We start from the raw sequence: 109704 nt of genomic DNA, 5'->3' as shown, positions 1-109704 counted from the left end.
AAGGTGCCGTGCCACGCGCCAGTGGATAGGTCTGGGCGAAATCGCCGGCCTGGTAGGCGCCGATCAGGAAGGTCCGGTAGCCCATGTGGAAGATCACCGAGGCGACGATGTAGGGCCACACCTGCGCCTTCGGCACTTCGACGAAAGGCAGCACAACAAGGGCGGCGGCTCCCATGCCGAGCGTCATCAGCGTGATCGACAGGAAGCGGTCGAGATGCACCTTGACCAGCGCATTCCAGATCGCGTGCATGGCGGCGGCGGCAAGCACCGCAAAGAAGACGAAGGGCGTCACTGCCGGCTCATCCGCCGCGCTGCATGGCGAGCGGCGTTTCGAGGTCGATGTCGACCCGCAGCGGGAAATGGTCCGATGCGACCTCGCCGACATCGGCGCCGACCGAGCGGACGCGCCCGGCAAACATGCCGCCGACAAAGCAATGGTCAAGCCGGCGTTTGGCCAGTTTGCCGTCGATGGTCTTCACATGGGTGTGGAAATCCGCGGTCGGCTGGCTGGCAACGGCGGCGGCATCGACGAAGCCATCGAGGTAGGCGGCGCCGCGATGATAGGGCGTGTTGCCGACGATACGGCCATACTCGGCGCTGCCCGGCTCCATGTTGAAATCGCCCATCCAGATCGCTTCCAACGGATTTTCCGGCTCCGGCCCGCCATTGCTCCAGTTGCGCGCCGGCTCGTCATCGACGCCGCTCCACGGTCCGCCCTCGCGGGTCGCACGGCGATGTTCGCCCAAGAGGTAATCGATCTGCTCCAGTCGCTCCTCCACCGCGATATGGGCGAGATGCAACGAAAACACCCGAACCGGGCCGGCCGGCGCTCGGATCATGCATTCAAGCGCCGCGTTGCGCGTGTTGAGCGGCCGCAGCGTGCGGCGCATCGGCAGCGCATGCAGCCGCGACCAGACAATCGGCAGCTTCGACAGCACCATCGTACCGAACTGCCGGCGTCGGTTGATCAGACGGCCGTCGCGCTGCTCGCTGGCGTCCATGTCGAAGGCCGGACCATAGACCCAGTGATAGTCGGGCAGCAGGCGGGAAATAAGCTCCGGCTGGTCGTCGTAGTTGCTGCGCGGCCAGTGCCGTTCGACTTCCTGCAGCGCGATGATGTCGGCGCCGGCGACGATGCGGGCGGCACGCGAAAGATCGTAGCGGCCGTCGCTGCCGAACCCGTACTGGATGTTGTAGCTGACCAGCTTCATTGCTTATCCGGCTCAATTTCGATGATGGCGTAGCGGTTTGGCAGATTGGTTGCAATGTGCAGGGAAATGGCAGCGGCTTGGGCCAGATATCTCACGTCGTCAGTGGCTGGAAACTTCCAGCTGGCGATGCCGCCAGTTCCGACCAGTCGATTTCCTCTTCAAGCCGGTGATAGGCCTCGTCACCGATTGTGCCGTTGCGGCGCAGCTCCTCGAGCGTGTCGCGCTGGCGGTTGATGGCATAGAGGCGCAGCCGGTCATATTCGGTTGCCGCCTGTGCGTCCTCCGGGTTTTGAGCGATCAGGCGCTGAGCCTCATACTGCTCGCGCACAACAGCAGCAGCCGCCGATGTTTTGCGGCTCAACACGTCAAGGGCTGCCTGCATGATGGCGACTCGCGCCTGCGCCACCTCGTTGTCGATCGTTCTGTCCGGGTCGAAGTTGAGTATCCGCAGCAGCGGCTTCAGGGTCATGCCTTGCAGCACCAGCGTGCCGAGAACGACCGCGAAGGCGGCAAGCACGATCGGATCACGGCCGGGAAAACCCGCCGGCAGCGCAATGGCCACCACCAACGTCACCAGCCCCCGCATGCCGCACCAACCGACGAGCACCGCGCCGCCAAACGTCGGCACATCTCGCCTTTGGCCTTCGCTGCCGAAGCGGGCCAACCATCGGATGATCGCAACGTAACTCCCCACCCAGACGAGGCGCGCCACGACGACTACGGCCAGCACCGTTGCAGCGAAGAGAAAGGCTTCGCCTTGCCCTTCGCCGGAGAGGCGGCCGACGATCGATCGTGCCTGCAGGCCCATCAGCACGAAGGCCAGCACGTTGAGCACGAAGACCGCCGACTCCCACACCGAATAGGTGCTGACGCGCCGCCTGGCCGACATGCGGCGCGGCGCCATCCGCGCAATGGTCATGGCGTAGACGACGATGGTGATGATGGCGGACAGGCCCAGCCTGTCGGCCAGGATCCAGACCCCGAATGTCCCGGCGAATTGCACCACGGTGCTGCTTGCCGCATCCTCGATCCGGCTGAGCGTCAGCAGCGAAAAGCGGCCAAGCAGATAACCCGCCACGAGGCTGCCGATCGTCGACAGCAGGATCGTCGGGATGGCGTTGCTCAGCATGATCGAGCCGAGCGCTGCCGAAACCGCCAGGCGGTAGATCAGGAGTGCGGTGGCATCGTTGAGCAGGCTCTCGCCCTGCAGGATGGCGGTGATGCGGTGCGGCACCTTGAACTGCCCGAGTACGGCGGACGCCGCGACGGCATCGGGCGGCGCGACAATGGCGCCGAGCGCGATTGCCGCCGCGATCGGCAGCCCGGCCATCTTCCAGCCAACGAAAGCAACGACCACCGTGGTGAAAACGACGGCGCCGAGCGCCAGCAGCGCAAGCGGCAGCCGGTAGCGGTTGAGATCCCGCAACGATGTGTCGTAGGCGGCATCCAGAAGGACCGGCGCAATGAACAGGGCAAGAGCCAGTTCCGGATCGATTTCGATCATTGGCGCACCAGGCACGAAGGCAATCCCGACCCCGGCCAAGGCCAGCAGGGACGGATAGGGAATCTCCAGCCGTCGCGACAGCGCCGTCAGCGCAACGGCAGTCAAAAGCAGGACAAGCGTCAGTTCGAAAAGAGCCATGGCCTGTTACCCCCCGTGATGCTGCATTGTCGGCAGTGGCAAGCCAGCAAGATGCTGTTGATTAGCCATTGCGCACAAGCCCCGTGGCAGTATGTCCAGCAGTCACTTGCAGCGTAAGAGTCCGACGATGATCCTGATTGGCCAATTTGACTCCCCCTTCGTTCGCCGCGTCGGCATTGCGATGACCTTATACGGCATCGCCTACGAGCACCGTCCATGGTCGGCCTTCGGCGATGCCGACAAGATCCGGCCCTACAACCCGCTGGCCCGGGTGCCGACCCTGGTGCTGGACAATGGCGAGGTGCTGATCGAAAGCCATTTGATGCTCGACTATCTCGACAGCCTCGTTCCGGCCGAGCGGAGGATGTTTCCGGCGGCCGAACCGGCGCGTCACCAGGCGCTGCGGATAACAGCCCTGGCAACCGGCCTCGGCGACAAGGCGGTCAGCCTGTTCTATGAGACGCGGCTGCATGAGAAAGTTTCCGACCTTTGGGCCGGGCGCTGCCGCACACAGATCGAGGCTGTCCTTGCAGTCCTGGAAACCGATCGTCAGGGAAGGTCGACATCTTACTGGTTCGGCGACCGCATCGGCCATGCCGACATCGCGGTTGCCGCCGTGCTCCGCTTCATCGGCGAGGCGCATCCCGGGCTTGTGTCGCTGGCCGACTTCCCGGCGCTGGACGCACATGCCGCAAAAATGGAAGCGCTGCCGGTCTTTCAGACAGTCATGCAGCCATTCACAGCGCCGGCCTGAGGAGGCTTGGTTCTTCCTCTGCCCCTTCTGCTCTACCGCCTAGTGCAGCACCAGCATATCGCTCGACGAGAACGAAATCTGGGCCTTTTCGCCGACAGCGGGCGGCGGTGTGGCCGGGCTGTTGAATGTGTCGAGCGACACGGTGTTGCCGCCGATGCCGACGCGAACCCGGATCACAGAGCCGAGAAAATGCACCTCGGAGATCTCGCCGGAAAGGCTGGAGTCGCGACCGGGCTGAAGTCCTAGCGAAATGGCTTCCGGACGCAGAGCAAGCGACAGCGTGTCGCCGGACTTCGAGCCATTGAGCTTGCCCTTGAGCGAGACTTCCTGCGTGTCGACCTGCACCTTGCCGGATGCAGCATCGGTGACCTTGCCTTCGAGCACGTTCAGCGTACCGACGAAATTGGCGACAAACTTGGTCGCCGGCCGGTTGTAGATCTCGAACGGCGTGGCGACCTGCTCGGCCTTGCCGCCATACATGACTGCGATGCGGTCCGATATCGAGAGCGCCTCTTCCTGGTCATGGGTGACGAAGATGGTGGTGATGCCGAGCTTCTTCTGGATCGAGCGGATTTCCTCGCGCAGCGACACGCGCACCTTGGCGTCGAGGGCCGACAGCGGCTCGTCGAGCAGCAGCAGCTTCGGCTTCGGCGCAATCGCACGCGCCAGCGCAATGCGCTGCTGCTGGCCGCCGGAAAGCTGGTAGGGATAGCGGTCGGCCATCTGTGGCAGCTTGATCATGTCGAGCATCTCGGCGACACGCTTGTCGGCGTCGGCCTTCGACATGCCGGCAACCTTCAGCCCGAACGCGATGTTCTGCGCCACGGTAAGGTTCGGGAACAGCGCATAGGCCTGGAACACCATGCCGACGTTGCGCTGGTTGGGCTTCAGCCTTGTGATGTCCTTGCCGGCGACGACGATCTTGCCGGCCGACGGCTCCTCAAAGCCGGCGACCATGCGCAGAACCGTGGTCTTGCCGCAACCGGAGGGTCCGAGGAACGAGACGAATTCGCCCGGCTCGACGTCGAGGCTGAAATCCTGCACCACGGTGTTGGAACCGTAGGACTTCCGCACATGCTGGATGGATAGGAATGGCTCGGCCATGGCTTTTCTCTCAGGTCAGTTCGGGCGGTTCGCCGATTTCGGCGCGAAGCGGGACAGTATCTGGATGAGCGACATGCAGCCCCAGGTAATGGCGAAGGCGATGATGGCAAGGGCTGCCGGTTCATAGGCGCGGTTGGCGCCGATGTTCTGCAGGTATGGGCCAAAGGCCGGCCGATTGAGCAGGCTGGCCATGGTGAACTCGCCGATGACGATGGCAAAGGTGAGGAAGGCGCCCGACAGCACGGCGATCAGCACATTAGGCAGGATCACGCGGCCAATGATCGTGCCCCAGCCGGCGCCCAGAATCTGCGCTGCTTCGGTCAACGTGCGCACGTCGATGGTGCGCAGACCGGTATCGACGGCACGATACATGTAAGGCAGGGCCAGCGTCGCATAGCCGATCACCAGCAAGGCATTCGCGCCCATGTTGCTTCCCAGGAACGGCAGCGGCGAGTTCGAGCCGTACATCCTGATGTAACCGAAAACGATGACGATGGCCGGGATGACCAGCGGCAGCAGGGTGATGAATTCGACGATCGGCCGCAGTTGCGGAAGGCGCAGCCGGATCCAGTACGCTGCCGGCACCACGATCAGCACACCGAGAATGATGGTGAAGACGGCCGCGACCACTGAATACAGGAAGGTCGACTGGAAGCGCGGATCGCCCAGCACAATCTGGTAGGCGTCAAAGGAATGCACGCCACGCCGCATGCGCAGGGAGAACTCGACCGTCGCCATCAGCGGAATGAAGAAATAGGCGGCGCCGACGATGAAGACGACCCAGGCCCAGAATTTTCCCGACTTCATTTGAGCCACCTTTCGGAGCGAGTCCGGAACCAGATGTAGAAGACGTTGGCAAGCCCGGTGATGACGATCATGCCGAAAGCGATGGCATAGCCGAGTTGCGGGTTGTGCAGTACGTCGCCATTGATCTGCGAGTAGAGCTTGATGGGGACGATGTTGAGCGCTGGACCGGCAAACGCATAAGCGGTCGCGATGGCGCCAAAAGCGTTTGCGAACAACAGGATAACCGTGCCGAGGAAGCTCGGCCACAGAACCGGTATGACCACCATGCGCCAATATTGCGACTGCGTCGCCCCGAGCGTGGCAGCCGCCTCGCCCCATTCCTTCTTTATCCCGTCAATGGCCGGCACGATGATGACCACCATCAGCGGTATCTGGAAGAATAGATAAACCGCGATCAGGCCCGACGTGGTGAGGAAATTGAAGCCCATCGCATAGATGTTGATGTTGAGAACGTCACGCAGAAGCGTCGTGACGATGCCGACACGGCCGAGCGTTGCCAGGAACGCGAAGGCGAGCGGCAGGCCTGCGAAATTCGAGGCGACGCCCGAAAAAGTCAGGGTCGCGGAGCGCGTCCAGCTTGGAAGTCCGCCGCGCACGATTGCGATGGCTATTGCGAGCCCGGCAAAGGCCCCGATGATGGCCGACCAGAAACTGATCTTGATCGAAACCCAGTAGGAACTGCTGATCGATGGGTCGCTGACCAATTGCAGGATGTTGTCGAGCGTAAGCTGGCCTTCACTGTTCTGGAAAGCCCCGATCACGAGATAGATCGTGGGAAAGATCAGAAACATCAGGGCAAAGATGAAGAACGGCGCCACGCCGATCCATTGCGTCGGCAAGCGGAACGCAGTCGCCTGGTTCGGCGACGCTGGCTTGGTGGCTAGTGCCTGATTTGAAAGCGAGAGATCGGTCATGCGCCGGCTACCGTCTTCGAGGGAAGGCCGGGCGGCCTGGCGGCCGCCCGGTGGATTTCAAGTCTTACTTGACGTTGGCGCCGACAACGGCGTCCCAGTTCTTGCTGATGGCTTCCTTGGCCTTGCCCTGCTCGTCGAGCGTCGGGAACACGGCCGAAGCGTAAGACTCCGCCGGCGGCAGCTTGGCCAGCACGTCCGCCGGAACCTTGCCGTTCTTCGCGAGATCGTTGAAGCGGATCGGGTGGCAATAGCCCTTCAGCCAGCCGATCTGGCCTTCGTCGGAATAGAGGTATTCCATCCAGAGCTTGGCTGCGTTCGGATGCGGTGCAAAAGCGCTGATTGCCTGCACGTAGACGCCGGCGACGACGCCGGTCTTCGGCACGACGACATCGACGGGCGGGTTGCCCTTCAGCGTGTCGCGGCCAGCAAGCGCGTTGTAGTCCCAGTTGATCAGGATCGGGGTCTGGCCCTGGGCCAGCGTTGCGGGCTTGCCGACGACCGGAACGAAATTGCCGGCAGCGTTGAGCTTCTTGAAGAAGTCGAGACCAGCGGTGCCGGCAGCTTCACCAGCGGCAGCACCCGTCGACAGACCGGAGGCATACACTGCCTGGATGGCCTGGTTCGAAGCGCGGGGGTCACCGGCGACGGCGACGGCGTTGGCGAATTCCGGCTTCAGCAGGTCGGCCCAGTCAGCAGGCGATTCCTTGATCAGATCCTTGTTCACCATGAACGACAGAACGCCGTAATAGTCGCCGTACCAGGCGCCATCGGCATCCTTGGCGCTGTCCGGGATCGAGTCCCAAGTCGACACCTTGTAAGGCATCAGCAGGCCATCGGCCTTGGCGGTCGGGCCGAAGGACAGGCCGACGTCAATGACGTCAGGCGCCTGCGGGCCCTTGTTGTCCTTGTTCGCCTTGATCGCCTCGACCTCGTCGCCGGAGCCGGCATCGGGGTTGAGCTCGTTGATGGTGATTTCCGGATACTTCGCCTTGAAGCCGGCGATGACGTCGCCGTAACCGCACCAATCATGCGGCAAAGCAATGGTGGTGAGCTGGCCTTCAGCCTTAGCGGCCTTGACGAGATCGTCCAGCGAAGCCGCGGACGAAATCACCGACGACGCCATAAGGGTCGCGGCCGTAAGGGAAAGCACTTTCCCCGTGAATTTGAACATGTGTTCTCTCCGTTGAACTGACGCCGTTGGACGCCTGCGATCCGGTATCGTTTTCATGTGACAGCCAGATGAAAGCTTTGTGAAACCGGCTGATCGCAGCGCGAAAAGTTAACTCTTTTTAACCGGCTGTAGCAATTAGCCATCACTTATTTTTCCGGCTAATTACTTTCTGCCATGTGTTTCATCCCTTCCCCCTTGGTTTGCCCTGATTTTTCCAGATCAATCTTCAACAAGAAAACCGTCTTACACCGTGCCGGCGATAGCGTTTTCAAGCAAGGTCAGGGCCGCCTTCTTGGTCAGCTTGACCGGGTTGCCGCCTGCGGTCGGATCGACCACCGCCATGTCGGCGATGAGCCCCTTGCGCTTCTTGTCCATGTCGAGCCCCTTGATCAGGCCCGGCAGCGCATGTGGCACCTTGAGTTCCCTGCGCAATTTGATGATCGCCTTGGCGAAGCCGTCGAAGCCGCCCTTGATGCCGCAATAGGCGGCAAGCCGGCCGATGCGCTCCTCGATGGAGTCCCGATTGAAGGCTAGCACATAGGGCATGAACACCGCATTGGTCATGCCGTGATGTGTGTCGTACAGCGCGCCGATCGGATGCGACAGCGAGTGGATGGCGCCAAGCCCCTTCTGGAAGGCGGTGGCGCCCATCGCGGCGGCGCTCATCATATGGGCGCGGGCGACGAGATCCTTGCCGTTGGCATAGGCCTTCGGCAGGTTCTCGAAGACCAGCCGGACACCTTCGACGGCGATGCCGTCGGCCATCGGATGGTAACCCGGCGCGCAATAGGCCTCGAGGCAGTGGGCAAGCGCGTCCATGCCGGTGCCGGCGGTGATGAAGCCGGGCATGCCGACCGACAGTTCCGGATCGGCAATGACGATGGCCGGCAGCAATTTGGGATGGAAAATGACCTTCTTGGTGTGCGTCGCTTCATTGGTGATGACGCCGGCGCGGCCGACTTCCGATCCGGTGCCGGCCGTGGTCGGCACCGCGATGATCGGCGCGATCGCGTCGGAATTGGCGCGCGTCCACCAGTCGTCGACATCCTCGAAGTCCCACACCGGCCGCGTCTGGCCGGCCTGGAAGGCGATCAGCTTGCCGAGATCGAGCGCCGAGCCGCCGCCGAAAGCGATGACGCCGTCATGCTTGCCTTTCTTGAACACCGCGATGCCGGCGGTCAGATTGGACTCGACCGGGTTCGGCCTCACTTCGGAAAAGACGCCGTAGGGGACCTTGGCATCGTCGAGGATCTTCAGGGTCGAGGCAACGACCGGCAGTTTCCCGAGGCCGGGATCGGTGACGAACAGCGGCCGCTTGATGCCGGTGGCCGCCAACACCTCAGGCAGTTCCTTGATGCGCCCGGCGCCGAAGCGAACGGTGGTGGGGTAGTTCCATTTGGAGATCAGCTTGGACATTTTTTGTCTTTCGAAAAATCAGATGGCTTCGCGCAGGTGGAACGACTTCGGCCTGGTAAGATTGTCATAGCCGATGGCCGACAGGGCAGCACCCTTGCCGGTGTCCTTGACGCCGGTCCAGACCAGGGCCGGATCGAGGTAGTCGCAGCGGTTCATGAACACCGTGCCGGTCTCGACGCGGTTGCCGATCGCGACGGCATGCTCTGTATCGCGGGTCCAGATCGAAGCGGTCAGCCCATAAGGGCTGTCGTTCATCAGCGCGATCGCCTCTTCATCGTTGCGCACCTTCATGATGCCGACGATCGGCCCAAAACTCTCCTCGCGCATGACGCTCATCTGATGGTCGACTTGCGTCAGCACTTCCGGCGCGAGATAGGGCGAACCGGCCTTGTCATTGGCCACCTTCATGTTGATGTGCGCCACCGCGCCCTTGCGCAGAGCTTCGGCCTTCTGCTCGCGGATCAGGTCGGCGAAACGCGCCTGCGCCATCGGCCCCATCGTCGTTGCCTGGTCGAGCGGATTGCCGACGACATAGTTCTTGGTCTCGGCGATGAAGCCCTCGACGAACTCGTCATAGACCTTTTCGTGCACGTAGACGCGCTCGATGCCGCAGCAGCACTGGCCGGAATTGTAGAAGGCGCCGTCGACCAGATTGGCGACCGCATGATCCATCTTGGCATCAGGCAGCACATAGGCCGGATCCTTGCCGCCAAGCTCGAGGCCGAGTGTCATGAAGGTACCTGCCGCCGCCTTTTCGATGGCGCGGCCGCCGCCGACCGACCCTGTGAAATTGACGTGGTCGATCTTGCCCGAACCGAGCAGCTTCTCGGTCTGCGCATGGTTGAGCACGACGTTCTGGAACACGCCCTTGGGCAGGCCAACCTTGTCGAAAGCCTGTTGGAAGCGCTCGCCAACCAGCAGCGTCTGCGCCGCATGCTTGAGGATGACGGCGTTGCCGGCCATCAGCGCCGGAACGATGGTGTTGACCGCGGTAAGGTAAGGATAGTTCCACGGCGCGATCACCATGACCACGCCGAGCGGGTCCTTCTTTACATAACGCCGGAAGCCGTCCTTCGGGTTGGAAGCCGGCACGGCCTTGAGCGCCGCCTCGGCGATCTCGACCATATAGTTGGTGCGCTCCTTGACGCCGCCGAACTCGCCACCATAGCGCACCGGGCGCCCCATCTGCCAGGCGATCTCCGGCACGATGTCGTCGGTCATCGCGACCAGCGCTTCCAGCATCGCCAGCATGTACTTGCCGCGCTCGACGATCGGCGTCTCGGCCCATTTCTCTTGCGCCGCCTTGGCGCGCTCGACCGCGGCATTGGTCGCCTGGTCCGTTGCCACGGGCCGCTCGGCGTAAATCGAGCCATCGATGGGGGATTTGAGTTTGACCGTCTCGGTCATTTTGTAAGTCCTCGCATTCTACAACAAAATCTTGTGGCGTGGCGCTGCCCTCATCCGCCTGCCCGGCAGTCTCCCGCGTATGGTGACCGGGAGAAGGGAAGTGCTCTCCGGTCGCCCTGCCCGCGATTCACGGGAGGGTAGGGCGAGAGGCGCGCCAACGTCCGCCGGCTAGTTTAATACCGCTCGAACCCTCTGTGCAGTTCCCAATCGGTTATGCGGCGGTCGTATTCGAACTGCTCCCACTTTGCGGTGTGGACATAGTGTTCGAGCACGTCCTCGCCGAGCGCCTGCTTGAGCATCTTTGATTTCGCCAGCGTCTCGGTGGCGTCGCGCAGCGTCTTCGGGATCTCCGGCAAACGCGACGCCTGATAGGCATCGCCGACGAATGGCTTCTGCAGTTCCAGCTTCTCGTCGATGCCGGCAAGGCCGGCGGCGATCAGCGCTGCAAAGGCGAGATAGGGGTTGAGGTCGGCGCCGCCGATGCGGCATTCCATGCGGATGCCCTTGGTGCCCTCACCGCACAGCCGGAAGCCGGCGGTGCGGTTGTCTTCGCTCCACATGATCTTGGTCGGCGCGAAGGTGCCTGCCTGGAAGCGCTTGTAGGAGTTGATGTAGGGCGCCAGGAACCAGGTGAATTCCTTGGCGTATTTCAACTGTCCTGCCGCCCATTGCTGGCCAAGCGCCGACAGCGTCCAGTCGGCCTTCTTGTCGAAGAACAGCGGCGTCTTGCCGTCGGCGCTCCACAGCGAATTGTGGATATGGCTGGAATTGCCGGCCAGCCCGTAATTGTACTTGGACATGAAGGAAATCGCCTTGCCTTCGGACTCGGCAATCTCTTTGGCGCCGTTCTTCAGGATGACGTGGCGGTCGGCCATGTCGAGCGCCTCTGCATAGCGCACATTGATCTCTTCCTGGCCTGGGCCCCACTCGCCCTTGGAATTCTCGATCGGGATGCCGGCCGCTTCCATCTCATTGCGAAGCCGGCGCATGACGCCCTCTTCCTTGGTGGTGATGCCGATCTGGTAGTCGCCGATATAGGGCGAGGCGGTATCGAGACCCTGCCAGTGTTTCTTGCGGGCGGAATCGTAGGTCTCGTTGAACAGATAAAATTCCAGCTCGGAAGCGAAATAGCCGATATAGCCGCGCTCCGTCAGCCGCTTGACCTGCTTCTTCAGGATGGCGCGCGGCGAATGCGGCAGGTCGTCATGCGTGTGGTGGTCGAGCACGTCGCAGATCACCAGCGCCGTCTTCTCCAGCCAGGGAATGCGCCGCAGCGTCGCCAGATCCGGCTTCATGACGAAATCGCCATAGCCCTTCGACCAGCTCGCCGCCTTGTAGCCGGGCACCGGCTCCATATCGATGTCGGCGGCCAGGAGATAGTTGCAGCCGTGCGTCTCGTCATGCGCGGAATCGACGAAATACTGCGCCAGGAACCGTTTTCCCGCCAGCCGCCCCTGCATGTCGACGATGCAGGCGAGCACCGTGTCGATCTCGCCACTGGAGACCGCTTTCTTCAACTGATCGAACGAGAAATTTCCGGCCATTCCTTTGGCACTCCAGCGCTTGAGCTTTTGAACGGGTTAAACAAAACCATGGCCGGCGCGATGCCGGCCATGGCCAGGATGGTTGATGTCAGTGACCAGTTTCGCCGACGGCCTGTTCCGCCGCCTTGATGGCTGCCTGACGCGCCGCGATGATGTCGCCGAGCGGCGGACCCTGGAACCGGTTCCGTTCGAACGCGAACCAGACGATCGCCGTCAGGATGAAGAAGCCGACGGTGATGTAGAGCGCCCAATCGTTCGGCGGCTGGATGCCGATGACGAAGATCAGGATCATCGACACGATCGACAGGAAGGCGAACAGCATGAACACGCCGCGGCCCATGTTCCACGGACCCATCTTGTCCCACTTCGGCGTGCCCCATGCCAGCATGCCGAGCACGATCGGCACGGTGAAGGACAGGAACAGGAAGATGACGGTGCAGGACACGACGATGGTGTAGGCCGAGGTGCCGGCGACCGACACCAGCGTCGAACCCCAGACGAACAGCACCGACAGGATCGACGCCGTCCAGATCGCCGCCACCGGCGTGCGGTAGGTCGGGCTGACCTTGGCGAGTGCCGATGAACCCGGCAGGCCGCCGTCACGCGAGAAGGCGAAGATCATACGCGAGGCAGAGGTCACGGTTGCGAGGCCGCACAGAAGCTGCGCGACGAACACGACGAGGTACACGAACTCCTTGACACCGGGGCTGACGCGCTGGTCGAAGGCCCAGAAGAACACGTTCCAGCCCTGCTTGGCGGCGTCATCCATGTTCGGGATCATCAGCACGAAGGCGGCCAGGAACAGATAGCCGAAGACGGCCGACCAGATCACCGACATGACCATGGCGCGCGGCACCGAGGAGGCTGCCTTGATGGTTTCCTCGGAGGTGTGCGCGGAAGCATCGTAGCCGGTGATCGTATAGATCGGCAGCAAGAGGCCAAGTGCGAACACCCAGGCATTCGAAACCGACGGCCAGACGCTGGCGCCGGCATCGCCGGAGTAGTTGTGGAAGGTGAACAGCCGGCTGAAATCCCAGGTCTCGGCGGAGAGAAGGCAAACGACCGCGATCAGGATCGAACCGAAGAAGATCAAATAACCCGAGAAGTCGGTCAGCTTCGCCGTCAGCTTGATGCCGAGATGATTGATCAGTGCCTGGGCGCCGGTGATGATGACCAGGAAGATCATCTGGTTGGTCAGCGTGCCCTCGATGCCGAGCGCCGGTCCGAAGGCGCCGACGAAGAACGTCCAGGTGCCGACATTGATGGCGCCGAGCACGGTGATCAGGCCGAGCAGGTTGAGCCAGGCCGTGACCCAGCCGGTGCCGCGGTTGCCAAGGATCGAACCCCAGTGATAGAGGCCGCCGGCAGTCGGATAGGCTGAGCTGATCTGCGACATGGCGACCGCGAAGGTCAGTGACACGAAGCAGCCGACCAGCCAGCCGATGCCGATGCCGATGCCGCCGGCGCCGGAGGTTGCCTGGGCCAGCGAATTGATGCCGCCCGAAAGGATGCAGATGATCGAGAAGGAAACGGCGAAATTTGAAAAGCGGCTGAGGCGCCGCTCCAGTTCCTGGGCGTAACCCATGCTGTGGAGGGCCTTTACGTCCTCCGCCTTGTCAACTTCAGTATATCCCGGTGCTGCCATTGGAAGTCCCCTGTTGGTTCTTAGCTGGCCGATTGAACTGACTTTCCGACTGAACGCGATCTGGCGTGTCCGGCCTCCTGTGGCTCCAGATCCGAAAAAATACCCGTGAGCAGATCCGCCCATTTCCGCTGCCCGGTCTCGCCGGCGATTTCGTCGTTGCGGATTTCGATCATCGCGCACGGCAGGCCGCGCGAACGTGCGTGCCGCTCCAGCGTGAAATAGACGCGGTCGGCAGGCGAATAGGGCTCGTTGACGCCGACGGTGACGCCAGCAAGCCGTTTCAGCGCGCCAATCAAAGGCGATGCCAGCCGGCGGTCCTCGTCGTGAATGATGCCGATATGCCAGGGCCGGTTGCGGCCCTTGTAGACAGGCGTGAAGGAATGCACGGACACCAGGCGGGTTTCCTGCCCGCGCGCCAGCCTGCCGGCGACAATCTCCTCGATCGCGGCATGAAACGGCTGCCACGACAGCGCTACACGGGCCGCGCGCTGCTTGTCCGACAGGCCGGCATTGCCGGGTATTGCCGTGGTCTCGCTGATCGGCGGCACCAGATCGGGCGCATCGAGCGGACGGTTACAGTCGATGACGAGGCGCGAAATGCGGGTTTCGACCAGCGTCGCGTCGAGCGCCTCGGCCATGCGGCGGGCAACCGGCAGCGCACCGGGATCCCAGGCGATGTGGCGGGACAGGTCCTCGGCTGCGAGGCCGAGCGTGCCGAATTCGGCCGGCAGGAAATTCGAGGCGTGATCGCAGGTCAGCACGAAAGGGCTCGATCCGCCGGGGTTGGTCACCCTCACGGTATCAGACGATGCAAGGCTGGCGGGCCGTGCTTGCTCCATAGTCTGCCGTCCCCGGGGAGCGCTGTATCGTATGTTACGTATTTTGTCTCATTGCGTCCCTATGGATGATTTCATACAGTTTACCCGGCTTTGTCAAATGCGATTTCGGAAAAGACAGTGGACAGGGCCGAAGCATTTTGCAGCCAGGTGGAATCACCTGACGTCGCAAAAATGCGGCCAAGACAAACAGACGGAGCCGGATGGGTTTAGCCATTCCGCTCCGGGGGCGGGGGAAAGATGATTTCCAGCATTGCCGAACTGATCGCCGACCGCGTCGGCACGATGCCGGCCAGTGAACGGCGCGCAGCCCAGACCCTGATCGCCAGCTATCCGATGATCGGCCTCAAGACGGTTGCCGAATTCTCGGCCGCGGCGGGCGTCTCTTCGCCGACGATCCTGCGCTTCGTTGCCCGGCTCGGCTTCCAGAATTACCCCGAATTCCAGTCGAGCCTGCAGGACGAACTGGCAGCGCAACTGCAATCGCCGGCGATAAGGACGCTCAACCCGCCCTCGCCCGGCGGCGGCACCGCGTCACCGATGCTGGAAGCGACGCTCGACAATATGCGCGAGACGTTCAGGCACCTGTCCGACAAGCAGCTCGCCGACATCGCCGCCCGCCTTGCCGACCGACGCGGCAAGACCTTCCTGATTGGCGGCCGCTTCACCGATCCGCTGGCGCGTTACATGGCCGCCCACCTCGCCATCATCCAGCCCGAGGTCTTTCACCTCGCCGGCCAGGAAAGCATGTGGCGCGACCGGCTGATCGACATGGGCAAGCGCGACGTGCTGGTGATCTTCGACATCAGGCGCTACCAGGACAGCCTCCTCCGTTTCGCCGAGAAGGCACATCAGCGCGGCGTACAGATCGTGCTGTTCACCGACCAGTGGCTGTCGCCGATCGCCCGCTTTGCCCGCCACGTCATTGCCGGACGAACCGCGGTGCCGTCGGCATGGGACTCTTCGGCAGCCCTCTTCGTCGTCGCCGAAACACTGATCGGAGCCGTCACAAGGCAACTGGAAGCAGAAGGCGCCAAGCGCATCCGCGAGATGGAAGGTCTGCGTTAGACCAGTCAACGTTACGCAGATTTAATGTGCGCAGACACTGGCGAGTTGTCATAAAGGGGCGATATCGGGGTGTCTTCTTGCCTTAGAATAGCCTCGCTGCGTCTGCTTCCTTTCGGGAAACCGCCAATGCATGTCGCTCAAAAGTGGCCCCGGTTTTGAGATAGCGACATGCATAAACAAAAGGCCTAAAGCGCGTCATGAATCCGTTTCGACGCGACGCGCTGATCGTTTTGCCCAACCGGAGTGCCGATGGCCGCCTGGAAACAGATACTTTTCGCGCTTGTGGTGCTGGTCGTGGCGGCAGCCGCCTGGCTGCGCTTTTTTCCGGGCGCACCCGAGGTGCTGGCACGCTGGGGGATAGACTGGGTATATGCGGCAACGCCCCCAGCTGAAACCGGTGCCGCCAGCACGAAGCAGGCGAACGGCGGCAATGGCGGCAACCGGCGGGTGAACGTGGTCGCCCTGGCCGCCACTACGGCGGCCATCAACGACCGCCTGCAGGCGATCGGCACCGGCCGTGCCAATGCCTCGGTGACCGTCAATCCATACAGTTCCGGCCGCCTTGCCGAACTGCTGGTCGAATCCGGCAGCCATGTCGACAAGGGACAGATCATTGCCACCCTCGATTCCGAAACCGAAGTGATCGCGCAGGATCGTGCCAAGCTCGTCTTACAGGACTCGCAGAACAAGCTCGACCGGGTGAAATCGCTGCGGGCTTCCAACGCAGCAACACCGGTCGCCGTCGCCGATGCCGAAGTGGTGCTGGCGGTCGCCAAACTCGTACTTCGCGATGCCGAACTTGCCCTGCAGCGGCGCTCCATCATCGCACCGATCGCCGGCACTGTCGGCATCCTGCCGATCGCCGCCGGCAATTATGTGACCAACCAGTCGGCGATCGCCACGCTCGACGACCGCTCCAGTATCCTTGTCGATTTCCTCGTGCCCGAACGTTTCGCCGCCGCCGTCAAGGTCGGCGCGCAATTGACGGCGACGCCGATCGCCAATCCCAGCAAAACCTACACCGGCACGGTTTCGGCCATCGACAACCACATCGATGAAAAGAGCCGCACTTTGCTGGTCAAGGCCAAGATAGCCAATCCGGCCGATTCGCTGCGTGCCGGCATGTCGTTCGGCATCATCATGAAGTTCCCCGGCGAGACCTATCCGGCCGTCAGCCCGCTGGCGATCCTCTGGGGCTCGGACGGCGCCTATGTCTGGCAGGTCGAGGACGGCAAGGCCAGGCGGGTCCCGGTGCGCATCATCCAGCGCAACACCGAGACCGTGCTGGTCGACGCGGAGATCGACAGCGGCGACATGGTTGTGACCGAAGGCACCCAGAGCGTCAGCGAGGGCGGTGCCGTGCGCATCGCCGGCGAAGACCAGCGCGCCGCGGACGCCGCTCAAGGCTCATGACCAGCCCCGTCAACGCTGGCAGTGACACCGGCTTTACCGCCCTGTTCATCCGCAGGCCGGTGATGGCCTTCGTGCTGAACACACTGATCGCAGTCGCCGGCCTCGCCGCCTTCTATGGCGTCGAGATCCGCGAACTGCCTGACGTCGACCGCGCGGTCGTCACGGTCTCGACCGCCTTCGAAGGCGCCGCGGCCGAAACCGTCGACCGTGAACTGACCGACACCATCGAGGGCGCTGTCGCCCGCGTCTCCGGCGTCAAGTCGATCTCGTCTTCCTCCTCCTTCGGTTCGAGCCGCGTCACCATCGAGTTCAACGACGGCGTCGACCTCAACGTCGCCGCCTCGGACGTGCGCGATGCCGTCGGCCGTGTCGCCAACCTGATGCCGGACACCGCCGATCCACCGCGCATCGTCAAGGCCGACGCCAATTCCGACCCGGTGATGCGACTGGCGGTGACTTCGGACGACATGTCGATCCAGGACATGACGGTGGTGGTCCAGGATCAGATCGAGGACGAACTGGCCGCCGTGCCCGGCGTTGCCGACGTCCAGATCTATGGCTATCGAGACAAGATCTTCCGCATCGACGTCGACCAGAACAAGCTCGCCAGCCTCGGCTTTACCGTTGCCGACCTCAGGGCGGCGCTTGCTTCTGTCGCTTTCGATTCGCCGGCCGGTTCGATCACCACGACAAACCAGGACCTGATCGTCCGCACCACCGCCGACGTGACCACGCCCGAGGAATTCGAAAACATCATCATCGGCGGCACGACGCGCATCCGCGACGTCGCCACCGTCACGCTCGGCCCCGATGTCGGCCAGACCACGCTGCGTTCGGATGGTAAGACCGGCATCGGCATCGGCATCATCCGCCAGGCGGAATCGAACACGCTGGACATCTCGACAGGCGTTCAGGCCGCCGTCGCCAAGCTGCAGGAGAACCTGCCCAAGGGTATGTCGATCAAGATCACCAGCGACGACGCGGTTTTCGTCAACGGCGCGGTGCACGAGGTCGAGATCGCACTCGGCCTGTCCGTCACCATGGTGCTGATCGTCATCTATGTGTTTCTGCTTGACTGGCGCGCAACGCTAATCCCGGGACTGTCGATGCCTGTTGCCATGATCGGCACCATCGCCGCCATCTATCTGGCCGGCTTCTCGGTCAACATCCTGACCCTGCTCGCTTTGGTGCTGGCGACGGGACTGGTCGTCGACGACGCCATCGTCGTGCTCGAAAACATCGTGCGACGACGCAATGAAGGCATGGGCCCGCGCGCCGCCGCCGTGCTCGGCGCTCAGGAAGTGTTCTTCGCCGTCATTGCCACGACGCTGACGCTGGTCGCCGTCTTCGTGCCGATCTCGTTCCTGCCCGGCCAGACCGGTGGCCTGTTCCGCGAATTCGGCTTCGTGCTCGCCATGTCGGTGCTTTTGTCCTGCGTGGTGGCCCTGACGCTGTGCCCGATGCTCGCCTCGCGCATGCTGTCGAGCGCCTCGCTCCACCATGAAGGCGGCCACGGCATCGGCGCCCGCATCGGCGGCGCGCTGAATTCAGCCTACAAGCGCGCCCTGCACGCTTGCCTCGACGCGCCATGGATCGTGCTTCTGGTCGCGGTGCTGTTTGCCGGCACCGCCTTCGCGCTGTTCGGCACCATCCGCCAGGAACTGACGCCGACCGAGGACCGCGCCGCCGTGCTGTTGCGCATCAGCGCCCCGCAAGGTGTCAGCCTCGACTACACGACGCAGCAGATGCAGAAGATCGAGAGGCTGATCCAGCCGATGCGCGAGTCCGGCGAGATCCGCAGCACCTTCGAGAACGCCGGCCAGAACGGCTCCTACAACTCAGGCTTCATGGTGATGACGCTGGCGCCGTGGGACGAGCGCAGCCGTAGCCAGCAAGAGATCATGGCCGAGATCAGCCAGCTGACCAAACAAGTGCCGAGCGTGCGCATCTTCCCGGTGCAGCCCAACAGCCTCGGCATTCGCGGTGCCGGCAACGGCCTGCAGTTCGCGCTGGTCGGCAATAACCGCAAGGCTCTCGGCGACGCGGCGGTCAAGATCATCGCCGAGATGCAGAAGGACCCGCGTTTCCAGACGCCGCGCCTGTCGATCGATCCGACGCAGCCGCAGCTGGCCGTGGCCATCGACCGCGAGCGCGCCTCCGACCTCGGTATCGACATCACCGGGATGGCCAACACCTTGCAGGCCATGCTCGACGGCAACGACGTCGTCGATGTCTACATCGCCGATCGCAGCTACGGCGTGAAGCTGGTCTCGACCACCAACCCGATCAACGACCCGACCGACCTGGAGAATATCTTCCTGAAGACATCAGATGGCCGCTTCGTGCCGATGTCGACCATTGCCACGCTGACCGAGCGTGCGGTGCCGCCGTCGCTGTCGCGCGAGCAGCAGCAGCCGTCGGTGGCCATCACCTCCAACCTCAACGGCGACTTCGCGCTCGGCGATGCGCTGACCCGCGCCGAGGAAATCGCCACGCCGCTGCTACCGGGGGGCAGCCGCATCCTGCCGCTGGCCGAGGCCGCGACGCTGGGCGAGACCAACAGCGGCATGGTGACCATCTTCGGCTTCGCGCTGGTCATTATCCTGCTGGTGCTGGCCGCCCAGTTCGAAAGCTTCGTCGGCGCCGTCATCATCATGGCGACGGTGCCGCTGGGTCTTGCTTGCGCCATCTTCGCGCTGCTGCTCTCGGGCACCAGCCTCAACGCCTACAGCCAGATCGGCCTAGTGCTGCTGGTCGGCGTCATGGCCAAGAACGGCATCCTGATCGTCGAATTCGCCAACCAGCTGCGCGATCGCGGGCTTGGCGTGCGCGAAGCGATCGAGCAGGCATCGATCATCCGCGTGCGGCCGGTGATGATGACGATGATCTGCACCGTGCTCGGCGGCTTGCCGCTGGTGCTGGCGAGCGGCGCCGGTGCCGAGGCGCGCGTGGCGCTCGGCTGGGTCATCGTCGGCGGACTGGGTCTCGCCACCGTTTCGACGCTGTTCCTGACGCCGGTCGCCTATCTCTTGCTGGGCCGCTTCGTCACGCCGAAGACCCATGAGGAAGCGCGGCTGAAGCGCGAGTTGGAGGAAGCCGCCTATAGCAAGGTTGAGCCGGCCGAATAGAGAAGTCCCAAGAAACTGTGTCGCGGTTTTCCGCCAGTGAATAGGCAGTGCCTATCTCAAGAGCCGGCCTTCGATCGACCAGCGCGCGGCGAGGAAATTCAGCACAGCCGCCACCACGACACCGCCGATCTTTGCCGGCCATACTCCAACGGTGGCGGCAAACAGCGCGATCGAAAGGCTGGAGACACCGAGCGAAATCAGCGCCCCGAGCGAGGCGAAACGAAGGAAGGCGTCACGCAGCCGGATGGCTTGATTGCGCTCGAACGCCCAGAAGCCGTTCGCCACGAACGAAAAGCTGACGGCGATGAACCAGGCAACGATGTTGGCGGGCACCGGCGGCATCTGCAGCTTGAGCAGCAGGAAGAAGCTGACAAGGTCGATGGCTGTGTTGGCAAGTCCGACGATGGCAAAGCGGACGATCTTGTTGCCGGTCGAACGCCGGGGTTGGTCGGCGCCGCTCATCCCGTGCCGTCCATGATTGCGGCACCGGCGCGGGCCAGGCTGGCGCCGAAGTCGTCCGACGCCAGGACCGCGAATTCGACCTCGCGCACACCTTGCATCGGGTCACGCGCGCGCAACGTCTCGTCGACATGGCCGGGGTGGCACATGAACAGCCCCCGTTCCGGCAAGGCCTCGACAGCGGCTTGCAGCACCGATGCGAACTTTTCGGGTCGCCGCCAGTCGTAGATGCCCGCGAGCGGTTCGAAAACGGTGAAGCCGGCATGCTGCATGGACCGGTTGAACCCGGCAGCGAGCGCTGCGATCGCGGCGACTTTCGGCGCCGTGCCGGCCAGTGGCGGCGCGCCGCGCAGCGCCGGCCTGTCGACTTCCTCGTGCAGACGCGCGCGCAGCCATGTACGCACGACCGGAAGGAAATGCACATGCTGATGCCCGTCGACGAAATCGGGGCGACGCCCGAGTGCTTCTACGAAGCGGCTGTATTGAGCGTCGAGTTCGGCATGGGCATCGCAGTCGTCGATGCGACCGCGCAGAACAGGCAACGCCAGCGAGCGGAGCGGCGGCAGCCGGCCTTCCGGCGCCAAGCTCGACCGGCCGGTGACGGCTGGCTGATCGGTTAGGGTAAGATGCAGCCCGACCGCGACGCGGCCGCACAGGGGCTTTATGCGCTCCGCCTCGTGCACCCATTCTGGAAAGCCTGTCATGCAGCTGGTGCCAGTCAGGCGCCCACGATCGAGCAAATCGAGGATCGCGGCGGAGACGCCTGGCGCCAGGCCGTAGTCGTCGGCGATCAGGCGGATGCGCCGCTTCATGCCTCGCGAGCGCCCGGTGCCAACCGGTCGGGAGCGACGTCGCTGCGTACGACATCGCGCACGATGTAGACCGGCCGATCCTTGCTTTCGCTGAGCGTGACCCAGACATACTCGCCAATCAGGCCGAGAAGCGTCAGGTTGAGGCCGCCGAGCAGGACGACGGCGACCAGCAGGCTGGGATAGCCGGGAACGGCAATGCCGTAGAAGATCACCTCGAAGAACACCTTGGCGCCGTAGACAGCGCCTGCAAATGCGGCAAGCAGCCCGCTGAGGCTGATCAAGCGCAGCGGAATGACGGAAAAGGAGGTGAACCCTTCCAGCGAGAAGGCGATCAGGTTGAGCCGGCTCCATTTCGACGTGCCGCTGGCGCGGTTCTCCGGCGAATAGGGCAACGCCTTCTGGCGGAAGCCGGCCCAGGCAAACAGGCCCTTGTTGAAGCGTCGTTTGTCACGCAGGCTGGTCAGCGCACGCGCCACGGCACCGCGCATGACGCGAAAGTCGCCGGCATTTTCGGGAATGTCGAAACGCTGGCTGCTGTTGATCAGGCTGTAGAAAAGCCGCGCCAGCTGACTGCGTCGCCAACTGGCCTCACGCCTGTCGTTCTGCGCGTAGACGACGTCGATGTCGGGATGTTCCACCAGCTCGGCGATCATCTTCAGGCTGATGTCCATCGAATGCTGGAGGTCGGCGTCCATGATCAGCACCATGTCGCCGCGCGACTGGTCGAGGCCGGCAAGCACGGCGACTTCCTTGCCGAAATTGCGGCTTAGGCGGACGATCTCCCACGACCCCGTCAGGACCTGCGAAAACCGCTTTGCGCCATCGTCTCGGCTACCGTCGTCGACCAGGATCTTGTGCACGGCCATGCCGAAGCGCTGTGCCACCGCCGCCTCCAGCGCGGCAAGCAACTCGGCGAATGCCAATGCCGACGGCGCCTCGTTGAGGAACGGCGCGACGATATCGAGTACCGGCCGCGACTCAGCCATTTGCGATCCCCGCATTCACCACCTTTTCCCCCGCCTTGGCCCAGAACCACCAGATCAGGGAACAGGCTATGAAAGCAATCGCGATCGGCCGGAACCAGGGGTTGAGGAAAGCATGCACATGTTGCTCGACGCCGCCCAGCCCGGTCGCGAACAGCGCCGTCGACAGCACCGAGGCGAGGACGCCGCCTCGTTCCTCGCGCCATAACAGAGCGATGGCGAGCCCGGCAGGCACGGCGATCATCGCATAGGTGTTGGGCTCGACACGCGGATTGAAGACGCACATGTAGAATGTGGCCGTCAGGAAGATCGCCAGCCCTGCCGTCCCCCGCTCGAGCTTGCGATCGAACAAGAGCACCATCGAGAGCGTCAACAAGCCGACCACGAAACGCACCGCCGTGGCGCCGGATTCGGCGATGGGCATTCCCGCCGCCGCAAAAGGCGCGGTGAAATCGGAGGCAACAAAGCGGCTGGTCTTGTCGACCGCCATCGAGGTCAGCATTCGGGCGAAATCAAGATACTGGCCGTTCAGATAACTGGCTGGCGCGAAAGCATAAGGTATGGCGAGCACGAACAGCACCGCCAGCACCAGCACCGGGATCAGCCTGGGGCGCAGCCCTCCCGCCAACAGCAACATGATGATCGCGGTCGGCTTGGCAATGAGGGCCAGCGAAGCCCAGAAGAAGGTCTCGGCGCGCCGCCCTTCAAGCGCCGAAAGCGTAAGAAGCCAGCAGGCGCCTGTCAGCAGAATTGTCGATTGTCCGTTGCGGATCGCGCCAAGCGCCAGCGGCAGAGCGAGGAACAGACCGAATGAAAGCAGCCAGTTTAGTTCCTGACCGCCGAGCTTGCGAACCTGCCGCATGGCGGCGAAGGTCAGCACCGCGAAGCCCAGGGCGTGCCACACCAGGCCACCTAAATGCGGGCCCAGCTTCAACAGCGGAACATAGAGCGCGGCAAAAGCCGGAGCGTAGAGGTACCCCATCTGGGAGCCAAGATTGTAGAGCGGCCGGCCGGCCAGAAATTCCTCGCTGCCAAATCTGTAGGCCCCCAGCACCGAATGCGTGTCCGGCGACCACAGGACCATGACAAGAACGATCAGGAACGCTCCGATCCACATGCTAAGTCCCAAACGGTCGAAAACCGGCTTGGCAATCGTCATCAAGTCACTCCACACCGCCCCGGAACAGGCCCTTGCCGGCGCCGTCAGGCATTCGATGGCGGCGGCATATCACGGACAAAGCGGCGCGGCATAGAGGGCTGAAAGAGCGGATGGCAGCCCGATGGCGCCAGCGGCAGCCGGACATCGCCATTTTCGGCGTCGCGAGCATGTGGAGGGTTCGTGTTCGAACGTCTGGCACCTTCATGCTAAGGCCGGATGAACACCTTGCCGTTGGGCTTGGCCAGTTCCGCCGGCACCCGCGCCATTGCCTCGGCGAGCGGCACCAACGCCGTCACATCGGTCGACCAGCGCCCATCGGAGAACCTTTTCTGCGCTTCTAGGATCGCCGGGCCGCGGCGGTCGCGAAACTGACGCATCCATTCGCTCAGCCAGAAACCCTCTATGTGCTTGTGCTGGAAGATCAGTTGGCCGGGTTCACGGATGATCGTGGCTTCGGGATCGAGCCGTCCGTAGATGATCCAGCGCGAGCGCTTCGGCATGACGTCGAAAATGGCGGAGGCCAGCGGCCCGGTCACCGCGTCGAGGAAGATGCGCGGCTGTTCGGCCTTCATGACCTCGCGCAGCGCCGTCTTGAAATCCGGCGCCTTTTCGTTGAGGACGTGTGCGGCGCCAAGCTCCTTCAGAGCCGCGATCTGGTCGTCGCGGCGCACGGTGACGATGGGTCGAAAACCCGCTTCCCTGGCCAGGCCGATGATCAGCTTGCAGAGCTGGCTGGCGCCGGCGGTCATGACAAAGGCCTTTTCGCCCTCTTCCCTCACGATGTCGAACATGGCGAGCGCGGTGAGCGGGTTGACGATCATCGCCGCGCCATCCTCGTCGCGAACGGTGTCGAGCAGCGGGATACAGACCACCGCTTCCGCTACGGCATATTCGGCCCATGAGCCCCAGTTGCTGACGCCTGTGGCGAAAGCGACGCGCTTGCCGACGAGGCTTTTGGGATAGGGCTCATCGCCACTGGCGACGACGGTGCCGACACCCTCGAAGCCGGCCGGCTGGCCCTTGGCGCGTGGCTGGCCGTACTGGCCCTTGATGAAGGCGACATCAGACGGATTGATCGAGGCGAGGCTGACCTTGATCAGCACCTGCGTCGGCCCCGGTGTCGGCACCTCGATGCTGCCCGGCTCGAGATAGGGCTCCATCGCTTCCAGCGCGCTGCCGGAAGGCGTCCTGGTGTAGCCGTCGCCGACAAGCAGCAGCGCCTTCATTTCGGAGGGGACGGTCATCGGAACACTCCTTGCTTGGACCTGCCGGCGTCGCCGGGTGACGAATGCCGGCGCTCAGACCTTTTCCTGCGTGTATTTCTTCAGTTCGGTCCGCGCCACCTGGCGGCGATGCACGGCGTCAGGCCCATCGGCAAGGCGCAATGTCCGCAGATGCGTCCACGAGCGCGCCAGCGGCGTGTCCTGGCTGATGCCTTGCGCGCCGAACATCTGCACCGCCTCGTCGGTGACCTTGAGCGCCACGCGCGGCGCGATCACCTTGATCTGGCTGATCCAGGGTGCCGCGGCGCGTGCATCGCCCTGGTCGATCATCCACGCCGCCTTCAGGCAGAGCAACCGCGCCATCTCAATCTCCATCCGGCATTCGGCGATGATGTCGAAATTGGCGCCGAGTTTTGCCAAGGGCTGGCCGAAGGCCTCGCGGCGCACGGAACGCTGGCACAGCATCTCCAGCGCCATCTCGGCCTGGCCGATGGCGCGCATGCAGTGATGGATGCGGCCGGGGCCGAGCCGGCCCTGCGCGATCTCGAACCCCCTGCCCTCGCCCAGGATCAGGTTCGATGCAGGCACCCGCACATTGTCGAAGCGAAGATGCATGTGGCCGTGCGGCGCGTCATCGTCGCCATAGACCTGCATGGCCCGGACCTTGGTCACGCCCTTTGCGTCGGACGGCACCAGGATCATCGAATGCCGCCTGTGTTTCGGCTCTTCGTCGGCACCGGTCCTAACCATGACGATGTAGATGGCGCAGCGCGGATCGCCGGCGCCGGAAGCCCACCATTTCTCGCCGTTGAGCACATAGTCGCCGCCCTGGCGCTCACAGCGCATCGCAATGTTGGTGGCGTCGGACGAGGCGACATCCGGCTCGGTCATCAGATAGGCCGAGCGGATCTTGCCGTCGAGCAGCGGCTCGAGCCACGCCTTCTTGTGGTCGGCCGAGCCATACCGTTCCAGCACCTCCATGTTGCCGGTGTCGGGCGCCGAGCAGTTGAAGGTCTCGGCGCCTAGATGCGCCTTGCCCATCTCCTCGGCAAGATAGGCGTATTCCACCGTGGAAAGGCCGTAGCCGCGCTCCGAGCCGGTCAGCCAGAAGTTCCACAGGTCGCGCTCCCGTGCGGTCTTCTTCAGCCCTTCGAGGATTTCGCTCTGGCGCGCGCTATAGGCCCAGCGGTCGCCTTGCTTGCCCACTTCGCCGAGGAATTCCTTGTCGAGCGGCATGATCTCGTCGCGCACCATGGCCGCGACGCGCGCGTGGATCGGCTTCAGCCGCTCGGTCATACCGAGATTCATCTCCGTCATCGCTAACCCTCATGCAGGCCAGGCATTTTACCCGTGGCAAGGATGACCGTACTTCGGATAGCCTTGTCAACGCGAACTGTTTTGCCTGCACACCGAGGCCCGCACACCAAGGCAGGGCGCGGAGGATTTGTGATGAGCTATCTGGACGAGCTGTTTTCGGTGGCCGGCAAGACCGCGCTGGTGACGGGAGCGGCGACCGGCATCGGCCGCATGGCGGCAACCGCGCTGGTGAAGGCCGGCGCCAGCGTGATGATCGCCTCACGCAAGGGTGAGGATTGCATCAAGGTCGCCAGCGACCTGAATGGGCTTGGCGCACCGGGCCGGGCCGAAGGCTTCGCCGGCGATGTCTCCAGTGAGGCCGGCATTGCCGCACTCGTCGCCGAGGTCAAGGCGCGGACCGACCACCTGAACATCCTGGTCAACAATGCCGGTGTGTCCTGGGGCGCGCCGCTGGAGAGCTTTCCCTATTCCGCTTGGGCGAAAGTGCTCGGCGTCAATGTCACCGCGGTCTTCCATCTGACGCGCGAATTGCTGCCGCTGCTCGATGCCGCCGCCAGCGATGCCGATCCGGCCCGGGTGATCAATCTTGGTTCGGTGATGGGCACGCAGGCGCTGGCCGACGACGCCTATTCCTATACGGCGTCGAAGGCCGCGGTTCATCATCTGACGCGCACCCTCGCGCTCGAGTTCGCCGCCCGCCGCATCACCGTCAACGCCTTCGCCCCTGGCCCCTTCCAGAGCCGCATGACGGCTTTTGCCACCGGCACGGAAGAGCAAGCCAGGCATGTCGGCAACCATGTTCCGATCGGCCGTATCGGCGCACCGGATGACATTGCCGGCGCAACACTCTATTTGTGCAGCCGTGCAGGCAGCTATGTTACCGGCGCCATCCTGCCGATCGACGGCGGACAGTCGGTGCAGCATGGGCTGACGTTGTTCAAGGAATAACATTTTCCGGCCGGAGCCGGGGGTGAACTGGAGGACATCCGCGTGGAACCGATCAGTCTCGATGTACTTCTGGCCAGTGTCGGCAAGGAAGTTGGCGTGTCGCCGTGGCGGGTGGTCACACAACGCATGATCGACCAGTTCGCCGACGCCACCGACGACCACCAGTTCATCCACTGCGATCCGGAGCGCGCCATGCGCGAGACGCCGTTCGGCGGCACCATCGCGCATGGCTTCCTATCGCTGTCGCTGTTGTCGGCAATGACCTTCGAGACCATGCCGCCGCTGGAAAACGGCAAGATGGGCGTCAACCACGGCTTCGATTCGCTGCGCTTCCTGGCGCCGGTGAAGACCGGCGCGCGCATCCGCACCCATTTCGTGCTGGCCGACGTCAAGGTCAGGCCGTCGGGCTGGGTGCAGACCGCGCATGACGTGACGATCGAGATCGAAGGCTCCAAGAAACCGGCGCTGACCGCTCGCTGGCTGACGCTGACCCTGATCGAACGCCAGCCCGAGACGGCATGAACGATCCGAACGTTCTCGACCAGGCAGCGCTGGCGCCTTATCTCGAGGCCAGCATCCCCGGCTTTACCGGGCTTGCCTCCATCGAAAAATTCAAATCCGGCCAATCGAACCCGACTTACCTTTTGACCGCGCAAAGCGGCCGCTACGTGCTGCGCGCCAAGCCGCCCGGGCAATTGCTGAAATCGGCGCATCAGGTCGACCGCGAATTCACCGTGATGAGCGCGCTTGCCGGCACCGCCGTGCCAGTGCCCAGGATGCTGCATCTGTCGGCGGAGGACTCGCCGATCGGTCGTATGTTTTACGTCATGGATTTCCTCGACGGCCGCATCCTCTGGGATCCGGCGCTGCCCGAGGCCCGCGACAACGACGAACGCGCCGCCATCTACGATGCCATGAACGCAACGCTCGCAGCGCTGCACGATGTCGATGTCGGGGCCGCGGGTCTCGTCGATTTCGGCCGGCCGGGCAATTATTTCGAGCGCCAGCTGGCCCGCTGGACCGCCCAGTATCGCGCCTCGGAAACCGGTACCATCGCCGATATGGACCGGCTGATTGCCTGGCTGGAGACGCATAGGCCCCCCGACGACGGCCGCGTCTCGCTGGTGCATGGCGACTATCGGCTGGACAATCTGATTTTTGCCGCCGACCAGCCGACGGTTCTGGCGGTGCTCGACTGGGAATTGTCGACGCTCGGGCACCCCTTCGCCGACATCGCCTATCAGTGCATGCAATGGCGCCTGCCCCACGCCTCGGGCTTTCGCGGCCTGGGCGGTATCGACCGTCGCGCGCTCGGCCTGCCCTCCGAAGAGGACTATGTCGTCGCCTACTGCCGGCGACGCGGGCTGGACGGCATCGGCGACTGGACCTTCTTCCTGGCCTTCTCCTTCTTCCGTCTGGCGGCGATCTGCCAGGGCGTCTTCAAGCGAGCATTGGACGGCAACGCCTCCAATCCCGAAAAGGCCAGAACCTATGGCGAGGCGGTAAAACTGCTTTCGCATCTCGCCGCGAAACTGATCGACCAGGAGGCGTGATGGGCCGTTTTGCGGGAGCAACCGTGCTGATCACCGGTGCGACCGGCGGGCTTGGCCGGGGTGCGGCGAAAGGCTTTGCCGCTGAAGGCGCGCGGCTGGTGCTGTCGGATATCGACGAAAGGGCGCTGGCCGACCTTGCAGCCACGCTGCAGGCCGAAACGGCGACCCTTGCCGGCAACATCGCCGACGAAAAACTGTCCGAGGATCTGGTTAGGCTGGCGGTCGAAAAATTCGGACGGCTGGATGTCGCCATCAACAATGCCGGCATCGTGCAGAGCTTCGTGCGGTTGCCGCAGGTCCCCTCGGATGAGGCCCGCCGCGTGCTGGAGGTCGATCTGCTCGGCGTCTTCTATGCCATGAAGCATCAGATCCCGCAGATGGAGCGGCAGTTCAAGGCGACCGGCAAGCGCGGCGCCATCGTCAACATCGCTTCGGCCGCCGGCTTGTCCGGCGCGCCGAAACTCTCGGTCTATGCCGCCGCCAAGCACGGCGTCATCGGTTTGACCCGCTCGGCGGCGGTCGAATACGCCACCAAGGGCCTGCGTATCAACGCCATCTGCCCCGCCCACACGAGGACGGCGATGGTCGACAACTTCGTGCGCGTCTCCGGCGCGCCGGAAGCGGAGGCGTTGGCGGAGCTGACGCGTGGCGTGCCGATGAAGCGGGTGGCGGAAGTCGACGAAATCACCACCGCCATCCTGTTTGCCGCCGATCCGGCAAACTCCTTCATGACCGGCCATGCGCTGGCCGTCGACGGCGGCATCGGCGCGATCTGAAGCATGCCGTTTGGGAACCTGTCGCGCCCTTGTCCGTTTTCGTACAGCGTATATAGTTTAGCCAGGTACCAACCAACCAAAGGCACGAGATCTTGCCGCCGAGCGTCCAGACACGCCGCGAGAAACAAAGGGCCGAACTGCGCTCCGAGTTGGTCGAGGCCGCGCACAAGCTCGTCCAGGAAGAAGGCTATGAAGGCCTGACCATCCGCAAACTGGCCAAGCGGGTCGGCTACGCGCCGATGTCGGTCTATTCCTATTTCGCCGACAAGCAGGACATCCTGTTCGCCCTGGCCGAAGATGCGTTCGAGACGCTTGCCCGCCGCATCGAGGAGCATTCGTCCGACGATCCGATCGAGGCATTGCAGGCGGTCATGACCGAGTATGCCGCCTTCGGGCTCGGCAATCCCAACGAATATCGCACCGTGTTCATGACCGAGAAGACCAAGCTGCCGGAAGGCAGGAGCTATGAGGACATGGAAGAGAGCAACCCGGCGATGAACGCGCTGATCAGTAGGGTCGAGGCCTGTGTCGCCGCCGGCAAGCTGCAGGGCGACCCGCGCGCCATCGCCACCATGCTGTGGGCGGTCGGCCATGGCACGATCTCGCTGCTGATCACCTTTCCGTTCTATCCGTTCGGCGACCCGCAGGCTTTCGTGAAGCGGATGTGCGATTTCACGCTTGCCACGCTGAGCACGCAGACCGTGCCGCCGCTGACCGAAACGCCGGTCAAGTGTTGAGCGGCATCCCACACAGGCTCTGACAACCGCGACCAACGTCCGGTTGGAGTGTTCGGCTGCGCCAGAACGCCGCGATTTTCGGCGTTCAATAAAAGTTCAATAAAATTCATTCGTACATGTACGTTTCTGACTTGAACGTCGGCATCGCCAGACGTATATGTACGCCGCATCGTACACGTACGGAAAAATTCAACGGTCGAAAACGGAGACTGACGATGAAAACGACACTCCTCACACTCGCCGCCGTGCTGGCACTTTCGGGCTCGGCCTTCGCCGCCGGCGCCACCCAACCGGTCAAGCAGGCACCTGCTGCGACCTGCGTCGACACCAGGACCCACGTGAAGCTCGATTGCGCTCCCACCGGCTCGGTCGAGAAGAAGGGTTCCACGGAAAATACCGCTGACGGCAAGGGCCCGCGGCTCGGCATCAGCATCAATCCGTGGATCGTGCCCAGCACATTGTGAGACAAAATCAAACGCCGAGGCCGGCGCAAATTGAAAGCCGGCCTGGCGAGCAGTTTGGTCTAAGCGACGCCGCCTCGGTTGGCGGCACCGGACTGGCCCAGTAGAACGCTGACGCGTAGCCCGGCCTGGCCCATCAACTCAGGCCCTTGTCACCGTCGGCATGCAGGCGCAGCCCTTTCTGGACGATCTTCTCCTTGGCGGCATCCGTCGGCACGTTCGGCGCATTGGTGATGCCGGACCAGGCCGGCGCCGGATTGTGCGCCCAATGCACGGCGTTGCGCAGCACCTGTTGCACGCCCTCATTGTGGTAGATCGGGTAGGTTTCGTGGCCGGGCGAAAAGTAGAAGATCCTGCCGGCGCCGCGCTGGTAGGTCAGCCCGGACCGGAACACCTCGCCGCCCTCGTACCAGGACACGAACACCGTCTCGAGCGGCTCCGGCACCGCGAACGGCTCGCCATACATCTCCGTCTCGCCGATCTCCAGGCACTCGCCGATGCCCTGCGCGATCGGATGGCTGCGGTTGATCGCCCAGACGCGCTCGCGCTCGCCCGCCTCGCGCCATTTCAGCGAACAGGGCGTGCCCATCAGCCGCTTGAATATCTTCGAGTAGTGGCCGGAATGGAGCACGATCAGCCCCATGCCTTCCCACACCCGCTTCTGCACGCGCTCGACGATCTCGTCCTTGACCTCGCCATGCGACCTGTGGCCCCACCACAGTAGGACATCGGTGGTGGCCAGGCGCTGTTCGCTCAAGCCGTGCTCGGGTTCCTGCAAGGTGGCGGTGGTCGCCTCGATACCCTTGTCCTGGTTGAGCGCCGCGGCGATCGTGCCATGCATGCCCAAGGGATAAAGGTCGCGCACGGCGGCATTGGTCTGCTCGTGGACGTTCTCGCCCCAAACGATGGCTTTTGTCGGCATTTTTCTCTCCCAAAGCGCTTTAAATAGCATGCCCGATGGGATTGAGAAGGCCCGATCCGGCCTGGTCCGATGGAAACTACCTCGTGCGCTTCTTGCGGCCGGCCACGGTCTTGGCCTTGCCCGGCTTCGCGGGACCGCCGGGGATGGCCGTTCCCGTTATCGACACCGGATCGCTGGCCGGAAAGGTGTCCTCGAGGCCTTCCTCAAGTTCTTCTTCGGCGCTCGAGCCTTCGTGCTTCTCATGTTCGAGCGAACGAACGGCAGGGCTCTTCTTGACCGGCGACTTCGGCGCGGAATTCGACGGCATCGGCATTCTCCCTCGACGTGCGTATGCAGGACGAGCGTGCCCTGCAAAACGTTCCGAGTTCAGACCGCTGCGTCCCGCGATCCCTCGGACAGGAAAGTAAAGACATAGTCCGAGAAGGAACGCCAGCACTCGACCCGGAAGGCATCGGCCGTCGTGCGCAGCAGCACGATCTCGGCCTTGCCCAGGATCGTGCGCGAAGCCGCTCCGACCGGGAAGGCATCAAGGGACAGATCCTGCGGGCAGCCAGAATTGATCGCCGCGGCCGCGCCGGCGCCCGTCACGGCGATCGCGATGTTGCGATGAGAGATGCCGACGGCCGAATGCAAGGCGGAAACCGCGGCGCAGTCGGCGAGCGGATCGTTGCCGGCCTCGTCGATGACCAGCCATTCGTCGGGTCCAAGCCAAAGAGCGGTGCGGCCGGCCTTCGTGGCCGAGGTCTTCGGCTTTTTCGGCAAGGTCACACCAAGCGCCTTGGAAAGGGCGGCAGTCGAAGCCTCCGGCGCGCGCAGCGAGATGCGCTCGACCGGCGGCAGCACCTCGACCTTGGCGCCGGTCGCGGCGGTGTTGCGTCCAGCCAGCGCCGGACGGCGCTCGACCGAAGGCGGTGCAGCCGGTGCCGTCTTCTTTGCGGCGGCCTTAGCCATTGAGGCGCCCTCCCGTCTCGTCGAAGAACACCATGCCGGAAACCTCCACTTCGATCACCCCGTTCGGCATCGGCACGTAGAGCGTGTCGCCCATCCGGTCGCGGCCACCGGCGACCAGCGCAAGGGCAATAGAGCGGCCGCAATTTTCCGACCAGTAGCTCGAGGTGACGTGGCCGATCATCTTCATCGGGATCGCCTGCTTTGGATCCTCGACGATCTGCGCGCCTTCTTCCAGCACCACCTTGGGGTCCTTGGTCTTCAGGCCGACCAGCTGCTTGCGGCCCTTGGCGACCAGATCCGGCCGCGCCATGCCGCGGATACCGACGAAATCGGCCTTCTTCTTGCCCACGGCCCAGTCGAGCCCGGCATCGTTCGGCGTCACCGTGCCGTCGGTATCCTGGCCGACGATGATGTAGCCCTTTTCGGCGCGCAGCACGTGCATGGCTTCGGTGCCGTAGGCCGCCGCACCATGCTTCTGGCCCTCGGCCCACAGCGCTTCCCAGACGGCCTGGCCGTAGTCGGCCGGCACATTGACCTCGAAGCCACGCTCGCCGGTGAACGACATGCGGAACAGCCGGGTCGGCACGCCGCAGATCTTGCCTTCGCGCACCGACATGTGCGGCAGCGCCTCGTCGGACATGTCGATGCCTTCGACCAGCGGCGCGATGATGTCGCGCGACTTGGGACCCTGCACGGCGATGACCGCCCACTGCTCGGTGATCGAGGTCAGCCAGACATTGAGGTGCGGGAACTCGGTCTGGAGATAGTCCTCCATGTGGTTCATGACGCGCGGCGCGCCGCCGGTCGTCGTCGTCACATGGAAGCGGTCGGGCGCCAGCCTGCCGACGACGCCGTCATCATAGATGAAGCCGTCCTCGCGCAGCATGATGCCGTAGCGGCAGCGGCCGGGTTCCAGCTTCTCCCACGGATTGGTGTAGAGCAGTTCCATGAACTTGGCCGCATCCGGCCCCACCACTTCGATCTTGCCGAGCGTCGAGGCATCGAACATGCCGGCCGTCTTTCGCACCGCGACGCATTCGCGGTCGACCGCGGCGTGCATGTCTTCACCCCCCTTGGGGAAATACCACGCGCGCTTCCACTGTCCGACATCCTCGAACACGGCGCCTTGCGCTTCGGCCCACGGATGGATCGCCGTCTTGCGCGTCGGGTCGAACAGCGGACCGCGCGCGTGGCTGACGATCGCGCCGAACGTCACCGGCGTATAAGGCGCGCGGAACGTGGTCAGGCCGACTTCCGGGATCGGCTTGCCAAGCTCCTCAGCGGCGATCGCCAGGCCGTGCATGTTGGAGGTCTTGCCCTGGTCGGTCGCCATGCCGTTGGTGGTGAAGCGCTTGACGTGCTCGATCGACCGCATGCCCTCATGCACCGCCTGGCGGATATCCTTGGCAGTGACGTCGTTCTGGAAATCGACAAAGGCCTTCACCGTCGTGTCCGGGCCGGCACCGGGGGCAGCCCCCAGCATGCCGCGCGACCAGCTCTCCGAGGCGTCTACCTTCGGCTTGTTGCTCTTAACGGCTTTAGCGCCGGCATCTTTCGCTGCCTTCTCGCCGGCCGCATAAGCCTCGTCGATCGTCGCCGACAGCCCGTCGGTGCCGTTGCAGGCGCCGACCGAGACGCAATCCTGCGCATAGGTGCCCGGCACGAAGCGCTTGGTCTCGTCGTTGAAAGCGACCTTGCCGCGCGACTGCGAGAACAGATGCACCGACGGCGTCCAACCGGCCGACATCAGGATCGCATCGACCGGGATGGTGCGTTCGCCGCCGCCATTCTTCGGCTGCACGGTCATCGACGACACCCGCAATTTGCCACCGGCGCGGATCACCGCGCGGCCGAAATTGACCTCGATGCCGAGCGCCCTCGCCTCGTCGATCACCGGTCCGGTCGGATGGTCGCGCAGGTCGACGATCGCCGCCACGTTGACGCCGGCCTTCTTAAGGTCGATCGCCGCCGCATAAGCGGAATCATTGGCGGTGTAGACGCCGACATTTTTGCCGACAGCGACGCCGTAGTGGTTGAGATAGGTGCGCGCCGCACCGGCCAGCATGATGCCCGGCCGGTCATTGTCGGCGAAGACCATGTGCCGTTCGATGGCGCCGGAGGCCAGCACCACGCGCTTGGCCCTGACCTGCCACAGCCGCTCGCGCGGCAGGTCGTGGCCGGGGGCGGAGAGATGATCGCTGACGCGCTCGACCAGGCCGACGAAATTCTGCGCGTAGTAGCCGAAGGCCGTCGTGCGCGGAAGCACGCGGACATTGTCCATCCCTTGAAGCCTAGCAATCGCCGCCTGCGCCCAGGCAAAACCGTCCTGGCCATCGATCCCGGCACCGGTCTCGAAACGCAGGCTGCCGCCGAACTCGGCCTGCTCGTCGGCCAGGATGACGCGCACGCCGGTCTCGGCCGCGGCAAGTGCTGCAGCGATGCCGGCGGCCCCGCCGCCCAGCACCAGCACGTCGCAATGCGCATAGCGCGACGAATAATGATCGGGATCAGGTTTATCCGGGGAAACGCCAAGGCCGGCCGCGGCGCGGATCTTCGGCTCGTAAAGGCTCTTCCAGGCCGCTTTCGGCCACATGAAGGTCTTGTAGTAGAAACCGGCCGAAAACAGCGGCGACGCGATGTCGTTGACCGCGCCGACGTCGAAGGACAGCGACGGCCAGCGGTTCTGCGACTGTGCTTCAAGCCCGTCATAGAGCTCTTGCACGGTGGCCCGCACGTTTGGCGTCTTGCGCGCCGCGTCGCGCTTGATCTCGACCAGCGCGTTGGGCTCTTCCGCGCCCGCCGACAGGATGCCGCGCGGACGGTGATATTTGAATGAGCGGCCGACGAGATGGACGCCATTGGCAAGCAGCGCCGAAGCCAGCGTGTCGCCCTCGATGCCGGCGTAGGACTGGCCATCGAAGCTGAACCGCGCGGTCTTCGCCTGCTTGAGGCGACCGGCACCGGGAATGCGGAACGCGCCGCTCATTTGGCAACCACTTCGTTGGAGATTTTGGGCAGCTTCGACGGTTTTGGTTCGCCGGCCTTGTAGGTCATGATGAACTTGTCGGTGACGGTGTCGCGCACCGCATTGAAGAAGCGCGCGCAGCCATGCATGTGCCGCCAGCGCTCATAGATGATCCCCTTGGGGTTAGAGCGGATGAAGAAGAACTTTTCGAAATCGTCGTCGCTCTCGCCAGCCATGTTGGCCGAGCGCGCGATATGCGCCTCGCCGGCGTTGCGGAACTCGAGTTCCGGGCGCTCTTCCTCGCAATAGGGGCAGCGGATGAGAAGCATTTGGTTCGTTCCTACAATTCGCCGTTGCCGACGTGAGCGCCGGCGGGTTGGTCGCAAAGCCTCTGGCCCATGGCGGCAAAGGGCGCGACGAGCCGGATGCGCTCCTCCACGCTTGCGGCCGGACGAAACAGGTCGCGGTACGCCATGTTGCCGATGGTGAGTTGCATCGGATCGGTCGTGACGATGACGCGGCGCGGCTCGAATGTGTCGTCCTCATCCTGGTCGGAAGGCATGTTCTCCAGGAACATGACCACCTTCTGGCCGCCGCTCCACACGCAGGCCAGGATGCCGTCATCGACGGAAAACGGCCATCCGGCCTCGTTCCCGGCGCGACTGATCGGCTGCGTGCGCACTTCGTCCGCCGACGGAAAATGGAACATGCCCTGTTCCCCCGCCAGCATCAGCGGCATCGCGACAGCCATCTGCGCCATCATCAGTGCGCCACCGCCGCCGCTGCCGCCTCGTCGATGAGGCGGCCAGTACGGAAGCGCTCGATGGTGAAGGGCGCGTTGATCGGATGCGGATCATCCTTGGCGATGGTGTGGGCAAAGACATGGCCGGAGCCCGGCGTCGCCTTGAAGCCGCCCGTGCCCCAGCCGCAATTGACATAGAGGCCGGGCACCGGCGTCTTGGCCAGGATCGGCGAGCGGTCGGGCGTGACGTCGACGATGCCGCCCCATGAGCGCAGCATTTTCATGCGCGTGAAGATCGGGAACATCTCACAGATGGCATCGAGCGTGTGCTGCAATATGTGCAGGCCGCCGGTCTGCGAATAGGACACATACTGGTCGGTGCCGGCGCCGATCACCAACTCGCCCTTGTCGGACTGCGAGATATAGGCGTGCACCGTGTTCGACATCACCACGCACGGCACCACCGGCTTGACCGGCTCTGACACCAGCGCCTGCAGCGGATAGCTTTCCAGCGGCATGCGCACGCCGGCCATGTTCATGATGACGGACGAGTGGCCGGCGGCAACGACGCCGACCTTCTTGGCGCCGATAAAGCCGCGCGTCGTGTCGACGCCCATGACTGCGCCATTGGCCGCCCGCTTGACGCCGGTGACCTCGCAATTCTGGATGATGTGGACGCCGCGCGCCGAGGCGCCGCGCGCATAGCCCCAGGCCACGGCATCGTGGCGCGCCGTGCCGCCGCGGCGCTGCAAGGCCGCACCGACGACCGGATAGCGCGCATCCTTGGAGGTGTTTAGCGGCGGGCAGAATTCCTTCGCCTGCTCCGGCGTCAGCCATTCATTGTCGATGCCGTTCAGCCGGTTGGCGTGGACATGGCGCTTCAGCACCTGGATGTCGTGCACATTGTGGGCCAGCATCATGACGCCGCGCGCCGAATACATGACGTTGTAGTTGAGTTCCTGGCTCAGCCCGTCCCACAGCTTCAGCGCGTGGTCGTAGATGCCGGCGCTCTCGTCATAGAGATAGTTCGAGCGGATGATGGTGGTGTTGCGGCCGGTGTTGCCGCCGCCGAGCCAGCCCTTTTCCAGCACCGCCACATTGGTGATGCCGTGCACCGTGGCGAGGTAATAGGCGGTGGCCAGGCCATGACCGCCGGCGCCGACGATAATGACGTCGTATTCCTTCTTCGGCTCAGGCGAGGACCATTGTTCCTCCCAGCCCTTGTGGCCACGCATGGCCTCGCGGGCGATGGCGAATACCGAATATTTCTTCAACGTTCCAGCCTCGCAAATGGCGGCAGGGCATTCTATCGACCCCGGCGCGCGAGGTGTATCACTAGCGAAACGCAGCATCCACCCTTGCGCTGTTTGCGACGGCGCTTGCCGTTTTGCGCCGCGCCGAAAATGACGCATGCGATCTGGTAGCCATGGTTGCCTTCAGTCACATTGCCGTGACGACACTCTGGAGGTACGATCATGGGCAATGCCTGGTGGAATTTGACGTTGCGCTTCCTGCTGGAGCTTGCCGCCTTGCTCGGCCTCGGCTTGTCGGGCTGGGGTCTCTCCGATGGGTTGTGGCGCTGGCTCCTGGCATTGGCCTTGCCGCTCATCGCCGCTGCCTTGTGGGGCACCTTCGCCGTCCTCGACGATCCGAGCCGGTCGGGCCGTGCCCCGGTGCCGGTACCGGGTGCGGTGCGGCTGGCGCTGGAACTGACGATCCTGTTCGGTGGTGCCGCCGGATTCTACGTGGCCGGCTACACGACCGCCGGGATCATCGTCGCCCTGCTCATCGTCACCAGCTACGCGTTCTCGCTCGATCGCCTGGGATGGCTGCTGAAGCAATAGTTCGGGCCGATACAGGGGCCGCCAGACTCTCGATGCGACTCAGCAAGTCACGCGGATGACATGCCTTGCCTGAACAGTGCAGACGACCAGACAGCGTAGATCGGTGTCAGATGGCTATGATAACAACTGGCCGCGATCTCTCTGACTTCGGCATCATCCGACCCTTCGGCCATTGCCAGGAGCTGCTCGTCGACCACATAGCGTGGCCTGACTGCGACGGCTGCACCGAAGCGCCGCACAAGCGCGTCCGGATGATCGAGCAGCCACCGTATCCCCTTGGTCGTAGCCCTGAAGTGCTGGCCATGAGCCTTTGCCAGGATCGGGAAGGCCGAGTCCGGACGCAGCGTGGCAGCATTTTCCACCGCGAGCCGTAACTGCCACCGGTCCGCGAACCGGATGAACTCGGTTGTTCTCCATCGAACGCCGGCATGCTCGTCATCCAGCCGCAGCATGACGCGACCGAGAATGGCGCCGTCCGCAGGCGTCGTGCATCCCAGAAGCGCTTCGATTGCGTCGAATCGGATGCCCGAAACTTCACTGTCGAGCAGATCGGCTATCTCCGCGACGACGCAATTCACGTTGTAGCTTATTTTGGAACTGATTTCGGCCACCAAGAAAGCGGCGGCGGCCTGGGTATGAAGGTTGTCGGACGTCAGCAGCGGCCGAAGATTTTCGAGCGGAAAGCCTCTATTAAATTCCGATTGAAGAGCGAACGTCAACGTACTGTCGCCTTCGAAGCCGGGCTTCAGCAACTTGCTCATGATGTCTTGGGGGGTCATTGGAATGGGTGGCGCGTCCCACCCGCAATGTTGAATGACGGCTTGGTAGCTTGGCGTCCGCCCAGCGTCAAGAAATCTTAGCAGATGCCTCCGCACGTATCGGGTGGCTCTCGCGCGCCCAACCTGCGATCAACCTCCCGATTGCCGGCACCGCTGGCGAAGAAAAGGATGCAGAAAATGCTTGCACTCGCCAACAAGATCGCCATCGTCACCGGCGCCAGTTCCGGTATCGGCCGCGCCACCGCAAGACTCTTCGCCGAGGAAGGCGCCAGGGTCATCGTCGCCGCCCGCCGCCAGGCCGAGCTCGATGCGCTGGTGGCCGAGATAGCCGACGCCGACGGCACGGCCGTCGCCCTTGCCGGCAATGTCCGTGACGAAGCCTATGCGAAAGCCCTTGTCGATCTGGCGGTCGAAAAATTCGGTGGGCTCGACATCGCCTTCAACAACGCCGGCGCCGTCGGTCTCATGGGTCCGATTTCGGAACTGCCGCTGGAAGAATGGCGCGAGACGCTCGACACCAACCTCACCAGCGCGTTTCTCGGTGCAAAATATCAGGTGCCGGCGATGATCGAGCGCGGCGGTGGTTCGCTGATCTTCACTTCCACCTTCGTCGGTAACACCGTCGGCATGCCCGGCATGACCAGCTATGCCGCGAGCAAGGCCGGCCTGATCGGGCTGACGCAGGTGCTGGCCGCGGAATATGGCCCAAAGGGCGTGCGGGTCAACGCGCTGCTGCCCGGCGGCACCAACACGCCGGCAGCGACCTTCAAGACTCCTGAGTCGCGGGCTTTCGTCGAAAACCTGCATGCGTTGAAGCGTGTCGCGACACCGGAAGAGATCGCCCGTTCGGCCCTCTACCTCGCCTCCGACGCGTCGAGCTTCACCACGGGAGCCGCGCTGTTTGCCGATGGCGGCGTGTCGATCAACCGGACGTGAAGGCTTTTTCCCGCCAGGATGCATGTTGATTGTAGCAAGGTGGACGGCCGGTCTTGCTTTTTCCGTGCGATTTGGCGATGCCGTTTCCTGTCGGGTCTTTTGCCAATACAGGTCCTGGAACCATGATGCTGATCAGAACCTACGTGGCTGCCAGTGCAATCGAAGGCGTCGGCGTGTTCGCCGCCGAGCCGATCAGGAAAGGCGCCTCGATCTGGCGGCTCGATCCGGATTTCGACCGATTGATTCCGATGGAAAAATACGAGGCAGCCCCCTCGCATCTGAGGGAATTGCTCGACCGCTATGCCTATCCAAGCCCGGACCGTCCCGGTTTCATGGTCTATGAGGTCGACAATGGGCGTTTCATGAATCACGCCGAACGGCCGAATACGGATTTTTCGCAGTATGGCGGCGCCATCGCCACCCGCGACATCGCGGCCGGCGAGGAGATCACCTGCGACTATGGCGAGTTCTTCGAAGATTTCGAGCGGCTTCACCTCGCCACGGCGTAGTCGGCTCCCGATCCAGCGGCAAACCGGCTGCGGTTTGCCGCTGATGTTCATTTCGGCTGTGGACAGCGCGGCCTGATTCTGCTATCAGCCGCCACAATTCGTGGTGTAGATCGCCGCGGAGGCTTGTGGCTATGGCCGCTTGCCTGTTGATAACAAACCCGAAAGACAGGATTGCCCGTGCAGGTACTCGTCCGCGACAATAACGTTGATCAGGCGCTTCGCGCGCTCAAGAAGAAGATGCAGCGCGAAGGCATTTTCCGCGAAATGAAGATGCGCGGCCATTACGAGAAGCCTTCCGAGAAGCGCGCCCGTGAAAAGGCCGAAGCCGTGCGCCGCGCCCGCAAGCTGGCCCGCAAGCGCGCGCAGCGCGAAGGCCTGCTGCCGATGACGCCGCGTCCGGTTGCTGCTGGCGCCGCCGGCGGTGCAGGTGGTGCTCCGCGCCCGCCGCGGTTCTAACGCCAATTTTTCGTCCTTTTCGAAGGATACTAGAGGTGGCGCGATGCGGAATCGCCGCCACCTTTTTGTTTAGGGCGACAGACGTCCACTTGGACGCACAAAGGACGCTCTAACACTCTACGACAATTTTGACCCGGCCCGGAGGGGGGACCCGGACCGAGTGATGCGACTGAAGTGAGGACAGGGCAGACATGAACGCAATCAGCGTGGAGCGCAGAACCCCATTGCGCGGCTTTGCCCTGACGGCAGCCCTGCTTTCCGGGCTGGCGCTGGCCGGCTGCCAGACGGCGGGCCCTACCGGCGAATTCAACAACATCGACAAGGCGCAAGGCTCGAGCGAGAACATCTCCTCGCTGTCGGCGGTGATCCAGCGCAATCCCCAGGATCCCGAAGGCTACAATGTGCGCGGCTCCGCTTATGGCCGTGGCGGCCAGTACCAGGCGGCGCTCCAGGATTTCAACACCGCCATCCAGCTCAACCCGAATTTCTACCAGGCCTATTCGAACCGTGCGCTCATTCAGCGCTTCCTCGGCAATCAGAAGGCCGCGCTCGACGACTACAACCGTTCGATCCAGATCAATGGCAATTATGACGCCGCCTATATCGGCCGCGGCAATCTCTACCGCAAGGCGGGTCGCACCCAGGATGCCTTCAACGACTTCCAGAAGGCGATCCAGCTCGACACCACCGATGCGCGCGCTTACCACAATCGCGGCCTGATCTATCAGAGCCAGGGCCAGCACAAATTCGCCATCGAGGATTTCTCGACCGCCATCTCGCTAGCGCCGGACGCGGCCGAGCCCTACAATGGCCGCGGCCTTTCCTATCTAGCCACCAACGACGAAGACAACGCATTTGCCGACTTCAACATGGCGATCAAGCTCGACGGCAAGAACGCCGAGGCCTGGGCCAACCAGGCACTGATCTACGAACGGCGCGGCGACAAGGTCAAGGCTGGGAAATCCTACCGCGAAGCCGTGCATCTTGATCCAACCTACCAGCCGGCCAAGGATGGCCTCGCCCGCGTCAGCGGTGCGACCTAGGCGCCAATCAAAGCGCTTCCCACTATGCGCCCGAAAGAGCGCGCGGGCTCTCGAAAACCCATCAGTCCGGCAACCGCGCATTAACCCCAGCGGCAAGGTGTTGGCGCGTGCCTTGTTCGCGCCAAGTTTTCAGGGGAACGGTCTGGCCACCCAAGCCGTTATTCCAAGCAATTTGCGAAAGGACCCACCATGATCAAGAAACTCGCCTGCGCCGCTGCCCTCGTCACGACGGTGTTCGCCGCCGCCCCAGCCAGCGCCGGCAAGCTGCAGCTCGGAACGCTCGACTGCACCATTGATGGCGGCACCTCCTACATCGTCGCTTCCAACAAGGGCGTGTCCTGTGTCTTCCGCCCGTATCATCACGGACCGTCGGAGATTTACACCGGCGTCATCTCCAAGATCGGCGTCGATGTCGGCCAGACGCATCAGGGCCAGCTCGTCTGGGCCGTGCTGGCGGCAACGCGCGAACGTGATGCGGGCGATCTCGCCGGCAGCTATTATGGCGTCAATGCCGAGGCCAGCGTGGTGACAGGCGGCGGCGCCAACCTGCTGGTCGGTGGTTTCAACAGCGCCTTCATGCTGGAGCCGCTCAGCGTACAGGCACAGACCGGCGTCAACCTCGCCGTTGCAGTGACCTCGCTCGAGCTGATCCACTCGCTCAAGTGATTGCATGGAGCCCTGCGCTCCACGACCCTCTATTTACGGCGCGGAACCAGATAGGATGGTTCCGCGCCGTTTGATTCTTAGGCAATACCGGGAAAAGGTGAATCGGCTTTGCCAGACAAAGCGCGTGGCGCTTTCCCTCAGGGAATTGCGTCAAAACAAAGAGATAGAGCGGTTCCGAACCGCTGGGGGACTGCATGCCAAAGACAGCCATCGCTGCTGCCATATTCGCCACCACGCTTGCCGGAGCGGCGCATGCACAGGACAAGGGCATCGAACTCGGCGTGCTGGATTGCGCCATCGGCGGCGGCACCGGGTTCATCTTCGGCTCGAGCAAGGATTTGAGCTGCACCTTCAACCCCGCCGACAAGACCTTTGCACCGGAAGCCTATTTCGGCGCCGTCAATAAATACGGCCTCGACATCGGCACCACGAAGCAGACGGTGATGCAGTGGATCGTGCTGACACCGCTGAAGAACATCTACGCGCCGGGCGCGCTGGCAGGCGACTATATCGGCGCCAGCGCTGAGGTGACCGCCGCAGTCGGCGCCGGTGCCAATCTGCTGGTCGGCGGCTCCTCGCAGGCCTTCACCTTGCAGCCACTCAGCCTGCAGACGCAGACCGGCATCAACCTCGCTATCGGCGTCAGCCAGTTCCAGTTGCGCAGCACCGAGAATTGATCACTCGGTCGCTTGCCGAAAAAAATCTCGAAAATTTCGCTTGAGCTCAACCCCGGTTGAGGTTTTACAAGCCTGCCCCGACTGGAGCGGCGCCCTCGACGCGGCGCGCGATACAAGCTCCCGCCTGCGCATGGTCCTGCCGGAAACCCAGACTGGCTTCTGGCGCCATGCGTTGGCGTCGAGATATGGAAGGCAGGGGTGGACATGACCGGAATCAGCACCAACAGGGTCGACTGGCGCGCTTTGTGGGCAAGCGGCGACCTGGCGCGTTTCTGCTTCATCAGCCTCGGCATCCTGCTGCACGCCACCAACGAGACGATGGTGGCGACGGTGATGCCGGCCATGGTCGGCGAACTGGCCGGCGTCCAGCTCGTCGGCTGGTCTTTGGCCATCTATGAACTCGGCGCCATCGTCGCCGGCGCTGCGGCCGGACGGCTGGTGAGCTATGTGGCGCTGCGCACCAACATGGTGGTTGCCGCCCTCCTTTATGCCACCGGGGCGCTGATCTGCGCCACCTCGCCTTCCATGCAATTGTTCCTTGCCGGCCGCCTGATTGAGGGGCTTGGCGGCGGCGCGTTGGTGTCGCTGGCCTTCGTCTCGGTCGAACGGCTGTTCTCGCGCGCCATCTGGCCGCAGCTTTTCGGCATCATGTCGGCGATCTGGGGCGTCGCCGCCTTCAGCGGCCCGCTTCTCGGCGCGATCATGACCGAGGTTTTGTCATGGCGCTGGGCCTTTGGCATCTTCACCTTCGGCGGCACTGCGATGGCGCTGGCGAGCCTGATTGTCCTCAACACGCCCGAGGCCACCAGGCCGCAGGCGACCGCGGGCAAGGCGCCGCCCTTCCCATTCGCAGCGCTTGGCTGCCTTACCGTCGCCGTGGTGCTGATCGCCTCGGCAGGCGTTGACATCGCCCTGCTGCGCTCGTCGGTGCTGATGGCCCTCGGCCTCATCGGCCTGGTGCTGTTCTTCTACATCGACGCGCTGAAGCCGCGCTCCCGGCTTTTTCCGGCGCGGCTGTTCTCGTGGCGCACACCGGTCGGCGCCGGCATGACCATGGTCGCCGCCTTTTCGGTAGCGACCTGTTCCTTCGGCGTCTACGGGCCGCTGATCCTGACCAGCCTGCACAACATCCCGCTGCTCACCACCGGCTACATCATCGCCGCCGAATCGATCGCCTGGTCGATCCTGTCGATCCTCGTCGCCAATGCGCCACCGCACCGAGAGCGGTTGATCATCGTTGGCGGCGCGCTGATGATCGCGGCAGGCATTGCCGGCTTTGCCTACACGATACCGCTGGGTTCCATTCCGCTGATCCTGCTTTGCGCCCTGCTGCAGGGTGGCGGCTTCGGCATCGCCTGGCCGTTCCTGACGCGCGTCATCGTCGCCTCCGCCCCGGAGGACGAGCAGACCATCGCCTCGGCGGCCGTGCCGACCATGCAGCGCATCGGCTATGCCGTGGGAGCAGCACTTGCCGGCATCGTTGCCAATGCCAGTGGATTTTCAGAAGGACTAAACCATGACGCGGCCGCGAACGTCGCGTCCTGGCTATTTCTTGCTTTCGTGCCGCTCGGCATTGTGGGCTGCCTCGCGGCCTTGCGAACATCGTCGACGGCAACCCGCCTGCAGGAGGCTGTCGGTTAGAGCAATTCCAGGAAAAGTGTGAAACGGTTTTCCCGGGAAAGCGCGTTGGCGCTTTCCCAAAGGGAATTGCGTTGAAACAAAGAGATAGAGCGTCAAGTCGAACGGCCTCTATTCGACCTCGCGCAGTCGATAGCCGACACCGGTCTCGGTGGTGATATAGCGCGGCTGGTCGGGGGTCTTCTCGATCTTCTGCCTGAGCTGCCGCACATAGACCCTGAGATACTGCACGTCGGTCGAATCGCCCCAGACCTGCTTCAAAAGGAAATGGTGGGTCAGCACCTTGCCGGCGTGCTGCACCAGGATGCGCAGGATCTCGTATTCCTTCGGCGACAGCTTAACGTCCTTGCCTTCAACCTTGACGATGCGTTTGACCAGATCGACGGACAGGCCGCCGGTTTGGAATACCGGCTTTTCACCCTGCTGCTGGAACTTGTGGCGCAGCGCCACGCGGATGCGCGCAACCAGCTCGTTCATCCCGAACGGCTTGGTGACGTAGTCGTCGGCGCCAAGTTCCAGAGCCTGGACGATGCCGGCCTCGTCGGTGCGGCTGGACAGGATGACCACCGGAATGTCGAGGCCGTCGTCGCGCCATTTGCGCAACAGCTCGTGGCCACCCATGCCGGGCAGGCCGAGATCGAGCAGGACGAGATCCGGCTTCTCCGCATCCATCAGTTCGATCGCTGCCTTGGCGTTCGGCGCCTCGCTTATCGCGTAGCCCTGGCTGCCGAGCCCGACACGAAGCAGCTTGCGGATCGGCGGCTCGTCGTCGACAACCAATATCCTGACGTTCGAGTTTGTCATGCCAAGTCACCCACTTCGTTGTCGTCTGAATTGGCGGCATTGAGATCGGGCTGGTTCGCCGGCTTCGGCATCCCGATGGTGAAGACCGCGCCCGAACGGTCGGTTCGGTTTGCCGCCGTGATCGTGCCCCCCATCGCCTCGATGAAGCCGCGGCAGATCGACAGGCCGAGCCCGGTGCCGGCGCGGACCTGGTCGCGCTTGCGCACTCGGTAGAACGTGTCGAAAATCCGTTCCAGGTCGCCGGGAGGGATGCCCGGCCCTTCATCCATGATCTGCAGGATAACGGAACCATTGTCGGACCAGCCCTGTATCCGGATCGTCGAGCCGGGCGGCGCGTATTTCGCCGCATTGTCCAGGAGATTGAACAGCGCCTGCTCGAACAGCACGGGGTCGACTTTCAACATCGGCAAATCGCTGGGGATGTCGATCTCGGTCTTATGCTCAGCGATGATTTTCCTCGCCCTCTGCAGGGCGGAACCGACGATGTCGCCGACATAATGGAAGGCGTAGTTCGGCTCCATCGCGCCGGACTCGATCTTGGTCATGTCGAGCAGATTGGCGATGAAGCGGTTCAACCGCTCGGATTCGTCGAGCACGGTCGTCAGCAGCTCCGCCCGGTCCTGTTCGGGAAGTGCCGGCGCGAACTCCCTCAGCGTACCGGCCGCGCCCATGATGGCGGCGAGCGGCGTTTTCAGGTCATGCGAGATGGAAGTGAGAAGTGCCGAGCGCAGCCTGTCCGCCTCGGCCGCGAGCTTGGCGCGGTCGACGTCGGCGACGAGCTGGATGCGCTCGATGGCGACCGCCGCCTGGTCGGCCAGCGCATCGAGCAGGCGCTGCTGCTCGGGCGTCAGCAACGGACCCTGCTTGTCGTTGTCGAGGCCGATGACGCCGATTGCCGTGCGCCCAGTGCGCAAGGGAAGATAGAGGCGCTTGGCGCCCGGAAGCGTATCGGCGCCGCGTCCCGCGGCACGATTGTGCTCCCAGGCCCAGCGGGCGGCTGCGATGTCGGCCTCGGCCAGCGTGTCGTCGGGCGGATAGCCGGCCTTGACGGTGATCGTTCCGTCCTCCGGCAAAAGCAGCACCACCCGCAGCTTCAGCATCGAGGCGATCTGGAAGGCGGTGGCCCAGAGAACATCGTCGAGCGTGCCGGCACCGGCGAGCTTCTTTGAAAAGAGGTAGATGTCCTCGGTGGCCCGCGCCCGCGAGCGGGCGGCGATCGCCTGGCGCTGCACGCGCACCGTCAGATTGCTGGCAATGACGGCGACAACCAGGAACACGCCGAGCGCAACGATGCTCTCCGGATCCCGAATCGTCAGCGTGTAGCGCGGCTCCAGGAAAAAATAGTTGAACGCAAGCGCGCTGGCGAGACAGGCATACAGAGCCGGCCACAGTCCGCCGGTCACCGCCGATGCGAGCACCCCGACGAGAAAGATGATGGCGAGGTTGCGAACGTCGAGAAACTGGTCGAGAAGGACGGCGAAGGCGAGCGAGCCGGCGACATAGGCCGTGGCCTTGAGATAGGGCCAGATCTGGAACTGCGACTGCTCGTCCGCCGCCCTGACGTTCCTCGACGTCGCCTCGGTGTTGCGTTCGTTTCCCGAAATGACATGGACGCTGATGTCACCGGCATTGCGGATGAGATCGTAGGTGAGCGAGCCTTCGATCAATTCGCGCCAGCGCGACCGGGTCGGCCTGCCGACCACGATATGGGTGAAATTGTTCGCCGTCGCATAACGCACGATGTCCTGCGCCAAATTCTGACCCGGAATGGTCGTCACCTCGGCACCAAGCTGTTGGGCGAGGCGCAGGTTCGTGGCGAGCCGGTCCTTGTCCTCCTCGGGCATGCTGGCCGAGCGAGGGCTGTCGACATGCAGAGCCGTCCACGGTGCGCGAAGCCGGTCGGCCAGCCTGCGTGCATAGCGGACGCGGGCCGACCCTCCCTGGCGCGCGTCGAGACAGACGAGGACCCTTTCCCCCGCTGCCCACGGTCCGGGAATGGCGTGCGCCTGCATATGGATCAGCAACTGGTCGTCGACGCGCTGGGCGGTGCGGCGCAGCGCCAATTCCCTAAGCGCCGTCAGATTGCCGGGCGAGAAATAGTTCTCGATGGCGCGCTGGGCAGTGTTGGGGAAATAGACCTTGCCTTCCTCAAGCCGCTTGATCAGGTCGTCGGGGGTGAGGTCGATGATCTCGACATCGTCGGCCTGGTCGATGATCGAATCGGGAACCGTCTCGCGGACCCTGACCTTGGTGATCTGGGCGACGACATCGTTCAGGCTTTCGACATGCTGGATGTTGAGCGTCGTGTAGACGTCGATGCCTCGCGTCAGGATTTCCTGGACGTCGAGGTAGCGCTTGGGGTGGCGGCTGCCAGGCGCGTTGGTGTGGGCGAGTTCGTCGACGAGAACCAGCGCCGGGCGCCGGGCGAGGATGGCGTCGATATCCATCTCGTCGAGGACGCGCCCCTTGTAGTCGACCTTGCGGCGGGGAATGACCTCATAGCCCTCGACCAAGGCCATAGTTTCCTTGCGGCCATGCGTCTCGACGACGCCGATCACCACGTCGACGCCGTCGGCCAGCCTGGCGCGGCCCGACATCAGCATCTCGTAGGTCTTGCCGACGCCGGGTGCCGCACCCAGGAATATCCTCAGGCGGCCGCGTTCCTCCCGCTCGGCATGATCGAGCAGCGCGTCGGGAGAAGGTCTGGTTTCGTTGCGGCTGTCGTCCGGCATCAGCATCGATCATGGATGGTGCCGGGAATGCTGTCGATCCCCGGCACCCACCATTCACTATTTCGCGGCGTCCAGCGCAAGGTTGAGACCGAGCACGTTGACCACCGGTTCTCCCATGAAGCCGAGTTCCCTGCCCTCGACATGGCTGTCGACAAGCGCCTTGACCTTGGCTTCATCGACGCCCCTGGCCTTGGCCACCCGGGCCACCTGGAAGTAGGCCGCTTCCGGGCTGATGTGCGGATCGAGGCCGCTGCCGGACGTCGTCACCAGGTCTATCGGCACGGGCTGATTCGGATTCTCCGTTTTCAGCTTTTCAGCATCGCCCTTGATGCGGTCGATCAGCTTGGGGTTGGTCGGGCCGAGGTTGCTGCCGCTGGAGGCAGCGGCGTTGTAGCCGTCGCCGGCTGCCGAAGGGCGGCCATGGAAGTACTTGTCGCTGGCAAAGGCCTGGCCGATCAGTTCGGAGCCGACGACCTTGCCGTCCTTTTCGATCAGGCTGCCATTGGCCTGGCGCGGGAACAGCGCCTGGGCGATGCTGGTCATGCCGATCGGATAGATCAGGCCGGTCAGCACCGTGAAGAAGACGATCATGATGATCGCGGGTCTTATCTGGGTGAGCATGGACGTATTCCTTAAGCGAGCCCGAGGGCGGTGACGATCATGTCGATCGCCTTGATGCCGACGAAGGGGACGATGATGCCGCCGAGGCCGTAGACAAGTAGGTTGCGGCTGAGCAGCGCGCCGGCGCCGATGGCACGATATTTGACGCCTTTCAGCGACAGCGGGATCAGCGCGATGATGATCAGCGCGTTGAAGATAATGGCCGACAGGATAGCGCTTTGCGGCGTCGCCAGATGCATGATGTTGAGCGCCTGCAGCGGGCCGGTCGGTTGCCCCGGCGCGACGTAGAACACGGCGAACATCGCCGGGATGATGGCGAAGTACTTGGCGACGTCGTTGGCGATCGAGAAGGTGGTCAGCGAACCGCGCGTCATCAGCAGCGCCTTGCCGATCTCGACGATCTCGATCAGCTTGGTCGGATCGCTGTCGAGGTCGACCATGTTGCCGGCCTCGCGCGCGGCGACCGTGCCGGTGTTCATGGCGACGCCGACATCGGCCTGGGCAAGGGCCGGCGCGTCGTTGGTGCCGTCGCCGCACATAGCGACAAGCTTGCCCTTGGCCTGCTCGTCGCGGATCAGCTTCAGCTTGTCCTCGGGCGTCGCCTGGGCGAGGAAGTCGTCGACGCCGGCTTCCGCGGCGATCGCCGCCGCCGTCATCGGGTTGTCGCCGGTGATCATCACCGTGCGGATGCCCATCTTGCGCAGTTCGGCGAAGCGCTCCCGGATGCCGCCCTTGACGATATCCTTGAGATGCACGACGCCCAGCAGGCGCCCGTCACGCTCGACCGCCAGCGGCGTGCCGCCGGACTTGGCGATCTCGTCGGCGATCGCCTGGAGGTCCCTGACGGTATCGCTGCCGGGCCGTGTGGCGTGGGCTGCGACCGTCGACTGGCTGACATGGGCGAGCACGGAATCGACCGCACCCTTGCGCACCGAGGAGCCGTCGATATCGACGCCGCTCATCCGGGTCTGCGCGGTGAAGGGCACGAAGGTGGCGTGCAGCGTCGCCATGTCGCGGGCGCGGATGGCGTATTTCTCCTTGGCCAGCACGACGATCGAGCGCCCTTCCGGCGTTTCGTCGGCGAGCGAAGCGAGCTGGGCGGCGTCGGCCAGTTCCTGTTCGGTGACACCCTTGACCGGGCGAAACTCGGTCGCCTGGCGGTTGCCGAGCGTGATGGTGCCGGTCTTGTCGAGGAGCAGCGTGTCGACGTCGCCGGCCGCCTCGACGGCGCGGCCGGACATCGCCAGCACGTTGAAGCGCACCAGGCGGTCCATGCCAGCGATGCCGATGGCCGACAGCAGGGCGCCGATCGTCGTCGGGATCAGGGTCACGAACAGCGCGACCAGAACGGTCACCGAGATATAGCCGCCCGAATAGGAAGCGAAGCTCGGGATCGTCGCCGTCGCCAGCACGAAGATCAGCGTCATGCCGACGAGCAGGATGTTGAGCGCGATCTCGTTCGGCGTCTTCTGGCGTTCCGCGCCTTCGACCAGCGAGATCATGCGGTCGAGGAAGGTATGGCCCGATGCCGCAGTGATGCGCACGCGGATCCAGTCGGACAGCACCTGGGTGCCGCCGGTGACCGCCGAACGATCGCCGCCGGATTCGCGGATCACTGGCGCGGATTCGCCCGTTATCGCCGCCTCATTGACCGAAGCGACGCCTTCGATCACCTCGCCGTCGGACGGGATGATGTCACCGGCCTCGACCAGCACGGCATCGCCGACCTTGAGGCTGGTGCCGGGCACGAGTTTGTATTTCGTGCGGTCTTCGCCGGTCAAAAGCTTGGCCTGGGTCTCGGTACGCGCCTTGCGCAACGAATCGGCCTGCGCCTTGCCGCGGCCTTCGGCGACCGCTTCGGCGAAGTTGGCGAACAGCACGGTGAACCACAGCCAGATGATGATCTGCAGCGTGAATTTGAAATCGCCGCCGCCGGTGATCAGGTCCCTGACGAACAGGACGGTCGTAAGCGCCGAGACAACGGCGACGACGAACATCACCGGATTCTTGATTAGGGTGCGCGGGTTCAATTTCCTGAAGGCCCCGCCGATGGCGGGCCACAAGATGCTAGCATCCAGGATGCTCGCTGATTTGGACTGGCTCATTTGATGGCTCCAGTATCGGTGTTGTTGGATGGCACCGATCGATCGGATGCCGAAAAGGGTGGCCCGTAGACCAGCAGCCAGATCACGATCATGACCGCCGCAATGCCTAGGAATGTGGATATGGTCGGGAAGGGAGGGGGAGTTGCCTCCCCCTCATTGTCGGCCTTGGGCCGAGCCTTGCGACGCATATGGTTGAACCAGGACATAACTTTTATCCAAGGCGGGGCAGTTTCAGAAGGTCTGCCCATGGATCATCGCCAGCTGTTCGACGATCGGTCCGATCGCCAGCGCCGGGAAGAAGGTCAGGCCGACGACGATCAGGATGACGCCGACCAGCAGCCCGACGAACAGCGGGCCATCGGTCGGGAAGGTGCCGGCAGAGGCCGGGACCGTTTTCTTGGCCACCAGCGAGCCGGCGATGGCCAGCGCCGGAATGATGACCAGGAAGCGGCCCATCAGCATCGTGATGCCGAGCGTGATGTTGTACCATGGCGTGTTGCCGATGAGGCCGCCAAAGGCCGAGCCGTTGTTCGCCGCCGCCGAGGTATAGGCGTAGAGTATCTCGGAGAAGCCATGTGGGCCGCCATTGGCGATGGATGCCACAGCGCTCGGCAGAACCACGGCGATAGCCGTGAAGACCAGCATCGCCAGCGGCAGGCAGAGGATGGCCAGCATCGCCATCTTGACTTCCTTGGCTTCGATCTTCTTGCCGAGATACTCGGGCGTTCGGCCAACCATCAGTCCGGCAACGAAGACGGCGACGACGATGAACATCAGGATGCCGTAGAAGCCGGCGCCGACGCCGCCGACGATGACTTCGCCGAGCTGCATGTTGATCATCGGGATGAAGCCGCCGAGTGCCGTGAAGCTGTCGTGCATGGCGTTGACCGCGCCGCAGGATGCGGCGGTGGTGACGACCGCAAACAGGGCCGACATGGCGATGCCGAAGCGCGTCTCCTTGCCTTCCATGTTGCCGCCGTCGATGCCAAGGGCGTGCACCAGCGGATTGCCGCCAGCTTCCGCCCAGTAGCAGACGGCGACACCGGCGATGAACAGGACGCCCATCGTGGCCAGGATCGCCCAGCCCTGGCGCTGGTTGCCGACCATGCGGCCGAAGACGTTGGTCAAGGCAGCACCGAGTGCGAAGATCGTCACCATCTGGATCAGGTTGGAGATCGCGTCGGGATTTTCGAACGGATGCGCGGCATTGGCATTGAAGAAACCGCCGCCATTGGTGCCGAGCATCTTGATGGCCACCTGCGAGGCGACCGGACCGACCGCGATCGTCTGCTGCGCGCCTTCAAGCGTGGTGGCGTTGACGTATGGGCCGAGCGTCTGCGGCATGCCGAGATAGACGTAGACAAGGGTCAGGACGATGCAGAGCGGCAACAGCACATAGAGGGTGCAGCGGGTCATATCGACCCAGAAATTGCCGATGGACTTGGCCGAAGCACGGGCGAAACCACGGATCAGCGCGACCGCGATGGCGATGCCCACCGCCGCCGACAGGAAGTTCTGCACGGTGAGGCCGGCCATCTGCACGAGGTAGGACATCGTGCTCTCGCCACCATAGTTCTGCCAGTTGGTGTTGCTCACGAAGCTGACGGCGGTGTTGAAGGCCAGGTTGGGTTCGACAGCGGTCATGCCGGCGGGATTGTAAGGCAGGACGCCTTGCAGCCGCTGCAGGACGTAAAGCACCAGGAAGCTGGCAACGCTGAAGAGCATGATGCCTGCCGCATAGGCGGTCCAGTGTTGCTCCTCGCGTTCACTGGTGCCCGCGATGCGATAGAGCCCGCGTTCAATCGGGCCTAGAACCGGCGAAAGAAATGTCCGGTCGCCGTTGAAGACGCGGTGCATGTAGCCGCCGAGCGGCTTCACCAGCAAAACGACGATCCCGCAATAGGCGAGGATCTGTAGCCATCCGTTGAGTGTCATGGTTGTAGCTTTCCGGACCTTGCGTCAATTGCCGTCAGAAGCGTTCTGGACGAACGAGGGCGTATGTCAGGTAGACGAGCAGGAACAGCGTCACGCTGCCACCGAGAATATAGTCGACGAGCATTTCACGATCCTCGCGTTAGAGAATGTCACAGGCTTTGATGTAGGCGAAGGACAGGGCAAAAAACAAAATCCCGATCCCGAGAACGACGATGTCCATTGTGCTTGTTCCTTGCTTCTGATCTTCTACTTTCGACCGTAGCGCCTGCCACAGGCAGGTCGGCGATTGCGTAAACAGGTCGGCGATTGCGTAAAAAAGCGGCCCGCCATACTTCAGGTGTGACGGCGCCAACTTTTGCTCAAGGCGGAATATGGACCCGATCGCCATAAAGGTTCGAGACGGGACTGGAAGGAAAGAAATAGGAATTTTATAAAGGTTTTGCGCCCGGCTCGTGGCCGGCCCCGGGCCAACAAATTTGGGTCGCTGGGGACGTCATTGCCGGAACGAGCGGAACAAAACTTCCAATGCGAGATTGTCGACCTGAGGGCTCACCACAGGAGACGACCATGGCAAAGCAGAAAATGCTCGACGATCTGTTTCACGACACCCTGAAGGACATCTATTTCGCCGAGAAGAAGATCCTGGCGACGCTGCCGAAAATGGCCAAGGCCGCGCAAAGCGCCGACCTGAGAGCGGCCTTCGAAAAGCATCGCACCGAGACCGAGGGCCATGTCGCAAGGCTGGAGAAGGTCTTCGGCGTCATCGGCAAGAAGGCGGTCGGCAAGACGTGTGCGGCCATCATGGGCATCACCGAGGAAGGCGCCGAGATCATGGAGGAATACAAGGAATCTCCGGCGCTCGACGCCGGCCTCCTCGCCGCAGCGCAAGCGGTCGAACACTATGAGATTTCGCGCTATGGCACGCTGAGGACCTGGGCCGGCGAACTCGGCCTGAACGAAGCCGTGACACTTCTCGAAGCTACGCTGAAGGAAGAGAAGGCTACGGACGAAGCGCTGACGCAGATCGCGGAGTCAGCCGTCAACCTGGCGGCAGAAGCAGCATAGCTACCGAAAGCAATGATCGGCGACCGCGTCAGGAACAACCTAACGCGGTTCCCGCATCATGCTGAGATAGGTCGGGTCGAACTCGGCGATTTCCTGCAGCCGGTGCCAGTCGAGAATGGTCACCGTGTGGCTTGCCCAATTGACGACGCCGACCTTGCGCAGGGCGCCGATGACGCGGTTCATGTGCACGACCGAGAGGCCGAGCACGTCGGCCAGTTCGGCCTGCGAGAGCGGCAGATGGAAGCTCATGCCGTGGGTGCGTTGCACCACCTGCAAGCGTACGAAAAGCTCACAGACGAGATGGGCCAGATGCGAGGTCTTGGAACGGCGCCCCATCGCCACGATCCACTCACGGTGGATGGCGCCATCAACCAGCGTGTCCAGCCACAACAGCCGGGTCAGGTGCGGTGCCTCCTCGGTGATGGCACGCAGCCGGCTGTGATCGGCGAAGATGACGTGACAAGGGGAGAGCGCGACGATGCCGTGATCCATGGTCTTCAGCAGGAAAGCGTGGAGATCGACGAAGTCGCCAGGGACCTGCAATGAGGTGAACTGTCGGCCGCCATTCTCCAGCACCTTGTAGCGTGCCGCCAGGCCGTCGAGGATCAACGTCGAGTAAGTCGGCCGCGATCCCGAGGCGACAATGTCCTGTCCGGTCGCAAAATGCCTTTCGAAGGTCATGGCACCGGCCAGCAACGCTTTCTCGCCGTCGGAGAGCGCGTCGTGCTGGCCAAGGTTCAGATAAAGGGATTCAAGCACCGCTATCTCCAGCGAAGGGGCTCAGAGCCGATCGCCAATTCGTTTGGCGCAAGCATGGGGCGGCTGCGGAAGCACTAGGTCTTCGGACGGGGCCAGGCATTAACATTTGTTAGAGTGCACTTATTCGCCGGCAAGCGCCACCTCAGGTGGAACAACAGTTCGGTCCGCGAATTGACGGTTGAATCTCTCGCGAACATCATCACCTGGAGGTCCAGCGCATCATGCCCAGATATTACCTCGACCTCTACAATGGTGACGGTCTGACGGTCGACGATGACGGGCAGGTGTTCGAAACGCGCGAACGCCTGCGGCGAGAGGCGATACGCATACTGCCCGACATCGTCCGCGACGAGATGATCGAGAACGATCGCACGGTCATTACCGTCAAAGTGCGGGACGAGAGCGGGCGCCATGTCTTCGAAGCATCGCTGGTCGTCTCTTCGGGGTGGTGTGACTGAGAGCCTCGGCCCAAGGCTCGGACCGAAAGATTCCACTGGCCATCATTTGTAATCGTCACCGCCGCCGCACCGCTGCACCATGCGGAGACTGATTGAGGTGACAACGGTTCCGAAACCGACGTCCCAGCAGCGGAAGGACCGGCATATGAATCGCGCGAAAGTCGATACGGAGCGCGACGAACGCGCCAAGCGTGAGTCGCTGATCGTGACCGCCGCCGAGCGAGCGGCGCGAGAGGAAAAGACGGCCAGGCTAAGAGCTCTGCGCCTTGCCGCGCAGTCGGCGGACCAGCCGGCATCGACAGGCCCCAAGCCGCCACTGCGACGCGCACGTTCGACGCAATGATTGTCGCGCAAGGTACACAGCCCGCATCTGTGATTTCCTGCGGCTCCTGAAAAAGCGAAAGCCCGGCTGGGTCGAGCCGGGCTTCTGCGATGGCTGGTATAGATTAGCCACCACGATGGGAGGTGGCGTCAGGCGGCGTAGCCGCCATAACCACGGGCAACTGCGTGTACACCCGCGGTTGGCTCGAGATCCGGCCACAGGATACCGGAAGCCTGGGCAAATTCGACCAGCGCACAACGCGCCTGCTCGATGGTCACATAACCCGGAACCGCGAGATCACATGCCTTCATCGCGTTGCGATAAAGCGGGCCGCGGCGGGAAGTCGTCCAATTGGTCAGGAAATCGTGCATTTCGGCCAGCGAGGCAATCTCGCGCTTGAAGCCAAGGCCGACGGTCAGTGCGACCGGTGAATGAAACAGCTTGTCGTGCATGAAACGGGCTCCTGATTTATCGCAGCGCCAGGAGAGATATCCGGGCTGGTCCACGAACGGGACGCGGTGAAACGCGCCGCGCGGCAGGAGGTTCCAGGCCGCGCGCTTTTATATGAAATGCGGCGGTCATCCTTTGACCGGAATGCCCGCACAGCCCTCTCGGGCGCTATCAGCGGTCGGCGGATTGTCGCGTGAGGCTTGACGGCATCCGCCAGGACCTTGCTTCACTCGCGACTGGAGCCTCGCGTGCCTGACGCTGGTTCGACAGGCGAAGAACTGTCGCAAGCCTGTTTCCCAGCGAAACGCCGGGCTTTTCAACAGAAAGGTGCGCGACCAGCGCCATGAGGAGCAGAAGCACCATCGCCATCACGATCACAAGCCAATACTGGGTGGCGTTATCCAAGGCGAAGGTCCGCACGGGCGTGATGGAAAATATCGAGACGAAGGCAAGCCCCTGCAAGAGATAGATGCCATAGCTGATCTCGCCCAGTCGCACTGAACGGGTGGCGGTTAGAAGGCCAAAGAAATCGGCGCCCGAGACGATCAGGAAGAAGGCACTGGTGCACAGCAGCATCGGTCCCGGCGCATATGCAACCCTGTAGGTGGCAAAAATATACACCAGCAGCGCCAGGGCGATGGCGGACAGGACGTGCCGATGCATCTTCACCAGCAGGGCGTTTGCTTCAAGCGTCGCGCACAGCATGCCGCCTGCGAAAAGTCCTAGATAGGAGTAGGCGCCGCTGCCTCCACCCATTGACATGAGGATGGAAAAAGCCAGCAGAACGGCCGGCAATCCTATGCGGGTAACCGGGTGCCGGCTGAATATGGCTGCGATCGGCAGGCTGAAATAGAACAGCCATTCATAGGGCAAGGTCCAGGTTACGCAGGCCAATGTGCAGACGCGGGCATTCGAAAGTGGGACATAGCCAAAGACACCAAACAGCAGATTGAAAAACGCCCGCTCGTAGGTCGCGAAGGTCGAATAATCGATCCGCCCGTCAACGACCTCCAAAGCCATCGCCACGCCGACGGCCAAGATGTAGAGCGGCCCGATCCTGAAAGCCCGCTTGAGCAACAGGGTCGGAAAATCCACGGAGGCCTTTGCCGACAGCAGTTTCCCCCAGAACAGATAGGCGGAGATGATGAAGAAGAAGGACACCCCCACCTGTCCCAACAGGCCGTAGAAAGCGGAGGGCGGATACTTCCATGCGCCGGTCGTCAGGAATTCGTGGTAGATGACGGCGTGGTGGAGTGCGACGGCAAGCGCCAGATAGCCTCGCATCCCGTCGATCGCCCGGACCCTGGCGGTGGTCGCTTCGAAGCCGACCCGCTGAAACAGCGGCAAGCCCGCAAGCGGCCAAAGCAGCGCGACGACCACGAAGGCGGGCCAGAGATCATAAAGTCCAATCACGATTGCTCCGAGCCGATGCGCACAACCTGCTGAGTCCCCTGTTGGACTATGCAACCTTGCCCAGCGCCGGCACAAGCGCTCGCCACGATCCGCCTGATGCTTTCCCGCGGGCGGCTAGCCGAACAATGGCTGCCTGGCCGAAGCCATCGAGCGCTTGCACGAAACCGGGATCGGGAATTCTGGAGTTGGCCGATAGCGCTGTCGCCGACGTGTGGCCCTACTGCCGCACGAGCGCGTTTGCTTCAACCCATGTTGCCAGCATTTGCTCGACTTTCTGCGCCGAGGCGTCCGTGCGCTCGATCTGCCCCATCATTTGCTGCGTCAGCATCGCAAACCTTGCGGTGCGATAGACGTCGCCGTTTCTCGCGGTATCAGGGTTGAAGGTCGCGATCATCAAGGGGCAACCCCAAAATCATGGGACTACAATTCGAGTGCCGGTGGATCGATCTTCGTCAGGCGCTCTCTGGCCTCGATCACACGCCGCTGAGCGGCCCGTATTCTGCCGCAGAGCGCGAGATTGATCCCGACTCCGCAGTCTTCGTCCAGCATTTCCTTGGCGCGCCTGAGGGCGGACTCCGCCCGCTTGACGCGCTGTCTGGCCTTGGCCAGTTCCAAGATTACGAGATCGGCCATCGCGCCACGTTCGTTGTGCTCTGGGGTGTACATCATGAAGTGCTAACTCATGACGGCGCGGATCGTTCCCCCGTTGAGGCCCGGCATCGAGATCACGAATAGAGTCTTCGTTGCGACGAACCCCTTCAACGGAGATCTTTTTCCCATGACAGTGAGGCCACGACGGCGGGCTTTTCTATTGCCCCGCGGTCAGCACGAGCGTGCGCACTCTTGCGTCAGTTCGCTTCAGGCAATGCTTTGGAATATCTGGCCACGTCGCCGCAGCGCATTCTTTCCCTGTGACTGCAACAGTTTCGCGAGGCTGCACGTTCGCGGCTTGGGTAGCGGTGGTTGACGTGAAGAGCACTGTCTGCGTTATGAGCGCCGCAACAGCGGCGACCTGGATCAGGACGGTAGCTAGGGCGATTTTCTTGAGCACGCGAGGAAACGCTCCACCCCGCTCCTGGTTCCTCAGGCTTCTGATTTTCGTTCAGATTGGCCCACGGCCTCACGTTGTGGACTTTTCTGTTTGAGTAGGCCAGCCAAGCAGGGAAAGAAGCAGAGAGACCTAGGCTCTCCAGAAATCACCAGCGATTTCAAAGCGTTGTCGAGCGATGGTGGCGGAGAGAGCGGGATTCGAACCCGCGTTACGGTCTCCCGTAAACACACTTTCCAGGCGTGCGCCTTCAACCACTCGGCCACCTCTCCGTCCATGCATGTCGCGCCGGCCGGTTTCGCCGCGCGGGTTGGGGAGATGCACCTCCCTTGGGGCGGTGGCGTGGAATTCCGCGCCGGCGTCGCCAACCAGCGAACGCCCTTCCCCTGCGCCTGAGCCGTCGAAGCAACAGGCGCGGGGCTCATCTAGTCGATCCGGCGCCGAATGCCAAGCCATAACGGCAGTCTATTCGCTTTGCCGGCCACACAGCGTTCCGCGAGACTGACGGCGCCTCCGTTTGAGGCGCCGCCACCCGAATGATGTGCACAGGCAAGGTCGCAAGGCCGGCGGCGCTTGACTTCGCCCGGGGTCGCCTGTCTCGTGGTGGAAAGACTTTGCGGGGGCATTGTCCGGACATGACATCGAGCAATGGACAGACGCCAGCGAGGCGACCGGACAGCGGCCTGTCCTTCGTGCCGCCGGGATGGCTCATCTTCGTCATGGCGTGGGCGGTCTACGGCCTGATCTCCGCATGGCGACTGGTCGGCGACTACGGCCTGCCGGACAAGGTCTTCTATCTCGTCTATAGCGGCCTCGCCGTCGACATCATCACCATCCTGTGGGGGCTCTATCTGCTCGGCCTCGCCTTCGGCCGCTCGGCCCGCTTCCCGCGCCATTTCACCATCTGGCAGGTCGCCACCATCATCTGGCTGCTGGCGAGGCAGGCCTATGTGCTGACGATTTCCGATTTCGTCTTCTCAGGCCAGGCGCTTGTCGTCACCGCTGCCGAGATCGCCATCGGCGTTCTCTGCATTTATCTGCTGCGCCGCGGTTCAGAAGCCGGGACCGTCTATGCCAATCCTGAAACCGAAAGCCCGCCTGTCTTCGTCTCGGTTGTCGCCGTCCTGCTCGGCATCATCCTCGGCGCGGTCATCGGCGCCGTGGGTGGATTCTTCGCGGGCTCGGTGATTGCCGATGCCACCGATATGAGCTGCTTCGAGGGTGCCTGCGGCTATTTTGCCGTGTTCATCGGTCTGGCCGGCTTGGTCGTCGGCGCGATCGCTGGTGGACTTTTCGCCGTCTGGCGCGTCCATCGGCGCAAACACAAGCCGGCGGCATAGGCCGGGCTTCAAATTCGCGTATGGCGATTGCGAACCAGGCATGCGCATTCTATCTCTGGTTTGAAACCGGAAGGCCCTCGGAAGAGCTTGAGGACCAGGCCGGGAGGAAAAGGTCCCTGAATGTTTCGCTTCGTCTTTCGTCTTGCCGCAATGATTGCGCTGTCGATTTCCGTCATCATGGCGGTGCTCGACGCGACGCGCACCGTGGCGGCTTCGGCGCTGGTGCTGACCCCGCTCAACGCCAGTTGGCTGGCGGTCTCGCCCGACACCCGGGCCGCCTTCGAAACCTTGGTGCGAACCAAGGCCGGTCCGCTGCTGTGGGACGTCGCCATCGCCTGGGTGCTCAACCAGCCGGGCTTCGTCGTGTTCGCGGTGCTGGCCCTCCTGCTCTATGCGATCGGCTACAGGCGGCAACGACGCCCCGGACAATTCGCCTCCACCTAGTGGGAGAGGGACAGACCCGAAAAGTGGCACCGGTTTTTGGTAAAATCCGATGCTCGAACGAAGACCGCTTCTTGTGTCCCACCATCGGAGATCGCGCATGTTCTTTCTCAGCGACATGCTGAACAAGAAGCTCAATCTGCCGAAGCCGTCCGAGGCGTTGCCTGGCCGCGCCCGGGCGATCCCGACGACATCCAGGCATCATGTCCTGAAAAAGCCGCTCAAGGGCCCCTATCCCGAAGGCTTTGAGACGGCGCTGTTCGGGCTCGGCTGTTTCTGGGGCGCGGAGCGCCTGTTCTGGCAGCTCGAAGGCGTCTGGGTCACCGCGGTCGGCTATGCCGGCGGCATCACGCCCAATCCGACCCATCAGGAAACCTGCACCGGCCTTACCGGCCATGCCGAAGTGGTGCTGGTCGTCCATGACCCCAAAATCGTCTCCTATGCCACGCTTCTTAAGCTGTTCTGGGAAAGCCACGACCCGACGCAAGGCATGCGCCAGGGCAATGATGTCGGCACCACCTACCGCTCCGCGATCTACACATTCGGGGATGCGCAATTGCGGGCCGCGAGCGCCTCGCGCGATGCCTACGAAACCGCCTTGCGCCGCGCCGGCCATGGCAGGATCACCACCGAGATCGCGCCGGCGCCTGAATTCTACTTCGCCGAAGGCGACCACCAGCAATATCTCGCGAAGAACCCTTACGGCACTTGCAACCTCAAGGGCACCGGCATCCCTTGCATCCCGGCTGCCATCTCCGCCTGAAGCCTTTGGCGCAAGGATCGAGCCACGGTGCGGCTGCCCGCGCCATGCTTTTCCAAAAGGTCAAAATTCCGCGTGAATTTTGTTTCGGGCCGTGCCAGATTGCCGCCGAGCGGGAGGGGAATACACTCCTGGCTGATGTCGTATGCCTGCCGGAGAACCGGGCCGGCATGCGGCGCGTAACGGAAAAAATAACCGACAGGGTGTGGATCACATGAAACGTATCGTTCTCGGCCTCCTGGCCGCAACCGCAATGGTTCTTCCGGCTTTCGCCGCGGATGTCCAGCCGGCCATCCTCTATGATCTCGGCGGCAAGTTCGACAAATCCTTCAACGAGGCTGCCTATCATGGCGCCGAGAAATTCAAGACCGAAACCGGCGTCGCCTATGTCGAGTTCGAGGTGTCCAACGCCTCGCAGCGCGAGCAGGCGCTGCGCCGCTTCGCCGAGGACGGCCGCAACCCGATCGTCATGGCCGGCTTTGCCTGGGAGGACGCACTGAAGAAGGTCGCGACCGAATATCCTGACCTCAACTTCGCCATCATCGACGATGCCGTCGATCTGCCCAATGTCCGCTCGCTGGTATTCAAGGAGAATGAAGGCTCCTATCTGGTCGGCATCCTGGCGGCGATGGCTTCGAAGTCGAAGAAGGTCTCCTTCGTCGGCGGCATGGACATTCCGCTGATCCGCAAGTTCGAATGCGGCTATGTCGGCGGCGCCAAGTCGGCCGGTGCCACGGACGTGATCCAGAACATGACCGGCGACACGCCGGCTGCCTGGAACGACCCGGCCAAGGGCGGCGAGATCGCCAAGACGCAGATCGACCAGGGCTCCGACGTGGTCTACGCCGCGGCCGGCGGCACCGGCGTCGGTGTGCTGCAGGCGGCGGCGGATGCCGGCAAGCTTGGCATCGGTGTCGATTCCAACCAGAACGGCCTGCAGCCCGGCAAGGTGCTGACCTCGATGATGAAGCGCGTCGATGTTGCCGTCTACACCGCCTTCATGGACGGCAAGAACGGCACCTTCAAGGGTGGCCTGCAAAATCTCGGCCTCAAGGAAGGTGGTGTCGACTACGCCATGGACGACAACAACAAGGCGCTGGTGACCGACGAGATGAAGGCGGCGGTCGAAAAGGCCAAGGCCGACATCATCGCCGGCAAGCTCGAGGTGCACGACTACACCGCTGACAACGCCTGCCCGTATTGAGCGGCACAGACGTACAGCCATGATCTGCAAACCGCCGGGCGCAAGCCCGGCGGTTTTTTGTTGGCCTATAATTTGCCCGCCAGATAACCCAGCGCGAAGGCAGCTATCACCCCGACAGCGACGACAAATCCGCGCCGGCCTCCGAGCGCGTGCAGGCCGATGCCGTGCGGCCGCTGGGACAGGCTTCGGATCACCGTCGGTGATTTGGCATCGTGGCCGGCCAGGCCAGAACTGCGCATCTGCGGCAGGTCGGCAATGCGCTGGGTGATCTCCGTCCAACGCTGTTCGCCGCCCGCAGGTTCGGCACGGTCGAAGACGTGCATGCGTTCTGCAAGTTGCACGACCGCGTTGCGGAAGGCGGGATCGATCTCCAGATCGCGCTCGGCCCGTTCGCGGTCCGCGTCGTTCATCAGGCCGAGCACATAGTCGCCTGCCCGCGCGATGCGATCGCTTTCACTGGCCATGACTTCCCCCTCCCCTTTTTCCTCACCAGTGCGGCGGCTTGGTTACAGGCACGTCGGGCGCCGCCTGCTCCTCCAGCGCCAGGAAACGGTCGGTCAGCGCGTCGAGCTTGCGCTGCATGCGCTCGATCACCTTCCACTGCTCGGCGATCTGGCCTGACAGTTCCTCGATGGTCTTCTCCTGTTCGGCGGCACGGATCTCTAGCGTCGTCAGCCGGTCGGCGGGCATGATCATTCAAAGTCCCCAGTCTCGCAGCGTATTGCCTCGCAGCGTAATGTCTCGCTGCGCAGTGCCTTGCATCGCGATGCCTTGTGCCGCGATGCGAGGTTCGGCTTTGCCATATTAGCGAATGTGAAGGCCCCGGCCACGTTGGAAATTGACAAGCACACCGGGATTTGTCGAGAGTGACCAATGCTCCGCCAATTGGCACGGGCGGAGTGTCATGCTAGGCGTTTTGACCAAGCGATAAAAAATAAGAGTGGGACAGGCTGCATGGCGCAAGCCGCAATCGAGTTGATCGGCATCAACAAGAGTTTTGGCGCCGTGCGCGCCAACCGCGACATCAATCTGGAGATCGCGCGCGGCACCATCCACGGCATTGTCGGCGAGAACGGCGCCGGCAAGTCGACGCTGATGTCGATCCTCTATGGGTTCTACCAAGCCGACAGCGGCGAGATCCGCGTCGGCGGCCAGCCGGCCTCGATCAAGACACCCAATGACGCCATCGCGCTCGGCATCGGCATGGTGCATCAGCATTTCATGCTGGTCGACAATTTCTCAGTGCTGGAAAACATCATCCTGGGCGCCGAGAGCGATGCGCTGCTGAAGCGGAGCATCGCCAAGGCGCGCTCCGAACTCGAGCGTCTCGAACGCGAATACGGGCTGGAAGTCGATCCCGATGCGATCATCGAGGAACTGCCGGTCGGCCTGCAGCAGCGTGTGGAAATCCTGAAAGCGCTCTATCGCGGCGCCGAGATTCTGATTCTCGACGAGCCAACGGGCGTGCTGACCCCGGCCGAGGCCGACCATCTGTTCCGCATCCTCAGGCAGCTGAAGGAACAGGGCAAGACGGTGGTGCTGATCACTCACAAATTGCGCGAGATCATGGCCATCACCGACACGGTGTCGGTCATGCGCCAGGGCACGATGGTGGCGACGCGCGAGACCAAGAAGACCACCGTCGAGGAACTGGCCGAGCTGATGGTTGGGCGGCGCGTGCTGCTCAGGGTCGAAAAGGGCGAGGCGGATGCCGGCGCCGTGAAGCTCGCAGTCAAGAACCTGACGGTGAAGGATACGCGCGGCGTCACCATGGTCGACGACATCTCCTTCGACATTCGCGCCGGCGAGATCGTTGGCATCGCCGGCGTCGCCGGCAACGGGCAATCCGAGCTGCTCGAGGCGATTTCCGGCATCCGGCACGCCGTTTCCGGCTCGGTCATGCTCGACGGCAAGCCGATCGACCTGACGGGTGCCGCCGATCCGGGCGAATTGCGCGACCGCGGGCTCGCCCATGTGCCGGAGGACCGCCATCACGTCGGGCTGGTGCTGGCCTTCGAGGAGAACGAGAATTCCATCCTCGGCTATCACGACGACCCCCGCTATTTGAAAGGGCCGTTCCTCAACATCGATGCCATCCGCAACGATGCCAAGGATAAGATAGTCAAATACGACATCCGTCCGGCCGACTCGCGGCTGAAGACCGCCAATTTCTCCGGCGGCAACCAGCAGAAGATCGTGCTGGCGCGGGAAATGGAACAAGACCCAGGTGTTCTCATCGTTGGCCAGCCGACGCGCGGCGTCGATGTCGGCGCCATCGAGTTCATCCACAAGCGCCTGATCGCCATGCGCGACCAGGGCAAGGCGGTGCTGGTGGTCTCGGTCGAGCTGGACGAGATCCGTTCGCTCTCCGACCGCATCCTGGTGATGTTTGCCGGCCGCATCGTCGGCGAGCGCGGCCCGGAAGCGACCGAGGGCGAACTCGGCCTGCTGATGGCCGGTGTCGAACATCAGGAGGCCGCCCAATGAGCACGCCTTACGCCAAACTGCCGGCCTGGGCTGACTACGGCCTGATCCCGCTGATCAACCTGTTCGTTGCCTTCGTCGTCGCCGGCTTCGTCGTGCTTCTGGTCGGCGAGAACCCGTTGCGCGCCGCCGTCATCCTGGTCGAAGGCGCCTTCGGCAAGGGCACAGGCATTGCCTTCACCCTCTTCTATGCCACCACCTTCATATTTACCGGGCTTTCGGTGGCCGTGGCAGCGCATTGCGGCCTGTTCAACATCGGCACCGAGGGGCAGGCCTACATCGCCGGCCTCGGCATCGCCGTCGTCTGTCTTTCCTTCGACAGCGTGCTGCCATGGTGGCTGACATTTCCGCTGGCCATCGTTGCTTCGGCGGTCGTGGGCGCGTTGTGGGCGCTTATCCCCGCCTATCTGCAGGCCAAGCGCGGCTCGCACATCGTCATCACCACCATCATGTTCAACTTCATCGCCGCGTCGATCATGGTTTACCTGCTGGTCGGCCCCTTGAAGCCGGCAGGGTCGCAAGCGCCGCAGACGCGCAACTTCCTCGCCGGCGCGGAATTGCCGAAGCTCAACTGGATCATCGAACTGTTCGGCGCCAAGATCCGCTCGGCGCCGCTCAATGTTTGCTTCCTGCTGGCGCTGATCATGGCCTTTCTAGTCTGGCTGCTGATCTGGCGCACCAAGCTCGGCTACGAGATGCGCACCTACGGTAACAGCCCGAAGGCGGCACGCTATGCCGGTATTTCGGAAACCCGCATCATCATCACCGCCATGATGATCTCCGGCGCACTGGCCGGCTTGATGGCGCTCAACCCTGTGATGGGCGACCAGCACAATGTCGCGATCGACTTTGTCAGTGGTGCCGGTTTCGTCGGCATCGCCGTGGCGCTGATGGGCCGCCTGCACCCGGTCGGTATCGTGCTGGCGGCGATCCTGTTCGGCATGCTCTACCAGGGCGGCGCCGAGCTTGCCTTCGAAATGCCGGCGATCAGCCGTGACATGATCGTCATCATCCAGGGTCTGGTCATCCTGTTCGCCGGTGCCCTCGAGCACATGTTCAGGCCCTACATCCAGGCGCTGTTCGCCTCGTTCAGTCCGCGATCGGTCGGCATGGAAGCGGTCAAAGGGAAGGGTGCCTGAGATGGACGTGTTCAACGCAATCGTCCAGACATTGGACTCGACCATCCGCCTCTCGGTGCCGCTGCTGCTCGCTTGCCTTGCCGGCCTCTATTCGGAACGCGCCGGCATCTTCGACATCGGCCTCGAAGGCAAGATGCTGGTTGGCGCCTTCGCCGGTGCCGCGGCCGCTTCCGTGTTCCATTCGGCCTTTCTCGGCCTCGGCATGGCCATCCTGATCTCCGTCGCCTTTGCCATGGTCCACGGTTTTGCCTCGATCACCCACCGCGGCAACCAGATCGTCTCCGGCGTGGCGATCAATTTCGTCGCCGCCGGGTCGACCATCATCCTCGGCCAGGCGTGGTTCCAGCAAGGCGGGCGCACGCCGGCGCTGCAACCGGGCGAACGCTTCGAGGCCATCACTTTGCCGGGTGCCGAAGCGATCCACGACGTGCCGATCATCGGACCGATCTATGCCGAGCTTCTGTCGGGCCACTCGATCCTGGTCTATCTCGCTTTCCTGATGGTGCCGTTCACCTGGTGGGTGCTGTTTCGCACCCGCTTCGGCCTCAGGCTGCGCGCCGTCGGCGAGAACCCGGCCGCCGTCGACACCGCCGGCATTTCGGTCGCCTGGCTACGCTACCGGGCGCTGATCTGCACCGGCGTGCTGACCGGCATCGCCGGTGCCTATCTGTCGATGGTGCAGAATGGCGGGTTCGTGAAGGACATGACCGCCGGCAAGGGCTACATCGCGCTGGCCGCGCTCATCTTCGCCAAGTGGAAGCCGGTCAACGCCATGTTCGCCTGCCTCTTGTTTGGCTTCCTCGACGCGGCGGCGATCCGCCTGCAAGGCTCGCCGCTGCCCATCATCGGCAAGGTGCCGGTGCAGTTCATGCAGGCGCTGCCTTACATCCTCACCGTCATCCTGCTCGCCGGCTTCATCGGCAAGGCGATCCCGCCGCGCGCCGGCGGCGTGCCCTACGTCAAGGAACGCTGAGGTCGAAGCGCTGCCCGGCGTAGGCGCCGGGTTTTGGACACGATCGTCGGAGAGAACGAACCAATGTCGCATGATCTGTTCGAAGCGGCCAAAGCTGCCATGGCCAAGGCCTATGCGCCCTATTCGAAGTTTCCGGTGGGCGCCGCCTTGCGCACCGAGGACGGGCGCATCTTTGCCGGCGCCAACATCGAAATCGCCTCCTATCCGGAAGGCTGGTGCGCCGAGACCACGGCGCTTGGCCACTACATCATGGGTGGCGGCGGCAAGATCGTCGAAATCGCCGTCCTTGCCGAGCGCATGGCCAAATGCTCGCCTTGCGGCGGCTGCCGGCAGCGGTTGGCCGAATTCTGCCGGCCGGAAACAAAACTCTATCTCTGCGACGATGCCGGCGTGGCCGAGACCGTGACCATGGGCGACATGCTGCCCTACGGTTTCCGCGGCGACATTTTGAAATGAAGACCTGACTGAGAAGACCTGGTTGAAATGAAGAACTGGCTGAATGAAGAACTGGCTGAAATGAAGAGTTGGCTGCGATGAAGGAAAAGGCGCTCGACCATCTCGTCGAAAGGCTGGACGGCCTGGCGCCGTCGACCGCACTGGTGCTGGGTTCGGGCCTGGGCGGGCTGGTCGATCAGATCGAACATCCGATCCGCATCTCCTACGCCGACCTACCGGGCTTTCCCAGAGGTGGCGTCACCGGCCATGCTGGCCAAGTGGTGGCGGGGCTGTTTTCCGGCGTGCCGGTGCTGATGCTGTCCGGCCGCGCCCACTACTACGAGCACGGCAACGCGGCGGCGATGCGGCCGGCGCTGGAAGTGCTTGCCGGTATCGGCATCACGAAGCTGATCCTCACCAATGCCGCCGGTTCGGTCGATCCAGACATGCCGCCGGGCTCGGTGATGCTGATATCGGACCACATCAATTTCTCGGGCACCAATCCGCTAATCGGCGAGCCCAGCGACAGCCGCTTTGTCGGCCTGACCGAAGCCTATGATGCCGGCATCCGCAAGGCGATCGAACGGGCGGCGAAGGCGACGGGCACAGCACTTCACAAGGGCGTCTACATGTGGTTCTCGGGCCCGTGCTTCGAAACGCCCGCCGAAATCCGCATGGCGCGCATCATGGGCGCCAATGCGGTCGGCATGTCGACCGTGCCGGAGGTCATTCTTGCGCGCTTCCTTGGACTTCGCGTCGCCGCCTGCTCGGTCATCACCAATTTGGCGGCCGGCATGACCGGGGCCGAGCTTTCGCACCAGGAGACCAAGGACATGGCGCCGATCGGCGGCGCGCGGCTGGCAACGATCCTGCAGCGCGTGTTCCGCGACGGACTGCTGGAGAGCTGATGCTTCCCCAGGAAATCATCCGACGCAAGCGCGATGGCCTGAAGCTGTCGGCGCACGAGATCGCCGGCTTCGTGGAGGGCATCACCGAAGGGGCCGTTTCGGACGGCCAGGTCGGCGCCTTCGCCATGGCGGTGTTCTTCCACGGCATGAGCCGCGACGAGGCGGTGGCGCTGACGCTGGCGATGCGCGATTCCGGTGACGTGCTCGACTGGTCGGACCTGCCCGGCCCGGTCACCGACAAACATTCGACGGGCGGCGTCGGCGACAATGTTTCGCTGATGCTGGCGCCAATCGTCGCCGCCTGCGGCGCCTATGTGCCGATGATCTCCGGCCGTGGCCTTGGCCATACCGGCGGGACGCTGGACAAGATGGATGCGATCCCCGGCTATGCCAGCCAGCCCGATCTCGCGCTGTTTCGCAAGGCGGTGCTTGAAACCGGCTGCGCCATCATCGGCCAGACCGCGGATCTCGCGCCGGCCGACAGACGGCTCTACGCCATCCGCGATGTCACCGGCACCGTCGAATCGGTGCCGCTGATCACCGCTTCGATCCTGTCGAAGAAGCTGGCGGCCGGGCTGCAGTCGCTGGTGCTCGACGTCAAGGTCGGCAACGGTGCCTTCATGGAAAAGTCGCGGGACGCGACGGCACTCGCCAACAGCCTTGTCGAGATCGCCAATGGCGCCGGCCTGAAGGCCTCGGCGTTGATCACCGGCATGAATGAACCGCTGGCCTCGGCCGCCGGCAACGCGGTGGAGGTGCGCAACGCCGTCGACTTCCTGACCGGCCGACTTCGTGATCGTCGGCTGGAGGACGTGACGCTGGCACTCGCCGCCGAGATGCTGCAATCGGCAGGACTGGTGTCGTCGAACCAGGATGGCATGCGGCGCGCCACCGAGACGCTTGCCAGCGGCCGCGCCGCCGCCACTTTCGCGCGTATGGTCGCCGCGCTCGGCGGTCCCGCCGATTTCATCGAGAAACCGGAAAAATACTTGGCCGTGGCGGCGACCGAGTTTGCCGTCAAGGCGACCGAAGACGGCTTCGTCACCGGCATAACGACCCGCGACATCGGGCTCGCCGTGGTTCGCCTGGGAGGCGGACGCACGCAACCGGATGACAAGGTCGATCCCGCGGTCGGCATCACCAGGCTGCTGCCGGTCGGTGCGGAGGTTCGGGCTGGCGAGCCACTGGCGATGGTCCACGCCCGCTCATTGGCCGATGCCGAGGCAGCCGCCGCCGCCGTGATTTCGGCCTATACGATTGGTGCCTCGAAGCCGGCTGCCGACAAGTCGGTCATCCGGCGGATTCTTCCGCGCGGCTGATTATTGAACGAGCAGCAACGTCCCATTCTCGGCCTGGAATTTGCCAAGCCGATTGAGGAAGCTCATGCCGATCAGATTGGTCTGCAGTGCCTTGTCGTCGAGCACGATGGTCTGGACGTCATTGACCGTGATGCTGCCGATCTGTAGCCGGTCGATCATTGCCACGGCAGCCTTGATCGAGCCGTTGGCGGTGCTGACCTCATGACTGAAGTCGGAAGGGTTCAGCGACAGGCCGATCCTGCGTGCCGTCGAGGTGTTGATGGCAACCAGCGTGGCGCCGGTGTCGATCATGCCGTCGACCTGACGTCCGTTGAGCTTGAAGGCCGACGAGAAATGTCCCCGCTCGTCTGCGGAAACGACGACCTTTCGGCCAAGCAGCAGCGGTGTGACCGGCTTGTCGGGCACCGCTGCCAGATTGACGTCCGGCTGGGCTTCGACCGAGGCCTTGCCTGTCATCGACGATCTCAGCAGGTTCTCGATGATTTGCGGATTCGACTGATACACGATCGGTATCGATGCCGATGTGCCGGCGAAAACGCCAAGGATGAGAAGTTTGCGCAGCATGGATCGGCCTTCGTGACGGCCGATCCATAAGCCCGGATGGTGATTGCCGCTTTAACGCACGCCAAAACCGCGCCTTTGCGTAAACATTTGGTAAATAGTACCAGGCAACTTTGCCTGGTACTACTTGGTCCCGTACATGCGGTCGCCGGCATCACCGAGCCCAGGCATGATGTAGCCCTTCTCGTTGAGCTGGCGGTCGATCGAAGCGGTGAAGACGGGAACATCCGGATGCGCCTTGGTGAAGCGCTCGATGCCTTCGGGCGCCGCCAGCAGGCAAAGGAAGCGGATGTTGGTGGCGCCCCGCCCTTTCAGCTTGTCGATCGCGGCGATCGCCGAATTGGCGGTGGCTAGCATCGGATCGACGACGATCACCAGCCGGTCGGCGAGGTCGCTCGGCGCCTTGAAGAAATACTCGACCGCTTCCAGCGTCTCATGGTCGCGGTAGAGGCCGATATGGGCGACGCGGGCCGCCGGCACCAGGTCGAGCAGGCCTTCGAGCAAGCCGTTGCCGGCGCGCAGCACCGAGGCAAAAACCAGCTTCTTGCCCTCCAGCGTCGGCGCCTCCATCGTCTCGATCGGCGTTTCGATCGTGGTCGTCGTCAGTTCGAGGTTGCGGGTGACCTCATAGCCGAGCAGTAGCGAGATCTCGCGCAGCAGTCGCCGGAAGCCGGCCGTCGAGGTCTCCTTCTTGCGCATTATGGTCAGCTTGTGCTGGACAAGCGGATGGTCGACGACGGTGACGCCCTGCATGGTGTTCTCCTGATGCCTGCGCCCGAAAGTGCACGCATGGTCCCTTTCGGACGGCGCCGCGCTTCAAGCTGCTTGAGTGAACCCTAGCGGCAATGGGCCGGCCAAGGAACCGCTTGGCCTGCACCGACCACAGCTTTGTCGGAAGAAATCAGCGAGCGGCGCCGTTGAGGCGGGCAAGAAGCGCGGTCTTGGTCTTTCGGTCGACGAAAGCAGCCTCGATGGCCGTTCTGGTGACGGCGGCCAGCGCCTTTTCGGTCATCGAGAAATGCTCGGCGGCGATGTCGTATTCGCGCTTCAGCGAGGTCCAAAAATAGGGCGGATCGTCGGAATTGAGCGTCACTTTGCAGCCGGCCGCCTGCAGGGCCGGAAAGGGATGGTCGGCAAAACTGTCGAACACCTTGAGCGCGATGTTGGAGCCGGGGCAGCACTCCAGCACGATGCCCTCATCGGCAATGCGCCGGACAAGGTCCGGGTTTTCGATGGCCCGCACGCCATGGCCGATGCGGGAAGGGCGGATGTGATCGAGTGCAGCCTTGACGGTCTCCCAGCCGGTCAGTTCGCCGGCATGGATGGTGATGCCGAGCCCGGCCTCGCGCGCGATCTCGAAGGCCCTGACATAGTCCTCCATATCGCCGATGCGCTCGTCGCCGGCGACGCCGAAGCCGGTGACCAGAGGGTGCCCGCAGCGCGCCGCGAAGCGCGCCGCCTGCTCGATCGACTCGACGCCGACATGGCGCACGCCGGTGACGATCATGCGGCCCTCGATGCCGGTCTTGGCCTTGGCCCGGGCCATGCCTTCGCCAAGTGCGTCGGTATAGGCCTTGGGCGACAGCCCGGCCCTCTTGGCATGGTCGGGCGAAGTGAACACCTCGGAATAGATGGCACCGTCGCGGGCGAGGCTGGTCAGATAATGGTCGGCCAGCCACGCATAATCCTCCTCCGTCCGGAACAGATCGGAGGAAAAATCATAGGCCGCCAGGAAGGATGTGAAATCATGCCAGACGAATGAGCCGTTCTGGATATAGGGCGAGGTATCCCTACCGTATTTCTGCGCCTGGCGGATGACGAGTTCGGGCGCCGCTGCCCCTTCAATGTGGCAGTGCAATTCCGCTTTCAAAGGCATTCAATCATCCCGTCGGTCAGTCCAGCTGTTGAAAAACCAACACCTGGAAGCGCGGCTGAACACCGCGCCTTAAACAATAGCGCCCGCACCATCGATCGGCTATGGTCCCGCCGGTTTTATGACGGATCAAAAAAATGTCAGTTGAGAGAACCACGGCCGCGGGCGGCATGGAAACCTCCTATGGTTTCAAGCGTGTAGGGGCTGGCGACAAGCAGTCCCTGGTCAACGATGTTTTCCACAAGGTAGCCAACCGCTACGACCTGATGAACGATCTGATGTCGGCCGGCCTGCACCGGCTGTGGAAGGATGCCATGGTCACCTGGCTCAATCCTCCCAAAAGGATGGGCTGGCGCGTGCTCGACGTTGCCGGTGGCACCGGCGACATCGCCTTCCGCATCGTCGATGCCAGTCACGGCAACGCCCATGCCACCGTGCTCGACATCAACGGCTCGATGCTTGCCGTCGGCCGCGACCGAGCCGAGAAGAAAGGCCTGTCCGGCAACACCGACTTCGTCGAGGCCAATGCCGAGGAACTACCCTTCCCCGACGCGACATTCGACGCCTACACCATCGCTTTCGGCATTCGCAACGTGCCGCGCATCGATGTCGCGCTCAGTGAAGCGTTCCGCGTTCTGAAGCCGGGCGGCCGGTTCCTCTGCCTCGAATTTTCCGAAGTCGAGATGCCGCTGCTCGACAAGGCCTACGGAGCCTGGTCGTTCAACGCCATTCCGAAGATCGGCAAGATGGTCACCGGCGACGGCGAGCCCTATTCCTATCTGGTCGAATCGATCGCCAGGTTTCCCAACCAGCAGAATTTCGCGACGATGATTTCCCACGCCGGCTTCGATCGCGTCTCCTTCCGCAACTATTCCGGTGGCATCGCGGCACTTCATTCGGGCTGGAAGCTTTGAGGCTGGACCGCATTTCTCCTAGTCGATGTGCGCCATGCCGGTTCGAAGAACCGGTAGGACAGGCACGGCCATGAGCACCGTCAGCGCGGGATTTCGGCTCGTGCGGGCCGGCTGGGTGCTGGTGCGCGAAGGCGTCGTCGCCGCCTTGCCGGGCGAGGAACTGTCCGGCCTGCCGAAGTTCGGCTGGCGGCTAGCTCGGCTGTTCACCCGCCGCCGCGCGCTGACCTATGAGCGCAGCGACCGGCTGGCCAAGGCAGTCGTCCGGCTCGGACCGTCCTATGTCAAGCTCGGCCAGTTCCTGGCGACACGCCCCGACGTCGTCGGCAACGACATGGCGCTCGATCTCGCCATGTTACAGGACAAGATGCACACCTTCCCGAGAGCCGAGGCGATCTCGGCTATCGAGGCTTCGCTCGGGCGCAAGGTCGGCGATCTCTACGCGCAATTCGGCGACCCGGTCGCAGCCGCTTCCATCGCCCAGGTCCATGCTGCCGAAACCATCCATGACGGCGCCGCAACCAAGGTCGCTGTAAAGGTCATCCGGCCGGGCGTGCGCCGCCGCTTCTTCCAGGATCTCGAAAGCTATTTCCTCGCCGCCCACCTGCAGGAAAAATACATCCCGTCGTCGCGCCGGCTGCGGCCGGTCGAGGTCACCCAGACGCTGGCCCAGACCACCAAGATCGAGATGGATCTCCGCCTCGAGGCGGCCGCGCTTTCGGAACTCGGCGAAAACACCAAGGATGATCCCGGCTTTCGCGTGCCATCCGTCGACTGGGAGCGCACCGGCCGCGACGTGCTGACCATGGAGTGGGTCGACGGCGTCAAGATGAACGACATTGCCGGCCTTGCCGCTGCCGGTCATGACCTGAAGACCATCGCCGCCAACCTCATCCAGTCGTTCCTGCGCCACACGCTGCGCGACGGCTTCTTCCACGCCGACATGCATCCGGGCAACCTGTTCGTCGAAGCAAACGGCACCATCGTCGCCGTCGATCTCGGCATTGCCGGCAGGCTCGGCAAGAAGGAACGCCGCTTCCTTGCCGAAATCCTCTACGGCTTCATCACGCGCGACTATCTGCGTGTCGCCGAAGTGCATTTCGAAGCCGGCTATGTGCCGCGCCAGCACAATGTCGCGGCCTTTGCGCAAGCGATCCGGGCGATCGGCGAGCCGATCCACGGCCAGCCGGCCGAGACCATTTCGATGGCCAAGCTTTTGACGCTGCTGTTCGAAGTGACAGAACTCTTCGACATGGCGACGCGGCCGGAACTGATCCTGCTGCAGAAGACCATGGTGGTGGTCGAGGGCGTGGCGCGCACGCTCGACCCGGCCTTCAACATGTGGAAGACGGCCGAGCCGGTGGTTAGCGGCTGGATCGCCGGCAATCTTGGCCCGCGTGGCATGATGGTCGATGCGCGCGATGGCGCCAAGGCGCTGCTGACGCTGGCCCGCCAGGCGCCCGAGCTTGCGGCGCGCACCGATCGGCTGTCGCGTGAGATCGACCTGATGGCCGAACACGGCCTGCGCTTCGACGAGACCACAGCCCGCGCCATCGGCAAGGCCGAGGCGCGCTACAGCCGCTCCGGCCGCCTGGCGCTGTGGGTGATCGCGCTGACGCTGGTCTATATCGCCTGGAAGATCATATAGCGCCCAGCAACATCCGGGCGCCGCAACTTGCGGCGATCTGATTGCATTGCTATCATTGCATTCAGAAACTGCGGCAGAGTGCAATCATATGGCCAGCATTACGATCCGCAACCTCGACGATGAGGTCAAGGAACTGCTGCGCCGATTGGCGGCGGAGAACGACCGCTCCATGGAGGAGCAGGCGCGGGTGATGATCCGGGCCGCCGTTGACGGGCAGATCGGTCCTGTGGGTCGTATCGACCAGATCGAGAAAACCCTCCGCCAGCTGACCAGTTCGCACGGCGTAGCCACTCCCGCTGCCGCACCGGCAGGCAAAGCCGTGCCGCGCGGCCTCTCCGGCAAACGCATCCTGCTCATCATCGGCGGCGGCATCGCCGCCTACAAGGCGCTGGATCTCATCCGCCGGCTGCGCGAGCGAGGTGCCGTAGTGCGGGCGGTCATGACATCAGCCGCGCAGGAATTCATCACCACGCTATCGGTGGGCGCGCTATCGGCCGACCATGTCTTCACCGAACTGTTCGACCGCAATGACGAGCACGATGTCGGCCATATCAGGCTGTCGCGCGAGGCCGACCTTTTGGTGGTGGCGCCCGCCACCGCCGACCTGATGGCCAAGCTTGCCAACGGCCATGCCAACGATCTTGCCTCGACGGTGCTGATCGCCACCGACAAGCCGGTGTTGATGGCGCCAGCCATGAACCCAAGAATGTGGGCGCATCCGGCGACACGCCGCAACCGCGCGACGTTGCAGAAGGATGGCGTCGCCTTTGTCGGTCCGGCCAAGGGCGAGATGGCCGAAAGCAACGAGGCGGGCGAAGGCCGCATGGCCGAACCGCTGGAGATCGTCGCCGCCATTGAGGCGCTGCTCGATGTCAGCCCCAAGCCGCTGTCGGGACGCAGGATCATCGTCACCTCTGGCCCGACGCATGAGCCGATCGACCCGGTGCGCTATATCGCCAACCGTTCGTCCGGCAAGCAGGGCCACGCCATTGCGGCGGCCCTGGCCAGGCTCGGCGCCGATGTACGCCTCGTCTCCGGTCCGGTCACCATCGCCGATCCCGCCGGGGTGAAGACCATCCATGTCGAACGGGCGCAAGAAATGCGCGATGCGGTGGAGCAGCTTCTGCCAGCGGACGCGGCGGTTTTCGTCGCCGCCGTTGCCGACTGGCGCAGCGAGAACTCGGCCGGTGAGAAGATCAAAAAGGTCGCCGGCGAAGGACCGCCGGTTCTGCGCATGGTCGAGAATCCCGACATTCTCGCCGGGGTTGGCCATCACAGCCAGCGACCTGGCCTTGTGGTCGGCTTCGCCGCCGAGACACAGGATCTCTTGCGCAACGCGGAAGCCAAGCTTCGCAAGAAGGGCGCCGATTTCATCGTGGCCAACGACGTGTCGCACGAAAGCGGCATCGGTCCTTCGGGCGTGATGGGCGGTGATCGCAATCGGGTGCGGATCGTGTCCAGGGCCGGCGTCGAGGAATGGGCAGAGATGAGCAAGGACGAGGTGGCGGCGCGGCTCGCCGCCCTTATCGCCGAACGGCTGAAGACGATCGTCGTTTGAGCGGGGGCGCTGGAACGACAGCGCACTTCAGCTCATTTGGCTCTGCATGACCCTGCGGTCAATTGGACAAAAGCTCCGCGGTTCGGGCAAGGGCGCCGGCAAAACCGTTGAGCGGAATGGAAAAGGTCACCGCTTGTCCGGTGTCGGCTGCGAAGGCTTCGATCTTGAGGGTGGTGCCCGACTTCAGCAGCGGCGTGAGGGTCGCATCAAACGCCACCGGCACCAGGCAGCCGACGACCTGGCAGGTGTTGAATGGCAGGCTGCCATCCAGTTTCTGGTCGTCGATGCTCAGGCTGACGCCCTTGGCCAGCGCAAGGCCGAACGGCAGGGCGAGCGTACCGGCGGCATCCTCGCCGGTCTTGCTCGACAGTTCGATCGCCAGCAGGCGCTGGTTGTTTTGCTTGTTGAATTGCTGATGCGACAGGCTGCAGGTCTTGGTCGCGCCTGAAATCTGGCAATTGACCGTCCAGTCGCCATGGGTCTCGGATAGCGCCGACGCGCCACCGGGCAGTTGCGGCGCATCGGCGGCCGGCGCCGCCGCGGTCTTGGTTTGCGCCGCAACGGCCGGCACACCGACGACGCAGGCCACACCCAGCATTGCCACGAAATACGCGTACTTCCTCATCAAGACTCCTCCCGCCCGGCTCCGCCTGGGGCCAGCTGGATGCTGACCTTGAGAGACGCGCCGATCGCGTTCTGTTAAACCGTTTCGCCGGAGGCGCCGTCATAGCTGACGGCCGGCGCCATTGACGCCACTCAGCTCACGACGGGCGCCGACCGATAGAGCGGCGAATCGACGACCTCCGTCAAGTGCAATGCGGGGTTGTCAGGCAGATTCTCCGCCGCAGTGAGGTGGCCTTCGCCGGTCGACAAACCGATATTGTTTCGATCAGCCCCAAGATATGGCACAGCCGCACAGACGCCCTATATTAAGGCCAAGACTTCTTCACGCGGGAATGAGCGGATGTCGGCGTTTCGACCATCGATGGTTTTCACATCGGCAATGCTGGCGACGGCAGTGCTGGCCGGCGCTTGCCTGCCGGCTTCCGCGCAAGCCGTCAATTCCCTCAACGGCAACAACGCGCTGATCCGGCAGAACGACCTGCAAATCCTTCAGAACCGGGTGCAGCGGCAGCTCTACCAGCAGCAACAGCAGCAGTATCGTGCCCAGGACCGCCAGATCGTCCAGCAGCCGCAGCCGGTGGTGCCACAATACAGGCCAAGCTGTACGACGCAGATAATCGGCGTCACCGCCTTGAGCAATTGCCGCTGACAAGCCGGCGTTTTTCATTTATTAGCCGACTTATGTATTCGGAGTGTCTTTCGGCACACGCGAGAGTTTTGGTTTTGCAACGATGCCTTGTCGCGCTATGCGGCATTGCATCGACTGGATTCACGAATGACAGCCACCAAGAAAAAGGCCGTACGCAAGGCCAAGAAGGGCGAGAGCATCCGTCAGGTGGCGGCGATTCCGTTTCGGCTGAACGCGCGCGGCGATGTCGAGGTGATGCTGGTCACATCGCGAACCACAAGACGCTTCATCGTCCCCAAGGGCTGGCCGATGAAGGGCAAGAGCGGACGCAAGGCGGCCACCATCGAAGCGCGAGAGGAAGCCGGCGTGCTCGGCAAGACGCTGAAGGAGCCGGCGGGCACCTACTCCTACTGGAAACGGCTGGCCAACCGCTTCGTCCGCGTCGACGTCATCGTCTATCTGCTGGAGGTCACCGAGGAACTGGCCGACTGGCAGGAAGCCAAACGGCGGCAGCGGGCCTGGTTGCCGGCAGCTGATGCGGCCACGCTCATCGATGAGCCGGACCTTTCGACCCTGGTGGCGAACCTGATGATTGCCAAGCCCGAGCCACTCGACCTCGCCTGAGGCTGGACTTCACTCGCTCGTGTCGCCCGCTTCGGGAAAGGGGCGCAGCGGCGCGCCGGTATAGGCCCACAACCATTCGCGCGGCAGCGGTCCTTTGTTTCGCTCGACTTGCTGTGACTGTTCCCAGGCATGCGCCAGGATGCCGACCGAGCGCGACAGCACGAAAAGCCCGCGCGTCAGCGGCGGCGGAAAGCCGAGTTCGCCATAGATGACGGCGGTGGCACCATCGATGTTGAGCGGTATCTTTTTCCCCTTGCGCCGCGCGACGTCCGCCTCGATCGCCTCGGCGATGTCGGCGAAGCGTCCATTGACGACGCCACGCGCGGCAAACGCGCGGGTCAGCTCCAGCAGGCGCGGCGCGCGCGGGTCGACCGGATGGAAGCGATGGCCGAGACCAGGCACATAGCCCTTCTCCTCGGCGAAGAACCGGTCGAGCCGCGTCGTGACGGCTTCATTCAGCGTCATGCCGCCGTCGAGCGCGACAGCGATGTCACCGTAGAAGGACAGCGCCTGCTCGCCGGCGCCGCCATGCACGTCGCCGAGCACGTTGATGGCCGAGGCCATGGCGCTGTTGATGCCGATGCCGCAGGTTGCAGCCATGCGCGCAATCGCGATCGACGGCGCTTGCGGCCCATGGTCGACGGCGGCGCCGAGCGCAATGCCGAGCAGCGCCGCCTGGTCCTCGCTGGGCAACTCGCCACGCAACATCAACCAGATCATCGCCGGGAAGCTGACGCGGCCGATCAGATCCTGGATCTCATAGCCGCGAAGCCGGATGACACCGGGCCGCATCTCGATGATATCGGTCTGCCACCATTCCTCGCCGCGCTCACGGCCGGTCTTCTTCTGGGTGCTCATGCCCGTGCCTTTGTCTTGGCGCGCGGCGGCAGCTCCGCGAAAACCTCGTTCATATGCTCGCCCAGCGCCGGTGGCGGCTTCGTCGGCAGGGGGGCCGCGCCATCGACCATGAAGCCGCCGCGCAGAACCGTCAGCGGCCTGTCCATGCCCGGCACGCCCTCAAAATTCGCGGTCACCTGGCGTTCGAGCACTTGCGGTTCTGCCAGCACTTGCGGGATCGTCAGCACCCTGCCCGCGGGCACGCCGGCGCGATTGAGGGTTTCTTCCCAGACCGCCGCCGGGGCGCTCGCCAGGGCGTCCTCGATCTCGACCTTGAGCGCCGCACGGTTGCGCTTGCGCGTCTCGCGGTCGGCGAAGCGCGGATCCACCGCCAGCTCCGCCCGCCCGATCAGCCGGCACAGCGCCACGAACTGCTCCTGCTTGTTGGCGGCGATGTTGAGCAGCCCGTCGCCGGTGCGAAAGGCGCCGGACGGCGCCGCTGTCATGTTCTCATTGCCCATCGGCTGCGGATCGACCGCTGCCGTCAGGTAGTTGGAGACCGGCCAGCCGAGCGCCGAGAGGGTGCATTCGAGCATCGAGACGTCGAGAAAGGCGCCCTCGCCGCTCGTCTTCTGTCGCACCAGCGCCGAGGCGATTGCGAACGCGCCGACCAGCCCGCCAAGCGTGTCGGCGACCGGATAGCCGACCCGCAGCGGCGCCGTTTCCGGCGTGCCGGTGATGCTCATGATCCCCGACAGGCCCTGGATGATCTGGTCATAGGCGGGATTGTCACGCATCGGCCCGGTCTGGCCAAAACCGGATATCGCGCAATAGACAAGGCCGGGACGGACCGCCTTGAGCGCCTCGTAGCCAAGGCCGAGCCTATCCATCACGCCGGGGCGGAAGTTCTCCACCAGCGCATCGGCGCTGGCGACCAGATCGAGGAAGCGCTCGCGATCGGCTGGCGTCTTGAGGTCTAGCACCACCGATCGTTTGCCGGCGTTCTGCGCCAGGAACGAGGCGCCCATGCCGGCGCTGTTGAGCTTTGGCGAGCCGCCGAGCTGGCGTGCCAGGTCGCCGCCTTGCGGGACCTCGACCTTGATCACGTCGGCCCCAAGCAGCGCCAGCTGATAGGCACAATACGGGCCGGCCAGCACGTTGGTCAGGTCGAGGACGCGGATACCAGAAAGCAATTCGGTCATGACAGCTCAAATCGATCAGGCATCGCCCGGCACATGCTCCGGTCCGCGCCGCCGGCGGTGCTCGACATAGGCCCAGATATGCGGCCCGACCAGGCCGATGAAGGCGAGCGTCAGCAGCGTCAGTGACAGCGGATGCTTGTAGAACACCGACCAGTCGCCATTCGAGATGGTCATCGCCCGGCGGAACTGGGTTTCGGCGAGTGGCCCCAGGATCATGCCGATGATGACCGGCGCGGTCGGGAAATCGAAGCGCCGCATCAGGAACCCGGCCGCCCCCAGGAGATAGAGGATGACCAGGTCGATAGGCGATTGCGAGATGCCATAGGTGCCGACCGTGGCGAACACCAGGATCCCGGCATAGAGCTGCGGCGCCGGGATCTTCAACAGGCGCACCCACAGCCCGATCAGCGGCAGGTTGAGGATGACGAGGATGACGTTGGCGATGAACAGGCTGGCGATCAGTCCCCAGACGAGGTCGCCCTGCGTCGTCAAAAGCAGCGGCCCCGGATTGATGCCATAGCTCTGGAAAGCCGACAGCATGATCGCCGCCGTCGCCGAGGTCGGCAGGCCGAGCGTCAGCATCGGCACCAGCACGCCGGCGGCGGACGCATTGTTGGCGGCCTCGGGGCCGGCAACGCCTTCAATGGCGCCGACCGTGCCGAATTCCTCCTTGTGGTTCGACAGCTTCTTTTCGATTGCGTAGGACAGGAAGGTCGGGATTTCTGCCCCGCCTGCCGGCATGGCGCCGATCGGAAAGCCGATCGCCGCGCCACGCAGCCAGGGTTTCCACGAACGCGCCCATTCGGCTGATGTCATGTAGAGCGAGCCCCTCAGCGGCACGATCTCGTCCTTGCCGGCATAGCGGCGCGAGGCCATGTAGAGTGTCTCGCCGACGGCGAACAGGCCAACGGCGGCGATGATGACGTCGACGCCGTCAAGCAATTCGCTCATGCCGAAGGTGAAGCGCGGCTGGCCGGTCTGCAGGTCGACACCGATCATGCCGATGACGAAGCCGGCGAACAGGCTGGTGAGGCCGCGCACGGACGAGGAGCCAAGCACCGCCGAAACCGTGATGAAGGCCAATACCATAAGCGAGAAATATTCGGCCGGGCCGAAGGCCAGCGCGAATTTGACCACCACCGGCGCCAGGAAAGCGACGCCCAACGTGCCGATGGTGCCGGCGACGAAGGAGCCGATCGCCGAGGTGGCAAGTGCCGCGCCGCCGCGGCCGGACCGCGCCATCTTGTTGCCTTCCAGCGCGGTGACGATGGTCGCGCTTTCCCCGGGCGTGTTGAGCAGGATCGACGTCGTCGAGCCGCCATACATGGCGCCGTAATAGATGCCGGCGAACAGGATGAAAGAAGCCTCCGGCGCCACCTGGTAGGTGATCGGCAAAAGCAGGGCGATGGTCAGCGCTGGCCCGAGACCGGGCAGCACGCCGATGGCGGTGCCGAGCGTGGTGCCGAGCAGGCACCACAGAAGATTGATAGGGGTGAAGGCGACCGAGAAGCCGTGTGCGAGATGGCCGAGCGTTTCCATGGCATCAGGCTCCAAACGTGCCGATGATCGCATCGATCACCGTGTTCAGCTGGTTCTCGATGAAGCCGGCGCCGATGTTGACGCCGAGCGCCCTGGCGAAGCCGAAATAGGCGGCCAGCGCCAGGATCAGGCCGAGCCCTACGTCACGCAGTGTGCGCTTACTGCCGAAGCCGTAGCAGACGAGAACGAACATGATGACGGATGCCGCTGTGAAGCCCAGCGGCTGGATCAGCAGCAGATTGGCGACGAGGCCGATGACGACGAAACCCATCGCCTTCCAGTCGGTCGGCGTTTCCTTTTCCTCCTCCGGCTGCCAGCCGCCGCGAAGCGCCGCGAGGATGAGCAACAGGGAAAGCACCACCAGACCGACCATGGTGAGGTAGGGAAAGACGGTCGGGCCGACCTTGGAGTAGAGCGGCGACACCGGGATCGCCAGCGTTTGCCAGGCTACAGCGCCGGCGCAGGCCAGAAGCCCGACGCCGATCAACAATTCCGGCACGGCAAGGCGCGACGGCGACACCTGCTGGTCACTGCTGCTCATGATTGTCCTCCCCAAGAATACTGGCCAGGATAGCTGGCCAAGATGCCCGGCACCGCACGGCCGGTCCTCACCGCAGTGCCGGCTTTGCATTCCATGCGAGAAGGGGCGGCGAGCGCCGCCCCTTTTTTGGGAAGATCAGGCGAGCCCGAGGTCTTTCAGGATGGCCTCGATGCGGGCCGTATCCTCGGCCACGAATTTCGCATAATCGTCGCCGGTGAGCAGGATCTGCGTCCAGTTGCGGTTCTTGCACTCGGTCGCCCAGGCATCGCTCTTGGCCATGCTCTCGACCAGCGTGATCATCGCCGCCTTGTCGGCATCGGAAACTCCGGGAGGTGCGAAGACCCCGCGCCAGTTGAACAGCTCGACATCGATGCCGGCTTCCTTCAGCGTCGGCGCGTCGATGCCGTCCTGGCGCTTGTCGGCAGAGATGGCAAGCAGCCGCAGCGCGCCCGCCTTGAACTGCTCGGAGAACTCGCCGAAGCCGGAGATGCCGGCCGCCACCTGATTGCCGAGCAGCGCCGACAGTGCCTCGCCGCCGCCGGCGAACGGCACGTAGGACAGGTTTGTCGCAGGCACGCCGACGGTCTTGGCGATCAGCCCAAACAGGATGTGATCCGAACCGCCAGCCGAGCCGCCAGCGACAGGAACCTTTGTCGGATCGGCCTTGAGTGCGGCGACGAAATCAGCTGCCGTCTTGAACGCCGACTCCGCCGGCACCACCAAGGCCTCGAACTCGCCGGTAAGGCGCGCGATCGGCGTGACTTGCGTCAGATTGTTGGCAGCCTTGTTGGCGATGATCGCGCCGACCATGACCATGCCGGCAACCATCAGCGAATTGCCTTTGCCGTTCCATTGGTTGATGAACTGCGGCAGCCCGACCGTGCCGCCGGCGCCGCCGACATTGGTGATCTGCGAGCCGGAGATCAGCTTTTCGCTGCGCAACACCTGATCCATCGTGCGCCCTGTCTGGTCCCAGCCACCGCCAGGTGCCGCCGGGACGAAAATCTGGATCTGCGGCGCGCCTTCGGCGAAAGCGGGAGAGAGATGAAGTCCTGCAAAGCCGGCAGCGCCTGCCGCCGCCGTGCTCGTCAAAAATCTGCGTCTGTTCAGCATGGGATTCCTCCAGATCACGACACCTCCTCCGGTGCCTGCCAAAACGCGCCTGAATCCAGACCCGTAATCGAGTTCAAGCAGATGTTACCGAGTTCTGTCAACGGGAACGATATTCTACTAGACAGAACGCATCGGCAGCGCGACACAGTGGCTCCGCTAAGCAGGTTCCGCAAAAGTGTCCCGCGGTTTTGCAACAAGAACCTGCGGCAAACAAAGAAACCTAAGCAGACGACGCGTTGGCGAAGCCAGCGGTGTCTGCTTAGGACCTTCTCCGAATTGGGAACCGCAATGGACTCATTAAGCAGATCGGCTGATCAAGACATCCGGCACGCGGCTACCGAAGGGGTTGCCGCGCTTGATCGGGCGATCGCCATCCTCGACGCCTTCACCAAGGCCGACCGGTCGCTCAGCCTGGCCGAAATCGCGGCCCGTACCGGCCTCTACAAGAGCACCATCCTGCGGCTTGCGCATTCCTTGTTGCGCGGGCAGTTGCTCGAGCGCCTGGACGATGGCCGCTACCGCGTAGGACCCGCCACTTTCCGGCTCGGCGCGCTCTATCAGCGTTCGGTGGTGGCGGTCGACATCCTGTTGCCGATCATGCGTGACCTTTCCGAGCGAAGCTGGGAGAGCGTTGCCTTCTATGTTCGCTCGGGCGACGTCCGCACCTGTCTCTACCGCGTCGAATCCAAGCACCCGATCCGCTACACGATACGCGAAGGCGACGTGCTGCCTCTGCTGGTTGGGTCGGGCGGCCGCGTGCTTGCGGCGTTTTCCGGCCAGCAGGGCGAACCCTACGAGACCATCCGCAAGACCTGCAACTGTCTCGCCGTCGGCGACCGCGACCCAGAGACGGCGGGCGTGTCGGCGCCGGTGTTCGGTCCAGGCCGGGCCCTGCTCGGCGCCTTGACGCTGGCAGGCCCCAGCTCGCGCGTCGACGCCGCGTTCCTTCAGCGCATGAAACGCCCGCTGCTCGAGGCGGCGGCGCGCGCCACCCGCGCCTTCGGCGAGGACGCCTCCATGCTCGAGCAGGCGAGCCTCGCCGCGGACGCTGTGTCGTAGCGGGGTCGAAGGCGCCGCAGCCGGAGCTGCGTCAGTTCAATTTGACCAGAACCACACGGCGGTTCTTGGCACGGCCTGCCTCGTCGTCATTGCTGGCGACAGGCGCACTGCGATCTATGCTTTGGCAGCGCGGGGATCTCCAGTCGATGACGCCGCTCAGGGCAGTCGCTCCAGCAGAATGGTCGGGGCGTCGTGGTAGGTGGTCCGCACCACTTCCCGGTAGCCGCACTTCGTCGCAACGTTCAGCGACGCGGCGTTTTCCGGATCGATGATGCAAACGGTCCTCGCGGACCCGAAAATCTCTTCGCCCCATGCCAGGACGCGGCCAACCACCTCGGTAGCGAAGCCTGCGCCATGAATGGCCGGAGCGAACGCCCAGCCGGCCTCGGGAATGCCTTCGATCGACGGCTGCATATCGCGCTTCAGGTCGTGAAACCCGGCCTCGCCAATGAAACGGCCCGTCGCCTTCTCCTCTATCGCCCAGAAGCCGTAGCCGAGCAACGACCACAGGCCGGCATGACGCAGGAAGCGCATCCAGCTTTCTTCACGCGTGCGCGGTTTGCCGCCGATGAAACGGGTGACCACGGGATCGGTCCACATCAGGGCATAGGCGTCGAAATCTCCCAGCCGGTGTGCCCGCAGGATGGTTCGCTGCGTCTCGATCACAGGGGCGATGGTCGCTCGCGGATTGTTCATGGGATTGCCTCGCTTATCTACCCGGCGCGTAGCAAATTGCCCGGGCCAGGCAAGGGCCAAGGCAGGGCATGTCATCTTCCAGGCGAGAAAATCGCGCCAAGCCGCGCCACAAATACGACGGGCACCCATGCGGGCAACATGGTCTCAAGCTCCGCTATGGGAATTCGGCGCGACGATGCTATTTTCGCGACAGGCTGATTCAGCAGCTGCAAGCGCAATCCTTTCAGGCACGGGCTTGTGCCGTCAAACCCAGGGAAAAAGCATGGACACCACCGATCTCGTGCTTGCCATCGTCCACCATCTGCTCGTGTTTTCCCTGGCAGGGATCATCGGCGCCGAATTCGTGCTGATCCGCGGCGACCTGGCCGCCGCCACGCTCAAGCGGCTCGCCGGCATCGACCGTCATTATGGGATCATCGCCGCGCTGATCATCATCGTCGGGATCGGCCGCGTCTTCTATGGCCTCAAGGGTTGGGAATTCTACGTCTACCACTGGGTGTTCTGGGCCAAGATGGCGGCGTTTGGCATCGTCGGCCTGCTGTCGATCATCCCGACTGTCCGCTTCATCTCCTGGAACAGGCAGGCAGGCGCCAATCCCTCGTTCCTGGTGCCGGCAGCCGAGCTTGCATCCGTCAAGACCTATATCCGCGCCGAGGCATTCATCTTCCTGCTGATCCCGGTCTTCGCCGCGGCGATGGCACGCGGCTACGGCTACTGATCGCCGGCGGCAACTGGTTCAAGCGGAGCTATCGGCACCAGCGGCGCAGGAATGCTGGTCGTCTTCTCCTGCGCCTTGCAGATGTCGGCAATGACGCAGGCCGGGCAATCCGGCTTGCGCGCCTTGCAGACATAGCGGCCATGCAGGATCAGCCAGTGATGCGCGTGGCGCATGTATTCGTCCGGGATGATCTTCAACAATCCCTGCTCGACCTGTTCCGGCGTCTTGCCGGGCGCCAGCCCGAGCCGGTTGCCGATGCGGAAGATGTGGGTGTCGACCGCCATCGTGTGCTGGCCAAAGGCCATGTTGAGCACGACATTGGCGGTCTTGCGCCCGACCCCCGGCAACTTGACCAGTTGATCCCGGTCGTCAGGCACATCGCCGCCATGGTCGCGGATCAGCGCCTGCGACAGCGCCATCACGTTCTTGGCCTTGTTGCGCCAGAGCCCGATGGTTCTGATATAGTCGCCAACCTTGGCTTCACCCAGCGCCAGCATCGTTTGCGGTGTATCGGCGGCCTTGAACAGCGCTCGCGTCGCCTTGTTGACGCCGGCATCGGTCGCCTGCGCCGAGAGCACGACCGCCACCAGCAATGTGAAGGCGTTGACATGTTCGAGCTCGCCCTTCGGCTCAGGCCGCTGGACGGCAAAACGCCGGAAGATCTCGTGCACTTCGGCCGCGCTGTAGCGCGACGAACGCCGCACCGGCCGCGGACGCGGCTTGGCGTTCGACCCGTCGCGCCGGCCGGGCAGCAGCTCATTTTTGGGCATGGATGATTCTTTGGACTTGGGGCTCGCCATTTCCTTCCTATAATATCCGGCCATGAGCGACACAAACGCCTCATTTCAGGCCGACGAGCCATTCTTTCAGGCGCTGCTGACGCCGCACCGGTCCCTGGGCAAAACCGGCTTTGCCTTGCTGATGGGCGCGCTGCTGTTCGGCTGGCTGGTGACAGGCGCGTTTTTCCTGTCGCGTGGCGCCTGGCCGGTGTTCGGCTTCCTCGGCCTCGACGTGGTCGCCGTCTACATCGCTTTCCGCGCCAACTATCGTGCCGCGCGTGCCCGCGAGGAGGTGTCGGTCTCGCGCACCAGGCTCGACATCCGCAAGACCGCGCCATCCGGAAAATCGGAAGCGCATCGCTTCAACCCGTTCTGGGCGCGGTTTTCGGTCGCCCGTCACGCCGAGATCGGCATTACCAGGATGACAGTGGAAGCACAGGGACAGAACGTGCCGATCGGCGGGTTCCTCAATCCCGACGATCGCGAGACCTTCGCCACCGCCTTTTCGCGGGCGCTGGCGACCGCCAAGGCACGCTGATCCTAGAACCGGTAGCGCAACAGCCGGCCGACCTTGCGCAGGGCTGGAATGTGTCTCCAAAGACGGACGAACAGCTTCGCGACCCAGCCCATGCGGGCGGCGTGTTCAGGCTTGTAGGCCGAGATGTCATCGACGAAGCGCAGCTTGGGGACGGCCAGTTCTAGGTCGTGCGGATCGTCGATCGCCCAATACACCTGGGCACCCGTCGCCTTGATGGCCGGATTGAGGCGAAGCAGCTTCAGGCCAAAACGGCTGTAGGCGTCGAACATCAGTTCGCCACTGGCAAGATGCGAGACCAGCCGCGCAAACAGGCGTGGTCCCTCGTTGGCTGGGAGATAGGGCGTCAGGCCTTCCGCCACCACGATGGCCGGGCGATTGCGCGGCACCGAGGCCAGCCAATCCGGTTCGGTCACAGACGAGGCGATCAGATGGCAATGGGCCCGGGACGGGTACAGCTTGCGTCTGAGCTCGATGACTTCAGGGTAGTCGACATCAAACCAGTCCACGCCCTGTGGCGGATCGACACGAAATATGCGCGTATCGAGCCCGCATCCCAGATGCAACACGATTGAGTCGGGATTTCTCGCGAGAAAGTCCTGAACATGGACATCCAGCGTCTTTGCCCTGATCGCCAGGCCGACGCCGAGATTGGTGTCGACCTTGAGCCTGGAGAAATCGTAGTCGATCTTGCGCACCGCCTCGTCGGCGAAATGATCCCCGAGCAGCGTATCCGGCAACCTGCTCTCCAGAGCCTTGCCGTAGAGCGTCAACAGCAACGTCCCCTTTTCCCCGGTCAGATGTATCTTCTCGCCAGCCATGTGCGATTCCTAGTCAGAGCATGATCCCGAAAAGTGGAATCCGGTTTTCGGGAAAGATCATGCTCATACAAACAGACAGAGCCCCATCCCGACCTCATCGGGATGGAACAGGCTCTCGAAAACCGGAGTCTATCTGGGTACGCGCCGCAAGAAGGCAAGTTTCGGGTGGCGATCGACGCCCCAAGGGGCGATATTCCTGCCCAAGGAGACAGTTCCATGAGCACACAGACAGCCGTTCTCAAAAAGGACATCACGCCCGAAGGCAGCGACTACGAAATCGTGCGCCGCGCCATCGAGAAGATCAGCCTCGACTATCGCGACCAGCCATCGCTGGAAGAACTGGCTGAGGAAGTCGGCGAGACGCCGACCGGCCTGCAGAAACTCTTCACCCGCTGGGCCGGCCTGTCGCCAAAAGCCTTCCTGCAGGCGGTGACACTGGACCATGCCCGCAAACTGCTGGATTCCGGCATGCCGCTGCTTGAAACATCGTTCGAACTCGGCATGTCCGGCCCCGGCCGGCTGCACGACCTCTTCGTCACCCATGAAGCGATGTCGCCGGGCGACTACAAGACGCGCGGCGCAGGCCTCACCATCCGCTACGGTTACCACCCCTCGCCGTTCGGCACTGCCCTGATCATGGCTACCGACCGCGGGCTTGCCGGCCTCGCCTTCAGCGATCCGGGCGAGGAACGCGCCGCCTTCGCCGACATGTCCAGCCGCTGGCCGAACGCCATCTATGTCGAGGACATGGCCGCGACGGGGCCCTATGCCGCGCGCATCTTCGACCCGACACTGTGGCGCCCCGATCAGCCGCTGCATGTCGTCATGATCGGCACCGACTTCCAGGTTCGAGTCTGGGAGGCGCTGCTCAACATCCCGATGGGCAAGGCCCGCACCTATTCCTCGATCGCCGCCAGCATCGGCGCGCCGAGCGCCAGCCGTGCCGTTGGTGCCGCCAACGGCGCTAACCCGCTCTCTTTCGTGGTTCCCTGCCACCGCGCCATCGGCAAGTCCGGCGACCTCACCGGCTATCACTGGGGTCTGACTCGCAAGCGAGCCATTCTGGGCTGGGAAGCAGGGCAAGTGTCGTCGTGAATGTCGATTTTCCAAGCGCCCCTCGCAGAATATATAAATGCCGGCGTTATCAAGTATAAGTGCGATTATTGCATCGGATTTTCTTGATTGCAACCAAAGGCAACCTCTGGTTTAGCAATTGTTATTTTCAGCAATTATTTGAGTTAACTCTAAATTAACTACGATAAAGTGATGATGACCCATATTAATTCGGGCTATCCGGCTTAATGGGAGGTCTCGATGACATCGTTTCGCGCCGTCTTAGGCGCAGCTCTGCTGGTCGCCTGTATTGACCAGTCCGCATTGGCCACAACGCAAAATGTCATTTTCAATGGCACGATCACCGCAACCTGCACGCTTGTGATCGCCACCAACGGCACGATGACCGTGAGCCCCGATCTCCAGTCGCTAAGCTCGCACAACAGCGGCGGCTTGGCCGGGACGGTCACGCTGACCACCACGGGAGGCGTGTCGCTCAGCGTAGACCCGGTCACCATCACCACGGTGCCCGCTGCCGACACCACGTCGACCACCTGGACACCGACCTACTCCGCCGCCGGTACGCACTCTATCGCCGAGACCGGCTCGGCCACCAGCCTCGGCACACCCGGCGCCGACCTCGTTTCGGTCAACCTCGCCGGCACGAAGGGCGGCAGCAACCGCTTCGCCTCCGGAAACTATCAGGCAACGGTGACTGTGCGCTGCGAATAAGCTCTCGGAAGGAGGGGCCTTTGACACATGCTGGAACCTTGGCGACGGCGCTGGCCGTCGGCCTGATGCCCATTGCCGCCGCGGCCCAGTCGATGTCGCCGATGCGGGGCGAGGTCAACAGCTTTACCGACGTCTTCGCGGTCCGCGTATTCCCGGCCAATCCCTACGACCAGAAGATCAGGGTCGAAATCCATGTCTACGATCAGGATTTTCAGCCGGTGGCCGCCAGGATCTCTCCGAGTGCCTTCCAACTGGCTTCCCAGGCTTCCCGTCCTGTCCTTGTGGTCGTGCCCTTCGGCGGCGCTGCCGAGCGTAAAGTGCGTATCTGTACCGAAAGCATCCCCTTTCCCAATCAACAGACGCAGATAAAGGCACAGATATGCGGCAAGTTTTTTGGGCACCGCAAATCCTGACAGTCGCGCTTGCAGCGATGTCGGCGGGGATCTCGCCGGTTCTGGCCGAGGATGTCTACAATCTCAACCAGAATGAGAGCGGCTTCAACCTGCCCGGCGTAACCTTGCCTCAGGGGCAGGACGAGGTCCACGCTTCCGACGGCACCACCTGCCGCTCCGCGGTTTCGGGTACAGGCGCCTATGTCGACCTCGGCGTCATCAGAGGCAACAACCAGTCGAACAATGACGTCGCCACCTATGGCCGCGTGGTGATCCCGATCGGGCGCTCGCCTAAGCGCATCGATTGCAGCCGCCTCTACGAGCTTGAGGTCGAGCGCCTGCAACTCGAGCTGAAACTCCTCAAAATGGGCATCGGTGCCGACGGCCAGACGGCGAGCGTGGCTGCCAGCGCTCCCGCTCCCGCGGTCGCATCACCGGGATGGGCCAACGAAGGCTGGAGCATCAGGACCGGAAATGGCGATGGCAAGAAAAAGAAGAAGAAATAACCGCGCGCTGCTGGCGACAGCGGCACTAGCCGGCCTCTGCCTTCCGGTGCAAGCGGCGATCATCGGCACCTGCACCATCATGGTCGGGGCATCGGGAACGATGACCGCAAATCCTGCCATCAGCATACTCGGCTCCAAACAGGCAGGCGGGTCGAGTGCGACCGCCACCATCACCGCCAGCTCGCTGCTTTGCACCTTGCTCAACCTGCTCGACTGTTATTCCGTTTCCGCACCGGCGCCCGCATCGTTCTCCTCTGCGCCGAGCGGCGGCGGTACCAACGTCACCTTCAGCACCGTCTACCGCCTCGACGGCACCGGCGTCGACACCTCCGGAAGCGTGCCGCAGCGTGTCGTCAACGGCACCCACCCCATGCAGGTCGACCTCACCGCCACCAAGTCGAGCGGTATCTTCCCCGCCGGCAACTACCAGGGCACGGTCACCGTGCGCTGTGAATAGGCACAAATCGAGCTGGACCATTCGCGTGGTCTGGCAAGCCGAGGCCTTGCAGGTTAGCTTCCCGATCGATAGGAGCGACCTGCGTTCGCCCGGACGCACAAAAGACGCTCCAATATTTGAGTTCGTGCTGGCAGGAGGCCTTGCTTGATTATCGTTATCGGCTCGATCAACCTCGACCTGATCGCCAATGTCGAACGCTTGCCGAGCCCTGGCGAAACAGTGGCCGGCTCAAGCTTTGCCACGGCGCCCGGCGGCAAAGGCGCCAACCAGGCGCTGGCTGCGGCACGCGCCGGGGCCCCGGTGCGCATCGTCGGCGCCGTCGGCAAGGACAGCTTCGCCGCCGAGGCGCTGGCATTGCTGCGCGACGGCAAGGTCGATCTGTCAGGCGTCGCCGAGACTTTTGCATCGACGGGCACAGCCCTGATCATGGTCGGCGACGACGGCGAGAACGTCATCGCCGTGGTGCCGGGCGCCAACGCGTCCGTATTGCCCGGCGACCTCTCCAAAGCCTTCTTCAAAAAGGGCGATGTCGTACTCCTGCAGCATGAGATCCCGCTGGCGACCGTCGAGGCCGCGCTCGACCAGGCAAGGGCGGCCGGCGCCATCACCGTGCTCAACACCGCGCCTTTTCAGGGCGAAGCAGCGGCCTTTCTTGCCAAGTCCGATTATGCAGTCGCCAACGAAACCGAATTCGACCTCTATGGCGAGGCGCTGTCGCTCAACGGCCGCGACCGTGCGGCGCGCATGCGCGATTATGCCGGGAAGACCGGCCGCACCATCGTCGTCACGCTCGGCGGCGACGGCGTGATGGCGGCGACGCCAAGCGATTTCCTGACCGTTCCGGCAATGAAGATCACCCCTGTCGACACGGTCGGCGCCGGCGACACGTTCTGCGGTTATTTCGCCGCTGGCCTGTCGTCCGGCCTGGCGCTCGAACAGGCGCTGGCGCGTGCCGGGGCGGCGGGCTCGTTGGCCTGCCTGAAGCCGGGTGCCCAGCCGGCGATCCCGCTGGCCAAGGATGTCGACCAGGCGTTGCAGGAAACGCGTTGAGATGCTGCGCCCTCAGACGAAACATGCCGTGGCGCCGGCCGGCGAGATCTGTCGCCTGACCGCGGTCGCGCTGGCCGACGCGATCCGCCAAAAGAAACTTTCCGTCCGCGAGGTGGTGACGGCATTCCTCGACCGGATCGAGGCGGTCAACCCGCTGGTCAACGCCATCGTCTCCTTGCGCGACCGCGGCGAGATCCTGCGCGAGGCCGACGCTGCCGATGCCCGACGGGCAGATGCCGAAACCGGCTCGTTGTTCGGCCTGCCGATCGCTATCAAGGACCTCGCCTCGACCACCGGCCTCAGGACCTCGCTCGGCTCGCCGATCTTCGCCGATTTCGTGCCGCAGGAGGATGATTTCTTCGTCGAGCGTATCCGCAACGCCGGCGCCATCATCATCGGCAAGACCAACGTTCCGGAATTCGGGCTTGGCTCCAACACCTACAACAATGTGTTCGGACCGACGCTGAACGCCTTCGATCCGGCGCTGACCGCCGGCGGCTCGAGCGGCGGCGCGGCGGTGGCGCTGGCGCTCGACATGCTGCCTATCGCCGATGGCAGCGACTTCGGCGGCTCGCTGCGCAACCCGGCGGCCTGGAACAATGTTTTTGGCTTCCGCCCGTCGCAAGGGCTCGTTCCCGGCGGACCGGACTTGGAGGTCTTTCACGCGCAGATGGGTGTCGATGGGCCGATGGGCCGCAACGTCCGCGACATGGCGCTGCTGCTCGACGTGCAGGCGGGTTATCATCCGCACGCGCCATTGTCCTATGAGAAACCTGGCTCGTTCCTCGATGGGCTTGCGACAGGGACGACTGGCGGCCGCATCGCCTGGTTCGGCGACCTCGGCGGTCATCTGCCGGTCGAAGCCGGTATTCTCGATCTCTGCGAGACAGCGCTCGGCCGCTTGGCGGATGCAACCTTCCCCTGGCAGCCTCTGCAGCCGGATTTCGATTTCGAAGCGCTGTGGCAGGCTTTTGTCACACTGCGCCAAGCCAGCAGCGGCTGTGCGCTCAAAACCCACTACGACGATCCCTCGAAGCGCGACCTGTTGAAGCCGGAAGCCGTCTGGGAGGTAGAGAACGCGATGCGGCTGACGGCTCCGCAGATCCGCGCGGCCACGGTCATCCGCACATCCTGGCATCGCACGCTGCTGTCGATCTTCGACCGCTATGATCTGATCGCGCTACCGACCGCGCAGGTCTTCCCCTTCGATGTCGGCACGCCGTGGCCGCGCGAGGTCGCCGGACGGGCGATGGACAGCTACCACCGCTGGATGCAGGTTTCCGCATTCGCCACCCTGGGCGGCTGCCCGGCGGTCAACGTGCCGGTCGGCTTCGACGACAAGGGCCGGCCGATGGGCATGCAGTTGATCGGCCGACCGCGCGATGACCTCGCCGTGCTCAAGGCGGCGGCTGCCTATGAGGCGACGCTGCCCTGGCAGGCTGGCGCCTGAACCGGCGCATTGACGCAGCGCTTCGCGCACCGGCTTGCACCGGCTGCGCTGCCATGCATTGATTGTCGTCAGCCCGCGCCGCCCTGGCGGCATCCTTGAGGAAAAAACATGTCGCTGGAACTCTACGCTGCCTATGTCCTCGCTTGCATCGTCATCATCCTGGTGCCCGGCCCAACGGTCACGCTGATCATAGCCAACAGCATCCGCCATGGCTCCCGCGCCGGACTCGCCAATGTCGCCGGCACGCAGGCCGGGCTCGCCGTGATGATCGCCATCGTCGGCATCGGCCTCAACACGCTGATCTCGGGAATGGGTCATTGGTTCGAATGGGTGCGGCTGATCGGCGCCGCCTATCTGATCTGGATGGGCGTGCAGATGTTCCGTTCGCGGGGCACGCTGAACGCCGATGGAACGGCGAGGAAACCGCGCGGCGGCTTCTTCCTGCAGGGCCTGCTGGTGGCGCTCAGCAACCCCAAGACGCTGGTTTTCTTCGGCGCCTTCTTTCCGCAGTTCATCGCGCCTCAGGGCAACTACTCGCTGCAGATCGTCGTCATGGGCCTCACCGCCATGATCTTCGCCGCCATCTCGGATTCGACCTATGCACTGGCCGCCGGCCGCGCCGGCCGCCTGCTGTCGGCCAGCCGCATCAAGCTGATGTCCAGGATCAGCGGCAGCTTCCTGGTTGGCGGCGGCCTGTGGCTGGCGTTTTCACGGTCGAAGTAACCGCAGACCTACGGCTGATGAGGGCTGATTGAAAATCAGCCTTCTCGCAACCACATGAATCCGTGCCGGGGATTCATATCCATGTCTTGGACTTATGCTGATTTGAAAAGGAACGCGCCTGGCGTGATCCTGATTGGCTCTCTGTTCGCGGTGATGGCTCCCTCGGCTCTGAACAAATGGACCAATGACGCAAGCCCGATCCATTCGGTTGATGCAGTCGACGCAACGATCAAAAGTGCGCAGTGGGGCAAGGGTCGCAGCATCTACGTGCTATCCCTTGAGAGCGGTTCGTTAGTTCTCGTCGACGACGATCGCCCGCACTTGATCGGCTCACGTGTCGGCATCGAGCGCGTGACACGCGACAATGGCTTCGTTTTCTACCGGTTTGCGGATTGAACCATGGCCAAAGCGCGGTATGCCTTAGCCTTCATGACCCTTCGCGAAAATCTTCGGGGCATAGTCATCACCGGCCTAGTTGTGGGCGCATGCGCTGTGGCAATCGGCGCCTTGATTGCGAGGCAAAGCAGCCCGATCGTCAACGTGGAGCGCGTAACAGGCACGGTGGTCAACGTCCTTAATGCGCCTCCGAACCCTGAGGGTTATGTCGGTGGCAGACCCAGCTATCTCTACGGAATCCGCCTTGACGAAAATAATCTCCTGGTGTTCGCGTACGGCGACGCAACATCACCGCGAGCCGTCGGTTCTGAGGTTTCGGTCGAACGGCAGCATCGCCGGAATGACACCGAAACATATCGCCTGCTCCGCGAGTAATCGCCTGATGCACGCCGCCCAAAAGCGCAAGTGCTTTTGGGCGGATGATATGCATCTGGAACAGGGAGCTAAAGCCGCCCCAGCCTCTCGACCAGCAGGGCAAAGAAGCTATCATGGTCGATGTCGCGCATCACCATGGCGTTCTTCGGCCGCTTGGTGACGCCCCACCAGTCGATGACGGTCATGCCCATGGTCAGTTCCGAGGTGGTTTCAACGCTGACATTGCAGGTGCGGCCCTTGAACAGCTCCGGCTTCAACAGATAGGCGATGACGCAGGGGTCGTGCAGCGGCCCACCGTCGGTGCCGTATTTCTCCTCGTCGAAGCGCTCGAAGAATTCCAGCATGTCGGCGGTCGCCGTGCCGACCTTGGTGCCGAGTTCGCGGAAGGCCTGCGTGCGCTTGGCGGTGGTCAGCGCCTTGTGGGTGACGTCGAGCGGCATCATCACGATCGGAATGCCGGATTTGAGCACGACGTCGGCGGCTTGCGGATCGACATAGATGTTGAACTCGGCGGACGGCGTGACATTGCCGCCTTCGAAGAAGCCACCGCCCATCAGCACGATTTCCTTGATGCGCGGTGCAATGCGCGGTTCGCGGATCAGCGCCAGCGCAATGTTGGTGAGCGGGCCGAGTGCGCAAAGCGTGATGGTGCCGCTCTCTTCCTTCATCAGCGTCTCGACGATGAAATCGACGGCATACTGGTCCTGCAGTTTCATCGTCGGTTCGGGCAATTGCGGGCCGTTGAGACCGGTCTTGCCATGCACTTCCTCGGCGGTGACCAGTTCGCGCATCAACGGCCGGATGGCGCCGGCATAGACCTTGATGTCCGGCCGGCCGGCCAACTCGCAGATCTTGCGGGCATTCTTTTCGGTAAGCTTCAGCGGCACGTTGCCGGCAACGACTGATATGCCGACGATCTCCAGCTCGGAGCTGCCGAGCGCCAGCAATATGGCGACGGCGTCATCCTGGCCGGGATCCGTGTCGATGATGATCTTGCGTAATTGAGGCATTTCAATTCCTTGTTTGGCGAAGCCATGGACTTGGGATGAATCCGGGATGACGCCGAAGCGGCTGCGAACTGCCAAGTCGAACCGCTCGACCGGGGAAGACAATCCCGACCTGCGCGCTTCTCCTTGCATCTGCTGGCCGTTTCAAGCGCCATGTCGATCATTCCTGTGAGTCCACGACCTGGTCTTTTTGGGCGGGTCTTTTGATGGCTTGAACTTGGTCGCGGCGCGGACCATATCAAGACCACCGGGAAAAATGCCATCTGGGTTTTTCCACATTATGTCGCTCTACAGAGGACAGTGTAACATGAGCCGAATGACGCCCTTTTCCAGCCCGCTTCTCCTTGGTTTCGACGCCATGGAAAAGACCCTGGAACGCCTGGCGAAGTCCGGCGACAGCTACCCTCCCTACAACATCGAACGCCTCAGCGGCGCCGACGGCAAGACCGAAAGGTTGCGCATCACATTGGCGGTCGCCGGTTTCGCCGAAAGCGATCTCGATGTCACCACGGAGGAAAACCAGCTGGTCGTGCGCGGCCGTCAAACCGACGATACCGAGCGCGAGTTTCTTCATCGCGGCATCGCCGCGCGCCAGTTCCAGCGCTGTTTCGTGCTGGCCGACGGCATGCGGGTGATCGCGGCGGAACTGAAGAACGGCCTTTTGTCGATCGACCTCGATCGGCCTGAGTCCGAACGGCTGGTACGGAAAATAAACATATCGGTGAAAGACTGATCTTTACCGATGGCTCTCATGCGGGATGGCCTTGAGCGGCGTCCTCGCGCCAAGGAGGCTTTGAAATGACCAGAACTGATGAAAATCTCACCATGACCAGCGGCGAATTCGCCCATCTCGGCGAGGGCTCGGTCGCCTATCTGCGCAAGGTCTCGAGCGACGAGTTGCTCGGCCGTTTCCCGAACCTCGGTGAAATCGCGCCCGGCATGGAACTGTGGGCGCTGTTTGCCGCCAATGGCCAGCCGATCCTGCTTTCGGATGCGCGTGACCGCGCGCTGGCTGGCGCCATGGAAAACGACTTGACCACGGTCGCCATTCACTAAGCCCGGCGGGCCGGGCTTAAATGGACAGGGCCGCCCGTGGCGGCCCTTGGCTGGATGTTCCAATCAGAAAATGTCAGGCCGCGTGCGAGGCCTGGGTATCCGACAAAAGCGCGTGGATTGCCGCGGCGTCGCGCGTCCCCCTGATCTTGGCCACCGTGTCGGCGTCGCGCAGCACCCGCGCGATGCGCGACAAGGCCTTGAGATGGTCGGCGCCGGCCCCTTCCGGCGCCAGCAGCAGAAACACCAGATCGACCGGCTGATCGTCCAGCGATTCGAAATCGACCGGCGTCTCCAGCCGGGCGAAAACCCCGGCGATGCGCTTCACGCCGGCGAGCTTGCCATGCGGAATGGCGATACCGTTGCCAACGCCCGTCGAGCCAAGCCGTTCACGCTGCAGGATGGTGTCGAACACTTCCCGCTCCGGAATGCCCGAAATCGCGGCTGCCCGTTCGGAAAGCAATTGCAACAGCTGCTTTTTGGAGTTCGCCTTCAACGCCGGCAGTATCGCCGGAACGTTGATAAGATCGCTCAGATCCATGCTTGAAAATCCCTTGTTCGCCTGCCGTCACCAGTCCTCACCCCTCGTGCGGCCGGCTCTTATCCTTGTGCGACCTTGGTCGTGGACGGGTCGATCCAGCCGATGTTTCCATCGGGCCGGCGATAGACGATGTTGAGATGGTCGTTTCCGGCGTTGCGGAAGACGAAGACCGGGCTGTCCTTGGTGTCGAGCTCGATGACTGCCGACGCCACCGACATGGTCTTCAGCGTCATGGTTGATTCGGCGACGATGGCCGGCGCGAAATTATCCGGAATATCCTCGTCGTCATCGGCCAGCGGCGCCATCACCGTGTAGGCAATGTCGGTCGGATCGCCATTGGCGGCGCCTGAATTGTGCGATTTCAGCCGGCGCTTGTAGCGCCTCAGCCGCGTTTCCAGGCGATCGGCGGCGGCCTCGAAGGCAACCGTCGGATCCTGGGCATCGCCGGTGGCCTGCAGCGAAGCGCCGGAATCCAGCCGGATCATGCAATCCGCCGAATAGCGCGAACCTGATTTGATGACTGTGACGTGTCCGGCAAAGCCGCGATCGAAATATTTGCCGATCGCTTCGCCGACACGATCGTTGATGCGTGTACGAAACGCATCGCCGATATCCATGTGTTTTCCCGATATGCGCAGATTCATCTGAAAACTGACCTTCCTTGCTCAGGCTTCAAACTCGCCCGAGTTTATACTCGTGGTCCGTGCGCACAAGCTTTGCGGCGTCACTCGCGCCGATTTTAAATCCGAACTTTCCGGTTGATCACAAGCCGCCCTTTTGATCGTCCCGAGGCCAACGTCGTGACCGACCATCCACACGCGGGCATCTAGCCCCACTCATGCGGGCGGGCTTCTAGCCACTTCACCGCGGCTTGTCAATGAAGTGCTGGCCTGTGAAAAATCGAACCGTGTCAGCGCCCGGCGCTGGCCAGCGCCCGTTTCTCGCGCCGACGCTGCACCGAGGAGGGAATATTCATGCCCTCCCGGTACTTGGCGACCGTGCGCCTGGCGATATCGACGCCACTCTCGCGCAACATGTCGACGATCGCATCGTCGGAAAGCACGTCGACGGGTTTTTCCTCATCGATCAGCTGCTTGATGCGATCACGCACCGATTCCGAGGAATGCGCATCGCCGCCACCCGACGCAGCGATCGAAGCTGTGAAGAAGTACCGCAGCTCGAACACGCCGCGCGGCGTCAGCATGTATTTGTTCGCGGTGACCCGGCTGACCGTCGATTCGTGCATGCCGATGGCATCGGCCACCGTGCGCAGGTTGAGCGGTTTCAGCTGGCGCACGCCATGGACGAGGAAGGCATCCTGCTGGCGAACGATTTCCGAGGCGACCTTGAGGATGGTCTTTGCCCGCTGGTCGAGGCTGCGCGTCAGCCAGTTGGCGTTTTGCAGGCATTCGGCGAGGAAGTCCTTTTCCGCCTGGTTCTTCGCCTGCGGCGAAACCTGGGCGAAATAGATATGGTCGACCAGCACGCGCGGCAGCGTTTCGGCATTGAGTTCGACCGTCCAGCTGCCGTCATTGGCGGCACGCACCTCGACATCGGCGACGATCGCGTCACTGGCGCCGCCCGAAAACGCCATGCCGGGCCGGGGATCGAGCGCACGGATCTCGGCCAGCATGTCGAGCAGATCCTCCTCGTCGACGCCGCAGATCCGTTTCAGCGCATGGAAATCACGCCGTGCCAGCAGTTCAAGATTGGCGACCAGCGCCTTCATCGCCGGATCGAGCCGGTCCCGCACGGCAAGCTGCAGCGACAGGCATTCGGCAAGGTCGCGGGCAAACAGGCCGGCCGGCTCGAAAGTCTGGCACACCGCCAGCACCTTTCTCACCGCAGCGGCGTCGGTGCCGAGGCGGGCGGCGATCTCGGCCAGGTCGCCGCGCAGATAGCCGGTCTCGTCGAGGCCGTCGGCCAGGTCGGCGGCAATCAGCCGTGCCGCCGGATCGGCGAAGGCGAGCGCCACCTGTTCGCCGACATGGTCGCGCAGCGTGATCGCCGCGGCCGCCATGTCGCCGGCATCAATGCCCTCGGATGAGGAACTCGCACCATTGCCGGAAGCCGATTTCCATTGCGCCGTCAGGTCGGGACCGAGCCGCTCGCTCGTCCCCGGATCGTCGGGAAACAGGTTTTCCAGCGACGTGTCGAGCTTGTCGGAGATCGCCTCGGCGCTCCACTGCGTCTCGTTTTCGAACCAGTCGCCGTCGGCGGCGGCGGCCTGCGGCTCCGCCTCGATCTTCTGCGACTGGTCGCTGGCGGCATCGTCCTGCGGCTCCGCGCGCTCCAGCAGCGGATTGCGCTCGATTTCGTCATCGATGAAATGCTCGAGCTCGGTATGCGTAAATTGCAGCAGCCGAATCGACTGCATCAGCTGCGGCGTCATCACCAGCGACTGAGATTGTCGTAGCTGTAGTTTCGCCGCCAACGCCATTGTCTGGTTTCAAACGCCTCGTCTACGCATCCGGGCTTCCGGACAGGAATTTTTGCAGCGGGTCATAGAAACTGGCCCAGCTTTTGCTTGTCAAGGCAATAGCTAGCAAAACTCACTTACCGGAGCGTTATCTGGCGGCAAAATCGGAGAAAAAGCGCGGTGAAGGCACCAAAAATCGTGTCAGGAAACAAATTTCACGCTCAGAGCGTGAAACCCTCGCCGAGATAGAGCCGGCGGACATCCGGGTTTGCCACCACTTCGTCGGCCCGGCCATGGGTCAACACCTGACCGGCATGGATGATGTAGGCGCGGTCGATCAGGCCGAGCGTTTCGCGCACATTGTGATCGGTGATGAGGACGCCGATGCCGCGCGCCGTCAGGTGACGCACCAGTTGCTGGATATCGGCGACGGCGATCGGATCAATGCCGGCAAAAGGCTCGTCGAGCAGCATGTAGGCCGGGCGCGTCGCCAGCGCACGCGCGATTTCCAAGCGCCGCCGCTCGCCGCCGGAAAGCGACATGGATGGCGCTTTGCGCAGATGGCTGATGTGGAATTCCTCGAGCAGTTCGTCGAGATTGCGCTCGCGCTCCTTGCGGCTCTTTTCCACCACTTCGAGCACGGCGCGAATGTTCTGCTCGACACTCAGGCCGCGGAAGATCGAGGCCTCCTGCGGCAGATAGCCGATGCCGAGGCGCGCACGACGGTACATCGGCATCGAGGTGACGTCGAAGCCGTCGATCTCGATCGTGCCCTCATCCACCGGCACCAGGCCGGTGACCATGTAGAAGCAGGTCGTCTTGCCGGCACCGTTGGGGCCGAGCAGCCCAACGGCCTCGCCAGCGCGCACGCCGATGGTGACGCCGCTGACGACCTTGCGGCCCTTGTAGCTCTTGGTCAGACCCTTGGCGATCAGGGTTCCCTTGAACTTTCCCGTATCGACGGTCGCCGTGGCCGGCGCCGAAAGCTTGCCAGCGGCCCGTCCCGGAAGACGCGCCGTCAGCGACGACAGGCTGGCCATCAGGGGTTCGCCGCTCCCGATTTCGGCGGCGGTGTGATCGACATCTGGACGCGTTGCCCAGCGCATGGATCAACCTGGGCCAGCCCGGTTTTCATCTGCACGACGAGCTTGCAGCCGACCAGGACATTGTCGTTTTGCGACAGGACGACCTTTTTGCCCGAAAGCACCAGAACCTGGCTCTTCATGTCGAAGCTGCCTTGATCGCCGGTGGCGATCTGCGCGTCCGACTTGATGTAAACCTTGTCGGAGATCTCCAGGTGGTCGATGTTGGCCGAGCCGGTCATCGCCGCGCCCGCGGCTTCCGTGCCCTTGGCCGCGGCATTGGGGTCCTTGACGTAGTACACCGTCATCTTGCCGGCCTTCATCAGCGTCGGCCCCTGGACGACGCTGACATTGCCCGTGAAGATGGCGACATTTTCGGCTTGGCGGACTTCCAGCTTGTCGCTTTCGATCTGGATCGGCTTGTCGCCAGACAGTTTCAGACCTGATTGGCTGGTGGACTGCGCCAATGACGGCACCAGCCCGAGCAGCAGCAACGCCGAAGTTGCAGCCGCGAGCCGCGTCGAACTACTGAGCCGCATTGATTTCTCCGCTGTTTCCCTCTGCCGTCTTCAAGGCGGCGGAATCGATGTTGACGCGCACTTTGTTCTCGAAAACCAGAACCTTGCCATTGTCCTGGACCGACATCGAATCCGCCGTGATCCGTGACCCCTCACGGCTGACATCGACGGGATCTCCCGTCTTCATAGTGCCTTTGCCCATGTCGAGGAAGACCGATTTGAACTTGGCCTGCATGCCGTCCGTTGTGGTGATGGCGACGTCGCTGGTCAGGTTCATCGTATTGCCGTTGCGATCGTAGGTGCCGTGCGAGGCCTTGATCGCCGCGATATTGTCAGGTCCGACCGGGATCTTGGCGTCGATGCCTTCCAGTTCGATGATGCCTTGCGTGCTGACGTCCTGGATGGCGCGGAGCGCCGTCATCGAATAGGGCTGCTTCTGCTTGGTGAAACCGTTGAGCTTGGGATTGGCCATCACCAGCTTGCCGTTGGAAAAAGCGGTGCCTTCCGCCTGGACCGCGACGGAAACCGGTGCGGCCAGATAGGAATAAACCGGGAAGGCGACGGCGATCAGGACCGCGGCCAGCGGCACCGCAAACTTGAGAACGCGCACGCGGCGCGAATGACGCTGGGCGCGGTCGAAAGCATCGCCACGCATCCGGACGTCCGCCGGGGGAGCCAACTCCGTCTCGGCGTTGGTCGATTCAATTGGTCGCGCTAACATTCAACGCTTTCTTCTAAACCCCTTGCCCACCCGCGAGCACCGCCTATAGGTGGGACGCCGCCGCCTTCAAGCAAGCACAAGCCCATGAAAACTGCAAAAATGTGACAGCCGCGTTTGTACAGATGAAAATGAGATCCGCACAACTGCCCGTTCTTCATAGCAGAAACAGACACGCGGCGTAAAATTTATCAGCTGCCGATCTTCGCCGCCAGACCTCGCGGCGATTGCACAAATACGTGAAGAGACCTGTGCCTGGAGAGGGGCGGAGCCCGCCCTGACCTGCCCGATGGCGCATCCGGCATGGCCAACTCGACTGTCCGCGCGGATTGTCTTGTTGCGCCGGAAAAGAGAATTGCTTCCAGATGGGAAGATGATGGTCTAAAAGCGTCTCCTCCCGCCGACTGAAAGGCTGACCATGGCACTGAGAGCCGACGACCTGATCGACCGCCGCCGCTTGCGGCGCAAGCTGACATTCTGGCGGGTTGCCGCCATCGGCATCGTGGCACTTGGGGTGATTGCACTTTCAACCTGGTTCTATGGCGACGATTTCACCGGCTCGGCCGTCGACCATATCGCCAAGGTCAAGATCGAAGGCACCATCACCGAGGACGAGGAGCTGATCAAGCGGCTGGAAACCATCCGCCAGTCGTCGAAGGTGAAAGGCGTTATCCTGTCGATCGATTCGCCTGGCGGCACCACGGTCGGCGGTGAATCGATCTATGAAGAGTTGCGCAAGCTGGCCGCCGACAAGCCGGTGGTCGCGGAAGTCGGCACGCTTGCCGCATCTGCGGGCTACATGATCGCCAGTGCCGCCGATCATATCGTCGCACGCAAGACCTCGATCGTCGGCTCGATCGGCGTGCTGATCCAGTATCCTGATGTCAGCGGCCTGATGGACAAGCTCGGCGTCAAGCTGGAGGAAGTGAAGTCCTCACCGCTGAAGGCCTCTCCGTCTCCCTTCAAGCCGACCAATGACGAAGAGCGCGCCATGGTCCGCAAGCTCATCCTCGACAGCTACGACTGGTTCGTCGGCATCGTCGCCGAGCGCCGCAAGATGACCCGCGAGCAAGCGCTGGCGCTCGCCGATGGCTCGATCTTCACCGGCCGCCAGGGCGTCGCCAACGGGCTGATCGATGCTGTCGGCGGCGAGACCGAAGCGGTCGACTGGCTGGCGACCAAGGGCGTCGATGCCAAACTGAAGGTCGTCGAGTGGAAGGATACGGAACGGCGCGGCGGCTTCCTGTTCTCGAAAGCGATGGCGCAAACCATCGGCAGCGCGCTCGGCCTGCCCGCCTACAGCGGCGATGTCATTCATGAACTCGGCGCCGACCGCTTGTTTCTTGACGGTCTCGTTTCCGTCTGGCACCCTTGAGATGCCGTTTGGGGCAAGTGAAAAAGCAAATAAAATCATCCTCATAATTTTGACCGTACTGCTTTCACGGGGACCCGTCTGATGATCAAGTCCGAACTTGTGCAGATTATTGCCACGCGCAATCCGCATCTTTTCCTGCGCGACGTCGAAAACATCGTCGGCGCGATCTTCGATGAAATCACCGACGCTCTCGCCGAAGGCAATCGCGTCGAGCTGCGCGGCTTCGGTGCTTTTTCGGTGAAAAACCGTCCCGCCCGCACCGGCCGCAATCCACGCACCGGCGAGTCCGTCGAGGTCGAGGAGAAATGGGTGCCGTTCTTCAAGACCGGCAAGGAGCTGCGCGAAAGGCTGAACGGCGGCAAGTAGGCGCGGCGTCAGGCCAGCCAGCCTTTCCGACGGAAAACATCATGTTCAATCGCTTCATGCTCATCGTGGTCTTCGTGCCCCTGGCGATCATCCTGATCGCGCTCGCCGTCGCCAATCGCGAACTGGTCGCCTTCACGCTGGACCCGTTCAACCCCGGCAATCCAAAGCTGACGCTGACCTTGCCGCTGTTCATCTTCCTGTTCCTGGCGCTGGCCATCGGCATGGTCGTTGGCAGCCTGGCAACCTGGGTCAAGCAGGGCCGCTACCGCAAACTGGCGCGCCAGCGTGGCGTCGAAGCCGAGAACCTGCGCCAGGCGGTCAGCCGCGCGCAGGCGGCGGCGCAAGGCCCGGCCCAAGGGTCGGCCCAAGGTTCGGCCCAAGGTTCGGCGTTGCCGAAACCGACCACTTGAACCGCCGGTCGACGGTTTTCTCTCCACGGAGTTTTCCATGCTGACCATTTCGGCCGCCGAGGTCGATCATGCGCTGACCTTTCCCGGCCTGGTCGAGACGCTGCGGGCGGCCTTTCGCGAGGGTGCCGTACAGCCGGTAAGGCATCACCATACGGTCGAACGGCCGGTCGGCGCCGCCTCGACGCTGCTTTTGATGCCGGCCTGGACCGACTTCAACGCCGCTGGCACGTCGGCCAGTGGTCACATCGGCGTCAAGATCGTTACCGTCTCGCCTGACAACAACGCTATCGGAAAGCCCGCGGTGATGGGCCTCTATCTTCTGCTCAACGGCGCCACCGGCGAACCTGAAGCCTTGATCGACGGCCAGCGGTTGACACAGTGGCGCACCGCCTGCGCCTCGGCGCTGGCTGCTTCCTATCTCGCCCGCGAGGACGCCTCACGGCTGCTTGTGGTCGGCGCCGGCGCACTGTCGCCCTTCCTCGCCAAGGCGCATTGCGCCGTGCGGCCGATCAAGACAATCCGCATCTGGAACCGCACCCCTGCCAATGCCGAGAAGGTCGCCGCCGATCTGCGCGCCGAAGGCTTCACGGCCAGCGCGGCGGGCGATCTCGATGCCGAACTTGGGCAGGCCGACATCGTCTCCTCGGCAACGATCACGACGACGCCGCTGATCAAGGGGGCACTGTTGCGACCGGGAACCCATGTCGACCTTGTCGGCGGCTTTACCCCGACGATGCGCGAAAGCGACGATGACGCGATCGCGACTGCCCGCGTCTATGTCGACACCCGCGCCGGCGCCACCAAGGAGGCCGGCGACATCGTCCAGCCACTGGCCTCCGGCGTGCTGAAGCCGGACGCCGTCGTCGCCGATCTGCACGAATTGGCGCGCGGCGAGAAGAAGGGGCGCGAGAGCGCCAGCGAGATCACGCTGTTCAAGTCGGTCGGCGCGGCACTCGAGGACCTTGCCGCCGGCATTGCCGTCTACAAGGCGCTCGTGGCTTAGTTCACCGCCGCAGCCATTTTGGCGCCCATCGCCTCGGCGATCAGCGAAAAATCATGCGCACTGATTTCGAAAAGGCCGAAGCGCAGCTGATAGCCCCAGTTGGACTTGCCGGCGCTGAAGTCCAGCCTGTCGAGCAACGGCTTGATCGATGCTTCCTCGGCCTTTGCCCAGGCGACATCGCGGCGGAACGGCGTGAAGCCGCCGCCCATATCGCCCTGATAGGGCTCGCCTTCCCGCACCGTGCCAATTGCCGTGAACGCTTGCAGGCCGTCTTTCTCGCCGAGAATTGTGGTTGGCGAATAATAGGCGATACCGTCACCAGGCTTGACGCGGCGCAGGGGTGCTGCCTTGCCGTGATTGACCTGCATGAAGCCGCCCTGGCGCCCGCGCCGGATATGTTCGGCCGACGCCACCGCGATCCAATGCGCACTCATTTCTGTCCCCCATTGGCCTGTTCCCCATCGGACAGCCAGTAGACGCGCAGGCGATGATTGTCGGGATCGAGCGCGACGAAGGTGCGGCCGAAATCCAAGTCGGTCGGCGTCTGCAGGATCTTCAACCCGCGCCCGGCCCAGTCGGCATGGGTGGCATCGACCGCGTCGGGCGTATCCAGCGCAAAGACGATTTCGGCGCCGCCGCCTGACGCGGCTGCGGCCGGCTCCACCGTATGGCGCGACCAGAGGCCGAGCTTGAAGCCGGCGTCGAGCACGAACAGCACGAAGGTCGGCGAACTTTCGACCGGCTCGCGACCGAGCAGCGCGCCGTAGAAGGCGCCGCTCTGCTGCGGCTGGTCGACATAGAGGATGACGAAATTTGGCGTTGTCATGTCTGCTCTCCAAGGTTCCAGTGTTTCGACTTGGCGACCATAGAATGAGCTACTGTCAGATTCTGGCAGTATCCGTCATGAACCACGCGGCCACGAACTGCGCGGCTTGTCGAGGGTCGCCCGCCATTCCTTGAGCAGTGCCTGACGACGGCGCGGATAGCGCGTATCGGTGGTGTTGAGGCCGGATATACGATCGGCGCGAAAATGCCGGAAATCCTGGCGCATCTCGCACCACGCCACCACGACCCGCACCTTGTCGAAGAACCCCAGCGCAAACGGCCAGACCACCCGTTCGGAGGCCGCGCCGCCGGCGTCGCGGTACAAAAAGCCGAGCTTGCGCTCGTTGCGGATGGCTTGCCGAACAAGACCGAGGTCGATGCCCTCGATGGCTGCGGCGGGAGGCCCGACCAGCAGCGCGCTCGCATCGAGATCCTCGCGCAGATCATCCGGCAGCACGGCGGCGATCTTGGCCAGCGCGTTGGCGGCAGCCGCCGACAGACGCTGGTCCGGCTGCTTGGCGACCCAGCGTGAGCCTAGCACGATGGCTTCGATCTCCTCATCGCTGAACATCAGCGGCGGCAGCATGAAGCCGGGCTTGAGCACATAGCCCAGTCCTGCCTCACCCTCGATCGGCGCGCCCTGGCCCTGCAGCGTGGCGATGTCGCGGTAGAGCGTGCGGATCGAAATCCCGAGCTCATCCGCCAGCGCCTGCCCGCTCACCGGCCGGCGGTGCCGGCGCAGCGTCTGGATCAGGTCGAGCAGGCGTTCAGAGCGGGACATATCGAAGACTTGCCTGTTTCTTTGACAATGGTCCATCGTCGGCCGACACAAACCAGAGAGGCTTGCGCAGCGGACTTGGTTGCGAAGCAGGTTGGCCTATGCCAAAAGCGGCCACGCCGCTCGGAGTTGCTCCCGCTTGAAGTCTTTTCGCGACAAACGCCGCGACAACCGTCCGCATCGATCCGCGAAAGGTGCGGGGGACCAGTCACGTCCGCCTGCCGGCCGCGCGCCCGCCAGGCCGGAACCGCAGCCGCGCGAGCGGCTTGAGGCGAAGGCCGAAGACCGCTCCGAGCCGAAATCGACGCCGCGCATCCTCGCCCGGCGCGATGGCGTCCTGCCCACCGAGCATCTTCCGGTGATCCTCGAAGTGGCGCCGAATGCCGATTATGCGCTGCTCGACAGCGGCGCCGGGCAGAAGCTCGAGCAATACGGCCCCTACCGCATCGTGCGGCCCGAGGGCCAGGCGATCTGGCAGAAGGCCTTGCCGGCAAAGGACTGGGAGCGCGCCGACGCCATTTTCACCGGCGATACCGATGAGGAAGGCATCGGCCGTTGGCGCTTCCCGAAGATGCCGCTCGGCGAGACCTGGCCGATGAAGCATGACGGCATCGACTATCTCGGCCGTTTCACCTCGTTTCGCCATGTCGGCGTCTTTCCCGAACAAGCCTCGCACTGGGACCACATGGCTGGGCTGATCGCGGCGGCCAAGCGGCCGGTCAAGGTGCTGAACCTGTTCGGTTACACCGGCCTTGCCTCGCTGGTGGCGGCCCGCGCCGGCGCCGAGGTCACCCATGTCGATGCCTCGAAGAAGGCGATCGGCTGGGCCCGCGAGAACCAGGAAATGGCCGGGCTCGGCAGCAAGCCGATCCGCTGGATCGTCGACGACGCGGTGAAATTCGCCGAGCGTGAGGAACGTCGAGGCAGCCGTTACGACATAATCCTGTTCGACCCGCCGGCCTATGGCCGCGGCCCTAAGGGCGAGGTTTGGCAGTTGTTCGAGGACCTGCCTGATTTGACCGACCTTTGCCGCGCGATCCTGACACCCAAACCACTCGCCGTGGTGCTGACCGCCTATTCTATCCGCGCCTCCTTCTTCGCCATCCATGCCTTGATGCGCGACACCTTTGCCGGCATGGGCGGCACGGTCGAATCCGGAGAATTGATCATCCGTGAAAAGTCCGCCGGCCGGGCGCTTTCGACCTCTTTGTTTTCGCGTTGGGTGGCCTGAAATGAACGAGCGGCATGCAGGCGCACCCGGGCTGGTGAAGGAAGTCACCAGCCTCGCCAATCCGCTGGTCAAGGACATCAAGGCGCTCGCCCAGAAGAAATTCCGCGACCAGCAGAATGCCTTCATGGCCGAGGGGCTGAAGCTGGTCATCGATGCGCTCGACCTCGGCTGGCAGATCAGGACACTGGTTTTCGCCAAGGCCGGACGCGGCAACGCCGCAGTGGAGAAGGTCGCTGCACGCACGGTTGCCGCCGGTGGCACGGTGCTCGAAGTGTCGGAAAAGGTGCTCGTCGCCATCACCCGCCGCGACAATCCGCAAATGGTGGTCGGCGTCTTCTCCCAAAGATTCCTGGCCTTGAAGGATATCCGCGCCGACAATGGCGATGTCTGGGTGGCGCTCGACCGGGTGCGCGATCCCGGCAATCTCGGCACCGTCATCCGCACCATCGATGCTGTCGGCGCCAAAGGTGTCATCCTGGTTGGCGACACCACCGATCCCTTTTCCGTGGAAACTGTGCGCGCCACCATGGGTTCGATCTTTGCCGTGCCGGTGGCCAAGGCGACGACCGAGGCCTTCCTTGCCTGGCGAGGCGGATTTTCAGGCCTTGTCGCCGGCACCCATCTGAAAGGCGCGGTCGACTACCGCTCCGTCGATTTCTCCCGCGGCCCGGTGCTGCTGATGATGGGCAACGAGCAGCAGGGGCTGCCCGAAAGCCTGGCGGCGAGTTGCGACAGGCTGCTTAGAATTCCGCAGGCTGGCCGCGCCGATTCGCTCAATCTTGCCGTTGCCACCGGCATAATGCTGTTCGAGATCCGGCGCGGCGCGCTGAAGCTCGAACCAATCGTGGACCAGCAATGAAGGTTGCCCGCCCGTGAGATCATGGTCCCCCTACGCGCTGCTCGTCGTCGCGGCCATAGCGCTCGACCAGTGGATAAAACATCTGGTCGAGACCGGCCTGCCCTTTCAAGAAAAACTCGATCTCGTGCCGTTCCTGGCGCTGTTTCGCACCTACAACACCGGCATCGCCTTCTCGATGTTCTCGACCTTCGGCGACACCGGGCTGATTGTCATCTCGCTGGCGGTCGTTGCCTTCGTGCTGTTCCTGGCGACGCGGATCGCGCCGTCCCAGATCCTTGCCCGCACCGGCTTTGCTCTGATCGTCGGCGGCGCCCTCGGCAATCTCATCGACCGCGCCATATACGGCCATGTCATCGATTATATCCTGTTCCATACGCCGGTCTGGTCCTTCGCCGTCTTCAACCTGGCCGATGCCTTCATCTCGGTGGGCGCTGCCCTGGTCGTCTTCGACGAACTGTTCGGCTGGCGGCGCGAGCCCAGACCTTCGAATCCCAAGTCTTCCAAAGATTGACCACGTGCGGCCGTCGCCGCACAGTCCATGTCGCCAAACAAGATCGCGGAGAAAGAGATGCCCGAAACCTTCAAAGTGATCCTCGTTTCGCGTGACGCCGAGAAGAAGCAGTCGGTAGCCGTGACCGATCTCACCGAGGCCGACCTGATGGAAGGCGATGTCACCATCGCGGTCGAGGCGACTACGGTGAACTACAAGGACGGCCTTGCAATCACAGGCAAGGCGCCCGTGATCCGCCGCTGGCCGCTGGTGCCGGGCATCGATTTCGCCGGAACC

Annotated in this window: 121 protein-coding genes and 1 tRNA gene (2 of these 122 only partly in view); 59 read left to right on the top strand and 63 right to left on the bottom strand. The window is 63.3% G+C overall.

Annotated features, from left to right (window positions below):
- The 3 genes from AC1DZU_RS14975 to AC1DZU_RS14965 form a co-directional block, all read right to left on the bottom strand.
- A protein-coding gene (locus AC1DZU_RS14975) for an EamA family transporter (RefSeq protein WP_477285830.1) crosses the window boundary here: on the bottom strand, window positions 1-292 show its start. The gene continues 554 nt to the left of window position 1, outside the view; the window shows 292 of its 846 coding nt (coding positions 1-292); it begins with the start codon at window positions 290-292; its stop codon lies beyond the left edge, outside the window.
- Between the two features lie 7 nt (window positions 293-299).
- Window positions 300-1211 (bottom strand): endonuclease/exonuclease/phosphatase family protein, encoded by a 912-nt coding sequence (locus AC1DZU_RS14970; protein WP_477285829.1) that lies wholly within the window; start codon window positions 1209-1211, stop codon window positions 300-302.
- Between the two features lie 91 nt (window positions 1212-1302).
- A complete protein-coding gene (locus AC1DZU_RS14965) occupies window positions 1303-2853 on the bottom strand; it encodes a cation:proton antiporter (protein WP_477285828.1) in 1551 nt (516 codons plus the stop codon).
- A gap of 127 nt (window positions 2854-2980) precedes the next feature.
- On the opposite strand from AC1DZU_RS14965, the gene AC1DZU_RS14960 reads away from it, so the two are divergent.
- Window positions 2981-3607, top strand: a complete 627-nt coding sequence (locus tag AC1DZU_RS14960; RefSeq protein ID WP_477285826.1) for a glutathione S-transferase family protein — start codon at window positions 2981-2983, stop codon at window positions 3605-3607.
- Between the two features lie 39 nt (window positions 3608-3646).
- Here the strand turns inward: AC1DZU_RS14960 and AC1DZU_RS14955 are convergent, their stop codons facing one another.
- The 9 genes from AC1DZU_RS14955 to AC1DZU_RS14915 all read right to left on the bottom strand — a co-directional run bounded on the left by AC1DZU_RS14955 (window position 3647) and on the right by AC1DZU_RS14915 (window position 14454).
- Entirely contained in the window at window positions 3647-4711 is a 1065-nt protein-coding gene (locus AC1DZU_RS14955; protein ID WP_477285825.1) for an ABC transporter ATP-binding protein, read from the bottom strand.
- 15 nt (window positions 4712-4726) lie between these two features.
- Window positions 4727-5518, bottom strand: coding sequence for an ABC transporter permease (locus AC1DZU_RS14950; protein WP_477285823.1), 792 nt, complete (start codon window positions 5516-5518; stop codon window positions 4727-4729).
- Window positions 5515-6432, bottom strand: a complete 918-nt coding sequence (locus tag AC1DZU_RS14945) for an ABC transporter permease (RefSeq protein ID WP_477285822.1) — start codon at window positions 6430-6432, stop codon at window positions 5515-5517. The genes AC1DZU_RS14950 and AC1DZU_RS14945 overlap by 4 nt, the downstream gene beginning before the upstream one ends.
- A gap of 64 nt (window positions 6433-6496) precedes the next feature.
- Entirely contained in the window at window positions 6497-7603 is a 1107-nt protein-coding gene (locus AC1DZU_RS14940; RefSeq protein ID WP_095084605.1) for an ABC transporter substrate-binding protein, read from the bottom strand.
- A 243-nt stretch (window positions 7604-7846) separates the two neighbouring features.
- Entirely contained in the window at window positions 7847-9019 is a 1173-nt protein-coding gene (locus AC1DZU_RS14935) for an iron-containing alcohol dehydrogenase (RefSeq protein WP_477285821.1), read from the bottom strand.
- Between the two features lie 18 nt (window positions 9020-9037).
- Entirely contained in the window at window positions 9038-10426 is a 1389-nt protein-coding gene (locus AC1DZU_RS14930) for an aldehyde dehydrogenase family protein (protein ID WP_477285820.1), read from the bottom strand.
- Window positions 10427-10599: 173 nt separating this feature from the next.
- A complete protein-coding gene (locus AC1DZU_RS14925; protein WP_477285818.1) occupies window positions 10600-11970 on the bottom strand; it encodes a glutamine synthetase family protein in 1371 nt (456 codons plus the stop codon).
- An 88-nt stretch (window positions 11971-12058) separates the two neighbouring features.
- Complete coding sequence (locus tag AC1DZU_RS14920; RefSeq protein ID WP_477285816.1) at window positions 12059-13615, bottom strand: amino acid permease; 1557 nt, start codon at window positions 13613-13615, stop codon at window positions 12059-12061.
- Between the two features lie 20 nt (window positions 13616-13635).
- Entirely contained in the window at window positions 13636-14454 is an 819-nt protein-coding gene (locus tag AC1DZU_RS14915) for an N-formylglutamate amidohydrolase (RefSeq protein WP_477285814.1), read from the bottom strand.
- A 237-nt stretch (window positions 14455-14691) separates the two neighbouring features.
- On the opposite strand from AC1DZU_RS14915, the gene AC1DZU_RS14910 reads away from it, so the two are divergent.
- The 3 genes from AC1DZU_RS14910 (at window position 14692) to AC1DZU_RS14900 (ending at window position 20060) form a co-directional block, all read left to right on the top strand.
- Window positions 14692-15519, top strand: a complete 828-nt coding sequence (locus AC1DZU_RS14910; RefSeq protein ID WP_457150364.1) for a MurR/RpiR family transcriptional regulator — start codon at window positions 14692-14694, stop codon at window positions 15517-15519.
- Window positions 15520-15768: 249 nt separating this feature from the next.
- A complete protein-coding gene (locus tag AC1DZU_RS14905; RefSeq protein ID WP_477285811.1) occupies window positions 15769-16932 on the top strand; it encodes an efflux RND transporter periplasmic adaptor subunit in 1164 nt (387 codons plus the stop codon).
- Window positions 16929-20060, top strand: coding sequence for an efflux RND transporter permease subunit (locus AC1DZU_RS14900; RefSeq protein ID WP_477285809.1), 3132 nt, complete (start codon window positions 16929-16931; stop codon window positions 20058-20060). Before AC1DZU_RS14905 ends, AC1DZU_RS14900 begins: the two co-directional genes overlap by 4 nt.
- A gap of 51 nt (window positions 20061-20111) precedes the next feature.
- On the opposite strand, the gene AC1DZU_RS14895 is transcribed toward AC1DZU_RS14900, so the two are convergent.
- The 6 genes from AC1DZU_RS14895 to AC1DZU_RS14870 form a co-directional block, all read right to left on the bottom strand.
- Window positions 20112-20522, bottom strand: a complete 411-nt coding sequence (locus AC1DZU_RS14895) for a GtrA family protein (protein WP_477285807.1) — start codon at window positions 20520-20522, stop codon at window positions 20112-20114.
- Window positions 20519-21331 carry a ChbG/HpnK family deacetylase gene (locus tag AC1DZU_RS14890; protein ID WP_477285805.1) on the bottom strand — a complete coding sequence of 271 codons (813 nt, stop codon included), beginning with the start codon at window positions 21329-21331 and terminating at the stop codon, window positions 20519-20521. Before AC1DZU_RS14890 ends, AC1DZU_RS14895 begins: the two co-directional genes overlap by 4 nt.
- Window positions 21328-22317, bottom strand: a complete 990-nt coding sequence (locus tag AC1DZU_RS14885; protein ID WP_477285803.1) for a glycosyltransferase family 2 protein — start codon at window positions 22315-22317, stop codon at window positions 21328-21330. The genes AC1DZU_RS14890 and AC1DZU_RS14885 overlap by 4 nt, the downstream gene beginning before the upstream one ends.
- A complete protein-coding gene (locus tag AC1DZU_RS14880; RefSeq protein ID WP_477285801.1) occupies window positions 22310-23473 on the bottom strand; it encodes a glycosyltransferase 87 family protein in 1164 nt (387 codons plus the stop codon). Before AC1DZU_RS14880 ends, AC1DZU_RS14885 begins: the two co-directional genes overlap by 8 nt.
- A 206-nt stretch (window positions 23474-23679) precedes the next feature.
- Window positions 23680-24717: a zinc-binding dehydrogenase gene (locus AC1DZU_RS14875; RefSeq protein WP_477285799.1), complete on the bottom strand. Its 1038-nt coding sequence runs from the start codon at window positions 24715-24717 to the stop codon at window positions 23680-23682.
- Window positions 24718-24771: 54 nt separating this feature from the next.
- Entirely contained in the window at window positions 24772-26013 is a 1242-nt protein-coding gene (locus tag AC1DZU_RS14870) for an acyl-CoA dehydrogenase family protein (RefSeq protein ID WP_477285797.1), read from the bottom strand.
- Between the two features lie 132 nt (window positions 26014-26145).
- Here AC1DZU_RS14870 and AC1DZU_RS14865 point away from each other — a divergent pair, with 132 nt between their 5' ends.
- From AC1DZU_RS14865 to AC1DZU_RS14840, 6 genes are all read left to right on the top strand, one after another.
- Window positions 26146-26961: an SDR family oxidoreductase gene (locus AC1DZU_RS14865; RefSeq protein WP_477285795.1), complete on the top strand. Its 816-nt coding sequence runs from the start codon at window positions 26146-26148 to the stop codon at window positions 26959-26961.
- 36 nt (window positions 26962-26997) lie between these two features.
- Window positions 26998-27483, top strand: coding sequence for a MaoC family dehydratase (locus AC1DZU_RS14860; protein WP_477286079.1), 486 nt, complete (start codon window positions 26998-27000; stop codon window positions 27481-27483).
- Window positions 27480-28514, top strand: a complete 1035-nt coding sequence (locus AC1DZU_RS14855) for a phosphotransferase family protein (protein WP_477285793.1) — start codon at window positions 27480-27482, stop codon at window positions 28512-28514. Before AC1DZU_RS14860 ends, AC1DZU_RS14855 begins: the two co-directional genes overlap by 4 nt.
- Window positions 28514-29290, top strand: coding sequence for an SDR family NAD(P)-dependent oxidoreductase (locus tag AC1DZU_RS14850; RefSeq protein ID WP_477285791.1), 777 nt, complete (start codon window positions 28514-28516; stop codon window positions 29288-29290). Before AC1DZU_RS14855 ends, AC1DZU_RS14850 begins: the two co-directional genes overlap by 1 nt.
- Before the next feature lie 92 nt (window positions 29291-29382).
- Window positions 29383-30027: a TetR/AcrR family transcriptional regulator gene (locus AC1DZU_RS14845; RefSeq protein ID WP_457150375.1), complete on the top strand. Its 645-nt coding sequence runs from the start codon at window positions 29383-29385 to the stop codon at window positions 30025-30027.
- 215 nt (window positions 30028-30242) lie between these two features.
- Complete coding sequence (locus AC1DZU_RS14840) at window positions 30243-30491, top strand: DUF680 domain-containing protein (RefSeq protein WP_477285788.1); 249 nt, start codon at window positions 30243-30245, stop codon at window positions 30489-30491.
- A gap of 133 nt (window positions 30492-30624) precedes the next feature.
- Here the strand turns inward: AC1DZU_RS14840 and AC1DZU_RS14835 are convergent, their stop codons facing one another.
- The 7 genes from AC1DZU_RS14835 to AC1DZU_RS14805 form a co-directional block, all read right to left on the bottom strand.
- Window positions 30625-31410 carry a ThuA domain-containing protein gene (locus AC1DZU_RS14835; protein WP_457150377.1) on the bottom strand — a complete coding sequence of 262 codons (786 nt, stop codon included), beginning with the start codon at window positions 31408-31410 and terminating at the stop codon, window positions 30625-30627.
- Window positions 31411-31486: 76 nt separating this feature from the next.
- Complete coding sequence (locus tag AC1DZU_RS14830) at window positions 31487-31717, bottom strand: hypothetical protein (RefSeq protein ID WP_457150378.1); 231 nt, start codon at window positions 31715-31717, stop codon at window positions 31487-31489.
- A gap of 59 nt (window positions 31718-31776) precedes the next feature.
- Complete coding sequence (locus tag AC1DZU_RS14825) at window positions 31777-32361, bottom strand: sarcosine oxidase subunit gamma (RefSeq protein ID WP_477285785.1); 585 nt, start codon at window positions 32359-32361, stop codon at window positions 31777-31779.
- Window positions 32354-35347 (bottom strand): sarcosine oxidase subunit alpha, encoded by a 2994-nt coding sequence (locus tag AC1DZU_RS14820; RefSeq protein WP_477285782.1) that lies wholly within the window; start codon window positions 35345-35347, stop codon window positions 32354-32356. The genes AC1DZU_RS14825 and AC1DZU_RS14820 overlap by 8 nt, the downstream gene beginning before the upstream one ends.
- Window positions 35344-35655 carry a sarcosine oxidase subunit delta gene (locus AC1DZU_RS14815; protein WP_379024984.1) on the bottom strand — a complete coding sequence of 104 codons (312 nt, stop codon included), beginning with the start codon at window positions 35653-35655 and terminating at the stop codon, window positions 35344-35346. Before AC1DZU_RS14815 ends, AC1DZU_RS14820 begins: the two co-directional genes overlap by 4 nt.
- An 11-nt stretch (window positions 35656-35666) precedes the next feature.
- The gene (locus AC1DZU_RS14810; RefSeq protein WP_184876771.1) at window positions 35667-36089 is read right to left on the bottom strand and encodes a hypothetical protein; all 423 of its coding nucleotides are present in this window, start codon (window positions 36087-36089) and stop codon (window positions 35667-35669) included.
- On the bottom strand, window positions 36089-37342 hold the full coding sequence (locus AC1DZU_RS14805; protein WP_095084630.1) for a sarcosine oxidase subunit beta: 1254 nt from the start codon (window positions 37340-37342) through the stop codon (window positions 36089-36091). Before AC1DZU_RS14805 ends, AC1DZU_RS14810 begins: the two co-directional genes overlap by 1 nt.
- A 201-nt stretch (window positions 37343-37543) precedes the next feature.
- Between AC1DZU_RS14805 and AC1DZU_RS14800 the strand changes: the two genes are divergently transcribed.
- Window positions 37544-37912, top strand: a complete 369-nt coding sequence (locus tag AC1DZU_RS14800) for a DUF2568 domain-containing protein (protein WP_477285779.1) — start codon at window positions 37544-37546, stop codon at window positions 37910-37912.
- A gap of 47 nt (window positions 37913-37959) precedes the next feature.
- Here the strand turns inward: AC1DZU_RS14800 and AC1DZU_RS14795 are convergent, their stop codons facing one another.
- Window positions 37960-38673: a hypothetical protein gene (locus tag AC1DZU_RS14795; protein WP_477285777.1), complete on the bottom strand. Its 714-nt coding sequence runs from the start codon at window positions 38671-38673 to the stop codon at window positions 37960-37962.
- 195 nt (window positions 38674-38868) lie between these two features.
- Between AC1DZU_RS14795 and AC1DZU_RS14790 the strand changes: the two genes are divergently transcribed.
- The 7 genes from AC1DZU_RS14790 to AC1DZU_RS14760 all read left to right on the top strand — a co-directional run bounded on the left by AC1DZU_RS14790 (window position 38869) and on the right by AC1DZU_RS14760 (window position 44619).
- Window positions 38869-39627: an SDR family oxidoreductase gene (locus AC1DZU_RS14790; protein WP_477285775.1), complete on the top strand. Its 759-nt coding sequence runs from the start codon at window positions 38869-38871 to the stop codon at window positions 39625-39627.
- 122 nt (window positions 39628-39749) lie between these two features.
- Window positions 39750-40136: an SET domain-containing protein gene (locus AC1DZU_RS14785; RefSeq protein WP_457153128.1), complete on the top strand. Its 387-nt coding sequence runs from the start codon at window positions 39750-39752 to the stop codon at window positions 40134-40136.
- 177 nt (window positions 40137-40313) lie between these two features.
- Window positions 40314-40592, top strand: a complete 279-nt coding sequence (rpsU, locus tag AC1DZU_RS14780; RefSeq protein ID WP_023810129.1) for a 30S ribosomal protein S21 — start codon at window positions 40314-40316, stop codon at window positions 40590-40592.
- A 191-nt stretch (window positions 40593-40783) separates the two neighbouring features.
- Complete coding sequence (locus tag AC1DZU_RS14775; RefSeq protein ID WP_477285774.1) at window positions 40784-41635, top strand: tetratricopeptide repeat protein; 852 nt, start codon at window positions 40784-40786, stop codon at window positions 41633-41635.
- A 189-nt stretch (window positions 41636-41824) separates the two neighbouring features.
- Window positions 41825-42301, top strand: a complete 477-nt coding sequence (locus AC1DZU_RS14770) for a DUF992 domain-containing protein (RefSeq protein ID WP_184876790.1) — start codon at window positions 41825-41827, stop codon at window positions 42299-42301.
- 194 nt (window positions 42302-42495) lie between these two features.
- A complete protein-coding gene (locus tag AC1DZU_RS14765) occupies window positions 42496-42978 on the top strand; it encodes a DUF992 domain-containing protein (protein WP_457153124.1) in 483 nt (160 codons plus the stop codon).
- A gap of 204 nt (window positions 42979-43182) precedes the next feature.
- Complete coding sequence (locus tag AC1DZU_RS14760; RefSeq protein WP_477285771.1) at window positions 43183-44619, top strand: MFS transporter; 1437 nt, start codon at window positions 43183-43185, stop codon at window positions 44617-44619.
- A gap of 108 nt (window positions 44620-44727) precedes the next feature.
- On the opposite strand, the gene AC1DZU_RS14755 is transcribed toward AC1DZU_RS14760, so the two are convergent.
- From AC1DZU_RS14755 to AC1DZU_RS14725, 7 genes are all read right to left on the bottom strand, one after another.
- Window positions 44728-45420 (bottom strand): response regulator transcription factor, encoded by a 693-nt coding sequence (locus tag AC1DZU_RS14755; RefSeq protein ID WP_477285769.1) that lies wholly within the window; start codon window positions 45418-45420, stop codon window positions 44728-44730.
- Window positions 45417-48152 (bottom strand): DUF4118 domain-containing protein, encoded by a 2736-nt coding sequence (locus AC1DZU_RS14750; protein ID WP_477285767.1) that lies wholly within the window; start codon window positions 48150-48152, stop codon window positions 45417-45419. Before AC1DZU_RS14750 ends, AC1DZU_RS14755 begins: the two co-directional genes overlap by 4 nt.
- 57 nt (window positions 48153-48209) lie before the next feature.
- Window positions 48210-48773: a potassium-transporting ATPase subunit KdpC gene (kdpC, locus tag AC1DZU_RS14745; protein WP_477285765.1), complete on the bottom strand. Its 564-nt coding sequence runs from the start codon at window positions 48771-48773 to the stop codon at window positions 48210-48212.
- 11 nt (window positions 48774-48784) lie between these two features.
- A complete protein-coding gene (gene kdpB, locus AC1DZU_RS14740; protein ID WP_477285763.1) occupies window positions 48785-50878 on the bottom strand; it encodes a potassium-transporting ATPase subunit KdpB in 2094 nt (697 codons plus the stop codon).
- Between the two features lie 231 nt (window positions 50879-51109).
- Window positions 51110-52813, bottom strand: coding sequence for a potassium-transporting ATPase subunit KdpA (gene kdpA / locus AC1DZU_RS14735; RefSeq protein ID WP_477285761.1), 1704 nt, complete (start codon window positions 52811-52813; stop codon window positions 51110-51112).
- Between the two features lie 34 nt (window positions 52814-52847).
- Window positions 52848-52937 (bottom strand): K(+)-transporting ATPase subunit F, encoded by a 90-nt coding sequence (locus tag AC1DZU_RS14730; RefSeq protein WP_095084642.1) that lies wholly within the window; start codon window positions 52935-52937, stop codon window positions 52848-52850.
- 15 nt (window positions 52938-52952) lie between these two features.
- Window positions 52953-53201 (bottom strand): hypothetical protein, encoded by a 249-nt coding sequence (locus tag AC1DZU_RS14725; RefSeq protein ID WP_477285758.1) that lies wholly within the window; start codon window positions 53199-53201, stop codon window positions 52953-52955.
- A 179-nt stretch (window positions 53202-53380) separates the two neighbouring features.
- On the opposite strand from AC1DZU_RS14725, the gene AC1DZU_RS14720 reads away from it, so the two are divergent.
- Complete coding sequence (locus AC1DZU_RS14720) at window positions 53381-53878, top strand: YciE/YciF ferroxidase family protein (protein ID WP_477285756.1); 498 nt, start codon at window positions 53381-53383, stop codon at window positions 53876-53878.
- Window positions 53879-53917: 39 nt separating this feature from the next.
- Here AC1DZU_RS14720 and AC1DZU_RS14715 read toward each other — a convergent pair whose 3' ends face one another.
- Complete coding sequence (locus tag AC1DZU_RS14715; protein WP_477285754.1) at window positions 53918-54637, bottom strand: Crp/Fnr family transcriptional regulator; 720 nt, start codon at window positions 54635-54637, stop codon at window positions 53918-53920.
- A 221-nt stretch (window positions 54638-54858) separates the two neighbouring features.
- On the opposite strand from AC1DZU_RS14715, the gene AC1DZU_RS14710 reads away from it, so the two are divergent.
- Together AC1DZU_RS14710 and AC1DZU_RS14705 are read left to right on the top strand one after the other, a co-directional pair.
- Entirely contained in the window at window positions 54859-55095 is a 237-nt protein-coding gene (locus AC1DZU_RS14710; RefSeq protein ID WP_095084645.1) for a DUF6894 family protein, read from the top strand.
- Window positions 55096-55240: 145 nt separating this feature from the next.
- On the top strand, window positions 55241-55438 hold the full coding sequence (locus AC1DZU_RS14705; RefSeq protein WP_477285752.1) for a hypothetical protein: 198 nt from the start codon (window positions 55241-55243) through the stop codon (window positions 55436-55438).
- 128 nt (window positions 55439-55566) lie between these two features.
- Here the strand turns inward: AC1DZU_RS14705 and AC1DZU_RS14700 are convergent, their stop codons facing one another.
- The 5 genes from AC1DZU_RS14700 to AC1DZU_RS14680 form a co-directional block, all read right to left on the bottom strand.
- The gene (locus AC1DZU_RS14700; RefSeq protein ID WP_477285750.1) at window positions 55567-55869 is read right to left on the bottom strand and encodes a DUF982 domain-containing protein; all 303 of its coding nucleotides are present in this window, start codon (window positions 55867-55869) and stop codon (window positions 55567-55569) included.
- Between the two features lie 169 nt (window positions 55870-56038).
- Window positions 56039-57247 (bottom strand): acyltransferase family protein, encoded by a 1209-nt coding sequence (locus AC1DZU_RS14695; RefSeq protein ID WP_477285748.1) that lies wholly within the window; start codon window positions 57245-57247, stop codon window positions 56039-56041.
- Between the two features lie 250 nt (window positions 57248-57497).
- Complete coding sequence (locus tag AC1DZU_RS14690; protein WP_477286090.1) at window positions 57498-57677, bottom strand: hypothetical protein; 180 nt, start codon at window positions 57675-57677, stop codon at window positions 57498-57500.
- A gap of 23 nt (window positions 57678-57700) precedes the next feature.
- Window positions 57701-57949, bottom strand: a complete 249-nt coding sequence (locus tag AC1DZU_RS14685) for a hypothetical protein (RefSeq protein ID WP_477285746.1) — start codon at window positions 57947-57949, stop codon at window positions 57701-57703.
- A 561-nt stretch (window positions 57950-58510) separates the two neighbouring features.
- Window positions 58511-58600 (bottom strand) — tRNA-Ser (locus tag AC1DZU_RS14680).
- Between the two features lie 363 nt (window positions 58601-58963).
- Between AC1DZU_RS14680 and AC1DZU_RS14675 the strand changes: the two genes are divergently transcribed.
- From AC1DZU_RS14675 to AC1DZU_RS14660, 4 genes are all read left to right on the top strand, one after another.
- Window positions 58964-59668, top strand: coding sequence for a hypothetical protein (locus AC1DZU_RS14675; RefSeq protein ID WP_477285744.1), 705 nt, complete (start codon window positions 58964-58966; stop codon window positions 59666-59668).
- Window positions 59669-59788: 120 nt separating this feature from the next.
- A complete protein-coding gene (locus tag AC1DZU_RS14670; RefSeq protein ID WP_477285741.1) occupies window positions 59789-60112 on the top strand; it encodes a hypothetical protein in 324 nt (107 codons plus the stop codon).
- A gap of 97 nt (window positions 60113-60209) precedes the next feature.
- Entirely contained in the window at window positions 60210-60872 is a 663-nt protein-coding gene (gene msrA, locus AC1DZU_RS14665; protein WP_477285739.1) for a peptide-methionine (S)-S-oxide reductase MsrA, read from the top strand.
- A gap of 211 nt (window positions 60873-61083) precedes the next feature.
- A complete protein-coding gene (locus AC1DZU_RS14660) occupies window positions 61084-62073 on the top strand; it encodes a BMP family lipoprotein (RefSeq protein WP_477285737.1) in 990 nt (329 codons plus the stop codon).
- A 65-nt stretch (window positions 62074-62138) separates the two neighbouring features.
- Here AC1DZU_RS14660 and AC1DZU_RS14655 read toward each other — a convergent pair whose 3' ends face one another.
- Together AC1DZU_RS14655 and AC1DZU_RS14650 are read right to left on the bottom strand one after the other, a co-directional pair.
- Entirely contained in the window at window positions 62139-62537 is a 399-nt protein-coding gene (locus tag AC1DZU_RS14655; RefSeq protein ID WP_477285735.1) for a hypothetical protein, read from the bottom strand.
- A gap of 22 nt (window positions 62538-62559) precedes the next feature.
- Window positions 62560-62766, bottom strand: coding sequence for a SlyX family protein (locus tag AC1DZU_RS14650; RefSeq protein ID WP_123151274.1), 207 nt, complete (start codon window positions 62764-62766; stop codon window positions 62560-62562).
- A gap of 261 nt (window positions 62767-63027) precedes the next feature.
- Between AC1DZU_RS14650 and AC1DZU_RS14645 the strand changes: the two genes are divergently transcribed.
- The 6 genes from AC1DZU_RS14645 (at window position 63028) to deoA (ending at window position 69331) form a co-directional block, all read left to right on the top strand.
- On the top strand, window positions 63028-64560 hold the full coding sequence (locus AC1DZU_RS14645; protein ID WP_477285733.1) for an ABC transporter ATP-binding protein: 1533 nt from the start codon (window positions 63028-63030) through the stop codon (window positions 64558-64560).
- Window positions 64557-65696, top strand: coding sequence for an ABC transporter permease (locus tag AC1DZU_RS14640; RefSeq protein WP_477285731.1), 1140 nt, complete (start codon window positions 64557-64559; stop codon window positions 65694-65696). Before AC1DZU_RS14645 ends, AC1DZU_RS14640 begins: the two co-directional genes overlap by 4 nt.
- Window position 65697: 1 nt before the next feature.
- Complete coding sequence (locus AC1DZU_RS14635; RefSeq protein WP_477285729.1) at window positions 65698-66669, top strand: ABC transporter permease; 972 nt, start codon at window positions 65698-65700, stop codon at window positions 66667-66669.
- A 63-nt stretch (window positions 66670-66732) separates the two neighbouring features.
- Complete coding sequence (gene cdd, locus AC1DZU_RS14630; protein ID WP_477285727.1) at window positions 66733-67125, top strand: cytidine deaminase; 393 nt, start codon at window positions 66733-66735, stop codon at window positions 67123-67125.
- Window positions 67126-67202: 77 nt separating this feature from the next.
- Complete coding sequence (locus AC1DZU_RS14625; protein ID WP_477285725.1) at window positions 67203-68012, top strand: purine-nucleoside phosphorylase; 810 nt, start codon at window positions 67203-67205, stop codon at window positions 68010-68012.
- Window positions 68012-69331: a thymidine phosphorylase gene (deoA, locus tag AC1DZU_RS14620; RefSeq protein ID WP_477285723.1), complete on the top strand. Its 1320-nt coding sequence runs from the start codon at window positions 68012-68014 to the stop codon at window positions 69329-69331. Before AC1DZU_RS14625 ends, deoA begins: the two co-directional genes overlap by 1 nt.
- Here deoA and AC1DZU_RS14615 read toward each other — a convergent pair whose 3' ends face one another.
- From AC1DZU_RS14615 to AC1DZU_RS14605, 3 genes are all read right to left on the bottom strand, one after another.
- Window positions 69332-69895, bottom strand: a complete 564-nt coding sequence (locus tag AC1DZU_RS14615) for a TIGR02281 family clan AA aspartic protease (protein WP_477285721.1) — start codon at window positions 69893-69895, stop codon at window positions 69332-69334.
- Window positions 69896-70015: 120 nt separating this feature from the next.
- The gene (upp, locus tag AC1DZU_RS14610) at window positions 70016-70645 is read right to left on the bottom strand and encodes a uracil phosphoribosyltransferase (RefSeq protein WP_095084682.1); all 630 of its coding nucleotides are present in this window, start codon (window positions 70643-70645) and stop codon (window positions 70016-70018) included.
- Between the two features lie 148 nt (window positions 70646-70793).
- The gene (locus AC1DZU_RS14605) at window positions 70794-71768 is read right to left on the bottom strand and encodes an adenosine deaminase (protein ID WP_477285719.1); all 975 of its coding nucleotides are present in this window, start codon (window positions 71766-71768) and stop codon (window positions 70794-70796) included.
- A 134-nt stretch (window positions 71769-71902) separates the two neighbouring features.
- Between AC1DZU_RS14605 and ubiE the strand changes: the two genes are divergently transcribed.
- The 3 genes from ubiE (at window position 71903) to coaBC (ending at window position 75882) form a co-directional block, all read left to right on the top strand.
- Complete coding sequence (ubiE, locus tag AC1DZU_RS14600; protein WP_477285717.1) at window positions 71903-72679, top strand: bifunctional demethylmenaquinone methyltransferase/2-methoxy-6-polyprenyl-1,4-benzoquinol methylase UbiE; 777 nt, start codon at window positions 71903-71905, stop codon at window positions 72677-72679.
- A 70-nt stretch (window positions 72680-72749) separates the two neighbouring features.
- A complete protein-coding gene (ubiB, locus tag AC1DZU_RS14595) occupies window positions 72750-74324 on the top strand; it encodes a 2-polyprenylphenol 6-hydroxylase (RefSeq protein WP_477285715.1) in 1575 nt (524 codons plus the stop codon).
- Between the two features lie 88 nt (window positions 74325-74412).
- On the top strand, window positions 74413-75882 hold the full coding sequence (gene coaBC / locus AC1DZU_RS14590) for a bifunctional phosphopantothenoylcysteine decarboxylase/phosphopantothenate--cysteine ligase CoaBC (protein ID WP_477285713.1): 1470 nt from the start codon (window positions 74413-74415) through the stop codon (window positions 75880-75882).
- Between the two features lie 58 nt (window positions 75883-75940).
- Here coaBC and AC1DZU_RS14585 read toward each other — a convergent pair whose 3' ends face one another.
- Window positions 75941-76507, bottom strand: a complete 567-nt coding sequence (locus AC1DZU_RS14585) for an invasion associated locus B family protein (RefSeq protein ID WP_477285711.1) — start codon at window positions 76505-76507, stop codon at window positions 75941-75943.
- A gap of 339 nt (window positions 76508-76846) precedes the next feature.
- Here AC1DZU_RS14585 and AC1DZU_RS14580 point away from each other — a divergent pair, with 339 nt between their 5' ends.
- Window positions 76847-77155, top strand: coding sequence for a hypothetical protein (locus AC1DZU_RS14580; RefSeq protein WP_477285709.1), 309 nt, complete (start codon window positions 76847-76849; stop codon window positions 77153-77155).
- A gap of 126 nt (window positions 77156-77281) precedes the next feature.
- Entirely contained in the window at window positions 77282-77758 is a 477-nt protein-coding gene (locus AC1DZU_RS14575) for an NUDIX hydrolase (protein WP_477285707.1), read from the top strand.
- 9 nt (window positions 77759-77767) lie between these two features.
- Here the strand turns inward: AC1DZU_RS14575 and AC1DZU_RS14570 are convergent, their stop codons facing one another.
- The 5 genes from AC1DZU_RS14570 to AC1DZU_RS14550 form a co-directional block, all read right to left on the bottom strand.
- Window positions 77768-78616, bottom strand: a complete 849-nt coding sequence (locus AC1DZU_RS14570; protein ID WP_477285705.1) for a citryl-CoA lyase — start codon at window positions 78614-78616, stop codon at window positions 77768-77770.
- Entirely contained in the window at window positions 78613-79797 is a 1185-nt protein-coding gene (locus tag AC1DZU_RS14565; protein WP_477285703.1) for a CaiB/BaiF CoA transferase family protein, read from the bottom strand. Before AC1DZU_RS14565 ends, AC1DZU_RS14570 begins: the two co-directional genes overlap by 4 nt.
- A gap of 15 nt (window positions 79798-79812) precedes the next feature.
- On the bottom strand, window positions 79813-81336 hold the full coding sequence (locus tag AC1DZU_RS14560; protein WP_477285701.1) for a tripartite tricarboxylate transporter permease: 1524 nt from the start codon (window positions 81334-81336) through the stop codon (window positions 79813-79815).
- Between the two features lie 4 nt (window positions 81337-81340).
- Window positions 81341-81877: a tripartite tricarboxylate transporter TctB family protein gene (locus AC1DZU_RS14555; RefSeq protein ID WP_477285699.1), complete on the bottom strand. Its 537-nt coding sequence runs from the start codon at window positions 81875-81877 to the stop codon at window positions 81341-81343.
- A 135-nt stretch (window positions 81878-82012) separates the two neighbouring features.
- Window positions 82013-82990, bottom strand: coding sequence for a Bug family tripartite tricarboxylate transporter substrate binding protein (locus tag AC1DZU_RS14550; protein WP_477285697.1), 978 nt, complete (start codon window positions 82988-82990; stop codon window positions 82013-82015).
- 288 nt (window positions 82991-83278) lie between these two features.
- Between AC1DZU_RS14550 and AC1DZU_RS14545 the strand changes: the two genes are divergently transcribed.
- A complete protein-coding gene (locus AC1DZU_RS14545) occupies window positions 83279-84049 on the top strand; it encodes an IclR family transcriptional regulator (protein ID WP_477285695.1) in 771 nt (256 codons plus the stop codon).
- 156 nt (window positions 84050-84205) lie between these two features.
- Here the strand turns inward: AC1DZU_RS14545 and AC1DZU_RS14540 are convergent, their stop codons facing one another.
- Complete coding sequence (locus AC1DZU_RS14540; RefSeq protein WP_477286077.1) at window positions 84206-84745, bottom strand: GNAT family N-acetyltransferase; 540 nt, start codon at window positions 84743-84745, stop codon at window positions 84206-84208.
- A 262-nt stretch (window positions 84746-85007) separates the two neighbouring features.
- Between AC1DZU_RS14540 and AC1DZU_RS14535 the strand changes: the two genes are divergently transcribed.
- Window positions 85008-85463, top strand: coding sequence for a DUF2214 family protein (locus AC1DZU_RS14535; protein ID WP_477285693.1), 456 nt, complete (start codon window positions 85008-85010; stop codon window positions 85461-85463).
- Here the strand turns inward: AC1DZU_RS14535 and nth are convergent.
- Window positions 85457-86263 carry an endonuclease III gene (gene nth, locus AC1DZU_RS14530; RefSeq protein WP_477286074.1) on the bottom strand — a complete coding sequence of 269 codons (807 nt, stop codon included), beginning with the start codon at window positions 86261-86263 and terminating at the stop codon, window positions 85457-85459. The genes AC1DZU_RS14535 and nth overlap by 7 nt on opposite strands.
- Window positions 86264-86285: 22 nt before the next feature.
- Here nth and AC1DZU_RS14525 point away from each other — a divergent pair, with 22 nt between their 5' ends.
- On the top strand, window positions 86286-86780 hold the full coding sequence (locus tag AC1DZU_RS14525) for a DUF2244 domain-containing protein (protein WP_477285691.1): 495 nt from the start codon (window positions 86286-86288) through the stop codon (window positions 86778-86780).
- A gap of 2 nt (window positions 86781-86782) precedes the next feature.
- Here the strand turns inward: AC1DZU_RS14525 and AC1DZU_RS14520 are convergent, their stop codons facing one another.
- Window positions 86783-87598 (bottom strand): class I SAM-dependent methyltransferase, encoded by an 816-nt coding sequence (locus AC1DZU_RS14520; protein WP_477285688.1) that lies wholly within the window; start codon window positions 87596-87598, stop codon window positions 86783-86785.
- A 216-nt stretch (window positions 87599-87814) separates the two neighbouring features.
- Between AC1DZU_RS14520 and AC1DZU_RS14515 the strand changes: the two genes are divergently transcribed.
- The 10 genes from AC1DZU_RS14515 to AC1DZU_RS14470 all read left to right on the top strand — a co-directional run bounded on the left by AC1DZU_RS14515 (window position 87815) and on the right by AC1DZU_RS14470 (window position 94732).
- Window positions 87815-88693 (top strand): methylated-DNA--[protein]-cysteine S-methyltransferase, encoded by an 879-nt coding sequence (locus AC1DZU_RS14515; protein ID WP_457151911.1) that lies wholly within the window; start codon window positions 87815-87817, stop codon window positions 88691-88693.
- Between the two features lie 219 nt (window positions 88694-88912).
- Window positions 88913-89383, top strand: a complete 471-nt coding sequence (locus AC1DZU_RS14510) for a hypothetical protein (protein ID WP_477285686.1) — start codon at window positions 88913-88915, stop codon at window positions 89381-89383.
- Window positions 89384-89448: 65 nt separating this feature from the next.
- Complete coding sequence (locus AC1DZU_RS14505; RefSeq protein ID WP_246462198.1) at window positions 89449-89796, top strand: hypothetical protein; 348 nt, start codon at window positions 89449-89451, stop codon at window positions 89794-89796.
- Entirely contained in the window at window positions 89763-90281 is a 519-nt protein-coding gene (locus AC1DZU_RS14500; RefSeq protein ID WP_477285684.1) for a hypothetical protein, read from the top strand. Before AC1DZU_RS14505 ends, AC1DZU_RS14500 begins: the two co-directional genes overlap by 34 nt.
- Window positions 90256-90738, top strand: a complete 483-nt coding sequence (locus AC1DZU_RS14495) for a hypothetical protein (protein WP_477285682.1) — start codon at window positions 90256-90258, stop codon at window positions 90736-90738. The genes AC1DZU_RS14500 and AC1DZU_RS14495 overlap by 26 nt, the downstream gene beginning before the upstream one ends.
- A 144-nt stretch (window positions 90739-90882) precedes the next feature.
- Window positions 90883-91788, top strand: a complete 906-nt coding sequence (locus AC1DZU_RS14490; protein ID WP_477285680.1) for a ribokinase — start codon at window positions 90883-90885, stop codon at window positions 91786-91788.
- 1 nt (window position 91789) lies between these two features.
- The gene (locus AC1DZU_RS14485; protein ID WP_477285678.1) at window positions 91790-93238 is read left to right on the top strand and encodes an amidase; all 1449 of its coding nucleotides are present in this window, start codon (window positions 91790-91792) and stop codon (window positions 93236-93238) included.
- Window positions 93239-93346: 108 nt separating this feature from the next.
- The gene (locus AC1DZU_RS14480; protein ID WP_477285676.1) at window positions 93347-93961 is read left to right on the top strand and encodes a LysE family translocator; all 615 of its coding nucleotides are present in this window, start codon (window positions 93347-93349) and stop codon (window positions 93959-93961) included.
- A gap of 123 nt (window positions 93962-94084) precedes the next feature.
- Window positions 94085-94357, top strand: coding sequence for a hypothetical protein (locus AC1DZU_RS14475; RefSeq protein WP_477285674.1), 273 nt, complete (start codon window positions 94085-94087; stop codon window positions 94355-94357).
- 3 nt (window positions 94358-94360) lie between these two features.
- Complete coding sequence (locus tag AC1DZU_RS14470; RefSeq protein WP_477285672.1) at window positions 94361-94732, top strand: hypothetical protein; 372 nt, start codon at window positions 94361-94363, stop codon at window positions 94730-94732.
- A gap of 68 nt (window positions 94733-94800) precedes the next feature.
- Here AC1DZU_RS14470 and AC1DZU_RS14465 read toward each other — a convergent pair whose 3' ends face one another.
- Window positions 94801-95742 carry a nucleoside hydrolase gene (locus tag AC1DZU_RS14465; RefSeq protein ID WP_095084994.1) on the bottom strand — a complete coding sequence of 314 codons (942 nt, stop codon included), beginning with the start codon at window positions 95740-95742 and terminating at the stop codon, window positions 94801-94803.
- A gap of 304 nt (window positions 95743-96046) precedes the next feature.
- On the opposite strand from AC1DZU_RS14465, the gene AC1DZU_RS14460 reads away from it, so the two are divergent.
- Together AC1DZU_RS14460 and AC1DZU_RS14455 are read left to right on the top strand one after the other, a co-directional pair.
- Complete coding sequence (locus tag AC1DZU_RS14460; RefSeq protein ID WP_023760739.1) at window positions 96047-96472, top strand: Hsp20 family protein; 426 nt, start codon at window positions 96047-96049, stop codon at window positions 96470-96472.
- A gap of 65 nt (window positions 96473-96537) precedes the next feature.
- On the top strand, window positions 96538-96795 hold the full coding sequence (locus AC1DZU_RS14455) for a BQ00720 family protein (protein ID WP_095084707.1): 258 nt from the start codon (window positions 96538-96540) through the stop codon (window positions 96793-96795).
- A gap of 73 nt (window positions 96796-96868) precedes the next feature.
- On the opposite strand, the gene ptsN is transcribed toward AC1DZU_RS14455, so the two are convergent.
- The 6 genes from ptsN to lptC all read right to left on the bottom strand — a co-directional run bounded on the left by ptsN (window position 96869) and on the right by lptC (window position 102073).
- A complete protein-coding gene (ptsN, locus tag AC1DZU_RS14450; protein ID WP_013529589.1) occupies window positions 96869-97333 on the bottom strand; it encodes a PTS IIA-like nitrogen regulatory protein PtsN in 465 nt (154 codons plus the stop codon).
- Window positions 97334-97392: 59 nt separating this feature from the next.
- Window positions 97393-97977: a ribosome hibernation-promoting factor, HPF/YfiA family gene (hpf, locus tag AC1DZU_RS14445; protein WP_095084708.1), complete on the bottom strand. Its 585-nt coding sequence runs from the start codon at window positions 97975-97977 to the stop codon at window positions 97393-97395.
- 266 nt (window positions 97978-98243) lie between these two features.
- Complete coding sequence (gene rpoN / locus AC1DZU_RS14440) at window positions 98244-99773, bottom strand: RNA polymerase factor sigma-54 (RefSeq protein WP_477285669.1); 1530 nt, start codon at window positions 99771-99773, stop codon at window positions 98244-98246.
- 200 nt (window positions 99774-99973) lie between these two features.
- The gene (lptB, locus tag AC1DZU_RS14435) at window positions 99974-100792 is read right to left on the bottom strand and encodes an LPS export ABC transporter ATP-binding protein (RefSeq protein ID WP_477227909.1); all 819 of its coding nucleotides are present in this window, start codon (window positions 100790-100792) and stop codon (window positions 99974-99976) included.
- Window positions 100792-101373 carry an LptA/OstA family protein gene (locus tag AC1DZU_RS14430; RefSeq protein ID WP_095084711.1) on the bottom strand — a complete coding sequence of 194 codons (582 nt, stop codon included), beginning with the start codon at window positions 101371-101373 and terminating at the stop codon, window positions 100792-100794. The genes lptB and AC1DZU_RS14430 overlap by 1 nt, the downstream gene beginning before the upstream one ends.
- Window positions 101360-102073: an LPS export ABC transporter periplasmic protein LptC gene (gene lptC / locus AC1DZU_RS14425; RefSeq protein ID WP_477285666.1), complete on the bottom strand. Its 714-nt coding sequence runs from the start codon at window positions 102071-102073 to the stop codon at window positions 101360-101362. Before lptC ends, AC1DZU_RS14430 begins: the two co-directional genes overlap by 14 nt.
- Before the next feature lie 415 nt (window positions 102074-102488).
- On the opposite strand from lptC, the gene sppA reads away from it, so the two are divergent.
- The 4 genes from sppA to lhpI all read left to right on the top strand — a co-directional run bounded on the left by sppA (window position 102489) and on the right by lhpI (window position 105224).
- Window positions 102489-103445 (top strand): signal peptide peptidase SppA, encoded by a 957-nt coding sequence (gene sppA, locus AC1DZU_RS14420; RefSeq protein WP_477285664.1) that lies wholly within the window; start codon window positions 102489-102491, stop codon window positions 103443-103445.
- A gap of 81 nt (window positions 103446-103526) precedes the next feature.
- Window positions 103527-103811 carry an integration host factor subunit beta gene (locus tag AC1DZU_RS14415; protein WP_006200394.1) on the top strand — a complete coding sequence of 95 codons (285 nt, stop codon included), beginning with the start codon at window positions 103527-103529 and terminating at the stop codon, window positions 103809-103811.
- Between the two features lie 41 nt (window positions 103812-103852).
- Window positions 103853-104221, top strand: a complete 369-nt coding sequence (locus AC1DZU_RS14410) for a DUF1049 domain-containing protein (protein WP_477285661.1) — start codon at window positions 103853-103855, stop codon at window positions 104219-104221.
- 37 nt (window positions 104222-104258) lie between these two features.
- Window positions 104259-105224: a bifunctional Delta(1)-pyrroline-2-carboxylate/Delta(1)-piperideine-2-carboxylate reductase gene (lhpI, locus tag AC1DZU_RS14405; RefSeq protein ID WP_477285659.1), complete on the top strand. Its 966-nt coding sequence runs from the start codon at window positions 104259-104261 to the stop codon at window positions 105222-105224.
- On the opposite strand, the gene AC1DZU_RS14400 is transcribed toward lhpI, so the two are convergent.
- From AC1DZU_RS14400 to AC1DZU_RS14390, 3 genes are all read right to left on the bottom strand, one after another.
- Window positions 105221-105658, bottom strand: coding sequence for an EVE domain-containing protein (locus AC1DZU_RS14400; protein WP_477285657.1), 438 nt, complete (start codon window positions 105656-105658; stop codon window positions 105221-105223). The genes lhpI and AC1DZU_RS14400 overlap by 4 nt on opposite strands.
- Window positions 105655-106050 (bottom strand): VOC family protein, encoded by a 396-nt coding sequence (locus AC1DZU_RS14395; protein ID WP_477285655.1) that lies wholly within the window; start codon window positions 106048-106050, stop codon window positions 105655-105657. The genes AC1DZU_RS14400 and AC1DZU_RS14395 overlap by 4 nt, the downstream gene beginning before the upstream one ends.
- Window positions 106051-106125: 75 nt before the next feature.
- Window positions 106126-106830 (bottom strand): helix-turn-helix transcriptional regulator, encoded by a 705-nt coding sequence (locus tag AC1DZU_RS14390; RefSeq protein WP_477285653.1) that lies wholly within the window; start codon window positions 106828-106830, stop codon window positions 106126-106128.
- Window positions 106831-106966: 136 nt separating this feature from the next.
- Here AC1DZU_RS14390 and AC1DZU_RS14385 point away from each other — a divergent pair, with 136 nt between their 5' ends.
- The 4 genes in view from AC1DZU_RS14385 to acuI are tightly spaced (at most 57 nt apart) and all read left to right on the top strand, a layout consistent with a single transcriptional unit that may run on beyond the window.
- Window positions 106967-108058, top strand: a complete 1092-nt coding sequence (locus AC1DZU_RS14385; RefSeq protein WP_477285651.1) for an RsmD family RNA methyltransferase — start codon at window positions 106967-106969, stop codon at window positions 108056-108058.
- Between the two features lies 1 nt (window position 108059).
- On the top strand, window positions 108060-108917 hold the full coding sequence (locus AC1DZU_RS14380) for a TrmH family RNA methyltransferase (RefSeq protein WP_477285649.1): 858 nt from the start codon (window positions 108060-108062) through the stop codon (window positions 108915-108917).
- Window positions 108918-108930: 13 nt separating this feature from the next.
- The gene (gene lspA, locus AC1DZU_RS14375; protein ID WP_477285647.1) at window positions 108931-109428 is read left to right on the top strand and encodes a signal peptidase II; all 498 of its coding nucleotides are present in this window, start codon (window positions 108931-108933) and stop codon (window positions 109426-109428) included.
- 57 nt (window positions 109429-109485) lie between these two features.
- A protein-coding gene (acuI, locus tag AC1DZU_RS14370; protein WP_477285645.1) for an acrylyl-CoA reductase (NADPH) crosses the window boundary here: on the top strand, window positions 109486-109704 show its beginning. The gene runs 771 nt beyond the window's last position; the window shows 219 of its 990 coding nt (coding positions 1-219); its start codon is at window positions 109486-109488; the stop codon falls past the right edge of the window.

Source organism: Mesorhizobium sp. P2_A12, from assembly GCF_056405075.1.
The sequence above is the reverse complement of the archived record's forward strand: the minus strand, read 5'-3'. Positions and strand labels throughout refer to the sequence as shown.

Bases quoted from the DNA above. Each gene is read 5' to 3' on its own strand.
- AC1DZU_RS14750 (WP_477285767.1), bottom strand. From the start codon at position 48,152: ATGCCGGACGACAGCCGCAACGAAACCAGACCTTCTCCCGACGCGCTG.
- AC1DZU_RS14460 (WP_023760739.1), top strand. From the start codon at position 96,047: ATGAGCCGAATGACGCCCTTTTCCAGCCCGCTTCTCCTTGGTTTCGAC.
- coaBC (WP_477285713.1), top strand. From the start codon at position 74,413: ATGGCCAGCATTACGATCCGCAACCTCGACGATGAGGTCAAGGAACTG.
- AC1DZU_RS14925 (WP_477285818.1), bottom strand. From the start codon at position 11,970: ATGGCCGGAAATTTCTCGTTCGATCAGTTGAAGAAAGCGGTCTCCAGT.
- AC1DZU_RS14960 (WP_477285826.1), top strand. From the start codon at position 2,981: ATGATCCTGATTGGCCAATTTGACTCCCCCTTCGTTCGCCGCGTCGGC.
- lhpI (WP_477285659.1), top strand. From the start codon at position 104,259: ATGCTGACCATTTCGGCCGCCGAGGTCGATCATGCGCTGACCTTTCCC.
- AC1DZU_RS14660 (WP_477285737.1), top strand. From the start codon at position 61,084: ATGAAACGTATCGTTCTCGGCCTCCTGGCCGCAACCGCAATGGTTCTT.
- AC1DZU_RS14830 (WP_457150378.1), bottom strand. From the start codon at position 31,717: ATGCCGTCGAATTCCGCGCCGAAGTCGCCGGTCAAGAAGAGCCCTGCC.
- msrA (WP_477285739.1), top strand. From the start codon at position 60,210: ATGTTCTTTCTCAGCGACATGCTGAACAAGAAGCTCAATCTGCCGAAG.
- AC1DZU_RS14390 (WP_477285653.1), bottom strand. From the start codon at position 106,830: ATGTCCCGCTCTGAACGCCTGCTCGACCTGATCCAGACGCTGCGCCGG.
- AC1DZU_RS14710 (WP_095084645.1), top strand. From the start codon at position 54,859: ATGCCCAGATATTACCTCGACCTCTACAATGGTGACGGTCTGACGGTC.
- AC1DZU_RS14755 (WP_477285769.1), bottom strand. From the start codon at position 45,420: ATGACAAACTCGAACGTCAGGATATTGGTTGTCGACGACGAGCCGCCG.
- AC1DZU_RS14855 (WP_477285793.1), top strand. From the start codon at position 27,480: ATGAACGATCCGAACGTTCTCGACCAGGCAGCGCTGGCGCCTTATCTC.
- AC1DZU_RS14875 (WP_477285799.1), bottom strand. From the start codon at position 24,717: ATGACCGTCCCCTCCGAAATGAAGGCGCTGCTGCTTGTCGGCGACGGC.
- AC1DZU_RS14615 (WP_477285721.1), bottom strand. From the start codon at position 69,895: ATGCTGCGCAAACTTCTCATCCTTGGCGTTTTCGCCGGCACATCGGCA.
- AC1DZU_RS14840 (WP_477285788.1), top strand. From the start codon at position 30,243: ATGAAAACGACACTCCTCACACTCGCCGCCGTGCTGGCACTTTCGGGC.
- AC1DZU_RS14890 (WP_477285805.1), bottom strand. From the start codon at position 21,331: ATGAAGCGGCGCATCCGCCTGATCGCCGACGACTACGGCCTGGCGCCA.
- AC1DZU_RS14910 (WP_457150364.1), top strand. From the start codon at position 14,692: ATGATTTCCAGCATTGCCGAACTGATCGCCGACCGCGTCGGCACGATG.
- AC1DZU_RS14760 (WP_477285771.1), top strand. From the start codon at position 43,183: ATGACCGGAATCAGCACCAACAGGGTCGACTGGCGCGCTTTGTGGGCA.
- AC1DZU_RS14415 (WP_006200394.1), top strand. From the start codon at position 103,527: ATGATCAAGTCCGAACTTGTGCAGATTATTGCCACGCGCAATCCGCAT.
- AC1DZU_RS14380 (WP_477285649.1), top strand. From the start codon at position 108,060: ATGAACGAGCGGCATGCAGGCGCACCCGGGCTGGTGAAGGAAGTCACC.
- AC1DZU_RS14790 (WP_477285775.1), top strand. From the start codon at position 38,869: ATGCTTGCACTCGCCAACAAGATCGCCATCGTCACCGGCGCCAGTTCC.
- AC1DZU_RS14555 (WP_477285699.1), bottom strand. From the start codon at position 81,877: ATGAGCAGCAGTGACCAGCAGGTGTCGCCGTCGCGCCTTGCCGTGCCG.
- hpf (WP_095084708.1), bottom strand. From the start codon at position 97,977: ATGAATCTGCGCATATCGGGAAAACACATGGATATCGGCGATGCGTTT.
- AC1DZU_RS14885 (WP_477285803.1), bottom strand. From the start codon at position 22,317: ATGGCTGAGTCGCGGCCGGTACTCGATATCGTCGCGCCGTTCCTCAAC.
- AC1DZU_RS14640 (WP_477285731.1), top strand. From the start codon at position 64,557: ATGAGCACGCCTTACGCCAAACTGCCGGCCTGGGCTGACTACGGCCTG.
- AC1DZU_RS14560 (WP_477285701.1), bottom strand. From the start codon at position 81,336: ATGGAAACGCTCGGCCATCTCGCACACGGCTTCTCGGTCGCCTTCACC.
- AC1DZU_RS14970 (WP_477285829.1), bottom strand. From the start codon at position 1,211: ATGAAGCTGGTCAGCTACAACATCCAGTACGGGTTCGGCAGCGACGGC.
- AC1DZU_RS14430 (WP_095084711.1), bottom strand. From the start codon at position 101,373: ATGCGGCTCAGTAGTTCGACGCGGCTCGCGGCTGCAACTTCGGCGTTG.
- AC1DZU_RS14525 (WP_477285691.1), top strand. From the start codon at position 86,286: ATGAGCGACACAAACGCCTCATTTCAGGCCGACGAGCCATTCTTTCAG.
- AC1DZU_RS14575 (WP_477285707.1), top strand. From the start codon at position 77,282: ATGACAGCCACCAAGAAAAAGGCCGTACGCAAGGCCAAGAAGGGCGAG.
- ubiE (WP_477285717.1), top strand. From the start codon at position 71,903: ATGTCAGTTGAGAGAACCACGGCCGCGGGCGGCATGGAAACCTCCTAT.
- AC1DZU_RS14565 (WP_477285703.1), bottom strand. From the start codon at position 79,797: ATGACCGAATTGCTTTCTGGTATCCGCGTCCTCGACCTGACCAACGTG.
- AC1DZU_RS14540 (WP_477286077.1), bottom strand. From the start codon at position 84,745: ATGAACAATCCGCGAGCGACCATCGCCCCTGTGATCGAGACGCAGCGA.
- AC1DZU_RS14500 (WP_477285684.1), top strand. From the start codon at position 89,763: ATGCGGCAAGTTTTTTGGGCACCGCAAATCCTGACAGTCGCGCTTGCA.
- AC1DZU_RS14645 (WP_477285733.1), top strand. From the start codon at position 63,028: ATGGCGCAAGCCGCAATCGAGTTGATCGGCATCAACAAGAGTTTTGGC.
- AC1DZU_RS14700 (WP_477285750.1), bottom strand. From the start codon at position 55,869: ATGCACGACAAGCTGTTTCATTCACCGGTCGCACTGACCGTCGGCCTT.
- AC1DZU_RS14820 (WP_477285782.1), bottom strand. From the start codon at position 35,347: ATGAGCGGCGCGTTCCGCATTCCCGGTGCCGGTCGCCTCAAGCAGGCG.
- AC1DZU_RS14900 (WP_477285809.1), top strand. From the start codon at position 16,929: ATGACCAGCCCCGTCAACGCTGGCAGTGACACCGGCTTTACCGCCCTG.
- AC1DZU_RS14835 (WP_457150377.1), bottom strand. From the start codon at position 31,410: ATGCCGACAAAAGCCATCGTTTGGGGCGAGAACGTCCACGAGCAGACC.
- AC1DZU_RS14535 (WP_477285693.1), top strand. From the start codon at position 85,008: ATGGACACCACCGATCTCGTGCTTGCCATCGTCCACCATCTGCTCGTG.
- AC1DZU_RS14585 (WP_477285711.1), bottom strand. From the start codon at position 76,507: ATGAGGAAGTACGCGTATTTCGTGGCAATGCTGGGTGTGGCCTGCGTC.
- AC1DZU_RS14635 (WP_477285729.1), top strand. From the start codon at position 65,698: ATGGACGTGTTCAACGCAATCGTCCAGACATTGGACTCGACCATCCGC.
- AC1DZU_RS14495 (WP_477285682.1), top strand. From the start codon at position 90,256: ATGGCAAGAAAAAGAAGAAGAAATAACCGCGCGCTGCTGGCGACAGCG.
- AC1DZU_RS14720 (WP_477285756.1), top strand. From the start codon at position 53,381: ATGGCAAAGCAGAAAATGCTCGACGATCTGTTTCACGACACCCTGAAG.
- AC1DZU_RS14765 (WP_457153124.1), top strand. From the start codon at position 42,496: ATGCCAAAGACAGCCATCGCTGCTGCCATATTCGCCACCACGCTTGCC.
- AC1DZU_RS14930 (WP_477285820.1), bottom strand. From the start codon at position 10,426: ATGACCGAGACGGTCAAACTCAAATCCCCCATCGATGGCTCGATTTAC.
- AC1DZU_RS14965 (WP_477285828.1), bottom strand. From the start codon at position 2,853: ATGGCTCTTTTCGAACTGACGCTTGTCCTGCTTTTGACTGCCGTTGCG.
- AC1DZU_RS14850 (WP_477285791.1), top strand. From the start codon at position 28,514: ATGGGCCGTTTTGCGGGAGCAACCGTGCTGATCACCGGTGCGACCGGC.
- AC1DZU_RS14770 (WP_184876790.1), top strand. From the start codon at position 41,825: ATGATCAAGAAACTCGCCTGCGCCGCTGCCCTCGTCACGACGGTGTTC.
- sppA (WP_477285664.1), top strand. From the start codon at position 102,489: ATGGCACTGAGAGCCGACGACCTGATCGACCGCCGCCGCTTGCGGCGC.
- AC1DZU_RS14940 (WP_095084605.1), bottom strand. From the start codon at position 7,603: ATGTTCAAATTCACGGGGAAAGTGCTTTCCCTTACGGCCGCGACCCTT.
- AC1DZU_RS14945 (WP_477285822.1), bottom strand. From the start codon at position 6,432: ATGACCGATCTCTCGCTTTCAAATCAGGCACTAGCCACCAAGCCAGCG.
- AC1DZU_RS14795 (WP_477285777.1), bottom strand. From the start codon at position 38,673: ATGAGCAAGTTGCTGAAGCCCGGCTTCGAAGGCGACAGTACGTTGACG.
- AC1DZU_RS14655 (WP_477285735.1), bottom strand. From the start codon at position 62,537: ATGGCCAGTGAAAGCGATCGCATCGCGCGGGCAGGCGACTATGTGCTC.
- AC1DZU_RS14800 (WP_477285779.1), top strand. From the start codon at position 37,544: ATGGGCAATGCCTGGTGGAATTTGACGTTGCGCTTCCTGCTGGAGCTT.
- upp (WP_095084682.1), bottom strand. From the start codon at position 70,645: ATGCAGGGCGTCACCGTCGTCGACCATCCGCTTGTCCAGCACAAGCTG.
- AC1DZU_RS14510 (WP_477285686.1), top strand. From the start codon at position 88,913: ATGACATCGTTTCGCGCCGTCTTAGGCGCAGCTCTGCTGGTCGCCTGT.
- AC1DZU_RS14410 (WP_477285661.1), top strand. From the start codon at position 103,853: ATGTTCAATCGCTTCATGCTCATCGTGGTCTTCGTGCCCCTGGCGATC.
- lptC (WP_477285666.1), bottom strand. From the start codon at position 102,073: ATGTTAGCGCGACCAATTGAATCGACCAACGCCGAGACGGAGTTGGCT.
- AC1DZU_RS14580 (WP_477285709.1), top strand. From the start codon at position 76,847: ATGTCGGCGTTTCGACCATCGATGGTTTTCACATCGGCAATGCTGGCG.
- AC1DZU_RS14815 (WP_379024984.1), bottom strand. From the start codon at position 35,655: ATGCTTCTCATCCGCTGCCCCTATTGCGAGGAAGAGCGCCCGGAACTC.
- AC1DZU_RS14520 (WP_477285688.1), bottom strand. From the start codon at position 87,598: ATGGCTGGCGAGAAGATACATCTGACCGGGGAAAAGGGGACGTTGCTG.
- AC1DZU_RS14515 (WP_457151911.1), top strand. From the start codon at position 87,815: ATGAGCACACAGACAGCCGTTCTCAAAAAGGACATCACGCCCGAAGGC.
- AC1DZU_RS14670 (WP_477285741.1), top strand. From the start codon at position 59,789: ATGTTTCGCTTCGTCTTTCGTCTTGCCGCAATGATTGCGCTGTCGATT.
- AC1DZU_RS14725 (WP_477285758.1), bottom strand. From the start codon at position 53,201: ATGGCGATCGGGTCCATATTCCGCCTTGAGCAAAAGTTGGCGCCGTCA.
- AC1DZU_RS14605 (WP_477285719.1), bottom strand. From the start codon at position 71,768: ATGCCTTTGAAAGCGGAATTGCACTGCCACATTGAAGGGGCAGCGGCG.
- AC1DZU_RS14895 (WP_477285807.1), bottom strand. From the start codon at position 20,522: ATGAGCGGCGCCGACCAACCCCGGCGTTCGACCGGCAACAAGATCGTC.
- AC1DZU_RS14825 (WP_477285785.1), bottom strand. From the start codon at position 32,361: ATGGCTAAGGCCGCCGCAAAGAAGACGGCACCGGCTGCACCGCCTTCG.
- rpoN (WP_477285669.1), bottom strand. From the start codon at position 99,773: ATGGCGTTGGCGGCGAAACTACAGCTACGACAATCTCAGTCGCTGGTG.
- AC1DZU_RS14905 (WP_477285811.1), top strand. From the start codon at position 15,769: ATGGCCGCCTGGAAACAGATACTTTTCGCGCTTGTGGTGCTGGTCGTG.
- AC1DZU_RS14570 (WP_477285705.1), bottom strand. From the start codon at position 78,616: ATGAGCACCCAGAAGAAGACCGGCCGTGAGCGCGGCGAGGAATGGTGG.
- AC1DZU_RS14395 (WP_477285655.1), bottom strand. From the start codon at position 106,050: ATGACAACGCCAAATTTCGTCATCCTCTATGTCGACCAGCCGCAGCAG.
- AC1DZU_RS14880 (WP_477285801.1), bottom strand. From the start codon at position 23,473: ATGACGATTGCCAAGCCGGTTTTCGACCGTTTGGGACTTAGCATGTGG.
- ubiB (WP_477285715.1), top strand. From the start codon at position 72,750: ATGAGCACCGTCAGCGCGGGATTTCGGCTCGTGCGGGCCGGCTGGGTG.
- AC1DZU_RS14785 (WP_457153128.1), top strand. From the start codon at position 39,750: ATGATGCTGATCAGAACCTACGTGGCTGCCAGTGCAATCGAAGGCGTC.
- AC1DZU_RS14675 (WP_477285744.1), top strand. From the start codon at position 58,964: ATGACATCGAGCAATGGACAGACGCCAGCGAGGCGACCGGACAGCGGC.
- AC1DZU_RS14485 (WP_477285678.1), top strand. From the start codon at position 91,790: ATGCTGCGCCCTCAGACGAAACATGCCGTGGCGCCGGCCGGCGAGATC.
- AC1DZU_RS14705 (WP_477285752.1), top strand. From the start codon at position 55,241: ATGAATCGCGCGAAAGTCGATACGGAGCGCGACGAACGCGCCAAGCGT.
- AC1DZU_RS14915 (WP_477285814.1), bottom strand. From the start codon at position 14,454: ATGGAGCAAGCACGGCCCGCCAGCCTTGCATCGTCTGATACCGTGAGG.
- nth (WP_477286074.1), bottom strand. From the start codon at position 86,263: ATGGCGAGCCCCAAGTCCAAAGAATCATCCATGCCCAAAAATGAGCTG.
- kdpB (WP_477285763.1), bottom strand. From the start codon at position 50,878: ATGAGCCAGTCCAAATCAGCGAGCATCCTGGATGCTAGCATCTTGTGG.
- AC1DZU_RS14455 (WP_095084707.1), top strand. From the start codon at position 96,538: ATGACCAGAACTGATGAAAATCTCACCATGACCAGCGGCGAATTCGCC.
- AC1DZU_RS14920 (WP_477285816.1), bottom strand. From the start codon at position 13,615: ATGGCAGCACCGGGATATACTGAAGTTGACAAGGCGGAGGACGTAAAG.
- AC1DZU_RS14730 (WP_095084642.1), bottom strand. From the start codon at position 52,937: ATGCTCGTCGACTATATTCTCGGTGGCAGCGTGACGCTGTTCCTGCTC.
- AC1DZU_RS14935 (WP_477285821.1), bottom strand. From the start codon at position 9,019: ATGTCCAAGCTGATCTCCAAATGGAACTACCCCACCACCGTTCGCTTC.
- AC1DZU_RS14545 (WP_477285695.1), top strand. From the start codon at position 83,279: ATGGACTCATTAAGCAGATCGGCTGATCAAGACATCCGGCACGCGGCT.
- AC1DZU_RS14470 (WP_477285672.1), top strand. From the start codon at position 94,361: ATGGCCAAAGCGCGGTATGCCTTAGCCTTCATGACCCTTCGCGAAAAT.
- AC1DZU_RS14505 (WP_246462198.1), top strand. From the start codon at position 89,449: ATGCCCATTGCCGCCGCGGCCCAGTCGATGTCGCCGATGCGGGGCGAG.
- lptB (WP_477227909.1), bottom strand. From the start codon at position 100,792: ATGGCCAGCCTGTCGTCGCTGACGGCGCGTCTTCCGGGACGGGCCGCT.
- AC1DZU_RS14550 (WP_477285697.1), bottom strand. From the start codon at position 82,990: ATGCTGAACAGACGCAGATTTTTGACGAGCACGGCGGCGGCAGGCGCT.
- AC1DZU_RS14955 (WP_477285825.1), bottom strand. From the start codon at position 4,711: ATGGCCGAGCCATTCCTATCCATCCAGCATGTGCGGAAGTCCTACGGT.
- AC1DZU_RS14685 (WP_477285746.1), bottom strand. From the start codon at position 57,949: ATGATGTACACCCCAGAGCACAACGAACGTGGCGCGATGGCCGATCTC.
- deoA (WP_477285723.1), top strand. From the start codon at position 68,012: ATGCTTCCCCAGGAAATCATCCGACGCAAGCGCGATGGCCTGAAGCTG.
- AC1DZU_RS14950 (WP_477285823.1), bottom strand. From the start codon at position 5,518: ATGAAGTCGGGAAAATTCTGGGCCTGGGTCGTCTTCATCGTCGGCGCC.
- AC1DZU_RS14810 (WP_184876771.1), bottom strand. From the start codon at position 36,089: ATGATGGCGCAGATGGCTGTCGCGATGCCGCTGATGCTGGCGGGGGAA.
- kdpA (WP_477285761.1), bottom strand. From the start codon at position 52,813: ATGACACTCAACGGATGGCTACAGATCCTCGCCTATTGCGGGATCGTC.
- ptsN (WP_013529589.1), bottom strand. From the start codon at position 97,333: ATGGATCTGAGCGATCTTATCAACGTTCCGGCGATACTGCCGGCGTTG.
- AC1DZU_RS14870 (WP_477285797.1), bottom strand. From the start codon at position 26,013: ATGACGGAGATGAATCTCGGTATGACCGAGCGGCTGAAGCCGATCCAC.
- kdpC (WP_477285765.1), bottom strand. From the start codon at position 48,773: ATGCTCACCCAGATAAGACCCGCGATCATCATGATCGTCTTCTTCACG.
- AC1DZU_RS14625 (WP_477285725.1), top strand. From the start codon at position 67,203: ATGAAGGAAAAGGCGCTCGACCATCTCGTCGAAAGGCTGGACGGCCTG.
- AC1DZU_RS14400 (WP_477285657.1), bottom strand. From the start codon at position 105,658: ATGAGTGCGCATTGGATCGCGGTGGCGTCGGCCGAACATATCCGGCGC.
- AC1DZU_RS14480 (WP_477285676.1), top strand. From the start codon at position 93,347: ATGTCGCTGGAACTCTACGCTGCCTATGTCCTCGCTTGCATCGTCATC.
- AC1DZU_RS14775 (WP_477285774.1), top strand. From the start codon at position 40,784: ATGAACGCAATCAGCGTGGAGCGCAGAACCCCATTGCGCGGCTTTGCC.
- AC1DZU_RS14465 (WP_095084994.1), bottom strand. From the start codon at position 95,742: ATGCCTCAATTACGCAAGATCATCATCGACACGGATCCCGGCCAGGAT.
- cdd (WP_477285727.1), top strand. From the start codon at position 66,733: ATGTCGCATGATCTGTTCGAAGCGGCCAAAGCTGCCATGGCCAAGGCC.
- AC1DZU_RS14865 (WP_477285795.1), top strand. From the start codon at position 26,146: ATGAGCTATCTGGACGAGCTGTTTTCGGTGGCCGGCAAGACCGCGCTG.